This is a genomic window from Solwaraspora sp. WMMB762, assembly GCF_049179115.1.
In the GTDB taxonomy this organism is placed as follows: domain Bacteria; phylum Actinomycetota; class Actinomycetes; order Mycobacteriales; family Micromonosporaceae; genus Micromonospora_E.
In genome coordinates this window covers 2,412,805-2,528,147 of record NZ_JBMHMD010000001.1, presented here as the reverse complement: position 1 = coordinate 2,528,147, position 115,343 = coordinate 2,412,805, and the positions used below count along the sequence as shown (strand labels likewise).

Sequence of the window (115,343 nt, the reverse complement as noted above, 5' to 3'; positions counted from 1 at the left end):
GGAGCAAAAGCCTTGCGTGACCGGGTTGGCGCCGAGTACACCTGGGACGCGGCCACCGCCGAGCTGGAAGCGCTGTACCTGGATCTGCTGCCGGCCCGCAAGCCGCAGCTGATCCGGCCCCGCCGCCGGCCCCGCAGCGAACCGGACGGCTGATGGCCGGCCCCGGCGTGTCGGCCCATACTGCCTCGTTGCGGATCCAGCTAGATTAGGCCGGCCCACCGGCGAACGGCGGTGGGGCCGGGCCGGCTCACCGGGACGGCAGATCGACCTCCGTCCGCCCCGACCCGGGGTCGGCGGCGGTCCGGGTATGCGGCGCGGCTCGACCCGAGAACGGGCGAAGCGGGACAACTGGCGAAGCGGGACAGCGGATCGGCGTGCGGTGACCAGACGACAGCGGGAACCCCGGCCAGCGGGCCGGCTGCTCAGCGTGCTCGCCGCGATCGCCGCCGCGGCCGTCGCCGTCGTCGCCGGCCTGGCACTCGCCGCCGGTGACCGGCGCGGCGTGGTGCTGCCGATCGCCCTCGTCGCCGGAGCCGCCGTCGGGGTGCTGGCCATCACCCGGTTCTCCGGGTACGTGATCCTGATGCTCGCCGTGCGTCCGCTGCTGGACGTGGTCAAGCTGAGCGGACCGACCGCCGGCCGGGCGGACACCGACCAGGCGTCCCGGCTGAGCGACCCGTCGACCATGGTCGCGGTGCTCTTCCTGCTCGCCGCCGGGCTCTGGCTCGCCGCCCAATTGCGCCGCAGCGGCCGGTTGCGCGGCACCCCGCTGGGCTGGGCGATGCTGCTGGTCGGCGCGACCGCGCTGGTCAGCGCGCTCGGCGCGAACCGGCCGACGCCGAGTTTGCTCGAGGCGATGCGGATCCTGACCGTGGTGGTCATGTTCGTGGTACTCGAACAGCTGATGCCCGACCGGGCGGCGGTTCGGCGGATCCTGATCGCCTGCTACGGCTCGCTGGCCCTGGCACTGCTCTACACCGTGCTGGTCAGCGCCTTCGGGCAGGTGCCGTCCGAGGTCAAAGGCCAGTTCATCAGGGTCAGCGGCCCGTTCAGCCAGTCGACCACCTTCGGCCGGTACCTGATGTTCATGATCGTCTTCGGGTTCGCGATCTACCGGTTCCTGGCCCGGCGCGCCCAGTTGGTCCTCGCCGTACTGCTCGGGCTTTCCCTGGTCTTCCTGATGCTGACCAACACCCGTTCGGCGATCCTCGGTGCGGCGCTCGGGCTGATTGTCGTCGCGGTGCTGCACCGTAGCGGTCGGATGCTCGCCACCCTGCTGGTCGTCGCGGTCGCCGGAGTCAGTCTGCTGCCCTCGGTCGGGGACAGGTTCGCCCAGCTCGCCGAGGACCGGCCCACCGGCGGCGGGCCGACCGGAAACACCCTGCAGTGGCGGGTCGACTACTGGGCGGAGATCGTCACCCTGGCCAATCGCAACCCGGTCACCGGGATCGGGCCGAACATGACCCAGCACGAGACCTCAGAGGCGAAGAAGCCGCACAACGACCTGCTGCGGGCGTACGTGGAGACCGGTCTGGCCGGGCTGCTGGCCTACCTGGCGATGCTGGTGCTGCTGCTGTACACCGCCCGTACGGCGTTGCGCCGCGCCCCGCCGGACAGCCTGGAACGCGGCGTCGCGGTCGGCTTCGCCGGCTGCGCGGTGGTGTTCATCGCGGTCAGCCTCGGCTCCAACGTCATCTCCAACGTGGTGACGCTGTGGTACTTCGTCGCGTTCGCCGCTGCGGCCAGCGCCATCGCGCACGGCCGGACGACCAGCGCGACGACCCACGGCCGAGTCGCGGACGCCATCACCCACGGCCGGGCCGGCACCGGGTCGGTGACCACCCCGGCACCACAATTTCGGTACGAGTAGGAGCCCATAGCGTGGAGATCGTCGACTACCTGCGCATCGCGCGCCGGCGGCTGTGGCTGCTGGTCGGTGTGCCGGTGCTGGCCGCCGGTGCGGCCGCGACCCTGGTGCTGATCGCCCCGCAGCAGTACACCGCGACCGCGTATGTGGCGGCACCGGCGCTGGTCGGCGGGGCGGCCGCCCAGCAGTACACCGGCAACCAGGCGGCCAACCAGTTCGCCGCCGCGTTCAGCGCCGCCGCCACCTCGCCCCGGGTGGTGGACGAGGTGACCGCCGAGACCGGCGTCGCCGCCAACCGGCTGCGGTCCGGGCTGGTGGTCAGCCAGGTCGGGGCGAGCAGCCAGATGGAGATCACCTTCGCGTCGGCGGACCGGTCGATGGTGAGCCCGGTGCTCGCCGCCACCGCCGAACGGGCCCTCGCCTTCCTCTTCTCCTCCCAGGTCGCGATCGCCACCGAGCAGGTCACCGCAGCCAGCACCGACGTCGACGAGGCGACCGCCGCGATCACCGCCTGGGAGGACGAGAACGAGGTCACCCAGCCGGACAAGATCTACCAGGCGACGCTGAACGAGCTGGCCAGCCTGCGCCAGCAGCGACTGCAGATGCAGGCGGTCGGCAACGGCCGGGGCGTCGACGCCGCCACCGAGGCGATCGAGGCCGGGCAGCGCCGACTCGACACCATCGGCCCTAAGCTGCCCGACTACGAGGCGCTGCTCGCCCAGCGGGACGCCGCGACCAGCGCGCTCTCCTCGGCCCGGCAGGGCCTGCAGGCCGCCCGGGCGCAGGCCCAAGCGGCCGATCCGACCGAGGTGACCAGCGTCGGCGCGGTCCGGGCCGTCTCCCGCACCAGGAGCCTGGTCAACACCACGGTGCCGGTCGCCGGCGCCGGGCTGCTGCTCGCCGTGGTCCTCGTCGCCATGCTGGAGATGCTCGCCCGCAACCGGGCCGGCGAACCACCGGCGTCGCCCAGCGGCGACCCCACCCCGCCCCCGGGGCCCGGTCCGACCGGCGGCGACGAGACCCGGGAGATCCCGGCCGCCCGGGTCGGCCGGGCCACCCCGGTCGGGCAGGTGTCCCGTACCGCCGGTCGGGTGTACGGCGCGGGCGGCTCGCTCGAACCGCACCCGGGGCGGTGAGGTGACGGCCGAGCCGGCCCCGGCCCCCGTCGCCGGCACCCCGTCGGGCCCTGCCCCTGGCACCCCGTCCGGCCCCGCCGGCACCCCCTCGGGCCGTGACTCCGGCGACCAGCACATCCGTGGCATGGCCCGCGGCGGCGGGCTCAACCTGGTCGGGGCGATCCTCAACCAGGGCGCGGTCTTCCTGGTCATGCTGCTGCTGGCCCGGTTCCTGGGAATCAGCGAGGTCGGCCAGTACGCCCAGTGTTACGCCGTACTGGCCCTGCTCAGCCTGCTGTCGCTGTCCGGGTTCCGGGCCGGGCTGACCCGGTTCGTCGCCGTACACCTCGCCGACGACGACCCGGCCGCGATCCGCGGCACCATCCGACTCGGCCTGGCCATCTCCGCCGGCTCGGCGACCGTGATCGCGATCGTGCTGGCCCTGGCCGCCCCCGTGCTGGCCGCCGCGCTCCACGACCCCGGCCTGGTCACCGGGCTTCGGCTGGTCGCGTTGACCCTGCCGGCGCTGACCGTCTGCGAGGCGGCGCTCGCCGCCACCCGGGGCTGGCGCACCCAGCGGCCGTTCACCCTGATCGGGCAGATCTATGAGCCGGGCACCCGGCTGCTGCTCACCGCGTTGGCCCTGATCACCGGCGTCGGGGTCACCGGCAGCTACTGGGCGCTGGTCGTGGCCGGCTGGTCGGCCGCGCTGCTGGCCCTCGGTGCGCTGGCCCGGCTGATGCGCCGGGTGGCGCCGGGCCCGGTCGTCTACCGGCCCCGGCAACTGTTCAGCTTCTCCACGGTGAGCTGGGTGTCGTCGCTGTCGTCGACCGGCCTGATCTGGGTCGACACCCTGATGCTCGGCTTCTTCGCCAACGATGAGATCGGCGTCTACAACGTCGCCACCCGACTGGTCACCGTGGCGATCTTCGTGCTCGCTCCGATCAACGCCGCGTTCGGGCCGTACCTGGCGTACCTGCACCACCAGGGGCGGGCCGACGAGGTGCGCCGGATCTACGGTGCCGCCACCGGCTGGGTGGTGCGGCTGTCGCTGCCGGCGTTCGTGGCGCTGCTGGTCTTCCCGGAGAGCCTGCTGACGGTTTTCGGCGGCGGGTTCGCCGCCGGTGCGGCGGTCACCCTGGTCCTCGCGGTCGGGCAGTTGGTCAACGCGGCCACCGGGCCGTGCGGAACGGTGCTGAACATGTCCGGCCGGGTGGCGATCAACATGTACGACAACATCGCCGCCCTGCTGCTGAACATCCTGCTCAACCTGTGGCTGATCCCGGCGTACGGGATCATCGGGGCGGCCATCGCCTGGGCGTTCTCCCTCGCGGTGGTCAACGTCGCCCGGGTGCTGCAGGTGCGGGCCCTGATCCGGGCGGTGCCGGTGACCGTGGGCATGATCAAAGGCCTCGGTGCCGGGCTGGCCGCGCTGGCCGCCGGGCTGGTCATTCGGCTGCTGCTGCCCGGCTGGCCGGAGCAGCTGCTGGTCGGGCTGCCGGTGGTGGTGACCGTCTACGTTGGCGTGGTGCTGGCGCTCGGCCTGAGCCGGGAGGACATCATGGTGCTGCGTACCCTGCGCCGGGGTGGCCGGCGCGGCGGGGCCGGCCGTCCCGGCGGCGCGGACGGCCAGGGCCGTTCCGGTGAGTCGGCGGCGGATCTGCAGGAGGTGACGCGTTGACCGGCAACCGGGGGACCACCGACCGGCTGCGCCGCACGGTACGCGGTGCCCGGGCCTGGGCGCGCACGATGGTCCCCGGCCAGCTCGGCGCCCTGCCGGACTTCCTGATCATCGGTGGGCAGCGCTGCGGTACCACCTCGTTGCACCACTATCTCGCCGCCCATCCGCAGGTCCGCCCGGCCACCGGCAAGGAGCTGCAGTACTTCAGCATCCACCACGGACGTGGCGAACGCTGGTACCGGGCGCACTTCCCGGCCCGCCCGGCCGATGTGCGCAGCTTCGAGGCCAGCCCGTACTACCTGTTCCATCCGAGCGTGCCGGCCCGGGTCGCCGCCGGTTTGCCACAGGCCCGGTGCATCGCCCTGCTGCGCGACCCGGTCGAGCGGGCCTACTCGCACTACCTGCACACCCGCTCGTACGGTGCCGAACCGTTGCCGTTCGCCGACGCGGTCGCCGCCGAGGAGCAGCGGCTGGCCGACGCGCTGCGCGACGGGCCGGACAGCCCGGCCGCGCACACCGCGCTGCGCAACCACTCGTACCTGGCCCGGGGCCGTTACGCCGAGCAGTTGCAACGCTGGTACGCCGTCCTGCCGGCGGACCGGCTGCTGGTGCTGCGCAGCGAGGACATGTACGCCGACCCGGCCGGCGTCTACGACCGGGTGCTGCGCTTCCTCGGCCTGGATCCGTTCACGCCGGCGGGGTTCGCCCAGCACACCCGGCGGACCGACCGGGGGCCGGGGGAGCTCACCGACGCGCTGCGTGCCCAGCTCGGCGGCTATTTCGCCCCGCACAACGCCGACCTCGCCGACCTGCTCGGCTGGCCACACACCTGGTCGCCCCGGAGTTGACCGACGCTCGGTCGCGGCTCCGCTGATGCCGGCGGGCTTGCCGTCGGCTGAGACACTGGGTGTCTCCGGCCAGAATGGCGGTTGTCCGTTGCCGTCTCGACCCCGTAAGCCGCTGCGTCCCTGCTGCTCGTGTTCTGCGGGGAGTGGCGGTTTCCTGCACCCTGTGTCTGACGGCCGCCGTGCTGGAGTTCCGCAAGGATCCGCTGCAGCAATCGGGGCGCGGGTGTTCGGGCTCACCGGCCGGCTCTACTCGGGACATCACCGCCAGGGCGGTGTCCTGCCCGCAGTGACCTCGGAGCAGCCGCCCACCGCCTTATGATCACATCCCGCCGCGTCATGATCACATGACGAAAATTCGGCCGACACGCCGACCGGCCCCCAGCAGAGCATCAAGTGATCATGATCCGGCGGCAAGGTCATGGCTCAGGATCCGTCGACTGGTGCACGGGTGAGTACGCCGTGCAGTACCTGGTCGGTGAGTTGGTCGCGGAACCGGGCGTCGGTGGGGTCGGCCCCGGCGACGGATCGGCCGAGCACGGCGAGCAGCAACGCGCCGAGGATGGCGTTGGCGGCGTTGGCGGCGTCGTCGACGGTGACCGCACCGACGGTGCCGGCCTCGGCGAGGAGTTCCCGGAGCGGGCCGGCGATCCATCTGTCGTTGGCGGCCATGACGTCGGTCATCCGGCCGGTGGAGCCGAGGGCGCTGAGCAGGCCGGCGCAGATCCCAGGGTGCTGTGACAAGTAGGCGGCGAGAGCCGTCACCATCGCCCGTAGTCGCTGCGCGGGTGGGTCGGTGGGGTCGATCGAGGCCTGCACCGCCTGGGCTCCGTCGTGGGCGTGCGCGGTCAGGAGGTACGTGAGCAGGTCGTCGCGGCCGGCGAAGTAGTAGTACAACGTCGCTCGCGATGCCCCGACCATGCCGGCGATGTCTTCCAGACGGGGCGCAGGGTCGCCGTGGAGCACCTGCTCGCTGACGTCGAGCAGGCGTCGCGCAAGGTCGGCCGGAGGGTTCTTCACGTTGGCACAGCCTATCCGCTTGTCCTGGACCAGAATCCAGATTACAGTCTAAATCATGGTTGAAATCAGATCCTACGGTCCGTGGGCGCTGATCACCGGTGCCTCGTCCGGCATCGGTGAGGCGTTCGCCGAGTACCTCGCCGCTGCCGGGCTGCACCTTGTTCTGGCGGCCCGATCCACCGACCGGCTCGAAACCCTCGCCACCGCGCTGACCCGTGCCCACGGCATCAGTTGCCGGGTGGTCACCGTCGACTCCGGCAGGACCGAGGCCGCCGCCGAGCTCGTTGACGCGACCGCGGATCTCGACGTCGGCCTGCTGATCTCCAACGCCGGCACCGGCCGCCCCGGCCCGCTCCTCGACCAGGACCTCGCCGACCTGCACCGGCGGTTCACCATCAACGCCACCACGCACCTGGATCTGGCCCACGCCTTCGGGCGGCGGTTCGTCACCCGTGGCCGGGGCGGCATCATCCTCGTGTCGGCACTGGGCGCGGTGCACGGGCTGCCGAACATGGCCCACGAGAGCGCAGCCAAGGCCTACGTGCTCAACCTCGGCGAGGCCCTGCATCACGAGCTCGCCGCCGGCGGCGTCAACGTCACCGTGCTACTACCGGGCAACGTTGACACCCCGATCATCGACGCCTACGGCATCGACCGTGCGGCGATGCCGATCCGGCCCCAGCCGGTCCAGACCGCCGTACGGGAAAGCGTGGCCGCGTTCCTGCGCGGCCGGCCCACCCACATCCCGGGTCGGTCGATGCGGATCATGACCCGGCTGCTGCCCCGGACCCGGTCGATCCGCCTCAACGGCCAGATGCTCGGCCAGGCCGCCCGCCGCCTCGCCGCCCGGGAAGCCACCACCACGGTGGCCCCGTCGTGAACGCCGCTGCCCTGCCCGCCGGGGTGGAGCGGGTCAGCCGGATCCCGTACCGGTTGCTCAGCTGGGGGGTGCCGATGGGGCCGCTGACCCTGCTGCGTACCCAGGGCCGGCGCACCGGCCTGCCGCGTACCGTGCCGGTCGTCACGCTGCGGCACGCCGACCTCGACTGGCTCGTCTCACCGTTCGGTGTCACACAGTGGGTGCGCAACATCCGCGCCAACGGCCGCGCCGAACTCGGTCGCGGACACCGGTTCCGCACTGTCGGCATCGTCGAGGTCGACGGCGAAACCAAGCTGGACGTTCTGTATCGCTACCGCCGCGCGTTCGGGTTCATCCCGTTCGTCCGGCAGGCCTTCGACGCCACCCCCGGCGACGGTCCGTCCGGGTTCCTCGCCGAAGCGGACTGCCACCCGGTTTTCCTCCTCCAGCCGCGCGGCTGACCCGCTCACTCGCTGGCGAGGCCCCGCGCCTGTCGCATCAGCCACGGGGGCGGAGCACGTAGACAGCCGAACTGCCTGATCCACTGTCCAGTTCGGCTGTCTGCAGGGCGACATTCCGGCGACACAAGGGCTACGATCACTCGCATGACGACCACTCCGAACGCGACGTTGCGGGCCGTGCGGATGGGCCTGCTCATGAGTCAGGACGACTTCGCCCGCGCACTGCGGCAGGCAGGGGATCGCGCCGGAATGCCCAACGATGCGAACAAGCGCCTCGTGCAACGCTGGGAGGCTGGGGCGATTACCTCGCCCCGTCCGGCGTACGCGCGTGCCCTGGAGTCGGTCACCGGCCTGCCGATCAGCTCGCTCGGCTTCACTGTGGCGGTCCCGCATGCCCGCAGCGCCGACGCCAGCGAGGATGGAACCGGCGGCCGGAGTGGCGAGGGCGGTGACGAAGCGCGGGGTGCTCAGGTGCCGGCGACCGGCCAGGCGTCCACTCCGGTGCCGCGCGGTGGCCCTGCCCTGCGGACCGCGCCGACCGGCAACTACTCCGGGGTGTGGCTGTCCAGGTACGAGTACTACAGCTCGGGTCGTGGTGCCACGTTCACCGGTCGGCACTACGTCGTGCTGCTGCAGCACGGTGACCGGCTCACCGTACGCAGTCTGCCCGGTTCCTCCGACGCGCCGCTCACCATGGACCTGACCGTCGACGGCAACGTGGTCACCGGAACCTGGGTCGAGCAGACCGCGCCGCAGGGCTACTACCGGGGCGCCCGTTACCACGGCGCGATCCAGTTGCTGACCGAGCCGACCGGGCGCCGGCTGGCCGGCAAGTGGATTGGGTTCGGCAAGGAGATGGACGTCAACACCGGCCCGTGGGAGCTGGTGTTCCAGGACGCCAGCACGAACAAGGCGACCCTGGCCGCCTACGACCGCCGGCCCGAGCCGGAGCAGCAGCCCGCCGCCTCATGATCAGTGGCTGCCCTCATGATCAGATGATGAAAATTCGGCCGACACGCCGACGGGCGCCCAGCAGACTGTCAAGTGATCACACGTCGATAGCGCATTACCGAGGCAGACAGCAGCCTGTCCACAGTCAGGAAGCTGTCCACAGTGCGACCGCAGCTGGGCCGTCCAGCGGCCGAGGTCGCGGCAGCGTAGCCGAGCATGAACGAGGTGATCGAGGAGCTGTGCCGGCGCAGCGGCGGTGTGGTGGCCCGTCGCCGGGCCCTTCAGATGGTGCCGCGCTGGGTGCTGGACGACGCGGTACGCGCCGGTCGACTGCGGCGCGTTCTGCCGGGCGTCTACGTCACCACCGAGTTGATCGACGACAACCGTGGCGGAGTGCCGTCGATCCAGTTGCTCGCACCGCAGCTGCGTCGGCGTGCGGTGCTGGCCCACGCCGACGGTCGGGTCGCGTTCAGCCACACCACCGCACTCGGTCTCTGGGGGCTGCGCCAGCAACCCACCGACGAGGCACTGCACCTGACGGTGCCGATCGGCGTGGGAATTCGCAGCCAGGCCGGCCTGACCGTGCACCACCGACCGGCGTTCGCCGTCGGTCCGCCGCAGGTGGTGGTACGCGACGAGGCGCCGGTGACGCGGCTGGAACGGAGTCTTGTCGAGTCCTGGCCGCTGCTGTCGGCCGCCGACCGGCCGGCTCCGCTGATCCGGGCTGTCAACGACAGGTGGACGAACGCGGACCGGATCTGGGCAACTCTCGATGAGCTGCCGCGACTCACCGACCGGGCCGGGTTGCGGACGCTGCTGGCGAAGCTCGCCGCCGGCTGCCGCAGCCAGCTGGAGATCTGGGGCCACGATCACGTCTTCGTCGGTGCCGGGATGCCAACGTTCCAACGCCAGCAGCTCATCCGGGTCGGTGGCCGCACCATCTACCTGGACGTGTACGCCGAGCGGGAACGGATCGACTTCGAGCTCGACGGAGCCGCCTCGCACGGCAGCCCTGCCCAGCGTGAGATCGATCTACGGCGCGACGCGCTGCTGGCCACCGTCGGCATCCAGGTGGTGCGGTTCGCACACCGCCGGCTGGTGACCGAGCCGCAGCAGGTCCGCCGCGAGATTCTGGCCATCCTCGACGGACACCGGAGCCGGTGATCAGCCTGAGCGCGCTGATCAGCCTGAGCGCGCTGACCAGTCGCGGCGGATCGTTGGCCACCGGCCGGTGTCAGTCCACTTCGGCGAGGATCGACTCCGGGGTGCCGGTGGCGTGCAGCAGCACCGGCCGATCGGTGACGGTCACCTCGGCCGCTGTCTTGGTCGGCGAGGCGCCGGCCGGCCCGGCGTGCAGGCTCGGCACCGCCGACACCCGTACCGCGTCGTTGACCTCGCCGGACCAGACGACCAGGGTGCTCTCCCCGCCCTGCTGGAACGCGATGCCGATCAGTCCGTCCCGGCGGACCGGAGTGACGGTCGCGCCACGCGCCGCCACCGCCAGGCTCTCGAACATCCGGCCGGCCTCACGTTCCGTACCGTCCGGGTCGAGCAGGCCGTAGCGAACCTCGCTGCCGGCCCGGTTGTTTGGGTTGTAGCCCAGCGGCAGCCACATCACCTGCCGGATACCGCCGGCCAACAGCATGGTGGAGACCTTGACGACCTCCTCGGCCCGGCTGACGTCGTCACCGTCACCGTCGCGCCAGAACTGCCCGACCTCCCACGCCTCGATCGGCACGTCGACCGGGGTCTCCGCCGCCAGGTAGTCCAGCAGCGCCGGTACGCCGTCGAAGTGCTCGTAGTAGTGCACCTGGCGCAGCTGCACCACGCCGTCGTCGATCAGCTGCTCGGTGGCGGCCAAAAAGGCGACGTTGCGTACGTTGGTCTCGTTGTCGAGCGCGGTCCGCAGCGTCTCGATCGTGTCCACCTCGGGGATCTTGCGGCCCCGGGTGCCGATCCGCCGCTGGAAGTACGCGTTGTAGGCGGCGATCGCCTCGTCGTCGCGGCCGGCTTGGACCAGCCGGTCGACCACCCCGAAGCCGTACGCGACACTGCTGATGCCGGAGTCGACGACCACCGCGTCCGGGTTCGCGGCGTGCACCGCCTCAGCGGCGGCGGTGGCCAGCTCGACGTACTCCTCGGGGGTGCCGCGCCAGTACTGCGGGGCGTTGACCTCGTTCTCGATCGCATACTGGCGGACGCCGTAGGGCGAGTAGCGGCGCACCACGTCACCGACGAACTGCCGGTAGGCGGCCATGTCCAGCGGCATCGTCGACTCGGTCTTGTTGGCCTGGCCGCGGACGTGTTCCGGGGTGCCACCGGTGGCCCAGCACATCTCGGTCCGGATCTTGATGTTCAGCACGATGCCGAGTTCCCGGCTGCGCTGGGCGATCTGGTCCAGGGCCGACCAGTCCTGTTGCCCCTGGGTCGGCTCGATGCTGCACCAGCTGATCTCGTGGTAGGTGGCGGACCCGGACAGTTTGCGCAGGTACGGCAGGAACTCGTCGTACCTGTTCCAGTCCCAGTGCGCGCCGAACGGGTGGGTGTCCTCGGGGTACGGCGGCAGGCTCGGCAGCGGCGCGCCGGTCGGCGGCACCGGTGGCGGGGTGGTGTCCTCGTCGGCGCTGGTGCAGCCGGCAAGTAGCAACAGCCCGCCGAGCGCCGCCGCCACGCAGCGCCGGGCCGCGGTGTTCGGCCGGGTGGCAGTGTTCATCGGTAACCCAGCTCGCGCAGCATCCGACCGGAGAAGACCGCGACGAGCAGCCGCAGGAACGGGTCCAGCTCCCGGCGGTAGCTGCCGACCCGGGACCGGTAGATGGCCGAGTCGGTGCCGGCGGAGGCGCGGCGTCGGTCCGCCTCACTGGTGTACTTTCCGGCCACGTCATGCGGTTTGTCGACGTAGTCGAGCACGCCTTCCTCCCACGGTTCGCCGAGGAACTCGAACAGCGCGCGCATCGACTTCTCCGGCTCACGTACCGCGTCCTCGTAGCGCAGTTCGTGGTAGCGGTCAGCTGGCAGGGTGGCACCCATCGCGCGGGCGGTACGAATGTAGCGCGGCCACTTGACCACGCATTTCACCGCCGACCAGTACCCGAACCGCTTGCGGTGCGAGACCACCACGTCGCGGCCGTCCCGGATGACGTGCACGATCTGCGCGTCCGGGAAAACCTCGGTGACGAAGTCGAGCGAGATCGCGTACAGCGGGGTCTTGTCGGCCCACCGAGCCTTGCCCCGGCCGGCGGCGTAGTCGGCGTGCACGCCGCCGAAGAAATCGGCGATGCGGCGCAGCCAGTCCTCCCGGGTGAAGCCGAAGCGGGCCAGCCGCTCCCAGTCGGAGCCGACGATGCGTCGCAGGTCCGGCAGGAACCGGGTCTCCGGACCGCAGGAGATCCGGGAGTGCGAGTCGAGCACCAGCCGCAGGAAGGTGGTGCCGGAGCGCTGGCAGCCCACCAGGAAGATGGGCGCCGTCGGCGACTGCGCCACTTCGGCGGCGGCCGGCGCGGGGGCTTCAGCCATGGTCGGTCCTTTCCACGCTCACCGGGGTACGCCGGTCGGTGTCGGCTTGTTGAGGTGGGGTGGTGGGGGAGTGTGGGCGGCCGCTGGCGGTCAGTCGGGCGGTGAGTTCGTCGCAGAGCGTACGGACCGCCGGGTCGATCGGCAGCGGCTGGCGGGCGGGGGTGCGAGGGGCGATGTGCGCGGACAGGTCGGGGCGGTAGGCGATCCCGAGGAAATCGCACAGCCGGCTGATCTGCCCGGCCGGATCGGCGATCAACGCGTCGTACGAGCTGAGCAGCACGTCGTCGCGGCGGTCCAGGCCGAGGCGGAAGTAGAGGGTGTTCCGGACGTACCAGAAAAGAGCGGCGGCGGTGTGCCGGTCCATCCGTCGGTAGTCGAAGCCGTGGATCAGCTCGTAGGTGTCCGCGTCGAGGCGCTGGCCCTGCCAGCGGCGACCGATGGTGCCGTCGGCGATGGCGGCGAGCGCCCGCAGGTTGGCGTCGCCGAACTTGGCCACCTCGGAGCGGGCCCGGTCGTCGACGTCGCGCCACGCCCAGACCGCCCGACCCGGCGCCATCCCGGGCAGGGCGAGCAACTCGTCCACCCGGTGGCTTTCACACAGCGGTTTGACCAGGACGTACGCGTGTCGGCTCCGGTTCACCACAGTGGTCAGCACCGCGTCGTCGCGGAGTTGAAAACGATGGAAGACCCGCCGGTCGCTTTCGTTGCGGACCTCGAACTCGCCGGCGGTCTCCAGCCCGCGGACCAGCATGTTGGTGCCGGACCGCTGCAGGCCGACCAGGTAGACCGGGGTGGCCTGACCACGGGGTACGCCGTGCTGGCGTCGCCAGCGCAGCTTGGTCCACGCCGTGGTGGCCCGGTCGACCGGGTTGAGCCGGTCCTCCTCGACGAGGCGGCGGAGTCCTTCGGTGCGGATCCATCGGGCGTGCCGGGCGATTCGCCGCGCGGTCCAGGCCAGGGTGGAAGGCTCGTCGTCGTTCACCGGTCCTCCTCGGGCACGTCACCAGCCGCTGTGGCCAGGCTGGGGCGAGGTCGGGCCGCGGTCAGGCTACCCACGGATCGGGGCGAAACGCCAGAACGCAGGCTGGTCAGCCACACAAGATCATCCGATCAGCTAGTTGGCGATTCGGTACTGGACTAACCCGGCGTGGGTGCATAGCGTGAGGCAGCAGCCAGGGCGGGAGCCCTGCGCCACCATAACCGGGTGGCCACACCCCGGTATCGAGCGAGCGGGCCGGACTGATGCGTGTCCTCCATGTGAACAAGTTTTTGTACCGTCGGGGTGGCGCTGAGGGGTATCTGATCGACCTCGCCGATCTGCAGCGCGCCGCCGGGGACGAGGTTGCGTACTTCGGGATGACCCACCCGGACAACGACGGGCCGTTGCCGTACGCCCGGCACTTCCCGCCGCACGTCGAGCTGGAACCGGCACCGCGCGGACTGCGCCCCCGGCTGGCCGTCGCCGGTCGGATGATCTGGTCGCCGGCGAGCCGCCGCGGCCTGACCCGGGTGATCGAGGACTTTGGGCCGGACGTCATCCACCTGCACAACATCTACCACCAGCTGTCTCCGTCGGTGCTCGCCGCCGCCCGCGACGTCGGGGTGCCGTGCGTGCTGACCATGCACGACTACAAGCTCGCCTGCCCCAGCTACCAGCTGCTGGACCAGGGGAAGGTCTGTGAAGCGTGCGTCGATGGAGGTCCGCTACACGCCGCGCGGCGCAGGTGCAAGGACGGATCGGCATCCGCCAGTACGCTACTCGCTGTGGAGTCGTGGATACACAGAAAGTCACAGGCCTATGGTCCGGTCGGGGTGTTCGTCAGCCCCAGCCGGTTCCTCGCCGACGTGATGCGCCGGGCCGGCGTCTACCCGGACCGGCTACGGGTGATCAACCACTTCGTGGACACAGCTGCCGTGCCGGTGAAGGACTCGCCGGGCGGGGGAGTGGTCTTCGCCGGCCGGATCTCCGCCGAGAAGGGAGTGGACACGCTGGTCGAGGCGGTCGCCCGGCTGCCCCGGCAGGTGCCCGTCCACGTGGCCGGCGACGGCCCCGCGCTGCCTGCGGTCCGGGCCCTCGCCGACCGGGTGGCACCCGGCCGGGTGCGGTTCCACGGCCGGCTGGACAAGTCCCGGCTGCACGACCTGATCAGGTCCTCGGCGGCGGTCACGGTGCCGTCCCGTTGGCACGAGAACCAGCCGATGGCGGTGCTCGAGGCGTTCGCCTGCGGCGTGCCGGTGGTCGGCACCGACCTCGGTGGGCTGCCGGAGCTGATCAGTCCCGGCGTCGATGGCGAGACCGTCCCGGCCGACGACCCGGTGGCGCTCGGCGACGCGCTGGGCAGGCTGGTCGCCGACCCGGACCGGGCGTACGCGATGGGCCGGGCCGCCCGGGACAAGATCGACCGTGACTTCACGCCCGACCTGCACCTGAACCGGCTCCGCGACGCCTATTTGGCCGCGGCGTTGACCGCCCCGGCCGGAACCCGACGATGACCGGTACGCCCCCTGCTGCCGGTACGCCCTCTGCTGCGGGTACATCCTCTGCCGCTGGCGCGTCCGGCCCGTCGAGTCCTCCGGTCCGGGTGCTCTACCTGGCCGGCAGTGGTCGCAGCGGCAGTACCCTGATCACCACCGTCCTGGGGCAGCTGGACGGCTGTTTCGCCGCCGGCGAGCTGCGCTACCTCTGGCAGCGCGGGATGGTCGACAACCGTCCCTGCGGCTGCGGCGCGCCGTTCAACGCCTGTCCGGTCTGGCGGGCGGTCACCGCCGAGCTGGCAGCCGTTGCTGGTCCGGCATTTGCCGCCGACCCGGCTGCCGCCGACCCGGCTGCCGCCGCCGGCATAGCCCGACGACTGCGGACCAGGCTGCGGATGCGGGACCTGCCAGCCATGCTGCGCCGGGCCGGCGCCGGCCGGCGGGCCGTGCCGCACCACGCCGACGATGCCGCGATCGCAGCGGTCTATCCGGCGGTCGCCCGCCAGGTGAGTCGTAGCGGCGACGGACCGGTGGTGGTGGTCGACTCGTCGAAGCTGCCACCGTACGGTGCGTTGCTGCGTGACCTGCCCGGCATCGACCTGCGGGTGCTGCACCTGGTCCGGGACCCGCGCGGCACCGCCTTCTCTTGGCGCCGTCGGCGTGGACTGGACGGCGCGGCGGACCGCAAGCTGATGAGCCGCCCGCCGGTGTGGAAGGCGGCGCTGCTGTGGCGGGTGTGGAACGCCGCCACCGCGCGGTTTTTCGAAGCCGCCGGACCCGCCCGCTACCTGCGGATCCGCTACGAGGACGTGGTTGCCGACCCGGCCGGTCAGCTAGGCCGGATCGCGCTGTTCGCCGGGCTGGATCCGGCCGGGCTGCCGGTGGACGCCGACGGCCGGGTCACTCTGGCCCCCACCCATTCGGTGGCGGGCAACCCGGCGCGGCACCGTACCGGAGCGGTCCCGGTCAGCGACGACGCCGAATGGGTCCGGGCGCTGCCCGGCCGGTCGTTCGCGGTGGTCACCGCGGTGACGCTGCCGCTGCTGCGCCGCTTCGGCTACCCGGTACGGCGACCCGCAGCGCCCCCGGCCCCGGCCGGGACCCAGGGCGGGCCGGTCCAGGGCGGGCCGGCCGGGGTACCGGGCGGGCCGGTCCCCGCCACGACACCGAGCAAGGAAGGCTGACCCGATGCTGTCCGTCGTCGTGGGCACCGGACGGTGCGGATCGACCCTCGTCCAGGAGATCCTGGCCCGGCACCCGGCCGTCGGTTTCGTGTCCGGGCTGGACGACAAGCTGCCCCGGCTCAACCTGGCCGGTCGCCGCAACGGCCGGCTTTACCGCCGCTCGACGCCCCGGCCGGCCGGCATGACCTCGCTCGGGCACAGCCGTCGCCTGCTGGAACGCGGCCGGCTGCGGGTGGCGCCGTCCGAGGCGTACCGGCTGATCGACCGGCAGGTGATGGCCGGCTACTCCAGGCCGTGCCGGGACCTGCGGGCCGACGACCTCACCCCGTACGTGGGCCAGCGGCTGCGCGCCTTCTTCGACCGCCGGGTCGAGCGGCAGGGCTGCCAGGTGCTGCTGCAACACGTCACCGGCTGGCCCCGCACCGGTTGGCTGCATGCCGCGTACCCGGATCTGCGGGTGGTCAACGTGGTCCGCGACGGACGGGCGGTGGCCAACTCGTGGCTGCAGATGGGCTGGTGGGACGGCTGGCGTGGGCCGGACAACTGGTTCCTCGGCCCGCTGCCGGCCGACCTGCGGGCCGAGTGGGAAGAAGCCGACCGGTCGTTTCCGGTGCTGGCCGCGCTCGGCTGGAAGATGCTGATGGCCGCGTTCGCCGAGGCTCGGGCCAGCCACCCGGTCGGCCAATGGCTGGACATACGGTACGAGGATCTGCTGGTCGCACCGCGCGACGAAGTAGCCCGGATGCTGGACTTTCTCGGCCTCGACTGGTCGCCCGCGTTCGAGCGTGGCTTCCGCCGGTACGAGTTCCACAGCGGTCGCGGGGCGGCGTACCACCGGGAACTCAGCCCGGAGCAGTTGGCTGCGGTTGACCGGGTGCTGGAGAAGCCGCTCGCCGAGTGGGGTTACTGACCAGCCAGGCTCGTGACCCGCTGGCGTCGTACCCTGTCGCCGTACCTCGGCTGCCTCTATCGCGGCGGCCCGCAACCGGCCTAGAGTGGTGCGGGCAGGCCCGTACCTCGGGCCGGTGTCCGGGCGGGAGGCGCAACCCGCCCGGTCGGGAAGCGTCGCGCCGGTACGGTGACCGTGCCGGGTGCCGTCGTGACCAGCCGGCCGGTGTCCGCTGCCCGCCCCACCGGTCGGTGTACCACGACCGGGTAGTTCAACGCCGGTAGCTCATCGGGCCGTCACCTCGCACCGGTCCAACCACGCGCCGCACCTGCGGCGCGGGATGGGATCCCAGTGACGACAACGGGAGAAGGACCATGGCGCGACCCATCACGCTCTTCACCGGCCAGTGGGCCGACCTGCCGTTCGAGGAAGTGTGTCGGCTGACCTCGGAGTGGGGCTACGACGGCCTGGAGATCGCCTGCTGGGGCGATCACTTCGAGGTGGACCGGGCGCTGGCCGAGGACGACTACGTCGAGCGCAAGCTGCAGACCTTGGCCAAGTACAACCTCAAGGTCTACGCGATCTCCAACCACCTGGTCGGCCAGGCGGTCTGCGACCATCCGATCGACGAGCGGCACCAGGGGATCCTGCCCGCCCGGATCTGGGGCGACGGTGAGCCCGAAGGCGTCCGTCAGCGCGCCGCCGAGGAGATCAAGGACACCGCCCGGGCCGCTGCGAAGCTCGGCGTCAACACCGTCATCGGCTTCACCGGCTCGTCGATCTGGCACACCCTGGCCATGTTCCCACCGGTGCCGCCGGAGATGATCGAACGCGGCTACCAGGACTTCGCCGACCGGTTCAACCCGATCCTCGACGTGTTCGACGAGGTCGGCGTCAGGTTCGCCCACGAGGTGCATCCAAGCGAGATCGCCTACGACTACTGGACGACCCGCCGCACCCTGGAGGCGATCGGCAACCGGCCGGCGTTCGGCCTCAACTGGGACCCGTCGCACTTCGTCTGGCAGGAACTGGACCCGGTCAACTTCATCCTCGAATTCGCCGACCGGATCTATCACGTCGACTGCAAGGACGCGAAGGTCCGTACCGGCGACGGTCGGCGTGGCCGGCTCGCCTCCCACCTGCCCTGGGCGGATCTGCGGCGGGGCTGGGACTTCGTCTCCACCGGGCACGGCGACGTGCCGTGGGAGGACTGTTTCCGGGCACTCAACGCAATCGGTTACGACGGACCGATCTCGGTCGAGTGGGAGGACGCCGGAATGGACCGGTTGGTCGGCGCCCCCGAGGCGTTGCGGTTCGTCCGTCAGCAGGCGTTCGACGCTCCGACGGCGGCGTTCGACGCGGCGTTCTCCAGCAGCCGGGACTGACCTGGCCGCCGCCGGACCAGCGGCGGCGAACACACCGGGACGACCGTGGGCCGGTCACCCCCCGTCAACGGGGGTGACCGGCCCACGCGTACGCCGCGTTCTCGACGGTGCGTGCCGGCGTCAGCTGGCGCTGCCGCCGGGCCCGGTGCCCTTGCCTGGCTTGTTCCCGGCCGTCGTCGCACCGGTGGACCCGGGCGAGGAGGCCGTGCCCATCCCGGCGTCGGCGAGACTGCTGTCGGGGGTGGTGAGGTGGTCGTGGCCGTTGAGGCGTTCGCCCAGCCGGGTGTGGCTGAGCCGCTCCCGGCCCTCCGCGTAGATCCGGTTGGCCTGAGCCTGCGCCACCCCGGCGGCCTCCTGCACCGTCGGGTGGTCCATCACCTTGCGTGCGTTGAGTACCAGCTCGTCGTACCTCTCTCGGCCAGCGCGGGCGCCCAGGACGAAACCCACGGCCACCCCGCCGATGAACCAAAGTTTTCCGCGCATGGCGGCTCCTTCCGTACCTGACCCGGTGTACCCGTCGGCCGTCGGTCCGGTTCGGTGCCGGCTGGCCGATGAGTGACCCGGTCGTGCCATCGTCATCTGTCCGGTGCTGTCTACCCATCCTGCTCCTTTCTCACGCGTCAGCACAGACAACTCGGTCTTTTGTCCGTTTCGATAGGCTTCTTGTCGGAGCTCGACCGGCCGGGCCGTGCCGTGGACCCGGTCGGTTCGAGACGGTGGACCCGGTCGGTCCGGGTGGCGAACCCGGTCGCCCATCCGGCGGTGGCGTCCTGTACTCTTGTCCCGTCGCCAGGCGGCCGGAGAGATCCGCTGCCGGCTACGCAGCAGTCCCCCGTAGCTCAATTGGCAGAGCAGCCGGCTGTTAACCGGCAGGTTTTTGGTTCGAGTCCAAACGGGGGAGCTTCCACGGATGGCCGTCGCGGCGGAGGTCGTCATCGTCGGTGCCGGGCTCGCTGGGCTTGCGGCAGCCTGATCGATCTGGACCGCCTCGACCTGCGCTTCTTCACTCCTGCTGAGCTGGTCCGGCGAGCCGATGACACAGTACGGCTGGCGCACCCGTTGTGGATGCCGTTCGCCGCACCGGCGACGCTGCTCGCCGGCGTCGGCACCCTGCCGGACCGACTTCGACTCGGTCGGCTGCTGATGCGGTACGCCCTGACCAGTCCCGCCCGGAGTGCTCGCCGACCCCGACCTGGAAACGTCGAATCATGTCGTCGCGATGATTCTGCGATCCTTCGCCCAGGGTCGGATCGGGGTGCCGGCCGCCGGAATGGCCGCCCTGCCCCGTGCCGTCGCCGGCCCGTTGCCGCCCGACCGGCTCCGGCTGGCGACCGACGTGACGGCGATCGAGCCTGGCCTGGTGCGCACCCGGGACACCGACCTGCGCTGCCGGTGGATCATCGTGGCGACCGATCCACCGGCGGCCGCCCGTCGTGGTCAGTCAGGCGGCACCGGACTACGCCCGCCCGGTCGGCACCTGATCGCCACCTCCGTTGTCGGCCGAGAGACACCGCCAGAGACGGTCGTCCGGGCCGAGTTGGCACGGCTGTACCAGACCTCGACCACCGGTTGGTGTCACCTGCGGACGGTGGCGGTCGTCGGCGCGCTGCCGGCGGCGGTGCCGCCGCGTGGCACGGTGCGCGCACCGGCGCAGGTCAGCAGCGGCATCTTCGTCGCCGGCGACCATCGCGACAGCCTGTCTATCCAGGGTGCACTCGCCAGCGGCTGGCGGGTCGCGGGCGCGGTGCTGCGTCGTCGGTCCTGACCAGAGGCCGGCGCCGGTTCCGGACCAGACGATGGCTGCCGGTTCCTGACCAGAGGCCGGCGCCGGCACCGGGCTGTCGCTACGGTGCCGGCGCCGACCTTCGGGCCCTGGGTCACATCAGGGGTCAGCGGGGGTCAGACCCGGCTGGACGGCGCCGCCCGCTCGGCGGTCGCCCTTGCCGCCGGGACCCGCCGGGCGACGATGAAGCCGAAGACAGCGGCGGTGAAGAACATGACGAATCCGTACGTCACCGAGGGCATCGCCATCTCCGTGTTGCCGAGCAGCGTCGGGGTCATCGCGATGGTGATCGACAGGCTGGCGTTGTGCAGGCCGATCTCGAAGGCGGAGGCGATCGACTCGCGTTCACCGACCCGGAACAGCCGGGGGCCGAAGTAGCCGATCGTCATGCTGAGCAGGTTGAACAGCACGACGGCGAGGATGATCTCGCCAAGGACGTCGAACACCTCTTCGCCGAGACCGGCGATCACGCTGGCGATCATCATCAGCAGCACGAGGACGGACAGCACCTTGACCGCGCGCTCCAACCGGATCGCGAGGCCGGTGAACCGCCGCCGGACCGCCATGCCGATGGAGATCGGGATCAGCACGAGGGCGAACACCTGAATCACCTTGTCGAACTGGAGCCCGATCGAGCTGTCCGACCCCATGAACCCGGCGACGGACAGGTTCACGATCACCGGCAGGGTGAACAGCGCCAGCACCGAGTTGACTGCGGTGAGCGAGATGTTCAGCGCCAGGTCACCTTTGAACAGGTGGCTGTAAAGGCTCGCCGTACTGCCGCCCGGTGAGGCGGCGAGCAGCATCATGCCGACCGCCAGTTCGGGGCGCAGACCGAGCACGAAGACCAGACCGAGGCAGAGCGCTGGCAGTACCAGCATCTGACTGACCAGGCAGACCACCATGGCCCGCGGGTATCGCAGGACCCGGCGGAAGTCCTCCATTGTCAGGGTGAGCCCGAGTCCGAGCATGATGATCGCCACGGCGATGGGAAATAGGAGAACCACCGTATCGTTGCTCATGGCAAGCCTGCCTTCCGATCGGAATGAAGTGCATGGATCTTTACATTGCCGACCGGTCGGCTGCTTCTTCCTGGTTGCTTGATCTATGGCGGCCGCCATCCTGATCGGCGGGGTTCCACCCATCCGCCGAGTCGGGCAGATTGCGGTGATTCACCAACTGTTGGCGGAGTATCCGCTGGCCGGATCAATCATGGCGATGCTTTGAACCATTGGCGATCACGGAACGTGCCCAGAGTATGGGGTCAATGGCCTACCGGGTCCGCCCGGCCAGCAGCACGCGACACGGCAACGGCAAGACCGCACAGATACCGGTCGCCCGAAGTCCGGTACCCCGTCGGGTGGTAAGCGAGGAGACGGTGGTACGCGGTGGCGGCCGGTACTTCCTCAGCCACGGCACCATCGACATGGGCGGACTCGCCGACGCGTTGGCGGTCAGCCGGGCGACGCTCTACCGGGTCACCGGCAGTCGGGACCGGCTGCTCGGTGAAGTCCTGTGGTGGCTCGGCAGCCGTCAACTGGCCGAAGCGCGTGGCGCACGTCGACGGACCGGGGTGGACGGCGTGATCGAGGTGACCATGCGCTACGCCGCCGCGGTGCGTCGGTCCGCGCCGTTCCGGCAGTTCCTCGCCGACGAACCCGAGACGGCGGCCCGGGTCCTGTTCGCCGAGCCGGGCTGGGTGCACCGGCGGTTCATCCGTGCCCAGGCGGACATCTTTGTCGACGTGCTCGACCCGGATCTGGCCATCCACGCCGCACCGGAGGCGCTGGCGTATCTCTACATCCGGATCGTCGAGTCCGCCATCTACGCGGAGTTGCTCGCCGGCCGGCAGCCGGACCTCGACCTGACCGAACAGGCGCTGCGGTCCCTGCTCTGCGGGGCGCGGTGAGCCCACGGTGAGCCCGGCCGGCGGTCTGCGCCGGCCGGGCTCACCGCGTGATCAGGACGCGCGGGCGCAGGTGTCCTGATATTCGGAAATCTCTCCGTCGGGTCGGGGCGGTGGGCAGAGAAACTGCTCGTAGCGGGTGTCGTCGTCGACGAATCGCTTCAGCCACGCCAGGCTGAACGACGAGATGGTAGCGTTCGGAATGTTCGGTGCGAAATGGCTGGCGTTGTTGAGCTCCAGATATGCCTTGTCCAAATCGGAGGGAAGGCTGTCGAAGAATGGCTCGGAATGAGATCGTACCGAGGCGATCGTGTCTCGTTCGGCGCCGATCACCATCGTTGGGACCTGCACCCGCGACCAGTTCTTGTTGAGATTCCACGGGGTGAGCGGAATCGCCGCCCGCAATGTCGGGCGCGACTCGGCCGCCTCGAGCGCACCGCCACCGCCCATCGAGTGACCCATCACCGCGAGCCGGTCCGGGTCCACCCGGTCCCGAATCGGGCTGCGCTCCACCAGGAAGTCCAGCGCGGCGAGAAGTTGCCGGCCGCGGCTCGCCGGCTGGTCGGAGCGGGTAATGGTGTCGATATTGAATACAATGAACCCCTGTGATGCCAGCCGGGGTCCCAACCAGGCCATGCTCGACCGGGACGCGGTGAAGCCGGGGGCGACCGCCACTCCACCGAAGGTGCCTTCGCCGCCACTGGTCGGGAAGTAGATCGTGCCGCCGCCGAACCCGCTGGCATCGCGCGACGACACCGTCACCTGGGACGTCGCGAACGGGCCCCGGGCGGCGGCGAGACTGGACGCGCTCGGGGCTGGACCCCGCTCGAACGGGTTCTCGGCGGCGCTCGCGTTCGGGATCAACGTGAGCCCGGCGACCGCCAGTAGCGCGGCCGTCGCTGCGGCGAGCACACCCCGGATTCGACGCCGGCTGCGATCCGGCCGCGCGGACCGGTGCGCGGTCCGGTGCGCGGTCCGGTGCGTGGAGCGCCGGGCGGGCGGATGTGCGCAATCACGGCTGAGCGGAGCTGCGGAATGCCGGGCTGCCGGCGCCGGGTCTTCGGACTCAGGAAACGACGGATGCATCTGTCCTCCCACTGGCGTACGGGAGTCACCGCGCGGTCACCGGGGCGCCGTCCGGTACGCGTCGCCGGACCGAGGGGTGGTCGCGACGACCGTCGGTGACGATGGATACCTGCGGGCGTCCCCGCCGGGCAATCCGGACGCTATCCCGATCAAACGCCGCTGACCAGGTAGGACAGGGATCCTGAGACCGCCGTCGCAGCCCTGTCCGACCTCGGACACCGGGCCGGCGAGCCGGTGCGTCGGCGCACCGGCTGGGCCACGCCTGTCACTGCGGTCGACCGGCATGGGCGAGGGCGGACGGGGTCAGCCGACCGACGATGGCCGGGGCCTCCCGGATGAGGGTGTCGTCGTCCACGGCCTCGACCATGAACCGGGCGTAGTCGATGCGCCGGGTCAGGTTGCTGGCCAGCACCGGGTCACCCACGTGCCGGCTCCACACCGGCAGGCCCTGGCTGTCGCCCTCCTCGAGGTCACTGCCGCGTACGACGGTCCAGTCGGTGCCGCTGGCGAAGACCCGTTGGCAGGCCTGCACCTGGTCGTCGACGTCCACCACCCGCAGCAGCTTTGCCAGCCAGCCGAAGACCGTCGTGTAGAGCTTGAACCCCCGGGGGTAGACGTCCCGGCCGTCGCGGGTGATGTGCCAACCGCAGGAGAAGATCAGCCGGGCACCGGGCTCGGCGTAGTCGAGCACCGCCTGGGCGGTGCCCGAAGCGTAGCTCTGCACCCCCCACGGCACCAGCACGGTGAGCACGGCGTCGCAGCCGCGTACCGCCTGGGCGATGACCGTACGGGAGTTGGTCGGACCGGGGACCACGGTGATTCGCCCGTCGAATTCGGACAGTTTGGGCACGCTCTTCTCGCGGCACACGGCGACGACCTCGTACCCGCGCTCCAGCGCCTGCCGCACCATGTACCGCCCGAGCTTCCCGGACGCGCCGACGACGCAGATCCGCCGGCCCGCACCTGGCTGGCCGACTCCGTCGGTGCCGATCGGTTCCATGGTCCCACTCCTGTCTCTCGAATTCCCCGCACCACGATTGGCTTACGCTGTAAGGTACAGCCTTGCGGTGTAAGGTTGTCAAGCGGTCCGAGCGGATGACGGCAGGAGGATCACGTGGTCACAGAGCCAGCCGGTACGCCCGGGAACCGGCGCACCGCGCTCACCAGGGACCTGGTGCTGCGCGAAGCGGTCGCGCTGGCCGACGAGGCCGGTTCGGGGGTGCCGAGCATGCGCCGGCTCGCGCAGCGGCTCGGCGTCGAGGCGATGTCGCTCTACCACCACTTCCGCAACAAGGACCTGATCCTCGACGGAATGGTCGATGTCGTGTTCGGTGAGATCGACCTACCGGCGGACGGGGTCGACTGGTGTGCCGCGATGCGGGACCGGGCGGCTTCGATGCGGGCGGCGCTGATCCGGCACCCGTGGGCCATCGGTCTGATGGACTCCCGGACCAACCCCGGCCCGGCGACCCTGCGCCACCACGACGCGGTGCTGGGCTGTCTGCGTGCAGGTGGATTCTCCGTCGCCGGCGCGGCGCACGCGCTCTCCATGCTGGACAGCTATGTCTACGGGTTCACCCTGCAGGAACTCAGCCTGCCGTTCACCTCGTCCGCCGAGGTCACCCAGGTGGCGGGCGCGATCCTGGAGCAACTGCCCCGTGACGAGTTGCCGCATCTCGCCGAGATGATCGTTCATCGGGCGCTGGCACCCGGCTACTCCTATGCGGTCGAGTTCGACGTCGGACTCGACCTGATCCTCGACGGTCTGCAGCGGAGCCGGGAAAGCTGGCGGTGACCCGTAGGCGGGTCACTGTCGGCACCCCTCACTTCTTGACCAGGCTCTTGTCGAGCATCGTGGTTGCGGCGGCGAGGATCGCCTCGTCGGCCTGGCGCGGCTGGAACCCCAGCACGCGGCGGGCCTTGTCGTTGGAGACCTTCTTGGCGTAGCCGAGGTTGGCCTTTAGCAGGACGCCGACCTGCTTCATCATGATCGCCGGGCCGTCGGAGAGCAGGAACCGCTGGCCGGCGGCACCGGGCGTGGTCATGGCCAGCACGTGGGCGGCGGCGACGGTCACGCACGTCGACGAACGGGATGTACAGCTTCGGGTAACCCGGCATGCTGCCGTCCAGGCTGCGCTGCACGATGCCCTGCTCGGCTCGGCGGCCGTCACACTGGTGCCGAATCCCGCCGCCCCGACGGAGCCACCCATAGCTCGGCGAACAAGGATCGGCGCCCCGAGCGCCTCTGTCCTCCTCCCCGGTCTCCGGCCGCCGTCCGGTTCATCGCCGTGGTGCTGTCGCTGGGCGCGCAGTCCCCTGTGGACGCAGATGACCCACGACGTCAACCGGCAACACCTGAGAATTGGATCCGGTTCGCGAAACGCTGCACCTGGTGGGGCGGGCGGGGCTCGAACCCGCGACCGAGGGATTATGAGTCCCCTGCTCTGACCGGCTGAGCTACCGCCCCGGCGAAGGAATCTTATCCGGTCGGTGTGCGTGGTGACGGACCAGTGGCACCAAGGCGAATTTTCCTACTTCACCGTGAAATGTGATGGTCAAGCGTTCGGTAGCCGACTGGCGCCTATGGGTGATACTCGTTACATCGGCCGTCAGACCGGACGGTGGGGAGGCTTCCCTGGACCAGGACCGGAACAGAACGACGATCACCCTGCTCCGCATCACTTTCGTGCTGCTGGCGGGGGTGTCGGCGATCCTGGGATTCGTCGGTTACGCCGAGCTGCTCGTGGGCGAGCGCGGCGGCACGACCACGCCGGTCGACGTTCTCTACTACACGTTGCAGCTCTTCGTCCTCGATGCAGATCAGCTCGCGGACCGAGCCGACCTGCCCTGGCAGTTGCAGGTCGCCCGGTTCACCGCGCCAGCGGCGACCGTGTTCGCTCTCGTCGAGACCGCCCGGGTACTGCTGACCGGTGAACTGCACCGGTTGCGTGCCCGGCGGGCCAGCGGGCACGTCGTGGTGTGCGGTGACTCGGCCATGGCCCGCAACCTCGCGGCCCGGTTGCACGCCGCCGGCAGGAAGGTGGTCGTGGTGGGCCTGCCGTCGGGCACGCCGGTCCCGTCCCGTCGTCGGTGGTACACCGTACCCGGGGACCCCACCGCCGCCGAGGTGCTGCGGGCGGCCGGCGTAGGACGCGCCGCGCTGGTGTACGCCTGCACCGAGGACAGCACGGACAACATCCTCGCCGCCACCACCGCCGGCATGCTGCGCGACGAACACAACGGCGGCATGCGGGTCTACGCCCAACTCCACGATCCGGAACTCTGCCTGGCGATGCAGGCCCGCCGGTTGAGCCATTCGGCCGGCGTCGATCTGCGGCTCGACTTCTTCAACGTCGACGAGCTCGCCGCCCGCTGGTTGTTCCGGCAGGACCCGTTGCCGACCGTACGGTTGAGTCGGCTGCTGGTGATCGGGATGTCGTCGTTCGGCCGCGCGGTGCTGGTCGAAGCGGCCCGGCACTGGCGGATCCACCAGCCGGACACCGCCGGCCGGCTCCGTGTCGATCTCATTGCCGCGAACGCCCGGTCGGTGGTCGACGATCTGGTGCACCGGTACCCGTTCCTCGGCGGCGTCTGCGACGTCGTGTGCTACGAGCGCGAGCCGGACGCGTTGCTGCCCGGCCCGGCCTTCCGCGTCCCGCACGACCGGGTCCTGCTCTGCCTCGACGACGAGGAGCAGGCGTTGAAGATCGCGTTGACCACACCGTCGTTGTGGCGGGGCGGGCCGGGATCGGTCACCGTACCGGTCACCCGGCTCGCCGGCCTGGCCGGCGCGTTCGCCGACGGCGACGGCCGCTCGGGCCTGCTCGACGCGATTTCCGGCACGGTGCGCTGCTACCCGACGGTCGACGCGGCCAGCGACCCCGATCGGATCGGCGACGACCTGGTCGAGCGGCTCGGCCGGTCGATCCACGACCGGTACCTGCTGGCGTCGCGGGTCGGGGCGGTCGGGTCGGTCGCCGATCCGGCGTTGCTGCCCTGGGCCTCGCTACCGGAGGATCTGCGTCGGACGAACCGTGCCCAGGCCGCCGACATCGGTCGGAAGTTGCGGGTCCTCGGGCTGGCGTTGGCGCCACGGACCCGGACGAACGTGGCAGTGCGGTTGACCCGGGAGCAGATCGAACGGCTCGCCGTGCTGGAACACCAACGGTGGTCCCGGGAGCGCAGGTCGACCGGCTGGGTGCACGGCCTGCAGCGGGACCGAGCCGCCCGTACCCATCCGGACCTGCGTCCCTGGCGTGAGCTTCCGGAGCAGGTCAAGGAGAAGAACCGCGACGAGATGCGGCAGATCCCCGGTGTGCTGGCCGATGTCGGGCTGGAGATCGTGCGGGTCGGTACCGGCGCCTCGGAGCCGGTCACGCGGTGGTCGGCGACCCGGGAGCATCGGCGGTGAGGGGCGGTACGGCGACCAGGTCTGCCGACACCTCCGGTGCCGCCGGCGGCACCGGACCCGGCGCCGCGTCGGGGCATCGTGAACTGCGGATCGGAGTCTCCGGTCACATCGGGCTGGCCGCCGGGTCCGACCGGCTGGTCCGGCTGGCGCTGCGAGCGGCGTTGCGTGAGGTCCACCGACAGGCCGGCCGCCGACCGATCCACGGGCTGACCTGCCTCGCGGAAGGCGCCGACCAGTTGTTCGCCGAGGAGATCGTCGCTGTCGGCGCGACCTTTGATGTGGTGTTGCCCGCGCCGGACTACCGGTCCAGGTGCATCCGACCGGTGCGACGGCCGGCGTTCGACGATCTGCTCGCCCTCGCGCGATCGGTCTCGTACGCCGGAACGGTTTCCGGTAGTCGGACCTATGCCGAGGCGGGTCGGCTCGTTCTCGACCGCTGCGATCTTCTTTTCGCGGTTTGGGACGGCACCGAGGGCGGCGTCGGTGGCACCGCCGAGATGGTCGCGGAGGCCAACCGGCGGGGAATCACGGTGCGGGTGATCTGGCCGCCGGGCGCGGCCCGGCGGTAGACCGCCGCGTACGTCGATCCGGCGGTAGACCGCGTTGGTCGATCAGCCTGCTGCTGTCCGGGGGCGGGCCCGACGGGGCAGGGACGAGGTTGCCGAGCGCTGGAATCAGCCACTCGCCAGTACCGGCCGCCGGGTGCTGACTGTCGACTGTGACTTCGACTCGCCCGGCCTGCACCCGTACTTCCGGCCGTTCCTGGCCGACGCATGAGCTGCGTCGGTCGCCGGGAGTGATTGACGCCATGGCGCACTACCGCCAGGAGGTCGACCAGTACGGGCCGCTGTCAGCGGCCAGACTGGCCCGGGTCGCCAGGGTCCAGCAGCACGCAATTCCGTTGGAGCGCTACGAATTTTTCAACGGCGGGTCGATCGACTTCATCCCCTGCGGACAGCAGGACCCGGTGTGCGGCGTGAGGTGCGAGACGAATTGGGGGACCGAGCGGTCCTGGCGAAACGGACCGCTCGGCTACTTGTAACGGAGTCGGTTCAGGCCGACGAACGCGGCCGGTGCCAGGCTCAGCTCTTCAGGAACGTGAGCAGATCCTGGTTGACCTGGTCCTGGTGGGTCGCGGTGATACCGTGCGGGGCGCCCGGATAGTAGACCTCCTGGGCGCCGGACACCAGTTGGGCGGTCTTCATCGAAGCGTTCCCGATCGGCACGATCTGGTCGTCGTCGCCCTGCATGACCAGGGTGGGGACGTCGAAGGCGGCGAGGTCGTCACGGAAGTCGGTCTCCGAGAACGCCGCCACACTCTGGTACGCGTTCCACAGCCCGGCCTGCATGCTCCACGACCAGAACTGGTGCAGGATGCCGTCGGAAACCTCGGCACCTGGCCGGTTCACGCCGTAGAACTTGATCGCCAGATCCTGGTAGAACTGCGCCCGGTCGTGGGCCAGGCTGGCCCGCATCTCGTCGAACACGGCCAGCGGCAGCCCGTCCGGGTTGTCCGGCGTCTGCACCATGATCGGCGGTACGGCAGAGATGAGCACCGCCTTCGCCACCCGACCGGTGCCGTACCGGCCGATGTACCGGGCGACCTCACCGCCACCGGTGGAGTGCCCGATCAGCGTGGCGTCGGTCAGGCCGAACGCCTCGATCACCGCGGCGAGGTCGTCGGCGTAGCCGTTCATGTCGTTGCCCTCGGGCGACTGGCTGGACCGGCCGTGCCCACGCCGGTCGTGCGCGATGACCCGGAACCCCTGCTGGGCGAGGAACAGCAGTTGGCCGTCCCATGCGTCGGCGTTCAGCGGCCAGCCGTGTGAGAACACGATGGCGGGGCCGGAACCCCAGTCCTTGTAGTAGAGCTGGGTGCCGTCCTGCGTGGTGAGGTACCCCATGGCGTCACTCCTGACTCTCGGTGCGCTCCTGGTTCTGCCCCTTGGTCGGCCGGCTGGGCCGCGCTGCCGGGCCGGCCCGGGCTGAGCATCCGTCAGGGTGAAGAGTCTCCGCGGACGTGGGAAGATAACCGGTGTGAACCGGCGGGAACGGGGAACCGGCAGACCTTCAGCCATGACTTTGACACTGTCTGCTCCCGGCCGGATCGGACCGGGCTTGCGACCGGGCGCTGGGCCCGGACGCCCGCGTACGGGGTTCGTCGGTCAGTGCACCAGGGCGTCGGGCTGGATGTCCGCCGGGGTGCCCTCCCGCTCGTACGCGGTCAGGCTGCCGACGGTGGTGGTGGCGATGTTGTGCAGCGCCTCCTCGGTGAAGAACGCCTGATGGCCGGTGATCAGCACGTTGGGAAAGGTAACCAGCCGGGAGAACAGGTCGTCGCGCAGCATCTGGTCGGACAGGTCCTCGAAGAACAGATCGGCCTCCTCCTCGTACACGTCCAACCCCAGGTAGCCGATCTTGCCGCTCTTCAGCCCTCGGATGACGGCGGCGGTGTCGACCAGCGCGCCCCGGCTGGTGTTGATCAACATCACGCCGTCGCGCATCTGCGCGATCCGTTCCTCGTCGATCAGGTGATGGGTGTCGGGGGTGAGCGGACAGTGCAGGGTGACGATGTCCGACTCGGCAAGCAGCGTCGGCAGCGGGACGTAACTGGCGCCGGCGGCGACGGCCTCGTCCGACGGGTACGGGTCGGCGGCGAGTACCCGGCAGCCGAACCCGGCCATGATTCGAATGAACCGGACGCCGATCTTGCCGGTGCCGACGACGCCGACGGTCCGGCCGTGCAGGTCGAAGCCGAGCAGCCCGCTGAGAGCGAAGTTGTGCTCCCGGACCCGGTTGTAGGCGCGATGGATCTTGCGGTTGAGCGCCAGGATCAGTCCGGCACAGTGCTCCGCGACCGCGTGCGGCGAGTAGCCCGGCACCCGGGTGACGGTCAGCCCGAGCCGGCGCGCGGTGGCCAGATCGACATGGTTGAACCCGGCCGAGCGCAGCGCGACCAGCCGGACCCCGCCGCCGGCCAGCGTCTCCAGCACCGGTGCGCTGAGGTCGTCGTTGACGAACGCGCAGACCGCGTCGCAACCGGCGGCCAACGGTGCGGTCTCCGCCGACAACCTCGGCTCCAGGAACACCAGGTCGTGACCGGCCTCGGCGTTCGCGGCGGCCAGGAACCGCTTGTCGTACGGCTTGGTGCTGAACACCGCCACCCGCATGGGACCTCCTCCGGCGCGACCGTAGCTTCCGTTGGTCCAGGGTACGGTGAGGCGGGTCGGCGAGAGGAGAACGGGCTGATGGCCGCTGTGGTCACCAACTGGGCGCGTAACGTAACCTTCGCCGCGCGTCACGTCCACCGCCCGACCACCGTCGACGAACTGCGACAGGTCGTGGGCGGATCGGCCCGGCTGCGGGTGCTCGGCACCGGGCACTCGTTCAACCGGATCGCCGACACTGACGGAGACCTCGTCTCGCTCGCCGGCCTGCCCGCCGAGGTGACGGTCGACTCCGAGACGTTGACGGTCACCGCCGGCGGCGGTGTCCGCTACGGCGAGCTTGCCGAACACCTGCACGCACACGGGTACGCGCTGCACAACCTGGCCTCGCTGCCGCACATCTCGGTCGCCGGTGCCTGCGCGACCGCTACCCATGGCTCCGGGCGCGGCAACGGCAACCTCGCCACCGCCGTACGGGCGGTGGAGTTGGTGACCGCCGACGGAGACCTGGTCCGGCTGGACCGGTCCCATCCCGATTTCGCCGGCGCGGTGGTCGGTCTCGGCGGGCTCGGCGTGGTCACCAGCGTTACCCTGACGATCGAGCCGACCTTCGATGTGGCGCAGTACGTCTATCACGGGCTGTCCCGCGACGCGCTCGTCGCCGGATGGGACCGACTCCAGGCCAGCGGCTACAGCGTCAGCATGTTCACCGACTGGACCGGGACCGGGATCGACCAGGTGTGGGTGAAACGGCGCACCGACCACGACCATCCGCCGGTCGATGCCGACGGGTTGGGGCTCGCCGCCGCCGACGGCCCCCGCCACCCGGTGCCCGGAATGCCGGTGGAGAACTGCACCAGCCAGCTGGGGGTGGCCGGTCCGTGGCACACCAGGTTGCCGCACTTCCGGCTCGACTTCACCCCGAGCAGCGGTGCCGAACTACAGTCGGAATACCTGGTAGCGGCCGGCGACGTGGTAGACGCCCTCGACGCGGTGGCCCGGATTCGCGACCGGGTCGCGCCCGTGCTGCAGGTCTGCGAGATCCGTACCGTCGCCGCCGACGAACTGTGGCTGAGCATGAACCATTCGCGGGACAGCGTCGCGATCCACTTCACCTGGGTCGCGGATGCTACGGCGGTGACGCCGGTGATCGCTGCGGTCGAGCAGGCGCTGGCGCCGTACGCCCCCCGACCGCACTGGGGCAAGCTGTTCGGCATCGGCCGGGACGAACTTGCCGGCAGGTATTCGCGGTGGGACGACTTCGCCGACCTGCTGGTCCGCTACGACCCGGCCGGGGTGTTCCACAACGACTTCCTGGACCGGTACTTTCCCCGCTGACCCGCTGACCCGCTGACCCGCTGACCCGCGACGGTCGCGGCTCAGGCCCGGCGGTCGATGCGGGCCTTGACCCCGCCGGTCTCGGCGAGCATGTGCAGCAGCGCCGAGCCGTCGATCAGCTCCAACGGCTTTCCGGAAGCGAAGTCGAAGGCCGCCGAGGTGTAGCCGGCGGTGGTCACCAGGATGCCGTTCGAGGCGTTCTCCGCCTGGACGACGCCGAAGAGGTCACGGACCGCCGACACGTCCATGGTGCCGCCGCCGCGCCGGGCCAGCACGACGACCGTGCCGCCGAACAACGGGCGGGGATCGTGCGCCATGCACTCCACCGTGCCGTCGGCCGTCGTGCGCACCTGGCGCATCTGCAGCCCGAGCTTGGTGAACAGGTCGGCGATCAGCTGCTCGAACTGGTCAGCCGGTATGGTCAGCAGGTCCGGTCGCTGGTCCAGGTCGGCGAGGACGTCGATCTCGTCGGCGAACCGCTTGTCGACCTGGTCGAAATCGACGACGGCGGGCACCGACGCCAGATCCACCGGATGGGCGGAGATCCGTGCGCCGAGCCGGCGCAGGCAGGCGGCCGGGTCGACGTTGGCCAGGTTGATCGCGACGAACTCGTCCCGGGTGGTACGCAGACTGACCAGGCAGGGCCGGGCCGGTCGGCCGGTGGCCGGGTCGATCCGTTCGACGATGCCGTTGATACAGACGGTCTCCAGCAGCCTGGTACGGTCCGCCTCGTACAACTCGTGCACCGTACGCAGGGTGATCTGGGTGATGAGGTCGGCGTACCGATCGGCGATTTCGGTCGCCGACCGGCCGACCGCCGTCACCTCGTCGTCGGCCGGCTGGTAACGGTACTCCCGGATCCGGGGGACGACCTCCACCGCCGGCAGGTGGTACTCGACCACCAACTGACGGGACTCGGGCAGGTAGGCCAGCCGGTAACGCTGCGGAAAATCGTCCGGGTAGACGGAATTTCCGAGCACCAGCCCGAAGTACTCGACGACGGCCTTCGGGTCGGCGGCGGCGAAGACGGCGGAGAACCGGTCGATCGCCGCGTTGTGCGCGGCGATCTTGGCGGCCAGCTTCTCACACTGCTGACGGTACTTCTCCTCGGCTGCGGCCAGCCGGCGGCGCCGCTGCGCCTCCGCCGCCTCGTGTGTCGCGGTGGCCTGCTCGAACACCTGTCGCGCCTCGGCGACCTGCTGCTGGTGGCGGACCTCGCCGCCGAACATCCGGCCCAGACCGGCCGGCTCCGGCGGGGCGAAATCGGACCACTGCGGTGCGGCCAGCGGTACGGCGAGGTCACCCGGATCGAACGGCGGCGGGGTGCTGCTGCGCTTGAGTCGTTCGAGGTCGATGTGGTCGTCGACGGCCAGGGTGTCGGCGAGTAGCTCCTCCAGCTCGGCTACCCGCGACCGCAGGTTCGCGTTGGCCGCCGCGACCTTCGCCGCACGGGCCTCGGTGTAGAGACGCTTGCGTTGGCGTTCGTCCTCGGCGGCGGCCTGCTCGGCGGCCTGCCGGGCGTTCTCCGCCTCCCAGACCATCTGCTGATGCTGACGGTACGCGAAGGCCTGGGCCCGGTGCTGGGCGTGCACCTGCTGGGCGTGTGCCCGCTGCGCCTCCTGCATGCTGCTCATCTGTCAGCCCCGATCGTCGCCGGTCCACTCCCGCCCCAACCGTCCGCGCCACCCGGCCCGGACGGATCACCGGTCGCACGTCTGCACGTTGGACGTGCGTCAATCTTGTCCGACCGTCACGGTAGCGTCCAGTGTCCAGCTTCCGGCGGCGACGTTCGCAGCCGGCCTTGGGACGGCACCCTCTGGTGGGCGGTGCGGTACGACGAGTTTGCCTATCCTGGTGCGTACCCCCGCAGAGCGGGCCGGGGGCGGGGGAGGACAGACGGATGGTGATGGACGGCCGGGTGTCGCACGGCGGCGATCCGTACCTCTGGTTGGAGGAGGTGCTCGGTGACGCTGCCCTGGACTGGGTCCGCGACCGCAACGCGGAGACCACCGCCGGCTGGACCGCCGAGCCGGGGTTCACCCAGCTGCGGGACCAGATCAAGCAGGTGCTCGACTCCGCCGACAAGATCCCCGACCCGACCTGGCGGGGGGACCACCTCTACAACTTCTGGCAGGACGCCGGACATCCCCGCGGGGTGTGGCGGCGGGCCACCCTCGACGAGTTCCGTCGGCCGCAGCCGAGCTGGGAGATCCTGCTCGACCTCGACGAACTCGCCCGGGTCGAAGGGGAGAACTGGGTCTGGAAGGGTGCCCACGTGCTGCGGCCCGGGTACGACCGGTGCCTGGTCGTGCTGTCCCGGGGCGGATCGGACGCCGCGGTGGTCCGCGAGTTCGACCTGACCACCCGCGACTTCGTGCCGGACGGCTTCATCGTCGCGGAGGCGAAGAGCACCGTCTGCTGGATCGACCGCGACCACATCTACGTGGGCACCGACTTCGGGCCCGGCACCGTCACCAACTCCGGCTACCCGCGGACCATCCGGCGCTGGCAGCGCGGCACCGCGCTGGCCGACGCCCCGCTGGCGTTCGCCGGTGAGGTCGACGACGTCACCGTCTCCGTGGTGCACGACCCGACCGCCGGCTACGAGCGCGACCTGGCGGTACGGCGTACCGAGTTCTTCCGTAACCGGACCTACCTGCTGCGGCCCGACGGCGGTTGGGGTCTGGTCGACGTGCCCTCGGACGCCGAGATCGACCTGCACCGGCAGTGGCTGCTGATCGAGCTGCGCAGCGACTGGCTGGCCGGTGACGTCACCTACCCGGCCGGCGCGGTGCTGGTCACCCCGGTCGACGAGTTCCTGGCCGGCAAACGGGAGTTGACCACGATCTTCGAGCCGACCGAGCGCTCCGCCTACAGCTACCACGCCTGGACCCGCAACCATCTGCTGCTGGTCACCCTGACCGACGTCCGTAGCGAGATCACCGTACTGACCCCCGGCGACGACGGCTGGCGGCGTCGAACGCTGCCCGACGCCGGCGGATTCGACCACACCGACGTGGCCGACACCGAGCCGGACCGGGGTGACGAGTTCCTGCTGCACACCGCCGGGTTCATCCGGCCACCGACGCTGCTGCACGGTACCGTCGACGGCCCGACGCGGCCGGTCAAGACCGGTCCGGCCTTCTTCGACGCCGACCAGATGACCGTCCGGCAGTTCTTCGCCGTCTCCGCCGACGGCACCGAGGTGCCGTACTTCCTGGTCACACCGGGCGAGACCAGCCCGCCCGGACCGGCGGCCGGGCTTACCCTGATGACCGGGTACGGGGGTTTCGAGATCGCCTGGACCCCGACCTACAGCGGCGTCGTCGGTGCCGGCTGGCTGGCCCGGGGCGGCAGCTTCGTGGTCGCCAACATTCGGGGCGGCGGTGAGTACGGACCGCGCTGGCACACCGCCGCTCTGCGGGAGAACCGGCTCCGCGCGTACGAGGACTTCGCCGCCGTCGCCACCGACCTGGTCGCCCGTGGACTGTCCAGCCCGGACCGGCTCGGCGCCTACGGCGGCAGCAACGGCGGGCTGCTGATGGGCGTGATGTTGACCCGCTGCCCGGAGCTGTTCGGCGCGGTCGTCGGGCAGGTGCCGCTGCTGGACATGCGCCGGTATCACAAGCTGCTCGCTGGAGCCTCCTGGATGGCCGAGTACGGTGACCCCGACGATCCGGCGGACTGGGCGTTTCTGCGGGAGTACTCGCCGTACCAGAACATCCGACGGGGTATGGCGTACCCGCCGTCGCTCTTTCTCACCTCGACCCGCGACGACCGGGTCCATCCCGGTCATGCCCGCAAGATGGTCGCCCGGCTGCGCGAGTACGGCCACGACGTCACCTACCACGAGAACGTCGAGGGTGGGCATTCCGCAGCCGCGGACAACGCACAGCAGGCGTTCAAATGGGCACTGCTGCTGGAGTTCGTCCGGCGGACCCTGACCGGTGAGCGCCGGGCGGACGGTGACCGGGCGGCGTCAGACCCGGTCGGGGGACTGCTCGGTAACAGGTAGGAAGACGGTGACCACCGCCATGCAGGACGCCCAGACGACGAGCAGCACGGTCAACTGACCGCTGGTGATCCGGCAGGGACACAGCAGGTGCGCGGAGGTTTCGACCACTATGCCGGTGCCGATGATCGCGGCGAGGGCCGGCCACGGCTTCGTCCAGCCCCAGAGCAGGACCGCGCTCAGCGCGACGGCGAGCAGTCCGATCCCGATCGCCGGGAAGTTCGCTTCGGGAACGCCGTGCACGGTGACCTCGGCGCGGGGGGTCACCAGCCGCAGCGGCTCGAGCGTGAGTCCTTCCAACGGCCGGCGCCCCATCACCCGGTAATAGGGCAGGACCGGTATCCCCAGAAGCATTGAAGTATCGTCGTTTGTCGATAGTGTTCGCATCGGGTACCCAGCAGCGCCTGTCTGACAAGGCCGAACAACCCGTTCTATCGCCGCGCCGCCCATCAGTCGGCGCGTACCCCCTGACGATGAGGACACCGCACGATGAAGGCACTCCCGCTCCTGTCCCGGATGCTGCTGGCCACCGGGCTCGCCGCCGCCAGCCTCGCGATGCCGGCCACCACGGCGCAGGCCGCGCCGCCGTCCAGCACCGCCGACGAGATCGGCACCCTGGTGGTGAACGGCCGTCCGGCCACCGAGAACTACCCGTTCATGGTCTACACGTCCGGCTGCACCGGTTCGCTGATCAAGTCGAACTGGGTGGTCACCGCCCGGCACTGCCCGACCCCGATCTCGGTACGGGTGGGCAGCGTCAACCGGACCAGCGGCGGCACGGTGGTCCGGGTGATCCGCGCGGTCAACCACCCGCGGATCGACGTCAAGCTGATGCAGCTGGCCAGCTCGGTGAGCTACGCCCCGGCACCGATCCCGACCACCTCCGGTGCGGTCGGCACCGCCACCCGGATCATCGGCTGGGGCCAGACCTGCGCTCCCCGCGGCTGCGGCTCGGCCCCGACCATCGCCCACGAGTTGGACACTTCGATCGTGGCGGACAGCCGGTGTCTCGGCATCGATGCCGGCTATGAGATCTGCACCAACAACACCAACGGCAACGCCGGTGCCTGCTACGGCGACTCCGGTGGTCCGCAGGTCCGGAAGGTCTCCGGGCGGTGGTACCTGATCGGCGCCACCAGCCGCGCCGGCAACAACAACTCCACCTGCGCCACCGGTCCGTCGATCTACGGCGATCTGCCGTCGATCCGCTCCTGGATCAACACCCAGGTGGGTGGCTTGCCTGCCTGACCCGTGCCAGCCTGATTCCCTGCCCATCTCGTGCGCCGCACCGGTCAGCCGGTGCGGCGCACCCCTGCGATCGCCCGGCGGGTGGATTTTCTCACTTCGGGATCGGCTCGACCCGGCGCGAATCCACTGAGTTCCCAGGTGGTCGCTTGCGGTACGTGATCCGTCTTGTCAGTCGAACAAGGTGAATACGGCCCGTGCCCGCTGGGCGGCCCTGAGCTGCCGAAACAAGATTTTTGAGCCGATGTTGAACCCGGCCCATTGACCGAAAGTATGATGTCGGCGGGTTGAGGGACGCCCGCCAATTTTCCACTAACCGTGAGACTCCCCGGATACGGGATCGGGCTGCTTGACAGCCCAGAGAACCCACTTTTAGCGTGGCTTCTCGTAAACGTGGTGCGAACTCGTTCCGGCAATGGAAGTGGGCGTTTGAAGGCACCCGTTTGACCAGCTAGCAGAACACGGCTGCCCCACCGGACGACGCCTGTCAACCGCGCCGCCCTCGACGAGAAGGAGTAGGTAACCCCCCATGTACAGGTCGGCACAACGGCGCAGTTCGACCCCGCGTGGCCGAAACCAGCGCACTGTCAGTGGCCGCAACAAACGCATCATCGCTGTCCTCGGCACGGTCACGGTGTTCGCGGGCATCGTCGCGGTCACCCAGGTCTCCTCCGCCAACGACCAGCTGCGTACCGCCACCGAATGTGTCGCGCCGAGCCCCGGTTCCACGGCTGAAGGCGGCGTGACCACCACCGTGACCCGGGAGAACGGTCGCGAGGTGCGGCACCACTGGGGTGACGGACAGACCACGCTCGAGGAGTGCGAGAGCGGCACGACCGTCGTCGCGGCTCCGACCATCGAGTGCCCGTCCGTAGCGGACAAACTGCCGGAGGTTCCCGCTGCGGCGCGTACCGAGGTGGAGCGCAACCTCGGCCTGCTGGAGAAGCAGATCGAAGAGGCCAACAACCGGCTCGCCAACAGTGTCGGCGAGGGCGGGCCGAACTTCATCAACAACGCCATCCTCGGCCCGCTGGCCAGTAAGCGGGTCGCCACCCTGGACCGGATCGCGATCGCCATCGGCCGGGTCGCGCCGCGTCCGCGTGGGCTCGACGAGCTGGCCACCTGCGAGCTCGTCAACCGCCCCGGCAACAACGACGGTGGCGGGAACAACGACGGTGGCGGGAACAACGGCGGGGACAACGGCGGCAACGACGGCGGCAACGGGCTGGAGATCCTGGCCAACAGCTGTGACGACAGCAATCTGGACGACCACGACGGCTTCCAGGTCGGCAACCGCTGTGTCGACACGCAGTTCGGTGAGGTCGGCGCGGCCGCCAACAACCCGTCGCTGCTGATCACCGAGTTCCCGGACGAGGTCGGCGTGGAAGAGCCGTTCACCATCCGGGTCAGCACCCGTAACCTGGTCCGGGACCGCTTCCTCCCGGCGGCTCAGGGTGGCTACTACGTCGAGAGCTCGCTGCTCAACGAGCAGGGCCTGACCCGCGGTCACTTCCACACCGCGTGTCGGATGCTGGACTCGACCGAGGTCGCGCCCGACCCGGCTCCGGCTCCGGAGTTCTTCGTGGCGACCGAGGACGGCGGTGGCGGTCGCGAGCCGGACCAGGTCACCATCCAGGTCTCGGGCATGCCGCAGTCCGGTACCGCGCAGTGCTCGGTCTGGGCTGGTGACGGTTCGCACCGGCTGCCGATGTCGGAGCGGGCCAACCAGACCCCGGCCTTCGACTCGGTCCGGATCACCGTGAACTGACCAGTGCTCTAGCGCAACGATCACCACAGCTGCGGGCCCGGACTCGAACGAGTCCGGGCCCGCAGCCGTTCCGGTCGTACGACGGTTCTGGGCTGATCAACAGAACCGGCCGGTCAGGAGAGGATCGCCAGGTGGAAGCCGCGGTCGGCCAGCACTCCGGCGCTGGTGAAGGTCTGGATGAACACCCCGTTGGGGATGCCGGCCCGACCCACGACGGTGATCTCACCCGGGGCCGACGCGCCGACGCTGCCGGACAGGCCGATGCTGCCGACGTAGGCCGACCCGGTCAGGTTGTGGCTGAAGACCACCTGGTAGGTGCCGGTGGCGAGACGGGTCGCGGAGACCGCGCCGAAGCCACGAGCCAGGGTGCCGTTCGCGTTGACGACCGCGAAGAAGCTCTGGGCGGTCGGCGGCATTCCGGATGTGGTGGCGGGGACCAGCGCGATACTGGCCTGCTCCCGTTCCGTCTTGGACACCGGCGGCTGTTCGGTGATGCCGGCGTCGCGTTCCGCGCTGAATGACTCGGACATGGTGAAACTCCTCGCAGATTGGCATTCCGCGGCGTGGACGCGAGATGCCGAAAAGGGATGGAACCGGTGCCGTCCGCTGGGCCCGAGCAGAACGGCAAGTGACTTGAAGTTTATGTTTGACAGCGGAGAGTAACTAGAGCCCGGTGATGTCCAATCGAGGACAGGGTGGCGGCTCCGGTCAGCCGGACTGCCCGGGCCCTGCGGCGAGCCGCCGGTCGAGCAGGGTGGCGAGCGGGATGGACTCGCCGTCGCGACCGCCGGCACCGATCACCAGCCGTGGCTCCATGGGGGCGACGCGTACGCCGGTCAACCTGGACCGCAGGCCGGCTGGGACGGTCAACAGGTAAAGGTTTCCGTCCGTACCGACGGCCAGGGTGCGGTCCGATTTCAGGTACCAGCCGTGCAGCCCGGTCCGGTACCGGCCCCGGCCGTGGTGTGGCTGGGCGGACAGGTGCTGCGCGGCGATTCCGTGACGCCGGGCGGTCGCGACGAAATCGGCGAGCAGATCCGCGGCCTGCTGGGCCTCGTTGGCCCGACGGCGCTGCTGGTCGGCCGCATGGGCGGCGATTGCCTGCCGGCGCTGCCGCGCCCAGTCCTGCTGGTCCCGTTGCCCCACCCGACCAGCCTACTGTCGACGCCGCCGTCCGGTGCGCTCGTACCGTCGCCGATCGGTCGGCGGACGGGCCGGTGGTGGGGGTTTTCTTTGTTTGCCAACCAAACTATTGACACCTCGTCGCGGTGTGTGTGAACGTCTGGACATCGGCCGGTTGCGGGAGTCGGCAAGCCGGAAGTGGGGCCTGGGCACCCCCGGCAAACCCGACGCAGGATTCGTCTGCCTGTGCAGAGAGGAAGCCCGTTACATGCGCAGAACCCTTGCCGGCACACTCGCGGCGGTGGTGCTCGCCGGCGTCGCGGCCGTCGCCACCCAGGTGATGGTCGATGGAGCCGCCTCGCCCGCCCGCGCCGTCGCCGCTGACCCGTACTCCTGGCGCAACGTCCGGATCGACGGCGGCGGCTTCGTGCCGGGCATCGTCTTCAACGAGACCGAACCTGACCTCATCTACGCCCGGACCGACATCGGCGGGGCCTACCGATGGAACCAGGCCGACCAGTCGTGGACCCCGCTGCTGGACTGGGTGGGCTGGGATCGTTGGGGCTGGAACGGTGTGCTCAGCCTGGCCACCGATCCGGTGCAGACCAACCGGCTGTACGCGGCGGTCGGCATGTACACCAACGACTGGGACCCGAACAACGGTGCGATCCTGCGCTCCACCGACAGGGGCGACACCTGGCAGGCGAGCGAGTTGCCGTTCAAGGTCGGCGGCAACATGCCCGGCCGGGGCATGGGGGAGCGGCTGGCAGTCGACCCGAACGACAACCGCGTCGTCTACTTCGGCGCCGAGAACGGCAACGGCCTGTGGCGCAGCACCGACCACGGCCAGACCTGGGCCGAGGTGACCAGCTTCCCGAACCCTGGCAACTGGGCCGAGGATCCGGCCGACCCGAACGGGTACCTCGACCACCAGCCGGGGGTGGTCTGGGTGACCTTCGACGAGTCGACGGGCAGCGCCGGCAGCCGTACCCCGCACATCTACGTCGGGGTGGCGGATCTGCAGAACACGGTCTACCGCAGCACCGACGCCGGGGTGACCTGGCAGCGGCTCGCCGGTCAGCCGACCGGCTTCATCGCCCACCAGGGCAAGATCGACCATGCGACCGGCACCCTCTACATCGCCACCAGCGACAACGGCGGGCCGTACGCCGGCGACCACGGCGACGTCTGGAAGTACGCCACCGCGACCGGTGAGTGGACCCGGATCAGCCCGACGCCGTCGGACGACACCGCGAACAACTGGTACGGCTACTCCGGGTTGAGCGTGGACCGGAACAACCCGGGCACGGTGATGGTGACCGGCTACAGCTCGTGGTGGCCGGACACGTTCATCTACCGCAGCACCGACGGCGGCGCTTCCTGGACGTCGTTCTACGACATCACTTACCCGAACCGAACCAACCACTACACCATGGACATCAGCGACTCGCCGTGGCTTTCCTGGGGGGCCAACCCGCAGCCGCCGGAGGTCACCCCGAAGCTCGGCTGGATGACCGAGGCCCTGGCGATCGACCCGCACGACCCGGACCGGTTCATGTACGGCACCGGTGCCACCATCTACGGCTCGACCAACCTCACCGCGCTGGACGACGGCGGCACGGTCGCCATCCGTACCATGGTCGAGGGCCTGGAGGAGACCGCGGTGCTCGACCTGGTCAGCCCGCCGACCGGCGACGCCTTCCTGATCTCCGGGCTCGGCGACATCGGTGGCTTCCGGCACACCGACCCCGACACCGTGCCGGCGATGATGCATGACCAGCCCAACCTCTCCGGCAACACCAGCATCGACTACGCCGAGCTGAACCCGCAGCAGATGGTCCGGGTCGGCAACGGCGACTCCGGTGTCAGCCACATCGCCTATTCGTACAGCTCCGGGGCCAACTGGTACGCCGGCAGCGAGCCCGCTGGCGTCACCTCCGGCGGTACGGTCGCCGTCGCGGCCGACGGTGGCGCGGTGGTGTGGAGCCCGGGCGGGGTCGGCGTGCACCATGCGACCAGCTTCGGCGGCGGGTTCAGCCCGTCCACCGGGGTGCCGGCCGGGGCGCGCGTGGAGGCCGACCGGGTCGACGGCGAGACGTTCTACGCCTACGCGGACGGGCAGTTCTATGTGAGCACCGACGGGGGTCGCAGCTTCGTCGTTTCGGCGGCCACCGGTCTGCCGGCCGAGCAGGGCCGGTTCGCCACGGTCGCCGGCCACGAAGGTCACATCTGGCTTGCCGGCGACTCCGGCCTGTTCCGTTCCACCGACTCCGGTGCCACGTTCAGCCGGGTGGCCGGCGTCACCGCTGGCCGCAACGTCGGGTTCGGCAAGGCCGCACCCGGGGCCGGTTACCATGCCGTCTTCCTGGTCGGCACGATCGACGGGGTCACCGGGGTGTTCCGCTCCGACGACACCGGTGCCAGCTGGGTGCGGATCAACGACGACCAGCATCAGTACGGCAACATGGGCGACGCGATCACCGGCGATCCCCGGGTGTACGGCCGGGTGTACCTCGGCACCAACGGCCGCGGCATTCTGATGGCGGACCGGCTCGGTGCGCCGCCGTCACCGACCGTCGGCCCGACCCCGTCCGGCAGCCCGTCGGCCAGTCCGAGCCCGTCGGTGAGTCCCTCGGTGAGTCCGAGTCCGTCGGTGAGTCCGAGTGGCAGCCCCACCCCCGGTCCGACCACCCCGCCGCCGGGCGGATGCACGGCGGTCTACCAGCTGGTCGGCTCCTGGCAGGGCGGCTTCCAGGGCGAGGTCCGGGTGACCAACACCGGCAGCGCCGGGATCACCGGCTGGACGGTGACCTGGACTTTCCCCGACGGTCAGCGGATCACCCAGCTCTGGGGCGGGCAGCACACGCAGACCGGTGACGATGTCACGGTCCGGAACGTGTCGTGGAACGGTGACCTCGGTCCCGGGGGCAGCACCACACTGGGTTTCCTGGCCGACTGGACAGCTGGTAACGGAGTTCCAGCGGGCGTGAGCTGCGCAGCGGACTGAGCCGGGTGGCGGATTCACGGCCAGGGGCGGCGTCGATGTCGGTCGACGCCGCCCCGGCGGTCGTGCTGCGGTCAGTGCCGGGTCACCGTCGCGGGGTGCTGCCGGTCGGCTCGTCCACGTCGACGAACTCGATCCGCGCCTCGTCGGACCGCTCGCCGGGCCGGAGCACCGACCGGGTCATCGCCCCGGCCAGCCAGCCGAGGGCCACCCCGGCCGCCGCCGCGCCGGCGAGCCACGCCCACGGCATGGCCCGACGACGGCCAGCGAGCACGTCGACGGCCGCTCGCGCCCGGTGCCGCGCCTCCGCGCTGGCCGGGCCCATCCGCGATCCGGTCTCGGTGGCGAGGTTCGAGGTGTGCTGGCGGGCCAGGCGAGCGGCGTCGCCGGCGGAGCCGACCGCCGAGACCAGATGCGCCCAGGCCTGGTCGGTGACGCGTTGCGGCTTGCGGCGGCGCTCCATCAGGTTGGTCGCGAACATGCTGCTACCTCCTCCAGCGCCACGGCTGCCGGTAGCGCCCGGCAGGCTGTGGCGCGCTGCGGTTGCCTCCACGTGCCCAGCCCTGGTCGGCGGCAAACCCCCTCGTCGTCGCGCCGTTACGGCTGTCTTCTGTCGTACCGGGCCGCTACTGTTGGGACGACAGCCGGCGCGGAGCCGGAGGCCGGTGGGGCACCGGAGGTTCGTGGTTGGCACCCAGGCGCCCCAAGCCTCTACGAATCGTGCCCCGGGTGTCCGTGCCGTAGCTCAGCGCGCAGGGGGCTATGATGCGGGATGTCTGATTGTTAGCGATTATTGTGCCCGTCGGATGCGGATCCGGCCCGGCGAAAGCTGGCGGTGACGCCCGCACCGGAATACTCTCGGTCGCGGCCCGCGTACTGACGAGACGCCCGGATGGGCGAGTGGAGGTGCTCGCGTGAGCCTGTCGGTTGTCACATCGACGCTGCCTGGCGCAGTGGTCGAGATTTCACCACAGGGTGAGATCGACGTGGATACCGCGCATGAGGTGCGTGAAGCGGTGCAGGCGGTGCTGACCAACGGCCGTCCGACCCGGATCCAGCTGAACATGCGGCTGGTGACGTTCATCGACTCGGTGGGCATCAGCGCGATGGTTGCCGGTTTCCAGGCGGCCGAGGTGAGCGGCATCAAGCTGGTGGTGACCGAGCCGAGCCGGTTCGTGCACCGTCAGTTGTGGGTGACCGGGCTGCTCGGTCTGTTCGGCGCGCCTGAGCCGTATGTCGGCGACAGCGCCGAGCGCGAGGTGCCGCTCTCCTGAACTCGCGGCGGTCGGTGGTGTCCGGCCGCAGCTCGAACGGCTGATTAGGGCCGTGTTAACACCCGGCGGTAGATCTTGTCGGTAGCGCTGTCCTGCCGGAAAATGGTCCATCGTGACATGGTTGCTGGTGGGTACCACCATTCTCCGGCGCTATGTCCTCCTTCGCCCGATCGGTCGGGGTGGGGTGTCGGTCGTCTACCAGGCGATCGACGTCGACTCGGCCCGACCGTTCGCGATCAAGTTGCTGGCACCCGCCGCCGCCGACGACCGACGGGCCAGGGACGACATCCGCCGGGAGGCGTCGATCACCCAGCGGTTGCGGCATCCGAGTGTGCCCCGCGTCTACGACGTCGGCGAACTGCCGCTACCCGGGGGCGGCACGTCGTCGTACGTCGTCATGGAGCTGATCTGCGGCGAGTCGCTGGCTGACCGGCTGACCGGCGGTCCGTTGCCGTGGCCGACCGCGGTGCGCACGGCGGGCACCGCCGCAGACGTGCTGGCGGTGGCCCACCGGCGGGGCGTGGTGCACCGGGACCTCACCGCCGGCAACGTGATGTTGACCCGGTCCGGTGCCAAGATCATTGATTTCGGGCTGGCTCGGTTGGCGGGCCCGCCGGCGGCCGGCCGGCCGCCGGGGACGGTGGCCGGCTCCGGTCGACCGGGCGACGACGTCTACTCCCTCGGCGTCTTGCTCTACCACATGCTGACCGGGCGGTTGCCGTACCCGGGGGTCAGTCCGGGGTCGCCGGTGACCGGTGTGCGGACAGGTGCCCTGGCTCCCACTCCGGTGCTGGCGGTCGCCGGCTTGCCGCGTCCCGTGGCCGATCTCTGCCGGGCCTGCATGAGCAAGCGTCCGGAGAACCGACCGACCAGCGTCGAGGCGGCGTTCGCGCTCTGGGACCTGCTCGGCGACAGGGGCATCGACAGCGGCGTCGGCCCAGACATCGGCGTCGGCCCCGACAGCGGCAGCGGCGTTGCCAGGGCGAGTCACGACGTTCTGCCCTGAATCTGGTAGTTATCGGTCATTCTGGGGGATTGTGCAATATATAGCAGATGTCCGGGAAGTGGCTCCGCCGTCGCGGCGCGTCCGGCATCGTCAACGGCGAGGACCCTTTCCCGGCGCCGCGCGTCGGGAAAGGGTTCCTCCTTCGGTGCCGGTCGGAGGTGCCGGTCGGATCAGCCGATCCGGAACGGCACCCGCAGGGTCGACCGACCGGCGTCGGCGCTCGCCGCGTCGACCCGAACCGTGGTCGGTGCGTTACCGATAGCGTTCCACAACTCCAGTCGGACGCACCCGTTGCTCATCGCCCGGAATTCACCCGAGGCGGATTTCAGTCCGGCGCCCTGCCGGTAGGACTCCGTGCCGGGCACCGGGTCGGTGGCGAAGTAGTGGTACGTCTCGGTGCGGCTGTAGCTGCCGGAGCCGGTGAAGTCGTACGACACCCGGGCCTGGATACCCGCGCCGACCGAGGTGCCTGCGTCCACCTGGAGGTCGAACGTGCTGGCCGCCGACCGGTACGCACCGGTCAACCCGCAGGCCCGGAAGGTGACCGGATTGTGCGGCGTACCGTCGTAGTTCGCCCCGCCGGCCGACGGCACCGTGACCGTCGTCGCGTTCGTCCCGGCGGTGTTGCTCAGCACCCCGGCGGACCGCAGATGGAACAGGTCCGAGGTGACCGGCGGGGTGGTCGGATCCGGCGTGGGCGAGGCCGACGGCGTGGGGGACAGGCTCGGTGACGGGTTCGGGGTGGTCGGGGCGCCGGTGGCGTTGCCGCCGCTCCAGGTATGCGCCCCGGTGGTGGCGGTCCGGCCGGCCGGCACGGTCATCCGGGTGCCGTCGGAGAAGGTGACCGTGACCGGCGATGCGGTGATGTTGCTCGCCACGTAGGTGCGGGCACCGTTGCGGTTGAACACCGCGTACAGCGCAGTGTTCGCGGTGACGCCGGTGTCGACCCGGCCCAACGCTGCCAGGTTGCGTACCCAGTGGAAGGTGTGCGCCCGGCTCTCGCCCTCCTCGACCGGGTAGTTGGGGTTCGCCCGCAGGTTGGTCAGGGCGGCGTTGGCGTCGCCGAGCGCCTGGAACGACCAGAGGATGTCCTGCCAGACCGTCGGCGGGCCGCCGTTGTTGGTGACCAGCGCGTTCCAGTTGGTGGCGATGTAGTCCGGCCGGTAGCCGAGGTAGAGCGAGCCACCGGTGACCGGCAGCATGTTGATGCCCTGGATCATCTCCGGCTCGGCGCTGAACCAGGTGGCGTACGCCCCACCGTCGCCCCAGACCATGCCGACCGACCGGTGCCCGAAGGAGGCCGGGAAGTTGGTGTCCGACGAGTCGAACCAGTACTCCTGGATGGCCGCCGACTGGGTGGTGTAGATGTACAGCCCGGCGTCGCGGATCGCGGTGTTGCCGGTGGCCAGGCCCCACTGGATCAGGGCGTTGGCGAAGTTCATCCCCTCCGACGACGATTCCTGGTTGTTGCCGGCGAAGAACGCTCCGTGTCCGGCGGCCCAGTCATGGCCGGCGTAGATGTCGAAGTCGCGCAGGAACGGGAACATCGGGTCGTTGCGGTCCCAGCTGTTGGCGTCGCGGATCAGCAGGTTGACCATGCCGCCGTACTGCTTGGTCGACGCCCACGTCGGGTCGAACTTGGCCAGCGTCGCGGCGGCGGCGATGTAGTAGCCGTAGTGGAAGTGATGGTCGTTGAGATCGGTGTCGGAGCCGTACGAGGCGGGGTAGCCGACCAGGGTGCCCCAGGCCTGGTCGTAGAAGAACACCCGTTGGGTCTTGCCGGGGCTGGCGGTGAACCAGTCGGTGAGCCGGTTCCGGATGGCGGTGAGCAGGTGGTCGCGCTGGGCGGTGCGGCCGAGCTGGTCGGCGATCTCGGCCAGCCGGGCGGCCCGGCCGAGCGCCTTGCCGGTCCAGTAGGTGTCGTTGTCGAATCCGGCGAGCGGGTCGCCGGACGCGGCCTGGTCGAGGTGCGCGGTGAGCGTGGCGAGGTCGGTACCGACGCTGGTGGCCACCGCCGGGACCTCCGGCAGTACGCCGTGGAAGCGCATCGCGGTCCGGAACGACGTCGCGCCGACCAGGTTGCGCATCGGGCCGCGGGCCGACACGTAGGTCTCGGCAATCGGGCTGTCGCCGTCGAGGTGCTTCCACTGGTGCGGGTAAAGGGAGACGACTGTGCCGGTGGCGGAGCCCTCCCGGGCCGTGGTGGTGAAGCTGTAGGTGGCGTCGACCGTGCTGCTGGCCTGATCATAGCTCCAGCTGACCCGGGTGCCGGTGACGTGCGCGTGGGCGTACCGGCCGTAGCTGTCCATCAGGGCGGTACGCCGCGCGGCGCTGGTGCCGGCGCCGGTCGGCAGCAGCGCGACGGAGAAGTAGCCGCGGCCGGCGAGGGTGGAGCTGATCGTGGTTCCGTTGACGGCCCAGGTCGCGCCGCTGGGGGCGTAGGCGACGTAGTCGTGGCCGCGCATCGAGAACCCGACCCGGGTGCCGCCGTGGTGCCAGACCGTCGGGGTGCCGGGGAACGACAGCTGTGCGTTGCCGCCGGTGACCTGGGCGTACACGAACGGCAGACCGTGGCCGACGGTGGCGCGCAGGGTGCGGGCGCCGTCGGACCAGTACGGGCTGACCGTCCAGTCGGTCCAGCCGTCGACCTTGACGTCCGGGGCGTTGAGCCCGGCGACGCCGAGGGTGAACTCCCGGGTGTACGGGTAGTGGTACTCGCCGACGCCGGTCGACGTGCCGGAGATCGCCGCCTCGGTGGTGTAGGAGACGCCGAGCCCGCCGGCGGTCGGCTGGAACGACATCGGATGGGCGTGCAGCGGGTCGGAGTAGGCGCAGTTGTACCGCTTGAACAGCAGCGACGACCACCAGTCGTTGGTCGGCACCGCACCGGCCGGGGCGTTGCCCGTGACGTACTGCCGGGGGTTGGCGGAGATGTTGCCGCAGGCGGTCGGGGCGGACGCGCCCGCCGGGCGGGTGGTGGTGTAGCTGCCGGCGCCGACGGTGGCGGCGTCGGCGGTGCGCAGTACGCCGAAGATTAGTCCGGTGGCGGCCAGCGCCGTCACGGTGGTGGCTGCCAGAATCCGGCGCGGCGTACGACCTGTTCGCGCGCCACGGATCGACAGGTTCATGGTGCCTCCGGGTTGGGTCGGGCGCGGTCCACGATCGCGAAAAATTTCACGCCCATTAATGAGTTATTGCCAGGAGGTCATCAGACATACGGGCTCCTGTCAATATCTCGACATGAAGTTTCGTGCATCCGGTACGGGGTCGTCGCGGTCTGTTGACAGCCGTACCGCTGCTGCTATATATCTAACTGTGAGAGCGCTCTCTCGGCCTCGCGAGCTGCAATGTGCCCTGCGTGAGCCGGGTGTGACTGCGTGGTGGTAGAGCGCTCTCGCGTGGATGCCGGTGGCCGTCGGTTGATATGCCGATCGGTCTTTCGGTGCTGCCCGAGGCTCCCGCGCATCTATTATCGATGCTGATAGGAATCGTCCTCCGGGAATGCGCTACCCCGATTCGGGGGGATCACCGTCGAGCCGGAGGGGCGTCGGTGCATAGCCGTACGGGGGCGGACGGCCACCGATGTGGCCGTCCGCCCCCGTACGCGCGACGTCAGTACACCGACAGGTGCACGTGGTTTGTGTGGTCGCTGGACGGGTCGCCGCCTGCACCGCTGTACGTCTTCCAGCCGCTGCTGGGCAGCCAGATCCGCTTGTACCAGATCACGTAGAGCACACCGAGCCGGTCGGCGTTGTTGATGTAGTAGTTCGCGAGGTTGTCGCCGTAGCTCTTGTCACCGCCGGTCGCCACTCCACCGAAGCCGTTGGGCTGGGCGGCGAAATCACACGCCCGGCCCTTGGGGTGCTCGCCGGAGCTGCCGTTGCGGAAGCAGGACACGTAACGGGTGAAGCCGGCAGCCTTCGCCTGGTTCAGGGCGTGCAGCGTACGGGGCGTGATGCAGCCGGAGGTGGTGGGGTCGTCGACGTTGCACGACTCGGCCGGCCAGGAGCCGTTGGCGTTGCGCGGGGCCGGGGTCGCCGACGCGCTGGACGACCCGGATCCCGACGACCCGGAGCCGGAGGATCCTGAGCCGGAGGATCCGCTGGCGGCGGCCCGCTCGGCCTCCTCCGCCGCCTGCTGCCTCGCCCGTTCCTCCGCCTCCTTCTCGGCGGCGACCGCGACGGCCAAGGCCCGCTCCGCCTGGTTCCGGCGTTGGTCCATGATGGTGACCTGCTTCTGCTGCTCCCGGATCTCATGCTCGATCGCAGCCTTGGACCTGGTCACCTGGTCGCGGGTGCGGTACAGCTCGCGGAGCTGCTTCTCCTCGTTGGCGGTCACCGCACTCAGCGCCGCCGCCCGGTCGATGAACCCTTCCGGTGAGGTGCTGTTGAGCAACGCGGAGACCGGGCCGAGCCTGCCGTTGCGGTACGCGCGGTCGACGATGTGCCCGACGTTCCTGTTTCGTTGCTCCAGCTCAGCACCGACCGTGTCGAGCTGCTCGGACAGCTTCTTCTGCCGGCCCTTCGAGTGGTCGAGCGCCGCCTTGGCGTCGATCCAGCCCTTCGAGGCCGCATCGAGCTCCTTGCGCAGGCTGTCGGTGCCTCCCTCGTCGTCGACCCGGTCGGGCCGGTTCGCGGGCAGGGCGGCTCCGGCCGGCGAGCCGATCGGGGTGCCGGTGACGGCCATCAGGGCAGCGGTCAACGCCGCCAACAACGCGGATCGGGTTTTTCTGTGGACTGTGCGTGACACTGTGCATTCCTTCCGTCAGCCGCCGACCGGGTTAGCTGACGGGTTCGGGACGGAAGATCCCTACCGCGTGACGCGGATGCACCCCAGGTACGTGGTTCCCCGGCTCGCCGTACGGCGATTAGGCGACGGCCTCCGCAGGCGCCGGAGGGGCGCCGCCCGAGCGGAGACCGGGGCCGACACTACCGGTTCCCCGGGTTGCCGTCCCGGTATCGATAGCCATGTTATGTCTGGAAAAAACAGAAATATACGTATATCGTAGCTGTCAACGTCGCGGTAAGGTCACGAAACTTAAGCATCTGCTAATCACCAGTCGGCCGGTCCACAGGAGTCGGCGGGGGCCAGCGGCTCGATCTGCAGCGTCGCGTGCTCGATACCGAACTCGTCGTGCAGGGCTGTCCGGGCGTCCCGCAGCACCGTGCCGACATCGGCTGACGGGGTCACGGCCAGGTGTGCCGAGGCCACCTCCATGCCTGGGGTGAGCGTCCAGACGTGGAGGTCGTGCACGTCGCAGACGCCCGGCACGGTGGCCAGCCGGCTGCGGACCCGGGCGACCTCCACATGCTCCGGCGCCGCCTGCACCAGGATGCGCAGCGCGGCCCGGGCCAGCCGCCAGGTGCGCGGCAGGATGAACACCCCGACACCGACGGCGACCAGCGGGTCGGCGTACCACCAGCCGGTGGTGGCGATCACCGTGGCGGCCACCAGCACCCCCACCGAGCCGAGGAGGTCGCCGAGTACCTCCAGGTAGGCGCCCCGTACGTTGAGGCTCTCCCTGGCCCCCTGGCGCAGCAGGGCGAAGGCGACGATGTTGGCGAGCAGTCCGGCGACCGCCACCACCAGCATCGGGCCGACCGTCACCGGCTCTGGATCGGCGAACCGGCGGGCCGCCTCAACCAGGACGTAGAGCGCGACCCCGGCGAGCAGTACGGCGTTCGCCAGCGCGGCCAGCACCTCGAGGCGGTAGAGGCCGAAGGTGCGCTGCGGCTCCCCGGTCGGTCGCCGGGTCGCGGCGATCGCCGCGAGCGCCATGCCGATGCCGAGTACGTCGGTGAACATGTGCCCGGCGTCGGACAGCAGTGCCAGGGAGCCGGTGGCCAGCGCGGTGACCGCCTCGACGACCATGAAGCCCGCCAGCAGGGCGAAGGCAGCCCAGAGACGCCCGTAGTGTCGCTGGCCGGTGCTCCCGGCGCCGTGATCGTGTCCGACTCCCACGCCTGCCACCCTCCGTTGCCCGGCGTCTCGTCAGTAGACTAATGCTCACATAGCAATATGTGCAATCGACTCCGGGTCGGGGTCGATGGTGACCAGCCGCTGCGTCGCCCGGGAGAGCGCGACGTAGAGCGTGCGCACCCCGGCCTCGGACTCGGCACGGATCTCCTCGCTGGCCACCAGCACCACCGCGTCGTACTCCATGCCCTTCGCCTGCAGGCTCGACACCACCTGCAGCCGGGAGGTCGCCAGCTCGCCGAGCCAGCCGGCGACCTCGTCCCGCCGGGCCACCGCGGCGATGACGCCGACCGTCCCCTCCACGGCTGCCAGCATCTCGGCGGTCGCGGTACGGACGGCAGCCGGCAGCACCGCCGCAGCTACCCGGTCCCGGCGCGGCGCCACCCCGGTCGATCGGACCGCCGTCGGCAACGGGGCGTCCGGAGCGACCTCGCGGATCACCTCGGCGGCCAGTTCGAAGATCTCCGCCGGGTTGCGGTAGTTCGTGGTCAGCTGGAATTCCCGCCGCGGCCGCCGCCCCAACGCCCGGTCCCGGGCCTGGGCGAGCTCGGCCGGATTCCCGGTCCACGCGGTCTGCGCCGGATCCCCGACCACCGTCCAGGAGGCGAGTCGGCCCCGGCGCCCGATCATCCGCCACTGCATCGGCGACACGTCCTGCGCCTCGTCGACCACCACGTGGGCGTACTCCCGGTAGTCGGCCGGCCGCTCCCGGGCGGCGGCACGGGCCGCCCGGTCCCGGTCGGCGAAGGTCGTCACCTCACGCACCCCGCCGGTCACCTGGAACGGATCCCGGTGCCGGCGGCGGGGCTGCGGTGGCCGGCCGAGCAGTTCGTCCAACTCGTCCAGCAGCGCCACGTCCGCGATCGTCGGCCCGTTGTCCGCCAGGTCACCGAACGCGTCGGCCAGCACCGTGATCTCGGCCGGGTCGAGCACTCCCCGCGCGTACCGACGCAGCCGGTCCGGCCGAGCCAGCCAGCCCAGCACGTGTCGCGGCAGCAGCCGGGGCCACCAGGCCCGCAGGAAGTCCCGGAAATCGTCCCGGTCCGACAACTCGTCCTCGAACTCGGCCTGGCCGGGCAGCCGGGCCGGGGCCACCAACTGCCGGGCCTGCGCCCACAACGCCTCGAACAACCCGTCGATACCGGCCCGCCGGACCTCGTTGCGCCGTGCACCCCGGGGCAGCGCGCGGGCCCGGATGCCGTCCAGCTCCGGGCCGCGCAGCCGCAGCAACTGCCCCCGGTAGAGCAGGCGTAACTCGGTCGGCCCGTCCGGTACCGCGTCACGTACCGCCCGTTCCAGCACCCGCCGCATCCGTAGTGACCCCTTCAGCACGGCGACCGCCGCTGGATCCGTCCGGGTCGCCCACACTCCCGGCGGCAGCGACCCCAACGACCTCAGGGTGGCGCTCTCCTCACCCAGGGCCGGCAGCACCGCGGCGATGTACTCGACGAAGACACCGGTCGGGCCGACGACCAGGATGCCGCCGCCAGCGAACCGGCTCCGGTCCGAATAGAGCAGGTACGCCGCCCGGTGCAGCGCGACCGCGGTCTTGCCGGTGCCGGGGCCGCCCGAGACGATCGTCACCCCGGCGGCGGGCGACCGGATCGCCTGGTCCTGCTCCTGCTGGATGGTGGCCACGATGTCGCGCATCCCACGTCCCTTGGCCCGGGCCAGGGTGGCCAGCAGCGCGCCGTCGCCGACCACCCGCATCCCGGCCGGCGCGGCCGCCGGATCGAGCAGGTCGTCGGAGACGCCGGTGACCCGCTCGCCCCGGGACTGGATGGTGCGCCGCCGCACCACGCCCCGCGGTCGGGCCGGCGTCGCCTGGTAGAACGCGGCGGCGGCCGGGGCACGCCAGTCGATCAGCAGCGGCTCGGCCCGCTCGCCGCGCACGCCGAGCCGACCCACGTGCAACACCGCGCCGTCGCGTAGATCGAGCCGGCCGAACACCAGCCCTTCGTGCTCGGCGTCGAGCAGATGCCGCCGCCGGGCCGCGTGGAAGACCATCGCGTCGCGCTCCACCAGGGCGCCGACGTTGCCCACCCGGGCGAGGCGGTAGCCGTCCCGCTCGGCGCGTACCGCGTCCTGGCGTAGCTGCGCCAACCGGGCGTAGACCCGGTCGACGTGCCGCTGCTCGGCGGCGATCTCTTGGTCCAACGTGGTGGCGTCGGTCAACGCTGCGGCTCCTGGGCGAGGGCGGGCCGGCCGGGGCAGGGCGGCCGGTCCGCCGGCGGACGGTCACGGCGCCGGGCGGCGACGGCGGAGCGTGGTGACCCCGTCACGTGATTGGACCCGGCAGCCTTACGACGTTACCGTCCGCGCGCCAGCCCGGCGCCGGCTCCCGGGGCACCCGGCGACCGCGTTCCGCCTTGCCGAGCCTGTTTCAGCACGCCGCCCTGCCGAGCACCTCGACGAGGGCGGCCGTCACCCGGTCCGGTCGTTCCAGCATCAGCATGTGTCCGGCCCCGTGGCAGACCGTCAGGTCGGTTCCGGGCAACGCGTCGACGATCGATTCGGCGCAGATCGGCGGCGTCAGCCGGTCACGATCTCCCACCAGCACCGCCGCCGGGACCTTGTCGAGCGCCGCCAGCGTGCGGAGCCGGCGTTGAGCGCCGATCGAAGCACGGTAGCCGCCGATCGCCCGTAGCGTCGTCCGACCGACGGCGGTGGTCGCCAGTTCGAGGTCCTGCGGGTCGCAGGTGTCGCCGAACAGCAGCCACCGCAGGGTCGGCCGCAGCGGCTGCAGCAGACCCGGATGGGGTCGCCAGGCGCCACACCTGGCCAGCACGCCGGCTCCGGCCACCTCGCAGAGCCGGACCAGCCGGGCGACCGGGGGTGCCAGCCCGTACGCGGTGTGGGTGTGTCCCTCCGCCGTGGTGGCCACGAACGCCAGCCCGGCGACCCGGGCGGCGAAATCCACCGGGTGCCGGTGCGCGTACTCCATGATCGCCATGCCACCCATCGAATGCCCGGCCAGGACCACCGGGCCGGCGGCGTCCACCTGGCGCAACACCGCGGCGAGGTCGTCGCCCAACTGCCCGAGAGTCATCGTGGCCAGCCCGGTGGCCGTGGACCGGCCGTGACCGCGGGCGTCGTAGGTGACCACCCGGACCCGCTGCCCGGACGTCCCGGTCAGCTCTCCGACCTGACGGTGCCAGGTGTGCTGGTCGAGAGTCCAGCCGTGCAACAGGAGGAGGGTCAGTTCCGCAGCGCGCGGGCCGCTGGACCGCCCGCGCAGCACCGCTCCGTCCGGCAGCCGGACGCTGAACTCCTGAGGCCTGCCCACCGCCGTCACCTCCGCCCATGTCGCTGGCGGTCCCGGTTCAGACGTACGTACCCCGGTAGGCCGGATCTGGAACCAGCACGGTGAGAAGACTCGCAACTGCCTTCCCGACCGGCCAGTAGCACGCCACGCTGCAACCATGTCGTCACCGTCGTTCCCGATGCCGGATTCCCGGGCACCGCGTCCGTCCGGCCCGCCACCACCCGATCACCCCGGCCCGGCCGAGGCTCTGGCTGAGCTGCTGGCCGGTAACCGGCGTTTCGTCACCGGACAACCACGGCACGGTCACGACGTGTCGGCGGCTGCGGCCAGCGCGGCGCTCGGCGAGCAGTATCCGATCGCGTTCGTGCTCGGCTGCATCGACTCGCGGGTGCCGCTGGAGGCGATCTTCGATCAGAACTTCGGCTCGATCTGCGTCGGGCGCTCCGGCGCCCAGGTGCTGGACCAGGCGATCGTCGGGTCGATCGAGTTCGCTGTCGGCGCGTTGGGTGTGCCGTTGGTCATCGTGCTGGGACACGAGCGGTGCGGAGCGGTGGCGTCGACGATCAGCGCGCAACGCACCGGCAGCCGCCCGGCCGGCAGCATCGGGTACCTGGTGGAGCAGATCGCTCCGGCGGTGACCGAGGTCGGTGTCGGGCACCCGGACGTGCAGCCCCTCGCGGTACGGGCCCACGTGCGGCGGACCGTGCAACGGCTGCGGCAGGTGGAGTTGCTCGCCACGGCGCTCGCGGACGGGCGGATCGACGTCACCGGCGGGGTCTACGACCTCGGAAACGGCCAGGTGGAACTGCTCAACTGAGCAGCCACCGCCACCACCAGCGACGGAAACGGCCCCGCCGGGCGTGTCGCCCGGCGGGGCCGTCCAAGGTCCGGGTCGTCGCCGACCCGTCAGATCATGCTCAGGCCTCGAAGACCCCGGCCTCGACGAGCCGCTTCTCGGTCAGCTCCCAGCCGTGACCCGGGTGGGCGGCCGCCAGCGCGTTGATCTCCAACCGGATCTTCGCGGCGTGGCCGGCACCGGCCAGCGACCGGATCTCCTCCACGAACGCGTCCGAGTCGGTACGCAGGTGAGCGGTCTTCCCGTTGGTGAGGTTGCGGACATAGGCGTGCTTGCCGCCGTTGAGCGGGATCAGGTACTTGAACTCGCCGAGGACGCTCAGGGCACCACCCTGACCGGCCTGGCCGGCGCGGACTGACGCGCGCGCGGTCTTGGAGGTGTTGCTCGCCACGGGGGGACTCCCTTGCAGGACTGACGGTACGGACAGGACTGGTGGTACGGGCAAGTCTGGTGGTACGGGCAGGGCTGGCGGTACGGCTGATCACACGAACGGGTTCGCTGGGTGTCGGCATACGCCGCCCTCATCTTACCGGACGGCCGGCCGCAGATCGGCTCGGCCACCTCGCGCTCGGCCGTGGTTTCCGGCCGACCAGCAGGGACAACGACGCACCCGTGGCCGGCATTCCCGGCGGCGGGGCGGAGCCGAGGAGCCGGGCGGCGACAATTTCCGTGACCAGTTTGCCGATTCACTGGCGCACCACCCGTCACAACAGTCATCATTGGTCACACCGCCCGGTGGTCGAGGTCGTAGGGGAAGACGCACCTCGCTCTCCGGGAGGTCACCGTGCCAACGCGTGGCGTCGTATACGTCCACTCGACCCCGCTCGCCGTGTGCCCTCACGTCGAATGGGCGATATCGCGCGTCCTCGTCGCGCCGGTCAACCTGCACTGGACCGCTCAGCCGCTCGATCCGAACGGCCGGCGTGCCGAGTGCAGCTGGACCGGCCGGGCGGGGACCGGGGCCGAGCTGGCCGCTGCCCTACGACAGTGGCCGATGACCCGCTTCGAAGTCACCGAGGAACCCAGCCCGGGTGCCGACGGGGAGCGGTTCATGCACGTACCCGGTCGCGGCCTGTTCCGGGCCACCATCGGGGCGGCCGGGGACATCCAGCTCGGCGAGGACCGGATCCGGGCGATCATCGCGGCGTCGCCGGCTCCCGAAGCGATCGCGCACGCCCTCGACAAGGCGATGGGCACCGCCTGGGACACCGAACTCGAGCCGTACCGGCACGCCGGTGAAGGAGCGCCGGTGACCTTGCTCACCCGGGTGGGCTGATCCGGTCACCGGGTGAGCAGACCCGGCCGGGTGAGCCGGGCTCGGAACCTAGGCCAGCCGGGCACGGGTTGCCGCCGCGACCGTAGCCTGATGGGATGGCCGGTGTGTTCCCCTCACCCCGCGTAACCATCGCTTCCGTTCTGCTGGCCATCCTCGGCGTCACCAGCGGCTGCGCCGGAGCCGGCGACCGGCCTGAAGCCAGCACTCCCAGCAGTCCAGAAGGCCCTTCCGGCGAACCGAAAGCCAGCCCTGCAGCATCGCCGGCCGCCCAGCTGGCCGCGACTCTCAGTGACGAGGACCTGGTTGGTCAGGTGCTGATGCCGTACGCGTACGGGGCGTCCGCAACCGAGGTCTCGCCGGGTTCGGCGGCCGGTAACCAGCAGCTCGCCGGAGTCGACACCCCGGCCGAGATGATCGACCGTTACCGGGTCGGCGGCCTGATCCTGGTCGGCTTCTCGGCCGACGACCCGACCGGCAGCAACCAACCCACCACCAACGTCGACAGCACCACCCAGGTGCGGGAGCTGACCACCGGGCTGCAGGACGCCGCCGGGCGGTTGCCCGCCGCCGCGCTGCCCGACGGCGTCGGCGAGCTGCCGCTGCTGATCGGCACCGACCAGGAGTTCGGCATCGTCACCCGGATCAACCAGGGGGTGACGTTGCTGCCCAGCGCGATGGCGGCCGGTGCGGCCGGGCAGCCGGAGCTGACCGAGGCGGCCTGGCGGGCGGCCGGTACCGAACTCGCGGCGCTCGGCGTCAACGTCGACTTCGCGCCGGTCGCCGACGTCCTCGGGGTGAACAGCACGGTGATCGGCTCCCGGTCGTACGGCGCCGACCCGGACGCGGCGGCCGGACAGGTCGCCGCCGCCGTCCGTGGCCTGCAGGCGGCCGGCGTCGCGGCCACCCTCAAGCACTTCCCGGGGCATGGCCACACCGCTGTCGACTCCCACGGTGACCTGCCCGTGCTCGACCAGGACCGGACCGCTCTCGCCGCCGCCGACCTGCCGCCGTTCGTGGCCGGCATCGACGCCGGCGCCGGCCTGGTGATGTCCGGACACCTGGACGTCGCCGCGGTCGACCCAGGGGTGGCGGCGACGTTCTCCCGCAAGGTCCTCACCGACCTGCTCCGCGGCGAACTCGGCTTCGACGGGGTGGTGGTAACCGACGGGATGAACATGGCGCCGGCCCGCGCGTTGTCGCCCGGCGACGCGGCCGTCGCGGCGATCAATGCCGGGAACGACCTGATCCTCATGCCGCCGGACGTGACGGCCGCGTACGATGGTCTGCTCGGCGCGCTGCGCGACGGGTCACTGCCCCGGGCGCGACTCGTGCAGGCGGTCACCCGGGTGCTGACCCTCAAACAGCGGCTCGCCGAGGAGAGGACCCCGCCGATGACGGTGCTCGGCGCCGAAGACCACTACGCCGCCGCCCGGCGGTTGGCCGCCGCCGCCGTCACCCAGGTGCGGGGGGACTGCGCCGGGGTCGACGGGCCGGTGACCGTCACCGCCTCGGGTGGCCGGGAGCGTACCCGGGCGCTGTTGATCGAGGAGTTGCGCGCCGCCGGCGTCGAGGTGGTCGGCCAGGGCGGTACGGTCGTGCACCTGGTCGGCTACGGCGACGGCCCGTCCGACCTGAACGTCGACGCGGCGGTGACCGTTGCCATGGACACCCCGTACCTGCTCGCCGAGGCCCGGTCCGCGACGCTGCTGGCCACCTACTCGTCGAGTCCGGCGTCGATGTCCGCGCTGGCCGACGTGCTGCGGGGTGCCGCACCGGCACCCGGCCGGTTGCCGGTGCCGGTGTCCGGCCTGCCTGCCACCAGCTGCACCGGTTGACCACGCGCGTCGACCAGACGCCGACGGCGCTCCGGCCCGCGCGGGCCGGAGCGCCGACGGCAGGGCCGGAGCCCCGTCTGCTGTCGTCGTGACCCGGTCGGCTATCAGACCCGGGTGAAGACGAGCGCGACGTTGTGTCCGCCGAATCCGAACGAGTTGTTCAACGCGGCGGGGACGTCCATCGGCCGGGCCTTCTGCGCTGCCACGTCGAGGTCGAGCTGGTCGTCCGGGTCGTCCAGGTTGATCGTCGGCGGGACGACGCTGTCGCGGATCGCCAGGATGGTGGCGATCGACTCCAGCGCGCCGGCCGCGCCCAGCAGATGCCCGGACATCGACTTGGTCGCGGTCAGCACCGGGTGGTCGCCGATCGCCTCGCGCAGCGCCACCAGCTCGGCGAGGTCGCCGGCCGGGGTCGAGGTGGCGTGCGCGTTGACGTGCACGATGTCGCCGCCGGACACCCCGGCGTCGGCCAGAGCCAGCCGGATCGCCCGGGCCGCGCCGAGCCCTTCGGGATGCGGCTGCACCATGTCGTACCCGTCGGAGGTGAGCCCGGCCCCGGCGAGCCGGGCGTACACCCGGGCGCCGCGGGCCGCCGCGTGCTCGGCCCGTTCCAGCACCACGACGCCGGCACCCTCACCGAGGACGAACCCGTCGCGGGCCTTGTCCCACGGTCGCGACGCCCGTTCCGGGTCGTCGTTGCGGGTGGACATGGCCCGCATCGCGGCGAAGCCGGCGATCGGCAGGCCGTGCACCACGGCCTCGGTGCCGCCGGCCATCACCACGTCGGCCCGGCCGGCCCGGATCATGTCCAGGCCGAGCGCGATCGCCTCCGCGCCGGTCGCGCAGGCGCTGGCGACCGAGTGGACGCCGGCCTGCGCGCCGAACTCCAGACCGACCCAGGCGGCCGGGCCGTTGGGCATCAGCATCGGTACGGTGTGCGGCGACACCCGTCGGGGCCCGGAGGCTTCCAGGATGTCGTCCTGGGCGAGCAGGGTGAGCGCGCCGCCGATGCCGGAACCGATGCTGACGCCGAGCCGTTCCCGGTCGACGCCGGCGTCGCCCAGCCCAGCGTCCGTCCACGCCTCACCTGCGGCGATCAGCGCGATCGCCTCGGATCGGTCCAGCCGGCGCAGCTTGACCCGGTCCAACCGTTCGGCGGGTTCGGACGCCAACTCGGCGGCGATCCGGACCGGCAGCTGCGCGGCCCAGTCGTGGGTGAGCTTGTCGACTCCGGACTTGCCGTTGAGCATGGCATCCCAGGTCGCCGCGACGTCCCCGCCGAGCGGGGTCGTCGCGCCGAGCCCGGTGACGACGACGTCGACCATCGTCACGCCTGCGTCTCGATGTAGGCGACCGCGTCGCCGACGGTCTTGAGGTTCTGCACCTCGTTGTCCGGGATCTTCACGCCGAACTTCTCCTCGGCGGCCACCACGACCTCGACCATGGAGAGCGAGTCGACGTCCAGGTCATCGGTGAACGACTTGTCGCCGGCCACGTCGTCCGGGTTGACCCCGGCGACCTCTTCGAGGATCTCGGCGAGGCCGGCGGTGATCTCGTCACGGGTCATGGGTTTCTACTTTCCTCTCGGTTGAAACAATGATGCCTGCCGGGTCGGCGGGCGGCCCGCTCCACCTCGGAGCGGGCGGTAGGAGCTTACGGGCAGCGGACGACCTGCCCGGCGTAGGTGAGTCCACCGCCGAAGCCGAACAGCAGCACCGGGGCGCCGGACGGGATCTCCCGCCGCTCGACCAGCTTCGACAGCGCCAACGGCACACTCGCCGCCGAGGTGTTGCCGGACTCGACGATGTCCTTGGCGACGATCGCGTCGGGCATCCCGAGCCGCTTGGCGATGCCGTCGATGATCCGGGCGTTCGCCTGGTGGGGGACGAAGGCGGCGATTTCCGTCGGGTCGACCCCGGCGCGCTCGCAGGCCTGCAGGGCCAACGGGGCGAGCGCGGTGGTCGCCCACCGGAACACCGACTGGCCCTCCTGCTCGACGTACGGCCGCCAACCCTCGATGCGCACCGCGTCGCTCTTGTCCGGAACCGAGCCCCAGACCACCGGTCCGATCCCGGCCGGCTCGTTGCCGCCGGTGGCGGTGACCACGGCGGCACCGGCGCCGTCACCGAAGATGATGCAGGTGGAGCGGTCGGTCCAGTTGGTGAAGTCGGAGAGCTTCTCCGCGCCGATGACGAGGGCGTTGCGTGCGGCACCGGCCCGTACGGCGTGGTCGACGGTGCCGAGCGCGTAGCTGAAGCCGGAGCAGGCGGTGTTGATGTCGTACGCACCCGGGGCGGCGATGCCGAGCCGGGCCGCGACCCGGCAGGCGACGTTCGGGCTGCGGTCGATGGCGGTGCAGGTCGCCACCACCACCAGGTCGATGTCGGCCGCGGTGAGGCCGGCGTTGGCCAGTGCCTTCTCGGCCGCCGCCGAGGCCATGTCGGCGACGGTCTCCGAGTCGGCGATCCGGCGGGTGACGACACCGACACGGTCCCGGATCCAGGCGTCGTTGGTATCCACCAGTTGGGCGAGCTCGTCGTTGGTGACCACCCGGGAGGGCTGGTAGTGCCCGAGTGCCACGATCTGTGATCCGGTCATGTTGCTGCCTTTCCCGGCGCGCTGTCGGGGTGCGCGCTCACAGTGCGGAACCGCTGATCCGGGCCAGCGGCTGGCCCGGTGCGACCGGGTCGTCGTGGTGGGCGAGCCATTCGGTGAGCACACCGGCGTCGTGTGCGGCGACCTCGACCGGACCCTGCCGGGTGGTGACGTGTCCGATGATCTGACCGGCGGTGAGCGGGTCGCCCTCGGCGAGTCCGGCAGCCGGTTCGAAGGTGCCGGCGCTGGCCGACACGACGACCCGGAACTGCCTGGTGGGCTCGTGACTGGGGGCCATCCCGTGCCGGGCGATCAAGGCCCGCGCCGCAGGCAGGTCGTCCGGGGTTTTCACGGTGACGATCTCCGGCACGCCACGGTCCTTGAACTCCCGCTTGACCAGACCGGCGAGGGTGCCGGCCGGTGGCAGCTCCAGTACTCCGGTGACACCGAGGTTTGCCAGGGTCTGCATGCACAGGTCCCAGCGCACCGGTGCGGTCACCTGCCGGACGAGGCGTTGGAGCAGCTCCCGGCCGTGGTTGACGGCATCGCCATCTAGGTTGGACAGCAGGATTCGGTTGGGATCGGCCGGGATGATCCCGGCGGCGACGCTCGCGAGCGCCTGCTCGGCCGGGGCCATGTACGGGGTGTGGAACGCCCCGGCTACCTGCAGCACCGCCACCCGGGCCCGGGCCGGCGGCTCGGCGACGAACTTCTCCAGCTGGCCGGTGGCTCCGGCCACCACGATCTGACCGGCTCCGTTGTGGTTCGCCGGGTGCAGTCCGTGACGGTCGATCGCGGCCAGCACCTCGTCCCGGTCGCCGCCGAGCACGGCGGCCATCCCGGAGGGTTCCAGCGCGCAGGCGGCGGCCATCTCTCGGCCCCGGACTGCGGCCAGCGTGATGGCCGACTCGGCGGGCAGCACCCCGGCCAGCGACGCGGCGGCGAGTTCGCCGACGCTGTGACCGGCGACGACGGCGACGTCGTAGAGCCCGCCCCGGCGGTGCCCGGCCGGTGATCCGCCAGGCAGGTGCTCGGCGGCGAGCAGGGCCGCGGCGACCAGCAGCGGCTGGGTGCGAGCGGTGTCCTTGATCTCGTCGGCGTCGGCGGTGGTGCCGAGGTGCACCAGGTCGACCCCGGCGAGCGCGGACCACCACCGCAGGCGGGCCTCGGCGCCGGGCAGGTCGAGCCACGGGGTGAGGAAGCCGGGCTTCTGGGACCCCTGGCCGGGGGAGAGTACGGCGAGCACGGCTATGACTCTTCCTGATACCCACGGGTCACTTGGGTGCGCTGAGATACCAATCCGCACTACCGTCGTTGGAGGATTCCTACAAAGATCGTCGGATGTGCACGTCTTTTGCCCGCAAATGTTGCTCGGAAGTGCGTTCAGTCAGGCGAGGTGCGCAGCAGCGGCGGGGGATCCAACCGGCCGATCGCCAGGGCCATCTGCAGCGCGTACGCGTCGCGGGCGGCGAACGGCGACAGTCCGGTCACCTCACCGATGCGACGCAGTCGATAACGCACCGTGTTCGGGTGTACGAACAGTGCCCGCGCTGTCGCCTCCAGCACGGCCCCGGCGGCGAAGAACGCGTCCAGGGTCTCCAGCAGTTCCCCGCCGGCCCGGACCAGGGTTCCGTACACGTCGCGACGCAGCCGACGGCGGGCCTCGGGATCACCGGCGAGGGCCCGCTCCGGCAGCAGATCGGTCGCCGCGACCGGGCGGGGCGCCGCCGGCCAGGCCGGCGCCGCCCGGTATCCGGCCAGCGCCGCCCGAGCCGACTCGGTCGCCTCGTCCAGGCTGGCCACCATCGGTCCGACCACCACCGGGCCGGCGCCGAACGCGTCCAGCAGCTTGCCGGTCGCCGCCGCCGGATCGGCCGCCCCGCCCAGCACCACCACCAGCCGGTCGTTGTGCACCCCGCCGATCGTCTCCACCCCGATCCGCCGGGCGGCCCGGTAGACGATCTGCAGGACCGCGCTGACCTCGCCGCCCGGTGACCGCCCCACCACCACCGACACCGGGGAGGCATCGGTCCAGCCCAGCGCGGCGGCCCGGCTGGCCAGCACGTCCGACGAGTCGCCGCGCAGTAGCGCGTCGACCAGCAGCGCCTGCAGCCGGGCGTCCCAGGCGCCGCGCGACTCCGCCGCCCGCGCGTACACCCGGGCGGCGGCGAAGGCGATCTCCCGGGAGAACCGCAGCACCGCCTCGCGCAGCAGCGACTCCTCGCCGGTCGCGGCCAGGTGCGGCACCTGCGCCTCGACCACGTCGATGGTGACCTTGATCAGGGCGACCGTGTGCTGCAGGCTGATCGACCTGGCCAGCGCCCGCGGCGCCGCGGCGAAGACCTCGTCGGAGACCTCCTGCGGGCTCCCGTTCGCGCCGCCACCGTCGCGTAGCCACTCCACCAGGGACCGCACCCCGGCCTGGGCGATCACCATCACCCAGGAACGCTGGTCGGCGGGCAGCTCACGGAACCAGGGCAGGGTCTCGTCCATCCGGGCCACACTCGCGGTCGCCAGCGCCCCGGCCGACCGCTCGATACGACGCAGGGTCGCGGTGAGCCCGGCGTCGTTGCGCTTGGTCGCCACCCCGTCAGGGTGTCACGGCCAGCGGGCACGACCGCGCCGACCGTGCCAACATGTGCTGATGATCGCCCGTCCGCCGCTGGTCGTACCGCTGCTGGCCCTGCTCGCCCTCGCGGCGCTGACCACCGGTCTGGTGGTGGATCCCGCGTTGGTCGCCCGACTGGACGCCCCGGTGACCGACGGGCTGCGGGCCTACGCCGCCGACCGGCCGACGCTGGTGGCGGTCCTGCGGACCGCCACCGACCTGGCGGCTACGCTGTCGTTCCTGGCCGTCGGAGCCGCCGCGACCACCCTGTTCGCCGTGCGCCGGGACCGTCCCCGGGCCTGGTTCTGCGCGACGGTGACCGTCGCGGCCCCGGTCAGCTGGCAACTGGGGCAGTGGCTACTGCACCGGCCCCGCCCGGCGGACGGCTTCGTGACCATCGCCGCCAACGGCTTCCCCAGCGGGCACACCACCAACGCCGCCGCTGCGGCGTTCGCGGTCGTCCTGCTGGTCTGGCCCGGGGTACGGCGTACCGGGCGGTTGCTGGTGGCGGTGCTCGCCGGAGCCGGCGCGCTGTTCATCGCGGCGACCCGGCTGGTGCTGCTCGCGCACTGGCCGGTCGACGTGATCGGCGGCGTCCTGGTGGCGGTGACGGTGGTGGCGCTGGCCGCCCGCCTCTGGGCACCACGGGCGGGGGGGCCGGCGGCGGCCGGCCCGGTACCTGGCAAGGTGTCGTCTCGGGACGGCTCGTGCGAGGTGAGGAGTTCGTGATGGCGTACCTGGGGGCTGGCCACAGCGGCGGCGTCGAGCGGGACCATCCGGGGGAGCGGGACCAACCGTCACCCGGTCGGACGTTGACCGGGCAGGGAACCGGCCGGGGCGGCCCGGCCGACCCGCGGCCGCCGTCGACCTGCTGCGCGGGGCAACGGGGCTGGGCGGGCGCGCACCGTCACCTCGGGGTCCGGCCGAGCTCCCGGGTGGTACGTCGGGAACGCCCGCCGCACCGCTGGTGCTGAAACCGGCCGGCACGTCACCTGGTCCGGCGGCGCACCAGCAGGGCGATCCCCGCAATACCCAGGGTGATGCCGACCACCACGGCGGCGTTGAGCATCATGACCTGGCGCAGGTCGGTGAGCATCTTGTCGATGTCCTCACCCGGGTTGAGCGCGTCCTCCGGGATCACCCGTTCGCCGCCGCCGATGCCGCCGCTGATGCTGTCCGGGCGGGCCGGCAGCGGTGCGCCGGCCGCCCGCAGCGTCTCGGACATCGTCAGCCGGCCGAAGAACCAGCCGGCCGTGGCCTTGCCGTCACCGGGCTGCTCCGCCGGTCGGAACGCGCGCGGGCCTCCCTTGGCCAGTGGATACAGCTCGTAGGTGCGATGTGGCTCGTCCGCCACCATGACCACGACCAGGTACTTCGGGCCGAGGTCGCCCGGCTCCGGGGAACTGGTCTGACCCGGTCCGGTGAGCCAGCTGACCTGGCTGAGCACCGCCGCGAACAACTCGGCGTCGGCGTCGGCGTGCACGGCGAGCGGCTCCGGCAGGTCGTCACCTTCGATGGTGACGGTCGTTGGTGCAGGTGGTGCCGCGTACACCCGGTTCGCCGACAAAATGGACGTGCCGAATGCCAGGAGCAGCGCACCGGCCGCTAAGAGACGGCTGGCTGCCCGCTGTCCCATGGTCAACTCCCTCGCCCCGCGGAGGTCAGGTCCCTAGTCGATGTGCTCACTACCCGATGGCTGCCCGACGTAATCAGCGGCGGGCGGGGTCGCGGACCCTCACTGTGAGAGACTCCGCATGACCCTGGACGGTTGCACCCGCTGGACGGATTTTTCGGGAACCATCGACGACCGGTGACCGACCAACCAGGGAGGTCGGCCGATGACGGCCCGGTACGTTGTCTGGCGACCGATCGTATCCGGCGATCGCAACAGGTGGGGGACAGGGTGGTACGCGTACCAGGGGTGTTGCTCGCGGTGTTCGTCGGGATGCTCGCGGTGCTGTTCGGAGCATCGCCGGCCCAGGCACACAACGTGCTGACTGGGAGCGATCCGGCTGACGGCGCGGAGCTTGCGCAGGCCCCCGAGACGGTCCGGCTCACCTTTCTGGCCAATCTCAACCAGGAGCAGGCCGAACTGAGTGTGACCGGTCCGGACGGCGCTGCGGCGTCCACCGGGGCGCCCGTAGTGGACGGCAAGGCGGTGAGCGTACCGTTCCGTCCCGGACCCGCCGGCGAATACACAGTGGACTACAATGTGTTGTCTACTGATGGGCACTGGGTCAAGGGCACACTTGCCTTCACTTTGACGGTCGGTGTCGAGCCGACCGCTGAGCCGTCACCGACCGGGGCGCCCAGTCCCACCGCCGCCGAACCGACACCGGAGGCGACCCCGACCCCGACCCCGACCCCGGCGCCGCAGGCGACCAGCTCCACCGAGTCGACGCCCTGGTGGCCGTGGCTGGTCGGTGCCGTCGTCCTGCTGGTCGCGGTGGCGGCCGGAGCGTTCTTCGTCCGCCGTCGTAGCACCTGACCTGACCGTCGCGGCGTCCAGGCGATCCGGCCGGACCGTCGCGGCGTCAGCCGAGCCGGGCGCGGGCGTCGCGCAGCCGACGCAACGTGCGCTCCGGCCCGAGGACCTCCAGTGACTCGAACAGCGGCAGCCCGACGGACCGGCCGGTCACTGCGACCCGTACCGGTGCCTGGGCCTTGCCGAGCTTGAGGCCACGCTCGGTGCCGACCTGCTCCAGCGCCGCCTTCAACGGCTCGGCGGACCAGTCCGGCAGCGCCGCGAACGCGGCGATCGTCGCGTCCAGCAGGTCGGCCGAGCCGTCCTTCATCGCCTTTGCCCACGCGGCGTCGTCGATCACCGGGACGTCGAGGAAGAGGAAATCGACGTTGGCGACGATCTCGCTGAGTACGGCGATCCTGGTCTGAGCGAGCGGGGCGACCGCCGCGAACGTCGTCGGGTCGTAGTCGGTCGCCCGCCACGGCGGCGGCGCGATACCGCTGCCGGTCGGCGCCGGCGCCGACGGAGTCCCGGTCAGCCAGGGCTGACAGGCGGCGATGAAGTCTTCGACCGGCAGCGCCCGGATGTACTCGCCGTTGAAGGCGCGTAGCTTGCGCTCGTCGAAGAACGCCGGTGACGGGTTCACCCCCTCCAGCCGGAACTCCTCCTCGATCACCGACCAGGGCACAATCTCCCGGTCGTTGCTCGGCGCCCAGCCGAGCAGCATCAGATAGTTGCGCATCGCGTCGGCGAGGTACCCCTCGTCGCGGTACGCCTCCAGCGCCACCTTGTCGCGGCGCTTGGACAGCTTCTGGCGTTTCTCGTTGACGACCACCGGTACGTGCGCCCAGACCGGTGGCTTGACCCCGAGTGCCGCCCAGAGCAGTTGCTGTTTCGGGGTGTTCGGCAGGTGCTCCTCGGCGCGGATCACGTGGGTGATCCCCTGGGAGATGTCGTCGACCACGTTGGCCAGCAGGAAGACCGGTGAGCCGTCGCCCCGGGCGATGACGAAGTCCTCGATCAACTGGTTCTCGAACGTCGGCTCGCCGCGGATCAGGTCGACGACCGTGGTGCTGCCGGTGTCCGGAGTGCGGAACCGCAGGGCCCGTCCAGCGCCGGCGTCGAGACCCCGGTCGCGGCAGAACCCGTCGTACCCGCGGTACTCGCTGCCGGTGCGGGCCTGCACGTCGGCGCGGGCGCAGTCGCAGTAGTAGGCACGTCCGGACTGGTGCAGCCGGTCGGCCGCCGCGCGGTGCTCGCCGGCGTTGGTCGACTGGAAGTACGGCCCCTCGTACGAACCACGACGGATGCCGATCCAGTCCAGCGCGCTGAGGATCCCCTCGATCCACTCGGGGCGGTTGCGGGCCGCGTCGGTGTCCTCCACCCGCAGTACGAACACGCCCCCGTGCTGCTTGGCGTAGATCCAGTTCTGCAGTGCTGAACGGGCACCGCCGACATGGAACATACCGGTGGGGGATGGGGCGAAGCGTACGCGTACCGTCACGGCCCCAGCCTACGGGCGGCCGATCCCCGCCCGACGGCCAGGTCCGGTCACCGTCGTCGGCTCCGGGGCGACGAACCGGACCGGTCGGCGTGCGGCGGTCGTGGTGGCGTCGGGCGAACAGCGAAGTCTGCACCTTTTGTGGAAAATGTGATTTAGGCTGCGCCTGTCAGGACGAGCAGGCAGAGACAGGCGGGCAGATGATCCTCATCGAACGCAGCGGACGGGCGGAGGCCCCGATCGACACCGTCTGGGAGGTGGTCGGGCAGGCCGCGTTGCTGCCCGACTGGCTCGCCGGTGTCCGCCAGGCCGAGGTGATCGGCGGCGACATCCGCCGGATGCGGGTACACACGGCGGACGGCGCGGCCGCGGACGCCGAGGTCATCGAGTTCCAGCCGCCCAAGCTGATCGCCTGGCGGGAGCGGGCCGCCGGTCCCGGCCTGCGGGCCGAGGCCCGTACCGAGGTGCAGGTCGAACTCACCCCGGAGGGGGACGGCACCGCAGTGCGGCTGACCATCGTGCGGTGGCCGGCCGGTCAGGTCAGCGCGACCCTGCTGCGACTCGGCAAGCACCGGGTCGGTGCCGATCTGGAGACCTCCCTGGGCCGCCTGTCCGACCTGGCCGCAGCCCGGCACGCCGCCAACGCCGACGACCGGACCAACGTCTGCGACCGGACCAACGTCTGCTGACCGTGGCCGACCGGACCTACGTCTGCTGACCGTGGCCGACCCCAGCTACGGCAGGTCCGCAGGCGGTGCGGCCCCCGGACGCGACGGGCCCCGGCGGTCACCCGCCGGGGCCTGTCGACTGCGGTCGCTGCGGATCAGGAGTCGCCGCCGGTCTCCCCGACCGGAGCGGCGTTGACGTCGTCGATCGCGTACTTCTTGGCGGCGCCGGCGGGCACCTCGGCCGGCACCTCGCCGCGCAACGCCAACTGCCGCAGCGTCGCGACGGCCACCGACTCGGCGTCGACATGGAAGTGCCGCCGCAACGCGTGCCGGGTGTCCGACAGCCCGAACCCGTCAGTGCCGAGCGAGGTGTAGTCGCCCGGAATCCACCGGGCGATCAGGTCCGGCACCGCCCGCATCCAGTCGCTGACCGCGACCACCGACTGCGGCGCGTCGGCCAGCGCCGTGCGCACGTACGGCACCCGCGCCTCACCGCCCAGGTTGAGCAGGTTGTGCTCCTCGCAGGCCACCGCGTCGCGACGCAGCTCCGTCCAGGAGGTCACCGACCACACGTCGGCGGCCACCCCCCAGTCCTCGGCGAGCAGTTGCTGCGCCTTGAGCGCCCACTGCATCCCGGTGCCGGAGGCGAGGATCGTCGCCCGCGGCGCCTCGCCGCCGTCGGCCCGACTCACCTGCGGTGCCGCCGCGTACCGGTAGAGGCCCTTGAGCAGCCCTTCGACGTCGAGCCCGTCCGGCTGCGCCGGCTGCAGGATCGGCTCGTTGTACACCGTCAGGTAGTAGAAGATGTTCTCCGGCGACTCGCCGTACATCCGGTGCAGGCCGTTCTCCACGATGTGCGCGATCTCGAACGCGAACGCCGGGTCGTAGGCGACTACCGCCGGGTTGCTCGCGGCGAGCAACTGCGAGTGCCCGTCCTCGTGCTGCAGGCCCTCGCCGTTGAGCGTGGTCCGCCCGGCGGTGGCCCCGAGGACGAAGCCGCGGGCCATCTGGTCGGCCGCCGCCCAGAACGCGTCGCCGGTGCGCTGGAAGCCGAACATCGAGTAGAAGATGTACAGCGGGATCATCGGCTCGTCGTGGGTGGCGTACGACGTGCCGGCGGCGGTGAACGACGCCACCGACCCGGCCTCGTTGATCCCCTCGTGCAGGATCTGTCCGGCCGTCGACTCCTTGTACGACAGGAACAGCTCCCGGTCCACCGCGGTGTACTTCTGCCCGTGCGGTGAGTAGATCTTCTGCGTCGGGAACAGCGAGTCCATGCCGAAGGTCCGCGCCTCGTCCGGGATGATCGGCACCCACCGCTTGCCGAACTCGCGGTCCTTCATGATGTCCTTGAGCAGCCGGACGAAGGCCATCGTGGTGGCGACCTTCTGCTTGCCGGAGCCGCGTTTGACGTCACCGAACCGCTCACTGCCCGGCACCGCCAGCGGGCGGGCGGCGGTCCGCCGGGTCGGCACGTACCCGCCGAGGGCCTTGCGACGCTCCTGCAGGTAGGTCATCTCCGGGGAATCGTCGGCCGGGCGCAGGTACGGCGGGAGGTACGGGTTGGCTTCCAACTGCTCGTCCGGTACGTCCAGGTAGAGCCGGTCCCGGAAGGTCTTCAGGTCGTCCAGGGTCAGCTTCTTCATCTGGTGGGTGGCGTTGCGGCCCTCGAAGTGCTCCCCGAGCGTCCAGCCCTTGATCGTCTTGGCCAGGATCACCGTCGGCTGGCCGGTGTGCTCGGTGGCCGCCTTGTACGCCGCGTACAGCTTGCGGTAGTCGTGTCCGCCGCGCTTGAGGTTCCAGATCTCGTCGTCGGACAGCCCTTCGACCATCTTGCGGGTACGCGGGTCGCGACCGAAGAAGTGCTCCCGCACGTACGCGCCGGACTCGGCCTTGTAGGTCTGGTAGTCGCCGTCCGGCGTGGTGTTCATCAGGTTGACCAGCGCGCCGTCGGTGTCCGCGGCGAGCAGCGGATCCCACTCCCGACCCCAGACGACCTTGATCACGTTCCAGCCGGCGCCCCGGAAGAACGCCTCCAGCTCCTGCATGACCTTGCCGTTGCCGCGCACCGGGCCGTCCAGCCGCTGCAGGTTGCAGTTGATCACGAAGGTGAGGTTGTCCAGCTCCTCGCGGGCGGCCACCCCGATCGCGCCGAGCGACTCCGGCTCGTCCATCTCACCGTCGCCGAGGAACGCCCACACGTGCTGATCGGAGGTGTCCTTGATGCCCCGGTGCTGCAGGTACCGGTTGAACCGGGCCTGGTAGATCGCGTTGATCGCGCCGAGGCCCATCGAGACGGTGGGGAACTCCCAGAAGTCCGGCATCAGTCGCGGGTGCGGGTACGACGGCAGGCCGCCGCCGAGCCCGGCGTGCGACAGCTCCTGCCGGAAGCCGTCGAGGCGCTGTTCCGACAGCCGGCCCTCGACGAAGGCGCGGGCGTACATGCCGGGGGAGGCGTGCCCCTGGAAGAAGATGTGGTCACCGCCGCCGGGGTGCTGCTTGCCACGGAAGAAGTGATTCATCCCAACTTCGTAGAGGGACGCGGCGCTGGCGTAGGTGGAGATGTGGCCACCGACGCCGATCTCCGGCCGCTGCGCGCGGTGCACCAGCACCGCGGCGTTCCACCGGATGTACGCGCGGATCCGCCGCTCGATCATCTCGTCGCCGGGGAACCAGGGTTCGCGTTCCGGCGGAATCGTGTTGATGTAGTCGGTGGTGGTCAGTGGCGGCACCCCGACCTGACGCTCCCGAGCCCGTTCGAGCAGGCGCAGCATGACGTACCGGGCGCGTTTGGCGCCGCGTTCGTCGATCACTCCGTCGAGTGACTCGACCCATTCGCTGGTTTCTTCAGGGTCGATGTCCGGAAGCTGGCTCGGCAGGCCGTCGCTGATCACCGGGCGCTTGCGTTCCGTGGCCACAGGCGTTCCCTCAGTTGTGTGTGGGATAGGTCTCTACTGACCATCCTGCCCCCTGGAGGCCGGTTGCGTCACGCGCGGTCGCCATAGAGGCGATCTGGGACACAGGTACCAGACGGTAACTTCCGGCCGGCTCCGGCCCCGGCTCCGACCGCCCCGGCCGCCCGTCTCGACCAGCGAGTCGGCCGCCGTCAACCGGCGAGGAAGGAGAACCGGACCTTGCGGTCGGCGTTGTCTCCGTTCGGGTCGACCAGACAGACCGACTGCCAGGTGCCGAGGGCGAGCCGACCGTCGAGCACGGGCAGGGTGGCGTACGGGGCGACGAACGCCGGCAGCACATGGTCCCGGCCGTGCCCGGGGGAGCCGTGCCGGTGCTGCCAGCGGTCGTCGGTGGGCAGCAGCTGGTCCAGGGCGGTGAGCAGATCGTCGTCGGAGCCGGCACCGGTCTCGATGATCGCGATACCGGCGGTGGCGTGCGGTACGAACACGTGCAGCAGCCCGTCGCCACGTCCGGCGACGAACCGTCCCGCCTCGGCGGTGATGTCACGCACCACGGGTCGGGAGCCGGTCCGGATGGAGATCACGTCGGAGTCCATGCCTGCCAGTGTGGCAGCCGGGCCCGCCGGATTCCTCACACGGCGATGTCGCGGCGGGTGAAGCGCCAGGTGCCGGCGGCGACGCAGACCGCGGCGAAGCCGGCAAGCAGCAGTACGCCGCCGACCTGCACCCCGTTCACCAACGGATCGCCATCGAGGTACCAGTGGAACGGGGAGACGTCGCGGGCCCACGCCAACGCGTCGACCTGCGGCAGGACGGCATTGGCGAGGTAGCCGAGCACGGCGACCGCCGCGCCGACGCCGAGCGCCGTCGCGCGGCTGCCGGTGGCGGCCCCCACGCCGTACGCCAGGGCGGCGAACGCGGTGCCGAACAGCACCAGATGCAGGGTCATCGCGGCCAGCGCACCGACCCCGACTGCGGTGAACTCGGCCGGACCACGGATCGCCACCAGGGCCAGCCACAGCAGCGCCCCGGTGAGCACCAGCCCGACCACCAGCGCGGCGAACCGCTGCAGCGCGGCCCGGGCCCGGCCGACCGGGTGGGCGAGCAGCAGGTCCAGCGAACCGGCCTCCTCGTCACCGGCGATCGTCCGGGCCCCGGCGCCGATCCCGAACACCGCCACGAGTAGGGGGATGAGCAGCCCGTAGACGGCGCTGCCGAGATAGCCGGCGGGACTGGTCACGTCGTCGAAGTTGAACGCTTCGAGCACCCCTTCCGGGTAGGCCGACATCGCCTCGGTCATCTCCGGCGTTCGCATGGTCGGCCAGAACGCGGCGTACATGGCGCCGACCGCTGCGATCGACACCGCCCAGCCCAGCATGGACCGGCGGTTGTCGCGCAGCGCCTTGGTGAACGGGTTACGCAGCAACACCGTCGGTCTCCGTCCGCTCGTAGTAGGTGAAGAAGAGATCTTCCAGGTCGGGCTCCTCGGCCAGGAAACTGACGACGGTGTGCCGGCTCGCCGCCTTGATCAGCGGATCGGCCCGCCCGTCGAGCCGGCAACTGAGCCGGGCACCGTTCACGGTGACGTCGCTGAGCCCGGGGACCGCCGCGAACTCGTCGGCCGAGACCGGTGCGTCGAAGACGATCTCGATCCGGCGTACCGCCCGTTCCCGCAGGTCCTCGACCCGTTCGACGGTGATCAGCCGGCCGTCGCGGATGATGCCGACCCGGTCGGCGGTCTGCTGCACCTCGCTCATCACGTGCGATGACATGAAGACGGTCTGCCCGGCGGCCTTCGCCTCACGGACCATCGCGACGAACTCCTGCTGGAGGAAGGGGTCCAGGCCGCTGGTCGGCTCGTCGAGGATGAGCAGCTCGGGGGAGTGCATGAAGGCCTGCACGACGCCGACTTTCTGCCGGTTGCCCTTGGACAGCCCTTTGATCCGCCGACCGAGGTCGAGGTCGAGCCGGTCGGCCAGCTCGGCGATCCTGGCCTTCGGCACGCCGCCGCGCAGGTTACCCAGGTAGGTGAGGAGTTCGTGGCCGGTCTGTCGGCCGTCCACGATGAAGTCGCCGGCCAGGTAGCCGATCCGTCGGCGGAGCGGGACACCGTCGGCGTGCGGGTCGAGCCCCAGCACCCGCACGGTGCCGCTGGTCGGGCGGATCAGATCCAGCAGCAGCCGGATGGTGGTGGACTTGCCGGCCCCGTTGGGGCCGAGGAACCCGTACACCTCGGCGGTCTCGACCTGTAGGTCGAGACCGGTGAGGCCACGGTTGCGGCCGTACGTCTTGATCAACTGCTCGGTACGGATGGCCGGGTCAGCCATCGGACCTCGCCTCCTTGACTTGGGTTGTCGACGCTGCGCCTCGAAGCGTTTGACGATCAACGGCTGTGACGATCAACGGCTGTTACGAACGTTCAGAACGTACTGAACCTTATGCTATCCGCCGCCCGCAAGTGACCCCGCTGGCGGCGCGGCTGCGCTGCCCCGTCCAAGCCGCGCCTGGCGGCGCGGCTGCGCTGCCGTTTGCCGGACTGCCGCGTAGCATCGCGACCATGACCTCCCCGGCCACCAGCGGCGCTGCAGTCTGCCCCGACCCGGCCCAGCGGCGGCCCGCTCGCCGCCCGGTGGCCGCGCCTGGCGGGCGTCGGTAATGCTGTCCGACGTGACCACCCCGCAGGACCTCGACGAACGGTTCCGTACCGCGGTCGCCGCGATGGACACCACGCCGGACCGACGGGCACCCGAACAGCCGGTACGCGACGGCACCCTGCTCACCGGGCAGTCCGCGCTGGCGCTGTTCGACGCCCAACTCACCAGCCGCCATCTCGACCTGGCCAAACGCTGGCTGCGCAGCTTCGGAGAAGGTTTCTACACGCTCGGCTCGTCCGGCCACGAGGGCAACGCGGCGCTGGCCGCCGCCGTCCGGGTGACCGACCCGGCGCTACTGCACTACCGGTCCGGTGGCTTCTACTGCGCCCGGCTCGCCCAGGCCGGCCTCGCCGCCGGCCACGAGCCCGGCGTCGAGTCGGGCCTTCGCCCCGGCGTGGCCGACCCCGGGGCCGGCACCGACGCTGGCGAAGCCGGAACCGACCCGGTCACCGACGCCGCCTGGGATGTGCTGCGCGGCGCCGTCGCCTCCGCCTCCGACCCGACCACCGGCGGCCGGGGCAAGGTGTTCGGCAACACCGCGATCAACATCGTGCCCACCTCCGGCACCGCCGGCGGGCACCTGCCCCGGGCGGTCGGGACCGCGCTCGGCATCGACCGGATGCGCCGGATGCTGCCGACCGTCCGGCATCGTCAACCAGGGCTGGCCCGGTCCGCCGCAGTCGGCCGTCCGTACCTGGAACCCCGGCTGCCCTGGCCGGACGACGCCATCGTGGTCTGCAGCTTCGGCGACGCGGCGGTCAACCACGCCGCGGCGACGGCGGCGTTCAACACCGCAGGCTGGGCCGACCACGCCGGGCTGACCGCGCCGGTGCTGTTCGTCTGCGAGGACAACGGACTGGGCGGCAGCGTACGGTCGCCGGACGGCTGGATCGCCGAGACGCTGCGCTCTCGACCAGGGCTGCGGTACTTCGCCGCCGACGGGTGCGACCTGGCGGCCACCTACGACGTCGCCGCCGAGGCTGCCGCCTGGGTCCGCGAGCACCGCCGGCCGGCGGTGCTGCACCTGTCCACCGTCCGACTGATGGGGCACAGCGGCGCCGACGTCGAATCGGCGTACCGGTCGGCCGAGGAGATCGACCGTGACGTCGCCCGCGACCCACTGGTCGGCACCGCGCGGCTGCTGGTCGCCGCCGGCCTGGCCAGCCCCGACGAGATCATTTCCCGGTACGACGAAGTCGGCTGGCAGGTGCGCAAGGTCGCCGAGGAGGTCATCGGGGAGGCCAAGCTCGACACCGCCGGACAGGTCGTGGCCACTCTCGCCCCGCGCCGGCCGATCCGGGTCGCCCGGGTGGTCGCCGACACCGGTGCCCGCGCGGCCGGAGCAGCTGCCACCACCCGCGCCACCACCCTCGGCACCCGGCTGCCGGAGGAACGCGGGCCGATGACCCTGGCCCAGACGATCACCGCGGCGCTCGCCGACGGTTTGCTGGCGTACCCGGCGATGACGGTGTTCGGTGCCGACGTTGCCGCCAAAGGCGGGGTGCACGGCGTCACCGCCGGGCTGCAGGACCGGTTCGGCGTCCACCGCGTCTTCGACACCACCGGCGACGGCACCACGGTCCTCGGCATTGGACTCGGCGCCGGACTCGCCGGTCAGCTGCCGGTACCGGAGATCCAGTACCTGAGCCACCTGCACAGCGCCGAGGACCAGCTGCGCGGTGAGGCCGCCGCGCTGCAGTTCCTCTCCCGGGGCGGCTACCGCAATCCGATGGTGCTGCGGGTGCCCGGTCTCGCCTACCAGGAGAGCCTCGGCGGACATCTCTACAACGACAACTCGCTGGCGGTGCTGCGGGACGTACCCGGCCTGGTCCTGGCCGTGCCGGCCCGGGCCGACGACGCCGCCGGGCTGCTGCGGTCCTGCCTGGCCAGCGCGGCGGTCGACGGCAGTGTGTGCGTCTTCCTGGAGCCCGTCGCCCTCTACGACACCCGTGACCTGCACAGTCCGGATGACGGACTGTGGCTGGCGCCGTACACCCCGCCCGGGGAGTGGGGTGCCCGGCACATCCCGGTCGGCCGGGCCCGCAGCTACTCCGTCGGCAGCGGCGAGGACCTGACGGTGATCACCTTCGGCAACGGCGTACGGATGTCGTTGCGGGTCGCGGCCCGGCTGGCCGCCGAAGGGGCCGGCTGCCGGGTCGTCGACCTGCGCTGGCTCGCACCGCTGCCGGTGGCCGACATCATCCGCGAGGCGACGGCGACCGGTCGGGTGCTGGTGGTCGACGAGACCCGCCGCTCCGGCGGGGTCGGTGAGGGGGTGCTGGCAGCGCTGGTGGAAGCCGGGTACGTCGGAGCCGCTGCCCGGATCGCGGCATTGGACACCTACGTCCCCCTCGGCCCGGTCGCCAACCAGGTGCTGGTCGGCGAAGATGCCATTACCCAGGGTGCCCGAGCGCTGCTGGCACGGTAAATTCCGGTGAACTCGGTGCGCCACTTGCGCCGGGCGGCACAACTGTGTGAACTACCCGCTATCGGTGTCCGACGGATACCGGCAGCTCAAGACGAGGAGGCAAGTAACAGTGAGCGCGACCGCTGGTCAGGCCGCCGACGGCGTACGGAGCCTGGCGGACCGGTTCGGCATCGAGCCGGGCATGGTGGTCATGGAGATGGGTTACGACGACGACGTCGACCAGGATCTCCGCGACGCCCTGACCGACCGCTGCGGCGAGTTGGTCGACGAGGACACCGACGAGGTCGTCGACGCGGTGCTGCTGTGGTACCGCGACGGTGACGGAGACCTGTTCGAGTTGCTCGTCGACTCGCTCGGCCCGCTGGCCGACAACGGGGTGGTGTGGCTGCTGACGCCCAAGGCCGGGCGTGACGGCCACGTCGAGCCGAGTGACATCAGCGAGTCCGCGCCCAGCGCCGGACTGCAACAGACTTCCATGGTCAACGCCGGCAAGGACTGGAGTGCCGCCCGGCTGGTACTGCGCCGTGGAGCCAAGGCCAAGAAGTGAGTGAAGGAGCGCACATGCCCGTAGAGGTCGGCACGCCGGCACCGGAGTTCACCCTCAAGAACCAGAACAACCAGGAGGTGCGGCTGGCCGACTTCCGGGGTCGGCAGGCGGTCCTGCTGATCTTCTACCCGCTCGCGTTCACCGGCACCTGCCAGGGCGAGCTGCAGGAGGTCCGGGACAACATCGACGCCTACGTCAACGACGACGTGCAGACGCTCACCGTCAGCGTGGACTCCGTCTACACCCACAAGATCTGGGCGGAGCAGGAAGGTTTCCAGTTCCCGCTGCTCGCCGACTTCTGGCCGCACGGCGCGGTCGCCCAGGCGTACGGGGTGTTCAACGACACCGCCGGGATCGCCAACCGGGGCACGTTCGTGATCGACAAGGCCGGCGTGGTCCGCTTCGCCGAAATGAACGGGCCGGGCCAGGCCCGTGATCAGTCTGTGTGGCGCAAGGCACTGGCCGACCTGGCCGATTGACCAGCGTCACGGACAACTGACCAGCCTCCGGGCCGATTGACCAGCGTCCGACCCTGCGGGACCCGCTACCGTCCAGCGGGCCCCGCGGGCCGGGGCGGTCCGCTTGCCGGCCGTACGGTCGCCGGTCGCCGGGAACTCGGTCGCGCCGCGCTGGAGAAGGCAGGGTAAACTGGCCGCCGCCGGGCCGGCGATTCTTGTGATGCCCGGGCGCGTAGCTCAGTGGGAGAGCACTCGCCTTACAAGCGAGGGGTCGCAGGTTCGAAACCTGCCGCGCCCACCCTGTGACCAGCAGCGGAGCGGAACCTTGGCGTCCGTCGGGTCCAGACCGTGACTGCTCTTGTCGGCCTTCCTGGCGACGTCCTGCACGTGACGCCAACGCCGCAGGCAGGGCCGCGAGTGGACGGTCGCGGTCGGCAGGTGCCGGTCCTGGAGGATGGCGGATACCCGTCGTGCTCGTCGCGCGTACGCATGGCCGCGAACGTCCCTCTGCCGGTACTCTTAGGCTATGCCTCAGCGAAAGCAGCCTTCAGCGTCGACTTCCGGCAAGGTCGTGCGCTCTGCCAAGACTGCCTTCTACGTCACGAGGGTGACTGCCTGGTCTGAGGGCAAGCGTGTGCGCGCAGCAAGGATCAGGGCTGCTGGTCAGCGCGCCGCTGATACGGCTGAGGCTGCTCAGCGGCAGGATAAGCAGGTGATGTCATCCTCGCCCGAGCCTGAGTCGGATAAAATTAATTTGCCTAGTTTTGTTGGGATGCTGCGGAGCGGTCATGGTGACCTCGCTGCGCGCGCCAAGGAGATCGTTCGCGGCACCGACGTCAAGTGAGTGGCATCCGGCCGCGAAGGTTCGTGGTTGTCGATACGGGGCCCTTGGTGGCGCTGACGGATCAAGATGACGAGTATCACGCTACTTGTGTCAAGTGGCTTGAGCAGGCATTGCGGGACCATAAAACTCTCGTTATTCCCGTTCCGGTGATAACCGAGGTCTGTTACCTATTGAAGCGGGCGGTGGGCAGTGCTCACGAGGCGGCCTTCCTTGAGGGACTTGCCAAAACGCCGTCTTACTTTCGGCTCTTCTATCCGGGCAGAGAAAATCTCGCTCGGATGGCGGAACTGGTGCGTAAGTACGCTGATCTTCCCTTGGGAATGGTGGACGCGGCGGTGATTGCGGCAGCCGAACACTTTCGTACGACGGAGATCGCAACTGTTGACGGTCGCATGGCCGCTACAGTCCGGATCGAGGGCCGCTACCCAATAACCCCAGCTCTTTAGGTCGGGTAACTGGTTGGCCGTCACCATAAGCATGGGTCAACCCGATCCCCGAGCTGGCGGTAACGGCTGAGGCGCCTGTGGCCCGGTTGCTGTCGACAGCAGCGGTGACAGCAACCGGGTTGAACGGGAGGAGTCGGAGAAGGTAGGCGATCTCTGGTCCCTGTGCGGTCGTCGTAGGGCAGGGAGTGCGGACGGCCAGCGCATGGTGACTGGTTGGCGATGGGATCGATACGCTCGTTATGTCGGCTTCGGCGTAGTCTGCTCGGGCAACTTCGTCACATGGGAGCGTCGTATGAGCGAAGACACCCGGCTTGCCGCCCGCCTTATCCCGACGTCGGGAATCAATGGCGCAGAGGAACAGGAACGACGTGCGACGTCGGCCCTCCTTGCCGTCATGAGCGCGGTACGTGAATTCGGCAGAGCGTTCACCCAGCGGTTCGGTGCGCCGGCCGGCCCGGTGCAGACCTTCATCGAGGTCCCTTTCAAGCTTGGCGACCGGAAGTTCTTTCCCGACGGCCTGATCCGAGTGGTCGGTGGGCCAGCGGAAGTGGACGGCGCTGGTGGAAGTGAAGACAGGAGGTGGTGAGCTGCAGCCTGAGCAGCTCGAACGCTATCTGGACATCGCCCGGGACAACGGGTTCGACGCACTGATCACGATATCGAACGAAATCCCGCCGGTCCCCGGACAACATCCGACACCCATTGACAAGCGGAGGCTGAGGAAGATCGCACTCCACCACGTCCCGTGGTCGGAGGTGCTCACCATGGCGGTGATGCAGAAGGAGTACCGGGGCATCGCCGATCCAGATCAGGCGTGGGTCCTGGGCGAGTTGATTCGACACCTGGAACATCCCCGGTCGGGCGCGCTCGAATTCAGCGACATGGGGCCGAGTTGGGTGCCGCTGCGCGACGCGGTGAGCGCCGGGACGCTTCGTCACCGCCGATCTGCGGGCCGGCAAGATTACCTGCCACGTCGATGTCGAGGCGCCTCGTCGAGGACGTCCGACGACCCGGGTCAACTGGCTGGTACGTCAGCTTAAGGACGTGTCGGTCGCTACCCGGCTGCAGGCGTTCGCTGCGTACGCGAGAGACGCCGGGAGCGCCGAGTTGCTGAGTGCGGTGCGGGAGAACCCTGCCCTGCTGGTCGCCGACCACGGCAGGGAGATCAAGTCGTTCCGGGTCGCCACGGTCTCGCCGGCCGGGGCGAAACGTGGTGTCGGCCCGGGGGTCGTTCATCGACTCGCTTCTCGACGCGATCGACGCCTTCTACGAGCAGGTGATCCAGAACCTGAAGCCGTGGACGCCGGCGTCGCCGAAGATGCGTTCGGCGGCGGATCTGGTCGAGGTCGAGCCGGTCGCACCCGCACTGGTCTCGACGGCGATCTCCGCCCAGGACGGACCGCAGCCCGTCGCGGGGGCAGAACCGGCCGGTCCGGTTGCCGCGGCCAAGTGGCCGGTCGACGACAGTCACGGTGACCAGTCGAACCACCGTGGAGTAGCGTGGCGCCCGTATGTCCTGATTGGCACCGGAGCCCGGGGACGACGTGCGGCGACGAGGCGGCGAGCGGCGCCCGCATCCGTGCCGGCGGTGGCCGGGCGGGCGGGCCGTTGCGGTACGAAGGAGACGCGTCGTGCAGGTGAGACTCTTCGATGACGTCTCGATCCTCCGACGTGGCCAGCCACTGAACGCTCCGCCCGGCAAGGCTCTCGAGCTGTTCGGCTACCTGCTCGTCCACCGGGACCGGACCCACGCCCGCGAATCCGTTTCGGAACTACTGTGGCCGGGGGCCGAGCCCGGCGTTGCCCGCAAGTACCTGCGCCAGGCATTGTGGCGGCTCAACACGAGCATGCAGGACCAGCCGAACGACCAGCGCCCGGCGAGCGAACTCGTCGTTATCGACCCCGGCTGGGTACGGATCAATCCGGAGGCGTCCTGTTGGCTGGACGTTGACGCGTTCGAGGAGAGCTACGCGGCGGTCCGCGACGTGCCCGGCGAAGCGCTCTCCGACGACCAGGCCGATACGGTCGAGCACGCGCTGGATCTCTACCGTGGAGATCTCCTCGCCACCTGGTACCACGACTGGTGCGGTGCCGAACGGGACCGGCTACGCGATACCTACCTGTTGATGCAGGAACAGCTCATGGGCTACTGCGAGGCCCGTGGTCTCTACGCCAAGGGCGTAAGCCTCGGTCAGACCGTGCTGCGCCACGATGCGGCGCGCGAGCGGACCCACCGCCAGCTGATGCGGCTGCACTACGCCGCCGGTGACCGGATCGCCGCGCTTCGCCAGTACGATCTGTGTACGTCGGTGGTGGACCAGGAGTTCGGGGTGCGCCCGTCGGTGGACACCACGGTCCTCTACGAGCAGATCCGGGCGGACCGGACAGCGGACATCCGACCGGGGAGCGGCCGACCGGTGCTGACGGTCGGCGTATCCACGATCGTGCCGGCCTCTTCCGGCGGCGATGATCTACCGGTCGGGGACAACCGGGACGAGGTGCTGGGATCCATGGACGGTTCGGGGTACGCCAACTCGACGGAACACCTGCTGGCCGAACTCGCCAGGCTCGACCTGGTGCTGGGTAGGCAGGTCAGTCGGTTCCGGAATGCCCGACCCCGGCCCGGCGGCGAGCTTTCCACCTTCTACGTCTCCGAGGCCGAAGCGGACGCGCTGCTGGACGGTGTACCCGACTGGGCGCCGCCGGGCGACGACTTGGGGACCGCGGCCGAGCTGGACAAGTTGTCCCACGAGATCGGCGAGCGGGTGGCGCAGAGCCTGCGGGACGGTGTGGGTCTGCGGCTGGTGGCACTGGCCGGAATGTTCGACCTCGCCCCGTTCGACGTCGAAGTGATCGTGGCCTGCCTCGCGCCCGAGATCGACCGGAGCTACGAGCGGCTGTACGGCTACCTGCACGACGATCTGACCCGCCGGCTGCCGACGGTCGATCTCGTTCTCACCATGTTGTGCGCGGACCGTCAGTCACGGATGGCCGCGCGAGCCCGGTTCGCGCCGTCGGCGCCGTTGCTCAGACACCGGCTCGTCACGTCGAGCCAGGACCCGGCCGCGTCGGTGCACTCACTGCTGGGTAACAACCTCCGGTTGGACCCACGGGTCGTCGGCTTCCTGCTGGAAGACGACGACCTCGCCGAGCAGCTTCAGCCGTACGCCCGGATCGTCGCACCGACCGGGACCCTCGACGACCTGCACTTTCCGGCGGAGTTCGGGGCGACCCTGGCCCGGCTGCGGGAGCACGCCGGCGACGACCTGTTGGTCTACTGCCAGGGGCCGTACGGCGTCGGCCGGCGCAGCCTCGCGGCGGCGTGCGCCCGTCACTGGAGCGCGCCGCTGCTGGTGGTGTCCGCCGATCTGCTGGCCGACCGCCCGTTCGACGAGTTCGCCACGCTGGTCGGCCTGGTCGAGCGGGAGGCCCGGCTGCAGGGCGCGGTGATGTGCTGGGCGGACGTCGACTCCCTGCTCGTCGAGCCGGCCCGACCGCGGTTGTCGCTGCTGCTGTCCGTTCTGGCGGCGTACCCTGCTCCGGCGTTTCTGGCCGGTGGCGCCACCTGGGAGCCGGTCGACCTGCCGGCGGGCCTGACCTTCGTCCGGCTGGAGTTTCCCGCGCCCGGCTACGCCGAGCGGCTGCGCATCTGGGACGGCGCGTTCGTCGGGGCGGACCGTGACGTGCTGGATTTGGCCGCTGTTGCCGGCAAGTTCCGGCTCACCGGTGGCCAGATCCGCGACGCTGCGGTGACCGCTCACAACCTGGCGTACGCCCGGACGCCCGACGCGCCCGGGATCACCCAGGACGACCTGTACGCGGCGTGCCGCCTGCAGTCCAACCGTAAGCTGACCGACCTGGCGCAGCGGATCACGCCGCACTACGGCTGGTCGGACATCGTGCTGCCCGCCGACCGAATGCAGCAGTTGCTGGAGATCGCCGACCAGGCCCGCTACCGGGCCCTGGTCTACGAGTCCTGGGGGTTCGAGCGCAAGCTGGCCAACGGGCGCGGCCTGGCGGTGCTGTTCGCCGGCCCATCGGGCACCGGCAAGACGATGGCCGCCGACGTGCTGGCCCACGAACTCGGCCTGGACCTCTACCGGATCGACCTGTCGACGGTGGTGAGCAAGTACATCGGCGAGACGGAGAAGAACCTGTCCCGGATCTTCGAAGAAGCGGCCACCAGCAACGCGGTGCTGTTCTTCGACGAGGCCGACGCGATGTTCGGGAAACGTTCCCAGGTCCGTGACGCACACGACCGGTACGCCAATCTGGAGGTCAGCTACCTGCTGCAGCGGATGGAGCAGCACGAGGGCATGGTCATCCTGGCGACGAACCTGCGCAAGAACCTCGATGACGCGTTCACCCGCCGGCTGCACGCCACCATCGACTTCCCGGTCCCCGAGGTGGCGGACCGTCGCCGCATCTGGACGCAGGTCTGGCCCGAGCAGGCGCCGCTGGACCCGACAGTCGATCTGGACCTGCTGGCCGGGCAGATCGATCTGCCCGGCGGGAACATCCGAAACATCGCCCTAGCCAGCGCCTTCCTCGCTGCCGCCAGCGGTGGCAAGGTGACCATGGCACATCTGTTCCACGCCACCCGGCGTGAGTATCAGAAGATGGGCAAGATCCTCTCGGCGGGGGAATTCGGCGCCGACCCGCCGAACGGGCAGGTCGCCGCTGATCGGCGCTTCTGACGAGACTGTGGAGGGTTCGACGTGCATTCAGCGCAGCATGACAGCGGCGTGGCGTACCGGTCGCCGGTGGTGGCATCCGGGCCTGGGCCGGCTCCGCGTCGACCCGTCGCGTCTCGCGACGCGTTGCAGCGGCGGTACGGCAATCGTGGCGCGCGGGCGATCATCCAGGCGAAACTGAACGTCGGGCCGGTGGACGACCCGTACGAGCGGGAGGCGGACCGGATCTCCCAGCTGGCGTTCGGGTCGTCCGTGCAGCGTGCCCCGGAGGCGATCCGTCGGGTGCACACGCCGACCGGTGGCACGGCGGGCCCTGACCTCTCGCGGGCGGTGGACCGGGCGCGGGGCAGCGGTGGGCGGGCGGTGCCCGGCGGTGTGCGGGAGCGAATGGAGCGGGTGTCGGGGGCGGATTTCAGCGGGGTACGGGTGCACGTCGGCGCCGAGTCCGACCAGCTGAACGACACGCTCGGGTCGAGGGCCTTCACAGTGGGTGCCGACGTGTTCGTACGCCGTAGCGAGTACCGGCCGGGCAGCGCGCGGGGTGACGCGTTGCTGGGGCACGAGCTGACGCACACCGTCCAGCAGGGAGCCGCCGGACCCTGCTCCACCGGGCCGGCACCTGCGCCGGGACCGGCTGTCGCTCAGCGCAAGTTCGGGTTCGAGTTGGAGCTCCATCATGTGCCGTTGTTCAGCCGGCAGGGCGGGGTGGAGAGCCGGCCCGTGGCGAACGCCACAGCGGTTGCTCGCGGCAGGCGTTTCGAGGCGCATGTCGACCATTCGCCGGACCTGGACACCACCGTCGTGCCGGATGCGCTTCGTGGCGCCGGCCAGCCGGCCCCGATCCTTGAGCTCGTGACCGGACCGATGGATGAGTTCAAGGATTCCGAGAGCACGGTACGCGGCGTCATGAACCGGCTCGTGCAGGTGGCGACGCACATCGAGAACCGGGCGCTCACGCCGAACACGAACGTGCCGCTGGACGGTGCCCCCGGCCTGACCGCGAACCCGGCCGGCGTGAATTTTGTCGGGTATCCGGACGGTTCCACCGCCCCGGCGGGAACGCTGACGGGTGCGCACGGGCATGTGCAGGCGACCTACGGCCTGTCGGTCACCCAGGTCGGCGACGAACTCGCCGACCTGGGCGCGCAGCCGACGGCGGTCGGGACGGGGCAGTACAAGTTGGATACATACAAGGCCGCCATGGGGGCGGCCAACACTCGATCTGGTGATGTCGTTCAATGGATCCAGAACAACATCGATGGCGACTATAGCGACGGGGCGCTCGCCGAGGCGCGCGGACTGTTCGCCCTCATTATCAACTATCTCATCATCGGTCGGATTAAACGGTGGACCACGCTGAACAAGAACCACGCCGGCATCTTCTTCTACAAGACAAGGCTCTCCACTGTTCGGAACCAGATGGTCGAAACGTATCCGGAACTCGAAGCGCTCTTCGCGGAGGACGACCTTATTGATGAACTGCTGGACCGCAACGGGCGTGGCTATACGCAACCGGTCTTTCCCGGCATGGGGCTCGGCGTGATGTGTGGTGCGTGGGTCGAGGGGGTTCTCAAAGGGGAAGCTGACCTGGTCTTTGACGTCTCCGCCAACGGTGGTGCGAACGCCGCCGAGCTGGTCACTCCTCGTGTCGGTCGGGGAGCCAAGCGGGGGACCGGTGTGGTCGTCGAGAACCGGCGGTTCGCCCAGACCGAGGGGCACACCTACCGGCATACCTACCAGCCCAACGAGTGGGCGGACATGGCGGTCCGGGTCCGCAACAGCCTGCGGGCCAGACAGGGGTACGCGCCGGGGGAGGTCTCCAAGGCGGGAGAGATCTTCAAGGGGCTGTTCATCTCGTGACTGTGGTGGTCGGGACAGCCTGATGCCCATGTGGTGCGCATCACATTGACATGTGAGTTGCCACGTCAGAGCCCTTTGGTTCGTCGCCCAGGATCCACCGAGGCGGTCCGGTAGACGCCGGCGCAGACGCTCGTGGGACGCCCGTCCGGTAGACCTGTCGACCAGCGCGAAGGACGCAATTGGGGGCGGGACAGGGCAGTGTTTCATGATCTGGACGCGTCGCTCGCCGCCCTCGTACAGGGCGAGCTGGCGCTGCCCGGGATCACCGTCAGCTTCGCCACCCCGGACGACCAGTTCCCGCCGTCGGGCGTCACGCTGCCCGCGATCGCGTTCTTCCTCTACGACGTGCGGGAAAACCACGAGCTGCGGACCAACCAGTGGGAGAACACCCGGCAGGAGTCCGGGATGATCACCCGCCGGCGGGTGCCGGCCCGGGTCGACTGCTCCTATCTGGTCACCGCGTGGCCCAACGAGAGCGCGCCCAACCCGGCGCAGGACGAGCACCGGCTGCTCGGCGACGTACTGCGGGTGCTGCTGCGTCACCGGGAGATTCCCGCCGACTACCTGCGGGGCGACTTGGCCGGCCAGCAGCCACCGCTGCGCGCGATGGTCACCGCCGAGAGCCAGCTGCAGGGCATCGGCGAGTTCTGGCAGGCCATGGGCGGTCGGCCCAAGGCGGTTCTGCACTACAGCGTCACGCTCAGCGTCGACGTGTTCGAATCCACGCCGGTCGGGCCTGAGGTGACCGGGACGGTCATCCGGGTTGGCCAGAGCGTGAGTCACGAGTCCTGACGAGGGGGAGTACCCACAGATGCCGCAGTATCTAGCGCCGGGCGTGTACGTCGAGGAGGTCCCCTCGGCGATCAAGCCGATCGCCGGTGTGGGGACCAGCACCGCCGGCTTCGTCGGTGTCGTCGCCGACGACGTCACGATGCCGCTGCTGCCTGGTCGCGCCGGCGTGACGGCGGACGGTGACCCCGTGCCGGCCGACTTCCACGTCGTGGCACCCGCTGGCGAGGCGCAGCTCGTCGACGGCTGGGAGACGTTCAAGAACCTCTTTGGCGACATCCAGCCCGGCAACCGCACCCTCGCCCACGCCGTGTACGGCTTTTTCAACAACGGTGGCGGCCGCTGCTGGATCACCCGGGTCGCCACCTCCGCCCCCGCCCCCGCGGACGACGCCGCCGCCGATGACGACGACGCCGCCGCCGATGACGACGACGCCCCCGCCGATGACGACGACGCCCCCGCCGCCGCTGCCGCCGACACCGCATCGTCGGACGACGACCTGATCGACGCGTTGGCGACCTTCGCCGCGATCGACGAGATCGCCCTGGTCGCGATCCCCGGCGCGGTGAGCGACGCGGTGCAGACCGCGCTGCTCGACCACTGCGAGAACCAGTACCTGCAGGACCGGTTCGCGATCCTCGACGGTCGGCAGACCACCACGTTGACCAAGGAAGCGATCCAGGGCGACGTCCGGGACAGCAGCTACGGCGCGATCTACTACCCGTGGATCGACGTGGGCGCCACCGACGCCGACGGCAACAAGGTGTACCAGCCGCCGAGCGGGCACATCGCCGGGGTGTACGCCCGGGTGGACACCGAGCGGGGTGTGCACAAGGCACCGGCCAACGAGGTGATCCGGGGTGCGCTGGGCGTCGAGGCGCTGGTCAGCAAGCAGCAGCAGGCCGGGCTCAACCCGGACGACATCAACGTGATCCGCAAGTTCGGCGGCAACATCACGATCTGGGGTGCCCGTACCCTCGCCGGCAAGGAGCAGGCCGAGTGGCGTTACATATCCTCCCGGCGGCTGTTCAACTTCCTGCGCGAGTCGATCGACGAGGGCACCCAGTGGGTGGTCTTCGAGCCGAACGCGCCGGAGCTGTGGTCGAAGATCCGGCGTAACGTCGGCGCCTTCCTGACCACCGTGTGGGCCTCCGGTGCGCTGCTGGGCAACACCCCGGAGCAGGCGTTCTACGTACGCTGCGACGAGACCGTCAACCCGGCTGCGGTCCGCGACGCCGGCCAACTGGTGGTCGAGATCGGAGTGGCGATGGTACGCCCGGCCGAGTTCGTGGTGTTCCGGATCAGCCAGTGGGCCGGCGGGGTCCAGTAGCGGACAGCCGGACGAGACCGTGACCCACCAGCTGACACCCGGTGTGCACCGGCAGGACGTGTTCCCGCCGCCGCCACCGACCCAGCTCACCGGGGTGCCCGCCTTCCTCGGCCGGGCCGCCGCCGGCCCGTACACCCCGCAGCGGCTGACCCTGTGGCCGCAATTCGAGGCGGTCTTCGGCGGTGCGGCCTCCGGCGACACCCCGGACGGCTTCCTGGCCGACGCGGTCCGGGGGTTCTTCGACAACGGCGGGACGCTGTGTCATGTGGTCCGGCTGCCCAGGGCGCTGTCGCCGGCCGAGGCGGTGCAGGAGGGACTGGCGACGCTGGACGACCTGGACGATGTCGACCTGGTCTGTGCCCCCGACATCGTCGCCGCCGCGCCGTGGCCGGTCGACAAGGATCTCGCCCCGATCGTGCAGGCGCAGCAGGCGATGCTGCGGCACTGCCGGCAGCGCGGTGACCGGTTCGCGCTGCTCGACGGCGTCCCGGCGGTGGACCCGGCGACAGTCGCCGAGCAGTGCGCCGCGTTGACCGGGGCCGACGGTGCGTTCGGCGCTCTGTACTACCCCTGGTTGGGTGCGTCCGGCGTCGACGGGCGGCTGCGTCACCTGCCGCCGTCCGGGCACGTGGCCGGCGTGTACTCCACCGCCGACCAGCGGGTCGGCGTCCACAAGGCACCGGCCAACACTGTGGTCGAGGGCGTCGTCGACCTGCAGGTGCAGCTCACCGCTGCCGAGGTCGGCACGTTGTACGGGCAGCGGGTCAACTGCCTGCGGGCGTTGCCCGGCCGGGGCGTACGGGTCTGGGGCGCGCGTACCCTCGGTGCCGACCCGGCCTGGCGGGACGTGACCGCCCGCCGCCTGGTGAGCACGATCGGCCGGTGGATCGAGCGGTTCATGACCGGCCTGGTGCACGAGCCCAACGACATCCGACTGTGGGTGCGGATCATGCGGGAACTCACCGCGTACCTCGACGGGCTGTTCCAACGCGGCGCCCTGCAGGGCCGCACGCCCGCCGAGGCGTTCTACGTCAAGTGCGACCACGAGACGAATCCACCGGCGGTCATCGAGGCCGGGGTGGTAGTGACACACATCGGAGTGGCACCGACCGCGCCGGCCGAGTTCGTCACCGTTCGCGTCATCCATGGCGCGAGCGGGGTGACGGTCGGCGTGGCGTGACCGGTGCGGACAACAGTCGGTGCGGACAACAAGTTCGGTGCGGACAGACAGTGAGGTGCGGTTGTGGACAGACTCGACCCCTACTTCGGGTACAACTTCGCGGTGGAGCTCGACGGCATCACCCGGGCCGGATTCCGGGAGGCTTCCGGGCTGGAGACCAGCCAGAACGCCGCCGAGTACCGGGAGGGTACGGACCGGAACCTGGCGCCGCGCAAGATCCCCGGGCTGAACAGCTACGGTGACATCACGCTCAGCCGTGGCCTCACCAGCGACAGCAAGCTGTGGGAGTGGCGGCAGAAGGTGATGAAGGGCACCGTGGAACGGCACAACGTGTCGATCACCCTGCTCGACCAGCAGGGCAACCCGAAGGTGACCTGGAACCTGTTCGACTGCTGGCCCAAGTCGTGGAGCGGACCCAGCCTGAGCGCGACCAGCGACGAGATCGCCGTGGAGCAGCTCATCCTCGCCTGTGAACGCATCGAGGTCGACCAGTGGAGCTGACCGGCGTCGCCGAGGCCCGCCGTACCGAGTTCCCGTTCACCCTGCCGCACGGCCTGGTCGCGCCGGACGGCACGGTGCACCGCGAGGGAACCATGCGGATGGCCACCGCGCTCGACGAGATCGAGCCGATCAAGGATCCCCGGGTACGGTCGAACCCGGGCTACCTGGTGATCATCCTGCTGGCCCGGGTGATCACCCGGCTGGGCGGACTGGAGTACATCAACACCAACGTGGTGGAGAACCTTTACTCCGCCGATCTCGCCTACCTGCAGGACTTCTACCAGCGGATCAACCTCAACGGGCACGCCCGGCTGCAGGTCGACTGCCCACACTGCAGCGGATCGTTCGAAGTGGAGCCGCCCAGCCTGGGGGGATGACGCGCTACTCCCCGGACCGGCTGCACGAGGAAGTAGCGTACCTGGCCTATCACTTTCACTGGCCTTATCACGAGATCATGCAGCTGGACCACCGGGAACGGCAGCGCTGGGTCGCGGAGGTCGCGCGGATCAACGAGCGACTCAATGAACAGGGAGGGGCACGGAGATGATGTCGACCGGGATTCCGCTCGGGCTCAGCTGGGCACCTGCCGCCGTGGGCAACTGGACCGGCCTGCGGCTGCCGGACCCGTTCCAGACCTTCAACTTCGCGGTGGAGATCGAGGGCCTGCTGCTGGCCGGGTTCAACGAGGTCAGCGGCCTGGAAAGTCAGATCGAGATGGAGTCCTACCGGGAGGGCGGGGTCAACGGCTTCGTTCACCAGCTGCCCGGCGCGGCCACTCCCGCGCACCTGGTGCTGCGGCAGGGGCTGAGCCCGCTCAGCGGTCTGTGGGGCTGGTACGACAACACCACCCGGGGCGTCATCCAGCGCCGCAGCGGCACGATCGTGCTGCTCGACCGGCGACAGATCCCGGTGATGTGGTGGAACTTCCGCAACGCGTTGCCGGTGCGCTGGACCGGCCCGACGTTCAGCGCGAGCGGCGACGATGTCGGCTTCGAGTCGCTGGAGTTGGTGCACGAGGGCCTGACCAAGCCGCTGCTCGGCCAGGCCGCCGCGCTGGCGCACGGCGTGGCCGGCATGGTCGGCTGACCGGGAGCCTGGGATGACCGACGACGACACGCCCTTCGACCCGGCGCTGGTCCACCGGTTGGCCCGGCCGGCCCGGCGACCCGGCCTGATCGACCTGGGCCAGGCCCGGTCCGCGCTCACCCGCCACCACGCCATGCCGGCGGGTCTGCCGCTGGCCGAGGTCGCCTCACGCTACGTCGACGTGGCTACGCAGCAGCACACCGGGCCGACGACACCCATCGTGTACGCGCGACCCGCACTGCCGCCGTCCGCCGGGCACGCTGCCCCGCTCGGTGCTCTGCCGACCAGCCCGGCCGCCGCCCCGCCGAACGCCGGGCCACCGGCCCCGGCGCACCGCGGGCCGGTCACGTCGGCCCGCCGACCGGCCGCCGACCCGGCCGGCGGATCGCCGGCCGCCGCGTCCGGCCCGGTGGTGCTGGCGCGTCCGGCCCGCCCCGTTGCCGAGTTGAGCCCGGTGTGGACCGCCACCGGTCCCGGGATCGCCGGCCGCTCCACGCAGCCGGTAACGCCCCGGCCGGCCGCCGGCCGGCCGCTGACCATCCAACGCAAGGCGGCCGCGCCCGCCGAACCGGGTGCCGCGCCATCGCCGGCCGACCAGGCCCAACGGTCTGCGTCCATCGGACCGTCGGGCACCAGGCCGGCGGTGCCGACGGGTGCTCCGGACGCGGCCGCCGGGTCGTGGACTCCCGCTGCGGCGGGTCCGACGGCAGCCGGCCCTGCGGACTGGACCGGGCTGATCGGCGTCCCTGGCCGGATGGCCAGCGGATCCCACCTGACCTTCCGCACCCCACCCACGGCAGATCACGCCAGTCGGCCCGCCGCCGGTGTGCCGTCCACCGTCGGGCAGCGCCCGCCCGCCGTACCGCCGGCCCAGGTGGTCACCGCGCGGCAGCCGGCGGCCCGACCGGTGCCGCAGCTTCCGCTGGCCGTACCGTCAGCAACCGGCCCGCAGGTCCGGTCGGCACCCGGCGCCGTCGGCGTGTCGTCGGCGACCGGCGTGCCGTACCACCCGGCCGTCGCGGGCCCGGTGTCAGCGGCTTCCGGTGGCCCCGGGCACGGTGCACCCGGCCACGGCGGCCGTGGATTCGGCTCGCGTGACGGCGGCGGGCACCTGCCCGGTGGCTTCGGGGCCGTGCCGACCCGTGCCGACCGTGGTGCGCCGCAGCCGCCTGTTCAACCGGCCCCGCAGGTCGACGTCGGGCACGTCACCGCGCAGGTGCACGGCCGGATCATGCGCCGGCTGGCGGTCGAGGCCGAGCGTCGGGGGGTGCGGCGGTGAGTCTCAACAAGGCGGCGGGCCTGGCCAGCGCCGCGCTCGGGCTCGGACCCGGCGGCGGTGGTTTGCAGAAGCTGACCATCGCCCACGACGGCACGGACTTCGATCGCAACGGCCCGATCGAGGCGCTGTTCAACCCGCACGAGATCACCCGGTCGCGGTCGGTCAACTGGCACGCGCACGAGAGCGCAGGCAAGGGCAGCGCCTGGACGTGGAGCGGGTTGCAGCAGGAGTTCGCGGCCATGCAACCCGCGACGTTGTCGCTCGAGCTGTTCTTCGACACCTACGAGTCGAGGGCGGAGGCGTCCATGTGGGCCCGGGCCACCTCGCTGGTGACGCCACCCAATCCGTTCCAGACCGGCGACGCGACCGACGTCACCGCGCTGACCAGCCGGGTGGCCCGGCTGGCCGAGTTCGACAAGGAACTGCACCGGCCACCGCTGTGCACCCTGTCCTGGGGGGCCTTCGCCGACATCTTCACCGGTGTGCTCACCCAGATCAGCGAACGGTTCACCATGTTCCTGCCCGACGGCACGCCGGTGCGGGCGACCGTCTCGTGCAGCTTCGTGGAGTCGCTCACCGACGCCCAGCTCAAGGAGCGTGAGCTGCACTCCTCCGACGTGCACAAGACGTGGGTGGTGCGGCGCAACGACACGCTGCACAGCATCGCCGCCGCCGAGTACCGGGATCCGCGGCTGTGGCGGCACATCGCCTCGGCCAACGGCATCGTCAACCCGCGTGACCTGCGTCCCGGCACGGTCCTGACCATCCCGCGGCTGAGTTGAGCGGAGATTCAGGAGATGGAGACTGCTGATTCGGGGCCGGACTTCGAGATCCGGTGCAGTGGCCGGCGCCTGCCGCCGGACGCCCACAAGGACGTCGAGTCGGTGACCGTGCTGGAGGACCTGAACGCGCTGAGCATGTTCACCGTGACACTCAAGAACTGGGACGCGGAGCGGCTCGCGGTCACCTGGTCGGACTCCGCGCTGTTCGCGGTCGGCACCGAGGTGCGGATCTCGCTCGGGTACGTGAAGAACCTGCACCTGGCGATCACCGGGGAGATCACCAGCCTGGAGCCGTCCTTCGTGGAGGGCCGGCCGCCGATGTTGACCGTCCGTGGCTACGACCTGCGACACCGGCTGGCCCGCCGGCAGCGGACCAGGACCTTCACCCGCACCAGGGACAGCACCATCGCTCGGCAGTTGGCCAAGGAGGCCGGTCTGCGCGCCGACGTACCCGACACCCGCACCGACCTCGACTACGTACTGCAGAACAACCAGACCGATCTGGAGTTCCTGCAGCGGCGGGCGGGGCTGCTCGGGTACGAGATTCACGTACGGGACAAGGTGCTGTCCTTCCGGCCGCCGCAGCTCGGCCGGGTGCCGGCGGCGAAGCTGCGCGTCGGTGACGACATCTCCCAGTTCACCCCCCGGCTGCGCACCATGGGCCAGGCTGCCGAGCATTCCGTACGGGGCTGGGACGTGGCTGCCAAGAAGGCTGTCGTCGCCACGTTCGGCTCTGGATCCGAGTCCACGGCGATGGGTGCCGTCACCGGACCCCGCGAGGTCGGCCGGGTCTTCGGCAGGAGCAGATCGACCAGGGTGGACCTGCCGGCGCCGAACAAGAACCGCGCCGACCAGCTTGCCCGGGGGCAGTTCGACGAGCTGGCGTTGAGCTACATCACCGGCGAGGCCGAGTGCGGTGGGCAACCTCGCCTGCACGCCGGCGAGGTGGTGCGGATCGAGGGAGCGGGTGAGACCTTCAGCGGCGAGTACTACGTCGTCTCCGTCGAACACTCGGTGACCGCAGCGGCCGGCTACCGGTCCAGCTTCGAAGTACGGAGGAACGCGGCGTGACGGACGTCTACCACCAGTTGGCGGGTGGCGGTCCGGCCAGCCCGGACGGGCGGTACCACGGGGTGGTGATCGGCATCGTCACCAACAACAGCGACCCGGACGGTCTGGCCCGGGTCAAGGTGGCGCTGCCATGGCTGGCCGACGATGTCGAGACCGACTGGGCGCGGGTGGCCGCGCCGATGGCCGGCCCCGGCCGTGGCTGCTACTTCCTGCCTGAGGTCGGCGACGAGGTCCTGGTCGCCTTCGAACACGGCAATCCGGAGGTCCCCTACGTCGTCGGTGCGCTGTGGAACGGCAAGGACGCCCCACCAGCCACCAACGCCGACGGTAACAACGACGTACGGATGATGGTCTCCCGCAGCAAGCACGTGATCCGGCTGATCGACACCAAGCAGGACGAGCGAATCGAGATCGTCGACGGCAGCGGCAAGAACAGCATCGTGATCAGTACGAAGGACAACCAGATCACCGTCACCGCCGACGCGGACGTGGTGATCTCCGCCGGCGGGCGGCTGCGGCTGGCCGGTGCCGGTGTCGAGATCACCTCCACTGCCGACGTCAAGGTCGAGGCGAAGTCCGCGCTCGCGGTGAAGTCCAGTGGGCAGCTGGACATCAAGGGCAGTCAAGTCAACATCAACTGAATGGGGGGTGAGTTCTCATGGGGCAGTTCGCGGCGAAGCAGGGTGACCGGGTCAACGCGACCGACATCCACATCGTCATGGTGCCCGGAGCACCCGCGCCGACACCGACACCGTTGCCGCATCCCTTCACCGGGGTCATCAACGGCGGGCTGAGCGCCGACGTCAAGATCATGGGTATGCCGGCGGCGGTGGCCGGCTCCACCGCCGAGAACACCCCGGCACACGTACCCACCGCGCCCGGCACGTCGTTTCAGAAGCAGCCGTCGAACACGGCCACCCTCGAAGGCGGCAGTACGACCGTGAAGATCAACGGTAAGCCGGCGATCAGGTCCGGCGACCTGGCCTCGACCTGCAACGATCCACAGGACCTGCCGAGCGGCACGGTGCTGGCCACGGGCACGGTGACGATCGGGTGACCAGCGCGGTGAAACACGGATTTCTCGGCACCGGTTGGGCGTTCCCGCTCAGCTACGAGCCGGCGCAGGGCATCCGGCTCAGCGACGACGGCGCGGCACTGATCCGCCAGTCGATCGGACTCATTCTCGGCACCGCACCCGGCGAGCGGGTGATGCGGCCGGACTTCGGTTGCGGCATCCACGACATCGTGTTCGACGTCAACGACATCGGCACCGCGGGCCGGGTCAGTCGGTCGGTGCGGGAGGCACTGGCCCGCTGGGAACCCCGGATCGACGTGCTGGACGTCTACGCCGCACCTGACCCCGCCGACCGGCGCCGACTGCTCATCGAGATCAACTACCAGGTGCGCTCGACCAACAGCCGGTTCAACCTCGTCTACCCCTTCTACATCGCATGACCGGACAGCCCCCACCCATCGATCCCCGCGACCGGGCGGCGCTCGCCGCGCAGACCACCGCGCTGGCGACCCGGTACAGCGACTGGCGGCCGCGCGCCGACGGGCGGCCCGACGCCGGCCAGGCGCTGATCGGCATCTTCGCCCGCTACGCCGAACTGGTGGTGCAGCGGCTGAACCAGGTGCCCGAACGCGACTACCTCGCGTTCCTCAACCTGATCGGGACCCGGCCGGTGCCGCCGCGACCGGCCCGCGTACCGCTCACCTTCGCCCTGGCCCAGGGCAGCCGCACCGAAGCGGTGGTCCCGGCCGGCACGCAGGTCGCGGCCACTCCGCGCGACGGCGAGGACGACGAGGTCGTCTTCGAGACCGCGACCGACCTGGTGGTCACCCCGGCCCAGCTGCAGGCCGTGCTCGTGGACGACGCGCCGCAGGACGCCTACGCCGACCGCAGCGCAGCGGCAACCGGCCAGCGCGACGAGCCGTTCGCCGCCTTCACCGGCGATCAGCCGGTGCCGCACCGGTTCTACGTGGCCTGTGATCCGGTGCTCGCCACCGAGGGGACCAAAACGGTCACCCTGACCCTGGCCGCCTCGCAGGCCGCCCTGCTCGCCGAGTGGCCGATCTCCTGGTCCTACTGGGACGGCACCCGGTGGTATCCCGTCGAGGCGGGGACGACAGTCTTCGGCGGCGGGTGGACGGTGACGCTGACCGACCTGCCGCCGCTGCCCCCGTACGACGTGAACGGCACCACCGCCGGTTGGCTGCGCGCCCAGCTCGACATGCCGATGCAGCAGCCGGTCGCCGGGCTGGCCCTCGACGCCGTCGCGTCCGGCCGCCGGAGCCCGCAGATCGACGTAGCCGGGGTCTTCCCGTTCGGCGAGACCAGCCAGGGCCGGTGGTGCTACTTCAGCGTCGGTGCGGCGACCCCCGGCGCGGTCGCCCGGCTCGCGATCACCCTGGCCCGGCCCGGCGTGGCCGCTGACCCGGCGTCCCCGGTCCGGCTGGTGTGGTCGTACAAGGTCGGCGACGACTGGCGGCGGCTGGGCGAGTCCGGCACGACGGCGGTGGAGTCCGACGGCGACATCGACGGGGAACTGGTGGACGGCACGCTGGCGTTCACCGGTGACGGCGAGGTCAGTTTCCGGGTGCCGGCCGACTGGTCGGCCGAGCTGTTCCAGGGCCGGGCCGGCCACTGGTTGCGGGCCGAGGTCGTCGACGACGGGGCGACCTACGCCACCCTGCCCCAACTGGCGACGGTGACCATCGGCTACGACTGGGAGCTACCGACCGTCACCGCCATCGACGTACGGATGCAGACGGCACCGGACCCGGTGGCGCTGCCGCACGCCTTCAGCAACACCAGCCCGATCGACGTGACCAAGGACTTCCGGCCCTTCGGCGAGCAGCCCCGGTTCAACGACACCTGCTACCTGGCCTGCCCGGCGAACCTGGTCTGGCCGGGCGCGGAGCTCGTCGTCGAGGTGACGCTGACCAACGGGCCGGCCGCACCGGGGAGTCCCGCCGACTCCGTCGGCCCTGCGGTGCCACCGGTACGTACCGACGGCCACCCCCGACTGGTCTGGGAGGCATGGGACGGCACGGCCTGGCGTACGGTGACCGTCGACGATCCGGAGTACGCCTTCACCGACAGCGCCACCGTGACGCTCACCCCGCCGGCCGGCTTCGCGCCTACCGAGGTCAACGGCGTCGAAGGATACTGGGTGCGGGTCCGGCTGATCGGTGGCGACTACGGGGTCGCGGCCCACTACACGCGCGACGACGGCGGCGGCTACGAACTCGTCGACGCGACCTTCGCGCCGCCGGTCGTCACCACGTTGTCCTGGCAGTCCCGGGCCGGGCTGGCAGCCGCGGTCCCGGCGCAGGCCTGCGTGACCGAGAACGACTTCCGCCTCGTCACCCATCACCGTGCCGGCGACGAGCCGTGGGAGGTCACCCCGTTCGTCCCCAATCCGCACCGGGACCCCGCCCTCTACCTCGGCTTCGACCAGCCGTTCGGCAACCGCCCGGTCACGCTCTACCTGCAGGTCGAGCCACCGGCGCCGGAGGAGGTGGCCGCCGACCGGCTCGCCGGGGCCGACCTGACCGACCGGGCCGACCTGGTGTGGGAGTACAGCGGCGTCGACGGCTGGCGGCCATTGGCCGCGATCGACGAGACCGGGACGCTGGGCGACCGTGGTGTGGTCCGCTTCGTCGGCCCGCCGGACCTGACCGCCGGGGAACGTTTCGGGCAGCACCGGTGCTGGCTGCGCCTACGGCACCGGCGCGGCAGCTTCGCGATCCCGCCCCGGCTGCGCCGGGTCTCTCCCAACACGACATGGGCGACACAGACGACCACCATCGCCGAGGAGATCCTCGGGTCCGGCGTCGCCGAGGCCGGCCAACGGCTGACCACCGCGCAGACGCCGGTGCTTGCCGGCCAGCGGCTCGTCGTGCGCGAGCCGCAGCGGCCGTCGCCGACGGAGGAGGCCGCGCTCGTCGAGGCCGACGGCCCGGGCGCGGTCACCGACGACGCTGAGCAGATCTGGGTACGCTGGCACGAGGTGACGGATTTCCACCGTTCCGGGCCGGGCGACCGGCACTACACCATCGACGCCGCGACCGGTGAGATCGGTTTCGGCGACGGCCAGGCGGGGCGGGTGGTGCCGCTTGGGCAGAACAACGTCCGGATCACCTACCGCACCGGCGGCGGTGAGCAGGGCAACCGACCGGCGGGCACCATCACCACCTTGAAATCCGCAGTGCCCTACCTGGACTCGGTGACCAACCACGAGCCGGCTTCCGGTGGTGCGGGCTGGGAGCCGCTGGAGCGGGTACGGGACCGGGGACCGAAGGCGCTGCGCCACCGCGACCGGGCGGTCACGGTCGACGACTTCGTGGACCTCGCGTTCGAGTCCTCGACGGAGGTGGCTCGGGCCCAGGCGGTGCCGCCGAGCGGGTTCGACCCGTTCAACCTGTGGCTCGATCCGGACGAGCAGCCGGGTGACGAGCATCAGCAGGCCGACGTCGGCGGGGTCGGGGTCATCGTGGTTCCGGTCTCCAACGCCGCCCGACCGGTGCCCAGCCTGGGACTGTTGCGTCAGGTGGATCAGCACCTGCGGGCGCGGTGCGCGCCGACCGCCGGCCTCTGGGTCGCCGGACCGGAGTGGATCGAGGTGACCGTCGCCGCCACGGTGGTGGCCACCACTCCCGAGGCCGCCGGGCTGATCCAGGCGCGGGTCGTGCAGGCCCTGGACCGCTTCCTGCACCCGCTGACCGGCGGACCGGACGGCGCCGGCTGGGCGTTCGGCCGCAAGCCGCACCGCTCGGACCTGTACGCGGCGGTCACCGCCGTCGACGGGGTCGACCATGTCCGCGAGCTCGCGGTGGCGCAGGTGGCCGAGTCCGAAGCGCTCGGTGAGCGGCTGGCGGCCGTCCTGGACCGTTCGCTCGCGCAGGGTGCGGCCGAGCCGGTGGCCGCGGACCTGACCCGGTGGCTGGCGCGGGCGCTGGTCTACTCCGGGCGGCACCAGATCACCGTGACCCTTCCAGCGTGAGGACCGCCGTGCCGATTCCGTTGCCGAACCTCGACGACCGCGACTACGACGATCTCGTCGGGGAGGCGCGGTCGCTGATCCCGGTCCTGCTGCCGCAGTGGACCGACCACAACCCGAGCGACCCCGGCATCGTCCTGGTCGAGATGCTGGCCTGGCTGACCGAGATGCAGCTGTATCAGGTCAACCAGATCCCACAGAGCCACACCCGCAACTTCCTGCAGCTGCTCAACGGCCCCGAGTGGACCCCGCCGGCCAGCGGCGGGCTCGACGCCGCCGTCCGGCAGAGCCTGGCCGACCTGCATGAGCGCTACCGGGCCGCGACCGCCGACGACTACGAGTACCTGGTCGGCACCCTCTGGCCGGCGCAACGCGAGCCCACCGGACCGGCTCCGGTCCGGCGGGTCCGGTGCGTCGCCGGACGAAACCTCGCCAGCGCCGACCCGGCCGCCGCCGCCCCCGCACACGTCAGCGTCGTCGTCGTCCCCGAGCCGGGCGCGGCGACCGACACCCACCCGGTGCCCACCGACGCGCTCACCACCGAGCTGCACGACTTTCTCGAGCCGCGCCGGCTGCTGACCGTACGCCACCATGTCGTCGGCCCGCAGTACGTCGACATCGGCGTCTCCGCCGACCTGGCGCTGCGCGAGGACGCCCCGCCGGCCGACGCCCTCGCCGACGCGCAGGCCCGGCTGCGCCGGTTCTACGACCCGCTCACCGGCGGTGCCGCCGGCACCGGCTGGCCCTTCGGGCAGGGCATCCACCCGTCCGAGGTGTACGCCGTACTCGAACAGTCACCGCTGCTCGACTACATCGAGAACGTCCAGTTCACCCTGGTCGACGCCAGTGGTGCCGCCGTCAGCGGAGGCACGGCTGCCAGCATCGAGTTCGATGTGCACCAGCTGCCCCGGCTGGCCCGGCTGGACCTGGTCGGCTACGACACGTACGGCCGCACCCACCTGCCGAGTGCGGAGGGCGCGCCATGAGCCGGTACCTCGACCACCTGCCGGCGATGTTCCGGGAGGATCCGTTCGCCGGGCGTTTCCTGCTGGCCTTCGAGGCGATCCTGACCGGCCGCGACGACGTCGAGGGTCTGGAACAGACCATTGAACGGTCCGCCGACTACATCGACCCGGTCCGGACCGGCGAGGACTTCCTGCCGTGGCTGGCCGGGTGGGTGGCGCTGAGTCTGCGGGCGGACTGGGACACGGCCACCAAGCGTGGCTTCATCCGGGAGGTCGTGCCGCTGTACCGGCAGCGGGGGACCCTGGCCGGGCTGCGCCGGATGCTGGAGATCTACCTGCGGCCATTGGCCGACCAGGTGACCCGGGAGGACGTGGTGATCCTCGATGACTACGACGCTCCCGCCCACTACTTCCAGGTCCAGCTGACTCTCGGCGCCGCCGACCGCGACGAGCTGCGCAGGGTGCAGGAGACCGCCCGGGCGATCATCGACCGGGAGAAGCCGGCCCACACGTTCTACGCGCTCAAGGTCGTGGTGCCCACGATGCGGCTGGTCTCCGAGGAGTTGAAGGAGAACGAGGGCGGCAAGCCGGAGCGGCTCGTCCTCGGCCGGAACACGTTGCTCGGCACGCGCGACTCGACCTGAAACCGGAGGAGGTCCGATGGCGGACTACACCCAACCTGACGTCGTATCGAAGCGTGTCCGCTTCTTCGACGGGCAGTTCCTGGAGGACCAGGACTTCATCGACGAGCAGAAGTTCCACCTGGACCGCGAACGCCGGCAGAGCCGGCTGCTGCGGCTCACCGGCGTCAGCGAGGGCCTGACCCTGGCCGCGGCGGACGAGCCGTTCACGGTCACCGTGTCCGCGGGGATGGCGGTCGACGCCCTGGGCCGGCACCTCGTCCTGGCCGCCGGCACCGATTTGCCGCTGGGTTCGGGATTCGCCAACCAGCAGAACGTCGAGGTGCACCTGGCCTACCAGGAGTCCCCGACGGACGTGGGACAGACCGGGGACGGCGGGGTGGGCGCCCGGCGCTGGGAGGAGCGGCCGAAGGTCGTGGTGGTCGCCCCGAACGGGGCGACGGCGGTCGCCCCCGCCGAGGCCGCGCCCGAGCTGGATGGGCCGACGGTGCTGCTCGGTCGACTCACGGTGGCCGACAACGGCGACGTCACGGTGGACCCGACCGCCGCCCACCGGTCCAGCCTGTCGATGGCGGGCGGTATCGGGATCGGCACCGCCGCCGTCGGCAGCGGTGGCTTGGACGTGGGCGACTTCGACCCGCAGGACCGGCATCTGACGTTCCGGTTCGCCGCCGACGATCAGCGTCGCGGCGGGATCCGGTTCTGGGCCGGCGCGGCCAACCAGGGCTTCTCCATCGAGTACGACGGACGGTCGGCTGCCGGACGCGGCCTGCACGTGCGGACCCACGACTCGGACCCGGCCGGGACGACCCGACTCTTCGTCGGCGCGAACGGCCACGTCGGCATCGGCACCACCGATCTGTCGGGTGCCGACGGGTGGGGGCGGGTGGTCGACGTGGTCGGCACGGCGACCACCAAGCTGTCGGTACGCACGGCGAAGGTGGACGGCCGGGTGATGGCGCACGACACCGGAATGTTCGGTGCGCCGGCCGGGATGATCGTGGGCACCGGGACGTTGAGCCCGCTGACGCTGGTCACCAACCAGGCCGCCCGGCTCACCATCAACCCGGCCGGCCAGGTCGGGGTCGGCATGAATGCCTCGGAGGGTCACCAGTTGGCTGTCCGGGCGGAGCACCGGCATCTGTTGTTGCGTCGCGACGCCCGCGACGTCGAGCCGGGACGCAAACTCGTCTTCCTGGAACTGCTACAGGCCGACACGGCCCCGCCCACGGTGTCGCCCACGACGCTCGCCATCCGGTTCCACCATGGCGGCCGGTACGCGTACCAGCTCGAAGTGGACCCGGCCGGTTTCCACTTCAAGACCGGCAACGACGAGTATCGCGGTATCCACGCCGGGCAGGTGACCGCGCAGACGGTGCGGATCGGTGACGTCACCATCGGCGAGCGCGAGCTGAAGATCCTGAAGAAGCTGGCCGACAACGAGCTGGTCTGCAAGCTGCGGAACACCTACTACGACAGCTACATCTGGGACAGTGGCCAGAAGCGTGGTGACACCAAGTACCGGTACGCCCTGACCTGGATCCCCGGGCAGCCGGTGGCCTCGCACACGAAGACCTTCTGGCAGTTCGAGGTCTCCGACCAGTGACATACGACCCTCGACGGGATGGATCAAGATATGCGGGAGCAATTGGCGCAGCGGGTCGCTGAGCTGGAGGCCGAGTTGCGCGCCGGCCAGCAGATGCTCGCCGAGGTGGAGGCCAGGCGGGCCGACATCCAGCAGACCCTGCTGCGGATCACCGGCGCCATCCAGGTGCTCAACGAACTGCTGGCCGCCGAGCCACCCACCGGGCCGGCTGTCGCCGACGCCGACCGGCGGGCGGCCGACGGCGCCGGTCCGGCACCGACGGCGGTGCCGGACCAGTTGGTGTCGCAGCCGCTCTGATCAGCGGTGGTCGACCGGTGCGCTGGTCGGGCGGACCCGCCCGGCCAGCCACAGCCGGTGGGCGAACAGGCCCAGGTAGCCAGCGCCGACGACGCCGAGCAGGAGAATCGCTCCACCGTCGGCGCCGGTGCGGGCCGCGTCGAGCAGTACGCCGAGCATCGCCGCGCCGACGATCAGCGAGACGTGGTTGGAGGCCCAGAAGACCACCGGGGTCATCCGCCGCTGGTCGAGGTCGCGCATGTCGCCCCGACGCAGCCGCAGCACCAGCCAGGCGGAGATCACCGCGGTCGCCGTCATCGGCGCCCAGACCAGCCAGGGCACCCAGCCGGCCAGGGCGAAGCCGGTCAGCGCGGCGTAGGCGACCGGTTGGGCGGTGACGACGACCCGTACCGCCCGGTCGTAGCCGATGATGACCGGGATCGTGCGCTTGCCGACCTGCTCGTCGGAGCGACGGTCGCCGAGGTTCATCACCATCATCCGTACGGTCTGCAGCAGCGCGGTCGGGGCGAGGACGGCCAGCAACAGGACCGGTACGGTGCCGGTCTGCAGCAGCACAGCGACCACTGGCCACAGTCCGTTGAGGATAGCGGCGACCGTCACCTCGCCGAGGCCACGGTAGTTGAACCGGCCGGGCGGCGCGGTGTAGAACCAGGCCAGCACGACGGCGGCGGTGGCGGCCAACCGGGCCGGCCAGTCCGGCATCGCGACGATCATCAGTTGCGCCACGGCAGCCAGCACGAACGCGGTGCCCAGCGCCACCACCGGCGGCACCAGGCCGTCAACGAGGGCCCGGCTGCCGCCGGTCCACGGGGTGAAATAGACGTTGGCCCGGTCGGCCGCCAGATCGAAGTACTCGTTGCAGTAGTGCGTCATCAGGTGGACCGTCCAGGCGAACAGCTGCGCCAGGACGTACCAGCCGAGGTGCAGCGGATAGCCCTGGTGCACCGAGACCGCCACCGCGAGCCCCACCGGGAGCAGGTTGTAGAGCAGGAAGCGCAGCCGGGCCAGCCGGATGAACCCGTGCCAGTCGGTCCGGCCGGTCTGGTCGGCGCGTTCCCCGACCGGCGGGTCGGTGATGGGTCGGCTCGTCACAGTCATCGTCGGGCACGCCTTCTGTAGTCGGGTCGTCACCCGATCCTGGTGGAGAAGTGTTACCGGACGGGACCAATGGATGTAGACCCTGGTAAATGTCCCAGGTTGCCGCCCGACGTGGCGGTCGGCGAGGCACGTTCGGCGCAACGGCCACTGTGTCCGACGAGCGTCGCCGGCCTAGACTTCAGACCGATGGGAACAAGCCCGGCCGGCTCCGGCGAGGTGCACCTCGGCGTCGACATCGGCACCTACAACACGGCGGCTGCGCTGCGGGGCCGGGACGGTCGCGTTCAGCCGGTGCTGTTCGACGGGGCGCCGCTGCTGCCGTCCGCCGTGTTCGTCGACGGTGACACGACGCTTGTCGGACCCGACGCCTGGCATGCCGCGATGACCCGGCCGGCGCAACTGGAGCCCAACCCCAAAAGATGCATCGACGACCGGTACGTCCTGCTCGGTGAGCAGGAAGTCCCGGTGGAGACGCTGCTCGCCGCAGTACTGCGCCGGGTGCGGGTCGTCGCCGAGCAGGCGGCCGGCCGGGTGGACGCGGTGACTATCGCCTATCCGGTGGCCTGGGGACAGCGTCGGCTGGCGACGCTCACCGCGGCGGCACGGCTGGCCGGCCTGCCAGAACCGGCGACGGTGCACGAGCCAGTGGCCGCCGCCGCGCACTTCGTGGGGCTGCCGGACGTCCGGCTGGCCGAGGGACAACTGGCGCTGGTGTACGACCTCGGCGCGGGCACCTTCGACGCGACCGTGATCCGGCGTTCGGCGACCGGATTCGAGGTGATCGCCAGCCAGGGCCTGTCCGACGCCGGTGGGCTGTACATCGACGAGGCGGTCGCGGCGTCGATCAGCGCGAACCTGCGACCCGACGATGCCGCCTGGCGCTGGCTGCGCAGCCCCAGCTCACCGACGGAACTACGGGCCAGGCGGATGTTCCTCGACGGCGTCCGGGTCGCCAAGCAGGTGCTGTCCCGGGCGGCGGCGACGTCGGTTCACGTTCCGATGCTGGAGACGGAGGTGCCGCTGGGCCGGGAGCAGCTGGAGACGCTGGCCCGTCCGGTGCTGGACCGGACGATCGCGGCGAGCCGGGCGACCCTACGGGACGCCCAGCTCGCCGAATCGGACCTTGCCGAGATCTTCCTGGTCGGCGGCTCGACCCGGATCCCGCTGGTGGGCACGTTGCTGCACCAGGCGTACGGCCGTCCGCCGGTGGTGCTAGACCAGCCGGAGCTTGCCGTGGCGTACGGCAGCGTCGCCGCGCCGCCCCGGCCGGTGAGTCCGCCTCCGGCTGTGAGTCCGCCTCCGGCTGCGGGTCCGCCTCCGGCTGCGGGTCCGCCGCTGGTCGGAAAGTCGCTGTCGGTGCGTGGCACCCGGCGGATGCTGGCGGTCGCGGTGACCGTCGTACTCGCGGTGACAGCCGGGGTCGGATACCTGGTCATGGAAGGGCGGGACGACGACCCTGACGGCGGGTCGCCGCAGACCGGGCAGGACCAGACCCGGCAGCCCTCGACCGACCCACCGGAGTCGGCCAGCCCGCTGGCCGTGGCGCTGCCGACCCCGACCGGCGTGCCTACCTCGTTCGCCGGCCAGTGGAGCGGCATCGTCGACCAGCCCACCGGCTCGGTCACCTCATGGAACCTGACGGCGACGTTCGCGGCCGGCGCCGACGGCGGGACCTTCCGATCGACCAGTCTCGGCTGCGAGGGCACTCTCACGATCATCGAACCGCGTCCGACGAGCCGGGAGATCCACTTTCGTCAGCGTACGACGGTCAACTCGCGGTCCCTGTGCGTCGCCGCGGCGCAGTGGACGCTGATCCTGCAGGAGCCGGACCGGGCGGACATGCACTGGGTGGATGCGGGTTCGCCGAGCAACACCGGCACCGCCACGTTCGTCCGTTCTTGAGCCGACGGCGTGCGGCCTACGGCACCAGGTGGATGCGGACGCGGCGGGCGGCGACTGCGGCGTCCTGCAGCACGGCGAGCCGTGGCTCGGGGCAGTCCAGCAGGTGCGGGTGGCGCATCGGCAGCAACGGTGCCAGCCGCCGGTCGGCGAGGACCGCGTCAACCATCAACCGGTCGCCGCCGCAGACCAGCGCGCGGATCGGCTCCTCAGCGTCGGCGGGACAGTATGGCAGCAGCACCCGGGCCACGATCTCGGCGGCCCGGCCGGCCGCCGCCGTCGCCTGGTTGTCGCGTCGGCGGGCGTACCGCTGCTGTGACTGCCCGCCGGCGGCGGTGCGTCCCTGCACGTAGTGCCGCTCCACCTTGGACACGACGACGGCGGTGCCGTCGACGACACCGACCGCCACCGCGCCCTTGCGGGCCAGCAGCAGGCCGATGCGCGGCGGCCGGATCAGTGCGGTGAGCAGACCGTCGACGTCGTTGATCCCGTCGACTCCGGGCGGCGGATGCAGGGTCGCCGTGTCGCCGTTGCTGGCCCCGGTCAGGGTCAGACCGTCCTCGGCGGCACCGTCGTGCCGGCCGTAGAAGCCGTCCAGCCAGCCCCGCAGGCGCTCCGGGGAGATTTCCACCCACCGGCCGCCGCCGGCCGCCGGCCGCGCGCCGCGCACGCGCTCAGCTCCCCGGTACGGCGGGCGAGCCGGCCAGCTCGCGGCCGCGTCCGATCAACTGCTCCAGCCGCTCGGTGAGCCGGTCGACGTCCGGCCGGTCGGCCCGGTCGGCGGCGACGATGTCGGCAAGCAGGTCGGTGTAGTCCATGGTGAGTCGACGGTACCGCCGGATGAAGTCACCTCGCTCCCCGGTGCCACCGACCGCGTCTTGTTTGCCGCTGGCCGTACCTCGTTCCGCCCGCGCGTACCGGCGGTCCAGGTCGATGATCTGCTGGCCGAGCACGGCAGCGGCGGCCGACAACCGGCTGCGGCTGTCCGCCAACTGCTGCCGGCGGGCCCGCCGCCGGTCCGCTAGCCGCCCGGCCCGCCGGGCGGCCAGCCAGATGCTCGCCGCGCCGACGCCGACCGCCGCGACCGCAGCGGCCGCGACCAGGAAGCGCGGCAGCGACGGGCTGATGGTGCGGGCACCGTCGGGGACGATGTCGGCCCGTACCAGCAGGTCGTAGTTGACCACCATCACCTTGACCGCCTCGACCGGCTCGTCCGGGAACTGGTCGGCACCCCGGCCGATGGTCGTCTCGGCGACCGCCGCCCGGCCGAAGTTCGCGTCGTCGCGGCCGGGCAGCCAGGCGCAGCCGTACGTGTCGTAGCCCTCGTCGTCGATTTCCCGGCTCAACGCCAGCACCAGCGTCCCGTCCGCCGCCCGCTCCGTCGCCCGGCAGCCGTCGCGCAGATCGGCACCAGGCTCCAGGAAGAGCACCACCAGCCGCCGGTTGCCGATCACCTGCTCGGCAGCCGGCTCGTCGAGCTCCACCCCAGGGGCGGCGTACACCGATGAACCCCGGACCTCGCGGGCGATCGGGCCGTCGAGGACACCACCGGACCACAACGCCCAGCCGGCCAGCGCCAGGCAGGCCAGCGTGGCCAGGCCGAACGGCGTACCAATGAACCGCGTCAACCGGATCATCCGAGCCTGCTCCGCAGGTAGACGTCCGGGCGGTAACCGTCGAAGCCCAGCAGCCGGGCGGCGCCGTCCAACTCGTCCTCCGCCTCGTCGAGCAGGGTGTGCACATGCCGGTCGGGCAGGTCGTCGTCGAGCGCGGCGCGGGCCGCGCCCAGCCTGCCGATGCCTCGGGTCAGCGGCGCGTCGCTGGCGCCGCCGGGCACCGCGGACATCTCCACGGCCAGCGCGGTCAACCCGGCCAGCCGGGCCGGGACCGTGCTGTGGCCACGCACGCTGCGCCGCTGCCCGGCCGGGTTGTCGGCGCGCAGCACCGACCGCACCGACAACACGAGGAACAGCACCACGCAGCCGGCGAACAGCCACGGCAGCGCCGGCAACGCCACCCGGAGCGGATCGACCGGCTGGTACGGCAACGGCCGGTCGAACAGGCCGGCGTACCGCACGTCGGTGACCCGGCTCAGGTAGGCGTCGAGCACGTTGGTCTGCGGGTAGTCGTAGCGGCTCAGCCGGTCGCTGAACTGGCCGTAGAAGCTGGCCGCGGCCACCTCGGCGAACTCGTCGGCGGCCGGCCCGTGGTACTCGACCCAGTTGCCGTACTGCACCACGACCGGGTCGCCGGGGAAGACCTCGGCCAGCGCCGGACCGTAGTTCGGCACCGGCTCGCCGAACGGCTGCCGGGGCAGGGCGACGTAGCGCACCGTGCCGTCGGGGAAGGCGTCCGCCGCGCCCGGTCGCGGCGCGTCGGCCAGGGTCGCGCCGTCGGCGACGTGCCGTCCGGCGGTACGCAGGTCGCCGACGACCACGCCGAGTTCCGCCGGGGTCGGGTCCCGCCAGGCGAAACCCTCCTCGTCGGCCGGTTTCGGCTGGTCGGTGAGCGCGGCGATCAGGACGGTCAGCAGGCCGGTGACGTCGCCGGTGGCGAACTGGCCGCGCCAGCTGTCCAGATCGGTGGAGTACGCCTGGTAGAAGCCGCCGCTGACCTGGGTGCCGATGATCCGTACGGTGGCGTTGTCGACCTCGCGGACCCGATCGCGCTCCGCCTCGTCCAGGCCGGGCGGGGCGATGAGGATCCGCACGTCGGCGTCGCCGATGACGGCGGCCACCCGGTCGTCGTCCCAGTCGGCGACCGCCCCGGGCAGGCGGACCACCGGGTCGGCCGCGACCAGCGCGGTCATCTCCTCGACCGACGGCACGCTGGCGTCGCTCAACTCGCCGGCGCTGCCCTCGGCGATCGTCGCACGGGCCGGCGACTGCCCGTAGCTGACGTCGATGTCCTGCCGCTGTGCCAGCAGGAAGACCACCAGGACGGCGACGGCCGCTGTCAGGGCGCCCCAGCGCACCACCTCGGTGCCGACGGCGCGTCTCATGCCCGGTCCTGCGATCCGGCGGCGGTACGCCACAGCTCGTCGGCGCGCCGGGCGTAGTCGGTGGCGGCGCGGGCTGCCGCCGGTCCACCCCGGTCGGCGGCGAGGGTCTGCGCCCGGGTGAGCAGCTGCTCCGCCTCGGCGACCGGCCGGGGCGCGGCGTCGCGGCTGACCGTGGCCGCGTCGATCGCGGATCTCGCCGTCGACCAGGAGACGCGCCGGGCGTGCTGGTGCGCCCGACGTCGGGGCAGCGTCGCCGTGACGTATCCGGCGGCCACCAGCACGGCAGCCCCGACCGGCCACACCAGCCAGGACCATCCCATGGTCGACCCACCCCCCATGATCGAATCGTCGGACTGCCGCCGATTCTGCACGACCGGTGCCAGCTGCCCGGTCGCGGTGCGGCCCAGCTCAGCGGTGCCCGGTGACCGACGACACAGCCGGCAGATGGGGGAAAATGCGTCGGCGGCGTGAGTTGGGACGTTTTAGCCTGGGCGGGTGCCGCCGCTGATCCCGCACCCCGATCCGGGCAGTCCCGATATCCGGGGGCCGGTGCGCTACCTGTGGTGGCTGGTGCGTCGCCAACCGTGGCGGGTGCTGCGCGGCGCGTTGCTCAGTACGGTGTGGATGGTCGGCCTGGCCGGTCGGCCGTATCTGGTGGCCCGGGCGATCGACGACGGACTGCGCCCCGGCCGGTGGGCCGTACTGGCGTGGTGGGTCGGTGCCGTCCTGGTCGCCGGGGTGCTGATCTCCGTGGTCGGTGTGTTTCGGCACCGCACGATGACCTACATCCGCGAGGACGCCACCGCCCGGTCCGCCGGGGTGCTGTCGCGGCAGTTGGCGCGCATCGGCGCGGTCCTGCCGAGCCGGCTCGCGACCGGCGAGGTGGCCACCGTCGGCGGCACCGACATCACCCACACCTCGCACGTGCTCACCCTGACCGGGCCGGGCGTCGGTGCGGTGCTGGCGTACCTGGTGGTCGCGGTCCTGCTCTGGACGGTCTCGCCGGTGCTCGCGGCGGTCATCCTGATCGGCGTGCCGGTCGTCGCGGCGCTGCTCGGCCCGCTGCTGCGCCGGTTGGACCGGGCCGAGCAGACCTACCGGCGGGAACAGGGCCAGCTCACCGCCCGCGCCGGTGACATCGTCGCCGGGCTGCGGGTGCTGGCCGGGGTCGGCGGTCGGTCCCTGTTCGCCGACCGCTACGTCGACCACTCCCAGCGGCTGCGTGGGCACGGCTACCGGGTCGCGGCGGTGAACAGCTGGATCGAGGCGCTCACCGTCACCGTCCCCGGCCTGTTCCTCGCCGCCGTGGTGTGGATCTCCGCCCGGATGGCGGTCGCCGACGAGATCACCATCGGGGAGCTGGTCGCCGTCTACGGGTACGTCGCCGCGCTGACCGTCCCGGTCTGGTTCCTGCAGGAGGGCAGCTACCAGTTCATCCGGGGCCGGGTCGCGGCCCGCCGGATCGTGGCCCTGCTGCGGCTCACCCCCGACCCGGTGACGGACCTGGCGGCGCGGCACACCGCCGCCGCCCCACGGCAGCCGGCCGACCTGCACGACCCCGACAGCGGGTTGACCGTGCCGGCCGGCCGGATGATCGGGGTGGCGGCCGACGACCCGGGCGACGGGCAGGCCCTGGCCGACCGGCTGGGCCGGTTCCGCCGGTCCGGGGTGACCTGGGGCGCGGTGCCGCTGGGCGCGGTCGCGCTCGACGAGGTGCGGGCCCGGATCCTGGTCGCCGACCACGACGCGTACCTGTTCGCCGGCACGCTGCGGCAGATCCTGCAGGGTGCGCGGGCGGACGAGCCGGACGCGGCCGGTGACCGACGGGTGCGGGCGGCGGTCCGGGTCGCGTCCGCCGACGACGTGGTGACGTCGCTGCCGGACGGCCTGGCTACCCCGATCGGCAGTCGCGCCCGCACCCTCTCCGGTGGCCAGCGCCAGCGGGTCCGGCTGGCCCGGGCGCTGCTGGTGGAGCCGGAGGTGCTGATCCTGATCGAGCCGACCTCGGCGGTCGACGCGCACACCGAGGCGCGGGTCGCCGACCGACTGCGCGTCGCACGGGCAGGCCGGACCACAGTGCTGGTCACCACGTCCCCGCTGCTGCTCGCGGCCACCGACACGGTGGCGTACCTGCGCGGCGGTCGGGTCGTCGGAATCGGCGGCCACCCGGAGCTGCTGGCCGGCGACCCGGACTACCGAGCGCTGGTCGCCCGGGGCGGCGAACTGACCGACGCGGCCGGACCGACCGTGGGGCCGACCGTGGGGCCGACTGCGGGGGCGACGCCCGGGGCGGGGCAACCGTGACCGCCTCCGGTCGGTTGCCGGTGGCCGATCCGCGTACCGTCCGGCGGGCGACCGGTGAACTACTCGGTCAGCAACGCTGGGTGGTCGCCGGCATCCTGGTGCTGCACGTCGGCGCGGCCCTGGCCGGCCTGGCCGGGCCGTGGCTGCTCGGCCGGATCGTCGACGTGGTCACCGTCGGCGCGTCGGTGGCCGCGGTCGATCGGCTGGCGGCGGCGCTGATCGGGTTCGTCCTGCTGCAAGGGCTGCTCACCCGCTTCGCCCGGTACGTCGGGCTGCGCTTCGGCGAACGGGCGGTCGCCCGGCTCCGCGAGGACTTCGTGCACCGCGTCCTCGGACTACCGGTGTCGGTGGTCGAACGAGCCGGCACCGGCGACCTCGCCACCCGCAGCTCCAGTGACGTCGCCACGGTCGGCACCATGGTCCGCGATGTGGTGCCGGTGGTGGTGATTGCCACCGCGCAGCTGGTCCTGCTGTTCGGTGCGGTGTTCTGGCTGCATCCGCTGCTGGGGCTGGCCGGCCTGATCGGCCTGCCGTCGATCGTGGCGGTGACCCGGTGGTACCTGCGTCGGGCCCGCCCGGCCTACCTGACCGAGGGCGCGGCGATGGCCGCGTTGACCGACACGTTGACCACCACTGCCGACGGTGCCCGTACGGTGGAGGCGCTGCGGCTGGGCGACGAACGGATCCGCGCCGGCCGGACCCGGATCGCCGACCTGTGGGCCGCCCGGCGGGCCACCCTCGCTCTGCGTTCGGTGTACTTTCCGGTGGCCGAGGCCAGTGTCGCGCTGCCGATCGGTGCCGCGTTGCTGGTCGGCGGGCTGCTGCTGCACCGGGAGACCGTCACCCTCGGCGCGGTGGTCGCCGCCGCGCTCTACCTGCAGCAGGCCGTCGAGCCGTTGGACACCATCCTGCAGTGGATCGAACAGGCCCAGCGTGGGCTGGCGTCGTACGCCCGGGTGCTCGGCGTCGGGCAGGTGCCGCCGGAGCCGCGCGGCCGGAACGCCACGCCGACCGGCCGTGAGGTGCGGGTGACCGGTCTGACCTTCGGCTACGGCGGCGGCGTCGACGTGCTGCGCGGCATCGACCTGACGGTGGCCGCCGGACAACGGCTGGCGATCGTCGGCCCGTCCGGGGCGGGCAAGTCCACCCTGGCCCGGCTGATCGCCGGCATCGAGGCGCCCCGCGACGGCGCGGTGCTCCTCGGCGGCTGCCCGGTAACCGACCTCGACCCGGCGCAGCGGCGTCGCCGGATCGCCCTGGTCACCCAGGAACACCACGTTTTCATCGGTACGCTGCGCGACAACCTGCGGTTCGCCGCCCCCGAGGCGTCCGACCAGGCGTTGCGCTCCGCATTGGTCACCGTCGGTGCCGACTGGTACGCCGACCTGCCCGCCGGCCTGGACTCGTTGCTCGGCGACGGCGCGCTCGACCTGCCGGCCGCGCACGCCCAGCAGGTGGCGCTCGCCCGGCTGGTGGTCGCCGATCCGGACATCCTGATCCTGGACGAGGCGACCGCCGCTCTGGACCCGACCACCGCCCGCCGGACCGAGCAGGCGTTGGCGGCGGTACTGGCCGGGCGGACCGTCATCGCCATCGCACACCGGCTGAACTCGGCCCACGACGCCGACCGGGTGGCGGTACTGGACCAGGGTCGGATCACCGAGCAGGGCAGCCACGACGAGTTGATCGCCGCCGACGGCGCGTACGCCGCCCTGTGGCGCTCCTGGCACGGCTGACCGCCCCCCGGCGGTGGCGTGTCGGCCGTACCAGCCGAACCACCCGTACCATCGGCGCAGGTGCGACGGCGAAGGAGTGAGTGTGCTGGTGGTGCAGGGGCTACTCGGCCCCGCCGGTCGGCTCGCCGTCTGGGCCGAGGACTCGACGTTGCCGTCGGCGCCGCCCCGGCGGCCGGGGCGGCCGCCGCGCCGCCGACCGCACCCGTTCGCCGCCGGACACGAGACCCTGGTCGCTGCGCTGAGCCCACTGCTCGGGCCGGTGGCGGTGAAGGCGGTCACCGGCAGTACGGCGGTCCGGCTGCCGACCGTCGCCGGTGCTCCGGTCGAGTCACCGGAGCTGGTCCGTACCCAGTCCGACGCGCCGACCACCGGGCTGGCCCGCGACGGCGGCCACGCCGACTGGCTGGTGTCCACCCTGGAGTTCGACGCCGACGAGGCGTTGCCGGTGCTCTGCACTCTGCACGACGTCGATCCGGCAGCCGACACCGCGCCTAGCCACGGTCTGCCTGGCGACGGTCTGCCTGGCGACGTCGCGCCGGGCGACGGTCTGCCGGGCGGGTTGGTGATCGGCGCCGGGGTGCGCCACCTGGCGCTGTTCGCCGGGTTCGCCGCCGAACTGGTCGCCCGGGGCCGGGTACTACCCGCCGTCCGGCCCGGCCCGGCACCCGGGTCGGCCACCGCCTGCTGGCTGCCGCTGCTGACCGGTGTCGACCAGCGGTGGGCCCGGTCGCTGGCGTTGGCCACTCCGGCGGCGGCGCTGGCCGCCGGGGCGCCCGGCACCGGACACCGGCGTGTCGCCGAGGCGCTGGACGCGCTGACCGACGCCGCCGCCCGCGCCGCGCTGCACGGCGTACGGCTGGCCGAGGGCCGGGCCCGGTCCGGGCCGTTGGCCGCCCGCGACGCCTGGCTGACCGCGTTGACCGGGCCCCGGCGGGACTTCACCGCCCCGGTCGCGGCGCTCGCCACCCTCGTCGCCGAGCTGGAGCACTGGCAGCGGGACGCGGCCGGCGGTCCGGTGCGGGCCCTGTTCCGGCTGCGCGAACCCGAATCCGACCCCGCCGCCGCCCCCGACCTCGCCGCCGATGGTGACGGTGACGGCACCGTCGGATGGCGGTTGGAGTTCGCGTTGCAGGCCACCGCCGAGCCGAGCCTGCTGGTCGACGCCGCTGCGATCTGGCGCGGCGGCCGGCAGCTCCAGCCGCTCACCCGGCACACCGCCGACCCGCAGGAGACGCTGCTGGCCGAGCTCGGCCGGGCCAGCCGGCTGTGGCCGGCGATCGACGACGCGCTGCGCACCGCCACCCCCGACGGGATGGACCTGGACGTCGCCGCCGCCCACCGGTTCCTGCGCGACGGCGCGCCGGCCCTGCACGCCGCCGGGTTCGGCGTCCTGCTGCCGTCATGGTGGTGGCGACCCACCGCCCGACTCGGTGCCCGGCTGCGGGCGAGCAGCCGTACCGCCCCGGGCACCGTCGCCGTCGACCGTGACTTCGGCACGTCTGCCCTGGTCGACTACCGCTGGGAGGTTGCCCTCGGCGACCAGCCGCTGACCGAGCAGGAGCTGCGGGACCTGGCCCGGGCCAAGAGCCCGCTGGTGCGGCTGCGCGGCGAATGGGTCGAGGTCGACCCGACCCGGCTCGCCGCCGGACTGAAACTGCTGCGCTCCGGCGGTGAGCTGACCGTCACCGACCTGCTGCGGGTCGCTCTCGACGGCGACGACGACGCGCTGCCGCTGCCGGTGCTCGGCATCGACGCCGACGGGGCGCTCGGTGACCTGCTCAGCGGAGAGGTGGAGCGCCGGCTCACCCCGGTGGCCGAGCCGGCCGGTTTCCAGGGCCGGCTGCGCCCGTACCAGCAGCGGGGTCTGGCCTGGCTGCGGTTCCTGGACTCGTTGGGACTCGGCGGGGTGCTCGCCGACGACATGGGACTCGGCAAGACCGTACAGCTGCTCGCCTTGCTCGCCGCCGACGAACCCGACGCCGGACCGACGCTGCTGATCTGTCCGATGTCGCTGGTCGGCAACTGGCAGCGGGAGGCCGCCCGGTTCGTGCCGGACCTGACGGTGCACGTGCACCACGGCGCCGACCGCCCCCGTGGCCCGGAATTCGTCGCGGCGGTTACCGGCGCCCGGCTGGTGGTCACCACCTACGCGGTGGCCGCCCGGGACGCCGCCGACCTGGCCGGGGTCGGCTGGCACCGGATCATGGTCGACGAGGCGCAGGCGATCAAGAACGCGGCGACCCGGCAGGCCGTCGCGGTCCGGTCACTGCCCGCCCGGCACCGGGTAGCGATCACCGGTACGCCGGTGGAGAACCGCCTCGCCGACCTGTGGTCGATCATGGAGTTCGCGAATCCGGGCCTGCTCGGCGGCGCGGCCACGTTCCGCCGCCGGTACGCCGAACCGGTGGAACGCCACGGCGACGCCGAGGCCGCGCAGCGGCTGCGCCGGATCACCGGCCCGTTCGTGCTGCGCCGGCTCAAGACCGACACCTCGATCATCTCCGACCTGCCGGCGAAGCTGGAGATGGAGGTGGTGTGCAACCTCACCGCCGAGCAGGCGTCGCTCTACCAGGCCGTGGTCGACGACATGATGGGCCGGATCGAGTCCAGCGACGGCGTCGAGCGGCGCGGCCTGGTGCTGGCCACCATGACCAAGCTCAAGCAGATCTGCAACCACCCGGCGCAGTTCCTGCGCGACGGCTCGCACCTGGCCGGACGCTCCGGCAAACTCGCCCGGCTCACCGGGATTCTCGACGAGGTGCTGGCGGCGGGGGAGAAGGCGCTGCTGTTCACCCAGTACGCCGAGTTCGGCGCGATGCTGCGCGGGTACCTGTCGGCGTACACCGGTCGGGAGGTGCTGTTCCTGCACGGCGGTCTGGGCAAGGCGGACCGTGACGACCTGGTCGCCCGGTTCCAGGCCGGTGGCGACGCCGACGGCGACGGGCGGGCCGGTCCGCCGCTGTTCGTTCTGTCGTTGAAGGCCGGCGGCACCGGGCTGACCCTGACCGCCGCCAACCACGTGGTGCATGTGGACCGGTGGTGGAACCCGGCGGTGGAGGACCAGGCCACCGACCGGGCGTTCCGAATCGGCCAGCGGCGGGCGGTGCAGGTCCGCAAGTTCGTCTGCGCCGGCACCGTGGAGGAGAAGATCGCGGCGATGGTAGCGGACAAGCGTGGCCTCGCCGCGACCGTCGTCGGCAGCGGTGAGCAGTGGCTGACCGAGCTGTCGACCGCGCAGCTGCGGGAGCTGTTCACACTGGAGGCGGGGGCGGTGGTGGAATGAGCTCGTTCGCCGATTTCGGCCGGCCCCGGAGGGTCGACGGCGGGCTGCGGGCCCGCAGCACCCGGGGAGCGATCGGTCAGTCCTGGTGGTCGCGCCGCTTCGTCGACGTGCTGGAGTCGTTCGCGCTCGGCACCCGGCTGACCCGGGGCCGCTCCTACGCCCGGGCCGGGCAGGTGCTCGCCCTGACCGTGGCACCTGGCGTGGTGACCGCCCAGGTACAGGGTTCCCG

101 protein-coding genes, 3 tRNA genes, 1 pseudogene and 1 riboswitch (2 of these 106 only partly in view) are annotated in these 115,343 nt (G+C 71.0%); of the genes and pseudogenes, 66 read left to right on the top strand and 39 right to left on the bottom strand.

Annotated features, from left to right (window positions below; all coding sequences use genetic code 11):
* The 5 genes from ACN27J_RS11145 to ACN27J_RS11125 form a co-directional block, all read left to right on the top strand.
* Positions 1-153 carry the end of a glycosyltransferase family 4 protein gene (locus tag ACN27J_RS11145; protein ID WP_421365742.1) on the top strand. The gene continues 1,101 nt to the left of window position 1, outside the view, so the window shows 153 of its 1,254 coding nt (coding positions 1,102-1,254); its start codon lies off the left edge, out of view; its stop codon occupies positions 151-153.
* Positions 154-379: 226 nt separating this feature from the next.
* Positions 380-1,870 (top strand): O-antigen ligase family protein, encoded by a 1,491-nt coding sequence (locus tag ACN27J_RS11140; protein WP_421365740.1) that lies wholly within the window; start codon positions 380-382, stop codon positions 1,868-1,870.
* 11 nt (positions 1,871-1,881) lie between these two features.
* Entirely contained in the window at positions 1,882-3,003 is a 1,122-nt protein-coding gene (locus ACN27J_RS11135) for a Wzz/FepE/Etk N-terminal domain-containing protein (protein ID WP_421365737.1), read from the top strand.
* A gap of 1 nt (position 3,004) precedes the next feature.
* Positions 3,005-4,663: an oligosaccharide flippase family protein gene (locus ACN27J_RS11130; protein ID WP_421365734.1), complete on the top strand. Its 1,659-nt coding sequence runs from the start codon at positions 3,005-3,007 to the stop codon at positions 4,661-4,663.
* Positions 4,660-5,511 (top strand): sulfotransferase, encoded by an 852-nt coding sequence (locus ACN27J_RS11125; RefSeq protein WP_421365732.1) that lies wholly within the window; start codon positions 4,660-4,662, stop codon positions 5,509-5,511. The genes ACN27J_RS11130 and ACN27J_RS11125 overlap by 4 nt, the downstream gene beginning before the upstream one ends.
* Before the next feature lie 423 nt (positions 5,512-5,934).
* Here ACN27J_RS11125 and ACN27J_RS11120 read toward each other — a convergent pair whose 3' ends face one another.
* The gene (locus ACN27J_RS11120) at positions 5,935-6,528 is read right to left on the bottom strand and encodes a TetR/AcrR family transcriptional regulator (protein WP_421365730.1); all 594 of its coding nucleotides are present in this window, start codon (positions 6,526-6,528) and stop codon (positions 5,935-5,937) included.
* Between the two features lie 55 nt (positions 6,529-6,583).
* On the opposite strand from ACN27J_RS11120, the gene ACN27J_RS11115 reads away from it, so the two are divergent.
* The 4 genes from ACN27J_RS11115 (at position 6,584) to ACN27J_RS11100 (ending at position 9,963) form a co-directional block, all read left to right on the top strand.
* Positions 6,584-7,408 carry an SDR family NAD(P)-dependent oxidoreductase gene (locus ACN27J_RS11115; RefSeq protein ID WP_421365727.1) on the top strand — a complete coding sequence of 275 codons (825 nt, stop codon included), beginning with the start codon at positions 6,584-6,586 and terminating at the stop codon, positions 7,406-7,408.
* A complete protein-coding gene (locus ACN27J_RS11110) occupies positions 7,405-7,848 on the top strand; it encodes a nitroreductase family deazaflavin-dependent oxidoreductase (RefSeq protein WP_421365724.1) in 444 nt (147 codons plus the stop codon). Before ACN27J_RS11115 ends, ACN27J_RS11110 begins: the two co-directional genes overlap by 4 nt.
* A 135-nt stretch (positions 7,849-7,983) precedes the next feature.
* Complete coding sequence (locus ACN27J_RS11105; protein ID WP_421372191.1) at positions 7,984-8,820, top strand: helix-turn-helix domain-containing protein; 837 nt, start codon at positions 7,984-7,986, stop codon at positions 8,818-8,820.
* Positions 8,821-9,015: 195 nt separating this feature from the next.
* Positions 9,016-9,963, top strand: coding sequence for a DUF559 domain-containing protein (locus tag ACN27J_RS11100; RefSeq protein ID WP_421365721.1), 948 nt, complete (start codon positions 9,016-9,018; stop codon positions 9,961-9,963).
* Positions 9,964-10,033: 70 nt separating this feature from the next.
* Here ACN27J_RS11100 and ACN27J_RS11095 read toward each other — a convergent pair whose 3' ends face one another.
* The 3 genes from ACN27J_RS11095 to ACN27J_RS11085 are packed head-to-tail and all read right to left on the bottom strand — an operon-like array spanning position 10,034 to position 13,297.
* Positions 10,034-11,512 (bottom strand): hypothetical protein, encoded by a 1,479-nt coding sequence (locus ACN27J_RS11095; RefSeq protein ID WP_421365718.1) that lies wholly within the window; start codon positions 11,510-11,512, stop codon positions 10,034-10,036.
* Positions 11,509-12,315, bottom strand: a complete 807-nt coding sequence (locus ACN27J_RS11090) for a sulfotransferase family protein (RefSeq protein WP_278170574.1) — start codon at positions 12,313-12,315, stop codon at positions 11,509-11,511. Before ACN27J_RS11090 ends, ACN27J_RS11095 begins: the two co-directional genes overlap by 4 nt.
* Positions 12,308-13,297 carry a hypothetical protein gene (locus tag ACN27J_RS11085; protein ID WP_421365715.1) on the bottom strand — a complete coding sequence of 330 codons (990 nt, stop codon included), beginning with the start codon at positions 13,295-13,297 and terminating at the stop codon, positions 12,308-12,310. Before ACN27J_RS11085 ends, ACN27J_RS11090 begins: the two co-directional genes overlap by 8 nt.
* 260 nt (positions 13,298-13,557) lie before the next feature.
* Here ACN27J_RS11085 and ACN27J_RS11080 point away from each other — a divergent pair, with 260 nt between their 5' ends.
* The 4 genes from ACN27J_RS11080 to ACN27J_RS11065 all read left to right on the top strand — a co-directional run bounded on the left by ACN27J_RS11080 (position 13,558) and on the right by ACN27J_RS11065 (position 18,248).
* Complete coding sequence (locus tag ACN27J_RS11080) at positions 13,558-14,808, top strand: glycosyltransferase (protein ID WP_421365712.1); 1,251 nt, start codon at positions 13,558-13,560, stop codon at positions 14,806-14,808.
* Positions 14,805-15,974: a sulfotransferase family protein gene (locus tag ACN27J_RS11075; protein ID WP_421365709.1), complete on the top strand. Its 1,170-nt coding sequence runs from the start codon at positions 14,805-14,807 to the stop codon at positions 15,972-15,974. The genes ACN27J_RS11080 and ACN27J_RS11075 overlap by 4 nt, the downstream gene beginning before the upstream one ends.
* Before the next feature lie 4 nt (positions 15,975-15,978).
* Entirely contained in the window at positions 15,979-16,884 is a 906-nt protein-coding gene (locus ACN27J_RS11070) for a sulfotransferase family protein (protein ID WP_421365706.1), read from the top strand.
* A 353-nt stretch (positions 16,885-17,237) separates the two neighbouring features.
* Entirely contained in the window at positions 17,238-18,248 is a 1,011-nt protein-coding gene (locus tag ACN27J_RS11065) for a sugar phosphate isomerase/epimerase family protein (RefSeq protein WP_278170568.1), read from the top strand.
* A 120-nt stretch (positions 18,249-18,368) separates the two neighbouring features.
* Here ACN27J_RS11065 and ACN27J_RS11060 read toward each other — a convergent pair whose 3' ends face one another.
* Positions 18,369-18,731, bottom strand: a complete 363-nt coding sequence (locus ACN27J_RS11060) for a hypothetical protein (protein ID WP_421365704.1) — start codon at positions 18,729-18,731, stop codon at positions 18,369-18,371.
* Between the two features lie 345 nt (positions 18,732-19,076).
* Between ACN27J_RS11060 and ACN27J_RS11055 the strand changes: the two genes are divergently transcribed.
* Both ACN27J_RS11055 and ACN27J_RS11050 read left to right on the top strand, forming a co-directional pair.
* A tRNA-Asn gene (locus ACN27J_RS11055) sits at positions 19,077-19,149 on the top strand.
* Between the two features lie 282 nt (positions 19,150-19,431).
* Positions 19,432-20,013, top strand: a pseudogene (locus tag ACN27J_RS11050) (FAD-dependent oxidoreductase); the annotation flags it as partial.
* A 134-nt stretch (positions 20,014-20,147) separates the two neighbouring features.
* Here ACN27J_RS11050 and ACN27J_RS11045 read toward each other — a convergent pair.
* A complete protein-coding gene (locus tag ACN27J_RS11045; protein ID WP_421365702.1) occupies positions 20,148-21,053 on the bottom strand; it encodes a bile acid:sodium symporter family protein in 906 nt (301 codons plus the stop codon).
* Between the two features lie 338 nt (positions 21,054-21,391).
* Between ACN27J_RS11045 and ACN27J_RS11040 the strand changes: the two genes are divergently transcribed.
* Positions 21,392-21,940, top strand: a complete 549-nt coding sequence (locus tag ACN27J_RS11040; RefSeq protein ID WP_421365699.1) for a QsdR family transcriptional regulator — start codon at positions 21,392-21,394, stop codon at positions 21,938-21,940.
* Between the two features lie 51 nt (positions 21,941-21,991).
* Here the strand turns inward: ACN27J_RS11040 and ACN27J_RS11035 are convergent, their stop codons facing one another.
* Complete coding sequence (locus ACN27J_RS11035) at positions 21,992-22,849, bottom strand: alpha/beta hydrolase family protein (RefSeq protein WP_421365696.1); 858 nt, start codon at positions 22,847-22,849, stop codon at positions 21,992-21,994.
* Between the two features lie 439 nt (positions 22,850-23,288).
* Positions 23,289-24,023, bottom strand: a complete 735-nt coding sequence (locus ACN27J_RS11030) for an NAD(P)-dependent oxidoreductase (RefSeq protein WP_421365693.1) — start codon at positions 24,021-24,023, stop codon at positions 23,289-23,291.
* Between the two features lie 114 nt (positions 24,024-24,137).
* On the opposite strand from ACN27J_RS11030, the gene ACN27J_RS11025 reads away from it, so the two are divergent.
* The gene (locus tag ACN27J_RS11025) at positions 24,138-24,818 is read left to right on the top strand and encodes a TetR/AcrR family transcriptional regulator (RefSeq protein ID WP_421365690.1); all 681 of its coding nucleotides are present in this window, start codon (positions 24,138-24,140) and stop codon (positions 24,816-24,818) included.
* Between the two features lie 28 nt (positions 24,819-24,846).
* On the opposite strand, the gene ACN27J_RS11020 is transcribed toward ACN27J_RS11025, so the two are convergent.
* Together ACN27J_RS11020 and ACN27J_RS11015 are read right to left on the bottom strand one after the other, a co-directional pair.
* Positions 24,847-25,098, bottom strand: coding sequence for a hypothetical protein (locus ACN27J_RS11020; protein WP_421365688.1), 252 nt, complete (start codon positions 25,096-25,098; stop codon positions 24,847-24,849).
* Between the two features lie 315 nt (positions 25,099-25,413).
* A tRNA-Ile gene (locus ACN27J_RS11015) sits at positions 25,414-25,490 on the bottom strand.
* A gap of 219 nt (positions 25,491-25,709) precedes the next feature.
* On the opposite strand from ACN27J_RS11015, the gene ACN27J_RS11010 reads away from it, so the two are divergent.
* A complete protein-coding gene (locus ACN27J_RS11010; protein WP_421365685.1) occupies positions 25,710-27,434 on the top strand; it encodes a RyR domain-containing protein in 1,725 nt (574 codons plus the stop codon).
* Complete coding sequence (locus ACN27J_RS11005; RefSeq protein ID WP_421365681.1) at positions 27,431-28,003, top strand: hypothetical protein; 573 nt, start codon at positions 27,431-27,433, stop codon at positions 28,001-28,003. Before ACN27J_RS11010 ends, ACN27J_RS11005 begins: the two co-directional genes overlap by 4 nt.
* A gap of 513 nt (positions 28,004-28,516) precedes the next feature.
* Here the strand turns inward: ACN27J_RS11005 and ACN27J_RS11000 are convergent.
* Positions 28,517-29,338 (bottom strand): alpha/beta fold hydrolase, encoded by an 822-nt coding sequence (locus ACN27J_RS11000; protein WP_421365678.1) that lies wholly within the window; start codon positions 29,336-29,338, stop codon positions 28,517-28,519.
* A 261-nt stretch (positions 29,339-29,599) separates the two neighbouring features.
* The gene (locus ACN27J_RS10995) at positions 29,600-30,604 is read right to left on the bottom strand and encodes a 2-hydroxyacid dehydrogenase (protein WP_421365675.1); all 1,005 of its coding nucleotides are present in this window, start codon (positions 30,602-30,604) and stop codon (positions 29,600-29,602) included.
* 78 nt (positions 30,605-30,682) lie between these two features.
* Between ACN27J_RS10995 and ACN27J_RS10990 the strand changes: the two genes are divergently transcribed.
* A complete protein-coding gene (locus ACN27J_RS10990) occupies positions 30,683-31,939 on the top strand; it encodes an FAD-binding protein (RefSeq protein ID WP_421365672.1) in 1,257 nt (418 codons plus the stop codon).
* Positions 31,940-31,980: 41 nt separating this feature from the next.
* Here ACN27J_RS10990 and ACN27J_RS10985 read toward each other — a convergent pair whose 3' ends face one another.
* Positions 31,981-33,573 carry a restriction endonuclease gene (locus ACN27J_RS10985; protein WP_421365669.1) on the bottom strand — a complete coding sequence of 531 codons (1,593 nt, stop codon included), beginning with the start codon at positions 33,571-33,573 and terminating at the stop codon, positions 31,981-31,983.
* Positions 33,574-33,839: 266 nt separating this feature from the next.
* Between ACN27J_RS10985 and ACN27J_RS10980 the strand changes: the two genes are divergently transcribed.
* On the top strand, positions 33,840-35,954 hold the full coding sequence (locus tag ACN27J_RS10980) for a prolyl oligopeptidase family serine peptidase (RefSeq protein ID WP_421365666.1): 2,115 nt from the start codon (positions 33,840-33,842) through the stop codon (positions 35,952-35,954).
* Here the strand turns inward: ACN27J_RS10980 and ACN27J_RS10975 are convergent.
* On the bottom strand, positions 35,919-36,305 hold the full coding sequence (locus tag ACN27J_RS10975; RefSeq protein ID WP_421365663.1) for a hypothetical protein: 387 nt from the start codon (positions 36,303-36,305) through the stop codon (positions 35,919-35,921). The two genes, ACN27J_RS10980 and ACN27J_RS10975, sit on opposite strands and share 36 nt — an antisense overlap.
* Before the next feature lie 201 nt (positions 36,306-36,506).
* On the opposite strand from ACN27J_RS10975, the gene ACN27J_RS10970 reads away from it, so the two are divergent.
* Together ACN27J_RS10970 and ACN27J_RS10965 are read left to right on the top strand one after the other, a co-directional pair.
* The gene (locus tag ACN27J_RS10970) at positions 36,507-37,199 is read left to right on the top strand and encodes a S1 family peptidase (RefSeq protein WP_421372190.1); all 693 of its coding nucleotides are present in this window, start codon (positions 36,507-36,509) and stop codon (positions 37,197-37,199) included.
* A gap of 526 nt (positions 37,200-37,725) precedes the next feature.
* Positions 37,726-38,964, top strand: coding sequence for a hypothetical protein (locus tag ACN27J_RS10965; RefSeq protein WP_421365659.1), 1,239 nt, complete (start codon positions 37,726-37,728; stop codon positions 38,962-38,964).
* A gap of 113 nt (positions 38,965-39,077) precedes the next feature.
* Here ACN27J_RS10965 and ACN27J_RS10960 read toward each other — a convergent pair whose 3' ends face one another.
* A complete protein-coding gene (locus ACN27J_RS10960) occupies positions 39,078-39,494 on the bottom strand; it encodes a hypothetical protein (RefSeq protein WP_278170539.1) in 417 nt (138 codons plus the stop codon).
* A gap of 178 nt (positions 39,495-39,672) precedes the next feature.
* A complete protein-coding gene (locus tag ACN27J_RS10955) occupies positions 39,673-40,110 on the bottom strand; it encodes a hypothetical protein (protein WP_421365656.1) in 438 nt (145 codons plus the stop codon).
* Between the two features lie 244 nt (positions 40,111-40,354).
* Here ACN27J_RS10955 and ACN27J_RS10950 point away from each other — a divergent pair, with 244 nt between their 5' ends.
* The gene (locus ACN27J_RS10950) at positions 40,355-43,093 is read left to right on the top strand and encodes a cellulose binding domain-containing protein (RefSeq protein WP_421365653.1); all 2,739 of its coding nucleotides are present in this window, start codon (positions 40,355-40,357) and stop codon (positions 43,091-43,093) included.
* A gap of 82 nt (positions 43,094-43,175) precedes the next feature.
* Here the strand turns inward: ACN27J_RS10950 and ACN27J_RS10945 are convergent, their stop codons facing one another.
* The gene (locus ACN27J_RS10945) at positions 43,176-43,571 is read right to left on the bottom strand and encodes a hypothetical protein (RefSeq protein ID WP_421365651.1); all 396 of its coding nucleotides are present in this window, start codon (positions 43,569-43,571) and stop codon (positions 43,176-43,178) included.
* Between the two features lie 433 nt (positions 43,572-44,004).
* Here ACN27J_RS10945 and ACN27J_RS10940 point away from each other — a divergent pair, with 433 nt between their 5' ends.
* Together ACN27J_RS10940 and ACN27J_RS10935 are read left to right on the top strand one after the other, a co-directional pair.
* On the top strand, positions 44,005-44,364 hold the full coding sequence (locus tag ACN27J_RS10940) for an STAS domain-containing protein (RefSeq protein WP_278170530.1): 360 nt from the start codon (positions 44,005-44,007) through the stop codon (positions 44,362-44,364).
* A gap of 127 nt (positions 44,365-44,491) precedes the next feature.
* Complete coding sequence (locus tag ACN27J_RS10935) at positions 44,492-45,370, top strand: serine/threonine-protein kinase (RefSeq protein ID WP_421372189.1); 879 nt, start codon at positions 44,492-44,494, stop codon at positions 45,368-45,370.
* Between the two features lie 170 nt (positions 45,371-45,540).
* Here the strand turns inward: ACN27J_RS10935 and ACN27J_RS10930 are convergent, their stop codons facing one another.
* From ACN27J_RS10930 to ACN27J_RS10910, 5 genes are all read right to left on the bottom strand, one after another.
* The gene (locus ACN27J_RS10930; protein ID WP_421365648.1) at positions 45,541-48,498 is read right to left on the bottom strand and encodes a glycosyl hydrolase; all 2,958 of its coding nucleotides are present in this window, start codon (positions 48,496-48,498) and stop codon (positions 45,541-45,543) included.
* A 484-nt stretch (positions 48,499-48,982) separates the two neighbouring features.
* Positions 48,983-50,056 carry a coiled-coil domain-containing protein gene (locus ACN27J_RS10925; RefSeq protein ID WP_421372188.1) on the bottom strand — a complete coding sequence of 358 codons (1,074 nt, stop codon included), beginning with the start codon at positions 50,054-50,056 and terminating at the stop codon, positions 48,983-48,985.
* Positions 50,057-50,123: 67 nt separating this feature from the next.
* A riboswitch (cyclic di-AMP (ydaO/yuaA leader) is annotated at positions 50,124-50,254 on the bottom strand.
* 168 nt (positions 50,255-50,422) lie between these two features.
* Positions 50,423-51,331, bottom strand: a complete 909-nt coding sequence (locus ACN27J_RS10920) for a cation diffusion facilitator family transporter (protein WP_421365645.1) — start codon at positions 51,329-51,331, stop codon at positions 50,423-50,425.
* 45 nt (positions 51,332-51,376) lie between these two features.
* A complete protein-coding gene (locus tag ACN27J_RS10915; protein WP_421365642.1) occupies positions 51,377-53,521 on the bottom strand; it encodes a HelD family protein in 2,145 nt (714 codons plus the stop codon).
* A 208-nt stretch (positions 53,522-53,729) separates the two neighbouring features.
* Complete coding sequence (locus ACN27J_RS10910; protein ID WP_421365639.1) at positions 53,730-54,632, bottom strand: alpha/beta fold hydrolase; 903 nt, start codon at positions 54,630-54,632, stop codon at positions 53,730-53,732.
* 157 nt (positions 54,633-54,789) lie between these two features.
* On the opposite strand from ACN27J_RS10910, the gene ACN27J_RS10905 reads away from it, so the two are divergent.
* On the top strand, positions 54,790-55,428 hold the full coding sequence (locus tag ACN27J_RS10905; RefSeq protein WP_421372187.1) for a carbonic anhydrase: 639 nt from the start codon (positions 54,790-54,792) through the stop codon (positions 55,426-55,428).
* Between the two features lie 100 nt (positions 55,429-55,528).
* Here the strand turns inward: ACN27J_RS10905 and ACN27J_RS10900 are convergent, their stop codons facing one another.
* A complete protein-coding gene (locus ACN27J_RS10900; protein ID WP_278170518.1) occupies positions 55,529-55,858 on the bottom strand; it encodes a hypothetical protein in 330 nt (109 codons plus the stop codon).
* 393 nt (positions 55,859-56,251) lie between these two features.
* Between ACN27J_RS10900 and ACN27J_RS10895 the strand changes: the two genes are divergently transcribed.
* Together ACN27J_RS10895 and ACN27J_RS10890 are read left to right on the top strand one after the other, a co-directional pair.
* Positions 56,252-56,743: a DUF3145 domain-containing protein gene (locus ACN27J_RS10895; protein WP_123602869.1), complete on the top strand. Its 492-nt coding sequence runs from the start codon at positions 56,252-56,254 to the stop codon at positions 56,741-56,743.
* A gap of 95 nt (positions 56,744-56,838) precedes the next feature.
* Positions 56,839-58,578 (top strand): glycoside hydrolase family 3 protein, encoded by a 1,740-nt coding sequence (locus ACN27J_RS10890; RefSeq protein ID WP_421365636.1) that lies wholly within the window; start codon positions 56,839-56,841, stop codon positions 58,576-58,578.
* A 104-nt stretch (positions 58,579-58,682) separates the two neighbouring features.
* Here the strand turns inward: ACN27J_RS10890 and fabF are convergent, their stop codons facing one another.
* From fabF to ACN27J_RS10865, 5 genes are all read right to left on the bottom strand, one after another.
* Complete coding sequence (fabF, locus tag ACN27J_RS10885) at positions 58,683-59,909, bottom strand: beta-ketoacyl-ACP synthase II (protein ID WP_421365633.1); 1,227 nt, start codon at positions 59,907-59,909, stop codon at positions 58,683-58,685.
* Positions 59,906-60,145 carry an acyl carrier protein gene (locus tag ACN27J_RS10880; RefSeq protein WP_123602866.1) on the bottom strand — a complete coding sequence of 80 codons (240 nt, stop codon included), beginning with the start codon at positions 60,143-60,145 and terminating at the stop codon, positions 59,906-59,908. Before ACN27J_RS10880 ends, fabF begins: the two co-directional genes overlap by 4 nt.
* Before the next feature lie 86 nt (positions 60,146-60,231).
* Positions 60,232-61,176 carry a beta-ketoacyl-ACP synthase III gene (locus ACN27J_RS10875; RefSeq protein WP_421365630.1) on the bottom strand — a complete coding sequence of 315 codons (945 nt, stop codon included), beginning with the start codon at positions 61,174-61,176 and terminating at the stop codon, positions 60,232-60,234.
* 37 nt (positions 61,177-61,213) lie between these two features.
* Positions 61,214-62,419, bottom strand: a complete 1,206-nt coding sequence (locus tag ACN27J_RS10870) for an acyltransferase domain-containing protein (RefSeq protein ID WP_421365628.1) — start codon at positions 62,417-62,419, stop codon at positions 61,214-61,216.
* 137 nt (positions 62,420-62,556) lie between these two features.
* Positions 62,557-63,759, bottom strand: a complete 1,203-nt coding sequence (locus ACN27J_RS10865; RefSeq protein ID WP_278170511.1) for a PucR family transcriptional regulator — start codon at positions 63,757-63,759, stop codon at positions 62,557-62,559.
* Positions 63,760-63,817: 58 nt separating this feature from the next.
* On the opposite strand from ACN27J_RS10865, the gene ACN27J_RS10860 reads away from it, so the two are divergent.
* The gene (locus ACN27J_RS10860; protein ID WP_421365625.1) at positions 63,818-64,510 is read left to right on the top strand and encodes a phosphatase PAP2 family protein; all 693 of its coding nucleotides are present in this window, start codon (positions 63,818-63,820) and stop codon (positions 64,508-64,510) included.
* A complete protein-coding gene (locus ACN27J_RS10855) occupies positions 64,510-64,755 on the top strand; it encodes a hypothetical protein (protein ID WP_421365623.1) in 246 nt (81 codons plus the stop codon). Before ACN27J_RS10860 ends, ACN27J_RS10855 begins: the two co-directional genes overlap by 1 nt.
* 14 nt (positions 64,756-64,769) lie before the next feature.
* Here ACN27J_RS10855 and ACN27J_RS10850 read toward each other — a convergent pair whose 3' ends face one another.
* Positions 64,770-65,417, bottom strand: coding sequence for a hypothetical protein (locus ACN27J_RS10850; RefSeq protein WP_421365622.1), 648 nt, complete (start codon positions 65,415-65,417; stop codon positions 64,770-64,772).
* A 267-nt stretch (positions 65,418-65,684) separates the two neighbouring features.
* Here ACN27J_RS10850 and ACN27J_RS10845 point away from each other — a divergent pair, with 267 nt between their 5' ends.
* On the top strand, positions 65,685-66,269 hold the full coding sequence (locus ACN27J_RS10845) for a copper resistance CopC family protein (protein ID WP_421365620.1): 585 nt from the start codon (positions 65,685-65,687) through the stop codon (positions 66,267-66,269).
* A gap of 46 nt (positions 66,270-66,315) precedes the next feature.
* Here ACN27J_RS10845 and gltX read toward each other — a convergent pair whose 3' ends face one another.
* Positions 66,316-67,749 carry a glutamate--tRNA ligase gene (gene gltX / locus ACN27J_RS10840; RefSeq protein ID WP_421365618.1) on the bottom strand — a complete coding sequence of 478 codons (1,434 nt, stop codon included), beginning with the start codon at positions 67,747-67,749 and terminating at the stop codon, positions 66,316-66,318.
* A 197-nt stretch (positions 67,750-67,946) separates the two neighbouring features.
* Between gltX and ACN27J_RS10835 the strand changes: the two genes are divergently transcribed.
* A complete protein-coding gene (locus tag ACN27J_RS10835; protein WP_421365615.1) occupies positions 67,947-68,435 on the top strand; it encodes an SRPBCC family protein in 489 nt (162 codons plus the stop codon).
* A gap of 134 nt (positions 68,436-68,569) precedes the next feature.
* On the opposite strand, the gene aceE is transcribed toward ACN27J_RS10835, so the two are convergent.
* The 4 genes from aceE to ACN27J_RS10815 form a co-directional block, all read right to left on the bottom strand.
* Entirely contained in the window at positions 68,570-71,332 is a 2,763-nt protein-coding gene (aceE, locus tag ACN27J_RS10830) for a pyruvate dehydrogenase (acetyl-transferring), homodimeric type (protein ID WP_421365613.1), read from the bottom strand.
* 188 nt (positions 71,333-71,520) lie between these two features.
* Complete coding sequence (locus tag ACN27J_RS10825) at positions 71,521-71,925, bottom strand: YjbQ family protein (protein ID WP_199757666.1); 405 nt, start codon at positions 71,923-71,925, stop codon at positions 71,521-71,523.
* A 35-nt stretch (positions 71,926-71,960) separates the two neighbouring features.
* The gene (locus tag ACN27J_RS10820; RefSeq protein ID WP_421365610.1) at positions 71,961-72,758 is read right to left on the bottom strand and encodes an ABC transporter permease subunit; all 798 of its coding nucleotides are present in this window, start codon (positions 72,756-72,758) and stop codon (positions 71,961-71,963) included.
* Positions 72,745-73,656 carry an ATP-binding cassette domain-containing protein gene (locus ACN27J_RS10815; RefSeq protein WP_421365608.1) on the bottom strand — a complete coding sequence of 304 codons (912 nt, stop codon included), beginning with the start codon at positions 73,654-73,656 and terminating at the stop codon, positions 72,745-72,747. The genes ACN27J_RS10820 and ACN27J_RS10815 overlap by 14 nt, the downstream gene beginning before the upstream one ends.
* A gap of 328 nt (positions 73,657-73,984) precedes the next feature.
* Here ACN27J_RS10815 and ACN27J_RS10810 point away from each other — a divergent pair, with 328 nt between their 5' ends.
* From ACN27J_RS10810 to ACN27J_RS10675, 28 genes are all read left to right on the top strand, one after another.
* Positions 73,985-76,411 carry a transketolase C-terminal domain-containing protein gene (locus ACN27J_RS10810; RefSeq protein WP_421365606.1) on the top strand — a complete coding sequence of 809 codons (2,427 nt, stop codon included), beginning with the start codon at positions 73,985-73,987 and terminating at the stop codon, positions 76,409-76,411.
* A gap of 109 nt (positions 76,412-76,520) precedes the next feature.
* Entirely contained in the window at positions 76,521-76,958 is a 438-nt protein-coding gene (locus tag ACN27J_RS10805; RefSeq protein ID WP_123602854.1) for a DUF3052 domain-containing protein, read from the top strand.
* Positions 76,959-76,972: 14 nt separating this feature from the next.
* Positions 76,973-77,437: a peroxiredoxin gene (locus ACN27J_RS10800; RefSeq protein WP_421365604.1), complete on the top strand. Its 465-nt coding sequence runs from the start codon at positions 76,973-76,975 to the stop codon at positions 77,435-77,437.
* Between the two features lie 205 nt (positions 77,438-77,642).
* Positions 77,643-77,714: transfer RNA gene (locus ACN27J_RS10795), tRNA-Val, on the top strand.
* Between the two features lie 228 nt (positions 77,715-77,942).
* Positions 77,943-78,260, top strand: a complete 318-nt coding sequence (locus ACN27J_RS10790; protein WP_421365602.1) for a hypothetical protein — start codon at positions 77,943-77,945, stop codon at positions 78,258-78,260.
* Entirely contained in the window at positions 78,257-78,706 is a 450-nt protein-coding gene (locus ACN27J_RS10785) for a type II toxin-antitoxin system VapC family toxin (protein ID WP_421365600.1), read from the top strand. Before ACN27J_RS10790 ends, ACN27J_RS10785 begins: the two co-directional genes overlap by 4 nt.
* Positions 78,707-78,998: 292 nt before the next feature.
* On the top strand, positions 78,999-79,292 hold the full coding sequence (locus ACN27J_RS10780) for a hypothetical protein (RefSeq protein ID WP_421365598.1): 294 nt from the start codon (positions 78,999-79,001) through the stop codon (positions 79,290-79,292).
* Complete coding sequence (locus tag ACN27J_RS10775; RefSeq protein ID WP_421365597.1) at positions 79,267-79,746, top strand: hypothetical protein; 480 nt, start codon at positions 79,267-79,269, stop codon at positions 79,744-79,746. The genes ACN27J_RS10780 and ACN27J_RS10775 overlap by 26 nt, the downstream gene beginning before the upstream one ends.
* Positions 79,747-80,337: 591 nt before the next feature.
* Positions 80,338-83,403: an AAA family ATPase gene (locus tag ACN27J_RS10770; protein WP_421365595.1), complete on the top strand. Its 3,066-nt coding sequence runs from the start codon at positions 80,338-80,340 to the stop codon at positions 83,401-83,403.
* A gap of 279 nt (positions 83,404-83,682) precedes the next feature.
* Positions 83,683-85,260, top strand: coding sequence for a DUF4157 domain-containing protein (locus tag ACN27J_RS10765; protein ID WP_421365593.1), 1,578 nt, complete (start codon positions 83,683-83,685; stop codon positions 85,258-85,260).
* A 198-nt stretch (positions 85,261-85,458) separates the two neighbouring features.
* Positions 85,459-86,052: a DUF4255 domain-containing protein gene (locus tag ACN27J_RS10760; protein WP_421365591.1), complete on the top strand. Its 594-nt coding sequence runs from the start codon at positions 85,459-85,461 to the stop codon at positions 86,050-86,052.
* A 19-nt stretch (positions 86,053-86,071) separates the two neighbouring features.
* Entirely contained in the window at positions 86,072-87,379 is a 1,308-nt protein-coding gene (locus tag ACN27J_RS10755; protein WP_421365589.1) for a phage tail sheath family protein, read from the top strand.
* Positions 87,380-87,398: 19 nt separating this feature from the next.
* Entirely contained in the window at positions 87,399-88,559 is a 1,161-nt protein-coding gene (locus ACN27J_RS10750) for a phage tail sheath family protein (protein WP_421365587.1), read from the top strand.
* Between the two features lie 63 nt (positions 88,560-88,622).
* Positions 88,623-89,060 (top strand): phage tail protein, encoded by a 438-nt coding sequence (locus ACN27J_RS10745; RefSeq protein WP_123602846.1) that lies wholly within the window; start codon positions 88,623-88,625, stop codon positions 89,058-89,060.
* Positions 89,051-89,437, top strand: coding sequence for a hypothetical protein (locus tag ACN27J_RS10740; RefSeq protein ID WP_199757664.1), 387 nt, complete (start codon positions 89,051-89,053; stop codon positions 89,435-89,437). Before ACN27J_RS10745 ends, ACN27J_RS10740 begins: the two co-directional genes overlap by 10 nt.
* Positions 89,434-89,607 (top strand): DUF6760 family protein, encoded by a 174-nt coding sequence (locus ACN27J_RS10735; protein WP_199757663.1) that lies wholly within the window; start codon positions 89,434-89,436, stop codon positions 89,605-89,607. Before ACN27J_RS10740 ends, ACN27J_RS10735 begins: the two co-directional genes overlap by 4 nt.
* Entirely contained in the window at positions 89,604-90,146 is a 543-nt protein-coding gene (locus tag ACN27J_RS10730) for a phage tail protein (RefSeq protein WP_278170487.1), read from the top strand. Before ACN27J_RS10735 ends, ACN27J_RS10730 begins: the two co-directional genes overlap by 4 nt.
* Positions 90,147-90,159: 13 nt before the next feature.
* Complete coding sequence (locus ACN27J_RS10725) at positions 90,160-91,425, top strand: hypothetical protein (protein WP_421365585.1); 1,266 nt, start codon at positions 90,160-90,162, stop codon at positions 91,423-91,425.
* Positions 91,422-92,207, top strand: coding sequence for a LysM peptidoglycan-binding domain-containing protein (locus ACN27J_RS10720; RefSeq protein ID WP_421365584.1), 786 nt, complete (start codon positions 91,422-91,424; stop codon positions 92,205-92,207). The genes ACN27J_RS10725 and ACN27J_RS10720 overlap by 4 nt, the downstream gene beginning before the upstream one ends.
* Positions 92,208-92,222: 15 nt before the next feature.
* Positions 92,223-93,278 (top strand): phage late control D family protein, encoded by a 1,056-nt coding sequence (locus ACN27J_RS10715; RefSeq protein WP_421365582.1) that lies wholly within the window; start codon positions 92,223-92,225, stop codon positions 93,276-93,278.
* Positions 93,275-93,919 carry a phage baseplate assembly protein V gene (locus ACN27J_RS10710; RefSeq protein WP_421365581.1) on the top strand — a complete coding sequence of 215 codons (645 nt, stop codon included), beginning with the start codon at positions 93,275-93,277 and terminating at the stop codon, positions 93,917-93,919. The genes ACN27J_RS10715 and ACN27J_RS10710 overlap by 4 nt, the downstream gene beginning before the upstream one ends.
* Before the next feature lie 17 nt (positions 93,920-93,936).
* Positions 93,937-94,335: a PAAR domain-containing protein gene (locus ACN27J_RS10705; RefSeq protein WP_421365580.1), complete on the top strand. Its 399-nt coding sequence runs from the start codon at positions 93,937-93,939 to the stop codon at positions 94,333-94,335.
* Positions 94,332-94,733, top strand: a complete 402-nt coding sequence (locus tag ACN27J_RS10700) for a GPW/gp25 family protein (protein WP_421365579.1) — start codon at positions 94,332-94,334, stop codon at positions 94,731-94,733. Before ACN27J_RS10705 ends, ACN27J_RS10700 begins: the two co-directional genes overlap by 4 nt.
* Complete coding sequence (locus ACN27J_RS10695) at positions 94,730-98,287, top strand: putative baseplate assembly protein (RefSeq protein WP_421365578.1); 3,558 nt, start codon at positions 94,730-94,732, stop codon at positions 98,285-98,287. Before ACN27J_RS10700 ends, ACN27J_RS10695 begins: the two co-directional genes overlap by 4 nt.
* Positions 98,284-99,270: a hypothetical protein gene (locus tag ACN27J_RS10690; RefSeq protein WP_421365576.1), complete on the top strand. Its 987-nt coding sequence runs from the start codon at positions 98,284-98,286 to the stop codon at positions 99,268-99,270. Before ACN27J_RS10695 ends, ACN27J_RS10690 begins: the two co-directional genes overlap by 4 nt.
* Positions 99,267-99,893, top strand: coding sequence for a phage tail protein (locus ACN27J_RS10685; RefSeq protein ID WP_421365574.1), 627 nt, complete (start codon positions 99,267-99,269; stop codon positions 99,891-99,893). The genes ACN27J_RS10690 and ACN27J_RS10685 overlap by 4 nt, the downstream gene beginning before the upstream one ends.
* Before the next feature lie 16 nt (positions 99,894-99,909).
* A complete protein-coding gene (locus ACN27J_RS10680) occupies positions 99,910-101,496 on the top strand; it encodes a hypothetical protein (RefSeq protein WP_421365572.1) in 1,587 nt (528 codons plus the stop codon).
* A gap of 18 nt (positions 101,497-101,514) precedes the next feature.
* Positions 101,515-101,793 carry a hypothetical protein gene (locus ACN27J_RS10675; RefSeq protein ID WP_421365570.1) on the top strand — a complete coding sequence of 93 codons (279 nt, stop codon included), beginning with the start codon at positions 101,515-101,517 and terminating at the stop codon, positions 101,791-101,793.
* Here ACN27J_RS10675 and ACN27J_RS10670 read toward each other — a convergent pair whose 3' ends face one another.
* Positions 101,794-102,891: a prenyltransferase gene (locus ACN27J_RS10670; protein WP_421365568.1), complete on the bottom strand. Its 1,098-nt coding sequence runs from the start codon at positions 102,889-102,891 to the stop codon at positions 101,794-101,796. It lies immediately after the preceding gene.
* A gap of 186 nt (positions 102,892-103,077) precedes the next feature.
* Here ACN27J_RS10670 and ACN27J_RS10665 point away from each other — a divergent pair, with 186 nt between their 5' ends.
* On the top strand, positions 103,078-104,793 hold the full coding sequence (locus tag ACN27J_RS10665) for an Hsp70 family protein (protein WP_421365567.1): 1,716 nt from the start codon (positions 103,078-103,080) through the stop codon (positions 104,791-104,793).
* A 16-nt stretch (positions 104,794-104,809) separates the two neighbouring features.
* Here the strand turns inward: ACN27J_RS10665 and ACN27J_RS10660 are convergent, their stop codons facing one another.
* Genes ACN27J_RS10660 through ACN27J_RS10645 form a run of 4 tightly spaced genes read right to left on the bottom strand, consistent with a single transcriptional unit; the run spans position 104,810 to position 108,129 of the window.
* Complete coding sequence (locus ACN27J_RS10660) at positions 104,810-105,460, bottom strand: acVLRF1 family peptidyl-tRNA hydrolase (RefSeq protein WP_421365564.1); 651 nt, start codon at positions 105,458-105,460, stop codon at positions 104,810-104,812.
* Between the two features lie 4 nt (positions 105,461-105,464).
* Entirely contained in the window at positions 105,465-106,427 is a 963-nt protein-coding gene (locus tag ACN27J_RS10655; protein WP_421365562.1) for a hypothetical protein, read from the bottom strand.
* Entirely contained in the window at positions 106,424-107,791 is a 1,368-nt protein-coding gene (locus ACN27J_RS10650) for a hypothetical protein (protein WP_421365560.1), read from the bottom strand. The genes ACN27J_RS10655 and ACN27J_RS10650 overlap by 4 nt, the downstream gene beginning before the upstream one ends.
* Positions 107,788-108,129 (bottom strand): DUF6403 family protein, encoded by a 342-nt coding sequence (locus ACN27J_RS10645; protein WP_421365558.1) that lies wholly within the window; start codon positions 108,127-108,129, stop codon positions 107,788-107,790. Before ACN27J_RS10645 ends, ACN27J_RS10650 begins: the two co-directional genes overlap by 4 nt.
* 253 nt (positions 108,130-108,382) lie before the next feature.
* Between ACN27J_RS10645 and ACN27J_RS10640 the strand changes: the two genes are divergently transcribed.
* From ACN27J_RS10640 to ACN27J_RS10625, 4 genes are all read left to right on the top strand, one after another.
* Entirely contained in the window at positions 108,383-110,095 is a 1,713-nt protein-coding gene (locus ACN27J_RS10640; protein ID WP_421372185.1) for an ABC transporter transmembrane domain-containing protein, read from the top strand.
* Positions 110,092-111,831: an ABC transporter ATP-binding protein gene (locus ACN27J_RS10635; protein ID WP_421365556.1), complete on the top strand. Its 1,740-nt coding sequence runs from the start codon at positions 110,092-110,094 to the stop codon at positions 111,829-111,831. Before ACN27J_RS10640 ends, ACN27J_RS10635 begins: the two co-directional genes overlap by 4 nt.
* A gap of 82 nt (positions 111,832-111,913) precedes the next feature.
* Positions 111,914-115,114: an SNF2-related protein gene (locus ACN27J_RS10630; RefSeq protein WP_421365554.1), complete on the top strand. Its 3,201-nt coding sequence runs from the start codon at positions 111,914-111,916 to the stop codon at positions 115,112-115,114.
* Positions 115,111-115,343, top strand: the start of a protein-coding gene (locus ACN27J_RS10625) for an SWIM zinc finger family protein (protein WP_421365552.1). Its footprint extends 709 nt past the window's final position; only the first 233 of its 942 coding nucleotides appear in the window; it begins with the start codon at positions 115,111-115,113; its stop codon lies off the right edge, out of view. Before ACN27J_RS10630 ends, ACN27J_RS10625 begins: the two co-directional genes overlap by 4 nt.

Bases quoted from the DNA above. Each gene is read 5' to 3' on its own strand.
- ACN27J_RS11115 (WP_421365727.1), top strand. From the start codon at position 6,584: ATGGTTGAAATCAGATCCTACGGTCCGTGGGCGCTGATCACCGGTGCC.
- ACN27J_RS11100 (WP_421365721.1), top strand. From the start codon at position 9,016: ATGAACGAGGTGATCGAGGAGCTGTGCCGGCGCAGCGGCGGTGTGGTG.
- ACN27J_RS11095 (WP_421365718.1), bottom strand. From the start codon at position 11,512: ATGAACACTGCCACCCGGCCGAACACCGCGGCCCGGCGCTGCGTGGCG.
- ACN27J_RS11090 (WP_278170574.1), bottom strand. From the start codon at position 12,315: ATGGCTGAAGCCCCCGCGCCGGCCGCCGCCGAAGTGGCGCAGTCGCCG.
- ACN27J_RS11080 (WP_421365712.1), top strand. From the start codon at position 13,558: ATGCGTGTCCTCCATGTGAACAAGTTTTTGTACCGTCGGGGTGGCGCT.
- ACN27J_RS11075 (WP_421365709.1), top strand. From the start codon at position 14,805: ATGACCGGTACGCCCCCTGCTGCCGGTACGCCCTCTGCTGCGGGTACA.
- ACN27J_RS11070 (WP_421365706.1), top strand. From the start codon at position 15,979: ATGCTGTCCGTCGTCGTGGGCACCGGACGGTGCGGATCGACCCTCGTC.
- ACN27J_RS11065 (WP_278170568.1), top strand. From the start codon at position 17,238: ATGGCGCGACCCATCACGCTCTTCACCGGCCAGTGGGCCGACCTGCCG.
- ACN27J_RS11060 (WP_421365704.1), bottom strand. From the start codon at position 18,731: ATGCGCGGAAAACTTTGGTTCATCGGCGGGGTGGCCGTGGGTTTCGTC.
- ACN27J_RS11045 (WP_421365702.1), bottom strand. From the start codon at position 21,053: ATGAGCAACGATACGGTGGTTCTCCTATTTCCCATCGCCGTGGCGATC.
- ACN27J_RS11030 (WP_421365693.1), bottom strand. From the start codon at position 24,023: ATGGAACCGATCGGCACCGACGGAGTCGGCCAGCCAGGTGCGGGCCGG.
- ACN27J_RS11000 (WP_421365678.1), bottom strand. From the start codon at position 29,338: ATGGGGTACCTCACCACGCAGGACGGCACCCAGCTCTACTACAAGGAC.
- ACN27J_RS10995 (WP_421365675.1), bottom strand. From the start codon at position 30,604: ATGCGGGTGGCGGTGTTCAGCACCAAGCCGTACGACAAGCGGTTCCTG.
- ACN27J_RS10990 (WP_421365672.1), top strand. From the start codon at position 30,683: ATGGCCGCTGTGGTCACCAACTGGGCGCGTAACGTAACCTTCGCCGCG.
- ACN27J_RS10985 (WP_421365669.1), bottom strand. From the start codon at position 33,573: ATGAGCAGCATGCAGGAGGCGCAGCGGGCACACGCCCAGCAGGTGCAC.
- ACN27J_RS10980 (WP_421365666.1), top strand. From the start codon at position 33,840: ATGGTGATGGACGGCCGGGTGTCGCACGGCGGCGATCCGTACCTCTGG.
- ACN27J_RS10975 (WP_421365663.1), bottom strand. From the start codon at position 36,305: ATGCTTCTGGGGATACCGGTCCTGCCCTATTACCGGGTGATGGGGCGC.
- ACN27J_RS10970 (WP_421372190.1), top strand. From the start codon at position 36,507: ATGCCGGCCACCACGGCGCAGGCCGCGCCGCCGTCCAGCACCGCCGAC.
- ACN27J_RS10965 (WP_421365659.1), top strand. From the start codon at position 37,726: ATGTACAGGTCGGCACAACGGCGCAGTTCGACCCCGCGTGGCCGAAAC.
- ACN27J_RS10960 (WP_278170539.1), bottom strand. From the start codon at position 39,494: ATGTCCGAGTCATTCAGCGCGGAACGCGACGCCGGCATCACCGAACAG.
- ACN27J_RS10950 (WP_421365653.1), top strand. From the start codon at position 40,355: ATGCGCAGAACCCTTGCCGGCACACTCGCGGCGGTGGTGCTCGCCGGC.
- ACN27J_RS10945 (WP_421365651.1), bottom strand. From the start codon at position 43,571: ATGTTCGCGACCAACCTGATGGAGCGCCGCCGCAAGCCGCAACGCGTC.
- ACN27J_RS10930 (WP_421365648.1), bottom strand. From the start codon at position 48,498: ATGAACCTGTCGATCCGTGGCGCGCGAACAGGTCGTACGCCGCGCCGG.
- ACN27J_RS10925 (WP_421372188.1), bottom strand. From the start codon at position 50,056: ATGGCCGTCACCGGCACCCCGATCGGCTCGCCGGCCGGAGCCGCCCTG.
- ACN27J_RS10905 (WP_421372187.1), top strand. From the start codon at position 54,790: ATGCCGGATTCCCGGGCACCGCGTCCGTCCGGCCCGCCACCACCCGAT.
- ACN27J_RS10890 (WP_421365636.1), top strand. From the start codon at position 56,839: ATGGCCGGTGTGTTCCCCTCACCCCGCGTAACCATCGCTTCCGTTCTG.
- ACN27J_RS10880 (WP_123602866.1), bottom strand. From the start codon at position 60,145: ATGACCCGTGACGAGATCACCGCCGGCCTCGCCGAGATCCTCGAAGAG.
- ACN27J_RS10875 (WP_421365630.1), bottom strand. From the start codon at position 61,176: ATGACCGGATCACAGATCGTGGCACTCGGGCACTACCAGCCCTCCCGG.
- ACN27J_RS10860 (WP_421365625.1), top strand. From the start codon at position 63,818: ATGATCGCCCGTCCGCCGCTGGTCGTACCGCTGCTGGCCCTGCTCGCC.
- ACN27J_RS10855 (WP_421365623.1), top strand. From the start codon at position 64,510: ATGGCGTACCTGGGGGCTGGCCACAGCGGCGGCGTCGAGCGGGACCAT.
- ACN27J_RS10850 (WP_421365622.1), bottom strand. From the start codon at position 65,417: ATGGGACAGCGGGCAGCCAGCCGTCTCTTAGCGGCCGGTGCGCTGCTC.
- ACN27J_RS10835 (WP_421365615.1), top strand. From the start codon at position 67,947: ATGATCCTCATCGAACGCAGCGGACGGGCGGAGGCCCCGATCGACACC.
- ACN27J_RS10825 (WP_199757666.1), bottom strand. From the start codon at position 71,925: ATGGACTCCGACGTGATCTCCATCCGGACCGGCTCCCGACCCGTGGTG.
- ACN27J_RS10815 (WP_421365608.1), bottom strand. From the start codon at position 73,656: ATGGCTGACCCGGCCATCCGTACCGAGCAGTTGATCAAGACGTACGGC.
- ACN27J_RS10810 (WP_421365606.1), top strand. From the start codon at position 73,985: ATGCTGTCCGACGTGACCACCCCGCAGGACCTCGACGAACGGTTCCGT.
- ACN27J_RS10800 (WP_421365604.1), top strand. From the start codon at position 76,973: ATGCCCGTAGAGGTCGGCACGCCGGCACCGGAGTTCACCCTCAAGAAC.
- ACN27J_RS10790 (WP_421365602.1), top strand. From the start codon at position 77,943: ATGCCTCAGCGAAAGCAGCCTTCAGCGTCGACTTCCGGCAAGGTCGTG.
- ACN27J_RS10780 (WP_421365598.1), top strand. From the start codon at position 78,999: ATGAGCGAAGACACCCGGCTTGCCGCCCGCCTTATCCCGACGTCGGGA.
- ACN27J_RS10755 (WP_421365589.1), top strand. From the start codon at position 86,072: ATGCCGCAGTATCTAGCGCCGGGCGTGTACGTCGAGGAGGTCCCCTCG.
- ACN27J_RS10735 (WP_199757663.1), top strand. From the start codon at position 89,434: ATGACGCGCTACTCCCCGGACCGGCTGCACGAGGAAGTAGCGTACCTG.
- ACN27J_RS10730 (WP_278170487.1), top strand. From the start codon at position 89,604: ATGATGTCGACCGGGATTCCGCTCGGGCTCAGCTGGGCACCTGCCGCC.
- ACN27J_RS10725 (WP_421365585.1), top strand. From the start codon at position 90,160: ATGACCGACGACGACACGCCCTTCGACCCGGCGCTGGTCCACCGGTTG.
- ACN27J_RS10715 (WP_421365582.1), top strand. From the start codon at position 92,223: ATGGAGACTGCTGATTCGGGGCCGGACTTCGAGATCCGGTGCAGTGGC.
- ACN27J_RS10705 (WP_421365580.1), top strand. From the start codon at position 93,937: ATGGGGCAGTTCGCGGCGAAGCAGGGTGACCGGGTCAACGCGACCGAC.
- ACN27J_RS10695 (WP_421365578.1), top strand. From the start codon at position 94,730: ATGACCGGACAGCCCCCACCCATCGATCCCCGCGACCGGGCGGCGCTC.
- ACN27J_RS10685 (WP_421365574.1), top strand. From the start codon at position 99,267: ATGAGCCGGTACCTCGACCACCTGCCGGCGATGTTCCGGGAGGATCCG.
- ACN27J_RS10680 (WP_421365572.1), top strand. From the start codon at position 99,910: ATGGCGGACTACACCCAACCTGACGTCGTATCGAAGCGTGTCCGCTTC.
- ACN27J_RS10675 (WP_421365570.1), top strand. From the start codon at position 101,515: ATGGATCAAGATATGCGGGAGCAATTGGCGCAGCGGGTCGCTGAGCTG.
- ACN27J_RS10670 (WP_421365568.1), bottom strand. From the start codon at position 102,891: ATGACTGTGACGAGCCGACCCATCACCGACCCGCCGGTCGGGGAACGC.
- ACN27J_RS10665 (WP_421365567.1), top strand. From the start codon at position 103,078: ATGGGAACAAGCCCGGCCGGCTCCGGCGAGGTGCACCTCGGCGTCGAC.
- ACN27J_RS10655 (WP_421365562.1), bottom strand. From the start codon at position 106,427: ATGATCCGGTTGACGCGGTTCATTGGTACGCCGTTCGGCCTGGCCACG.
- ACN27J_RS10650 (WP_421365560.1), bottom strand. From the start codon at position 107,791: ATGAGACGCGCCGTCGGCACCGAGGTGGTGCGCTGGGGCGCCCTGACA.
- ACN27J_RS10645 (WP_421365558.1), bottom strand. From the start codon at position 108,129: ATGGGGGGTGGGTCGACCATGGGATGGTCCTGGCTGGTGTGGCCGGTC.